The organism is Amycolatopsis sp. lyj-84 (assembly GCF_046549075.1).
Lineage (GTDB): Bacteria > Actinomycetota > Actinomycetes > Mycobacteriales > Pseudonocardiaceae > Amycolatopsis.
Genome location: NZ_JAJPWO010000024.1, coordinates 1 through 100374 on the forward strand (window position 1 = coordinate 1; position 100374 = coordinate 100374).

Annotated in this window: 111 protein-coding genes; 80 read left to right on the plus strand and 31 right to left on the minus strand. The window is 68.8% G+C overall.

Features of this window, described 5'->3' with window-relative positions:
* Positions 1–223: 223 nt before the first annotated feature.
* Complete coding sequence (locus tag ACLJRM_RS42070) at positions 224–937, minus strand: DUF305 domain-containing protein (RefSeq protein ID WP_410666236.1); 714 nt, start codon at positions 935–937, stop codon at positions 224–226.
* 9 nt (positions 938–946) lie between these two features.
* A complete protein-coding gene (locus tag ACLJRM_RS42075; RefSeq protein WP_101610272.1) occupies positions 947–1744 on the minus strand; it encodes a DUF3105 domain-containing protein in 798 nt (265 codons plus the stop codon).
* A 203-nt stretch (positions 1745–1947) separates the two neighbouring features.
* Between ACLJRM_RS42075 and argS the strand changes: the two genes are divergently transcribed.
* The 7 genes from argS (at position 1948) to ACLJRM_RS42110 (ending at position 11417) form a co-directional block, all read left to right on the plus strand.
* On the plus strand, positions 1948–3603 hold the full coding sequence (gene argS / locus ACLJRM_RS42080) for an arginine--tRNA ligase (RefSeq protein ID WP_410666237.1): 1656 nt from the start codon (positions 1948–1950) through the stop codon (positions 3601–3603).
* Positions 3604–3606: 3 nt separating this feature from the next.
* Complete coding sequence (lysA, locus tag ACLJRM_RS42085) at positions 3607–5040, plus strand: diaminopimelate decarboxylase (protein ID WP_101610270.1); 1434 nt, start codon at positions 3607–3609, stop codon at positions 5038–5040.
* Positions 5041–5043: 3 nt separating this feature from the next.
* Positions 5044–6354 (plus strand): homoserine dehydrogenase, encoded by a 1311-nt coding sequence (locus ACLJRM_RS42090; RefSeq protein ID WP_101610269.1) that lies wholly within the window; start codon positions 5044–5046, stop codon positions 6352–6354.
* Positions 6351–7412: a threonine synthase gene (gene thrC, locus ACLJRM_RS42095; protein ID WP_410666238.1), complete on the plus strand. Its 1062-nt coding sequence runs from the start codon at positions 6351–6353 to the stop codon at positions 7410–7412. Before ACLJRM_RS42090 ends, thrC begins: the two co-directional genes overlap by 4 nt.
* Positions 7409–8290 carry a homoserine kinase gene (gene thrB, locus ACLJRM_RS42100; protein WP_410666239.1) on the plus strand — a complete coding sequence of 294 codons (882 nt, stop codon included), beginning with the start codon at positions 7409–7411 and terminating at the stop codon, positions 8288–8290. The genes thrC and thrB overlap by 4 nt, the downstream gene beginning before the upstream one ends.
* A gap of 435 nt (positions 8291–8725) precedes the next feature.
* The gene (rho, locus tag ACLJRM_RS42105; RefSeq protein WP_410666240.1) at positions 8726–10801 is read left to right on the plus strand and encodes a transcription termination factor Rho; all 2076 of its coding nucleotides are present in this window, start codon (positions 8726–8728) and stop codon (positions 10799–10801) included.
* 85 nt (positions 10802–10886) lie between these two features.
* Positions 10887–11417: a hypothetical protein gene (locus tag ACLJRM_RS42110; protein WP_410666241.1), complete on the plus strand. Its 531-nt coding sequence runs from the start codon at positions 10887–10889 to the stop codon at positions 11415–11417.
* A 69-nt stretch (positions 11418–11486) separates the two neighbouring features.
* Here the strand turns inward: ACLJRM_RS42110 and ACLJRM_RS42115 are convergent, their stop codons facing one another.
* Positions 11487–12032, minus strand: a complete 546-nt coding sequence (locus tag ACLJRM_RS42115) for a CHAP domain-containing protein (RefSeq protein WP_101610264.1) — start codon at positions 12030–12032, stop codon at positions 11487–11489.
* A gap of 223 nt (positions 12033–12255) precedes the next feature.
* Between ACLJRM_RS42115 and rpmE the strand changes: the two genes are divergently transcribed.
* The 3 genes from rpmE (at position 12256) to ACLJRM_RS42130 (ending at position 14033) form a co-directional block, all read left to right on the plus strand.
* Positions 12256–12483: a 50S ribosomal protein L31 gene (gene rpmE, locus ACLJRM_RS42120; protein ID WP_007028345.1), complete on the plus strand. Its 228-nt coding sequence runs from the start codon at positions 12256–12258 to the stop codon at positions 12481–12483.
* A gap of 95 nt (positions 12484–12578) precedes the next feature.
* Positions 12579–13649 carry a peptide chain release factor 1 gene (prfA, locus tag ACLJRM_RS42125; protein ID WP_101613473.1) on the plus strand — a complete coding sequence of 357 codons (1071 nt, stop codon included), beginning with the start codon at positions 12579–12581 and terminating at the stop codon, positions 13647–13649.
* Between the two features lie 6 nt (positions 13650–13655).
* Positions 13656–14033 carry an SCO4402 family protein gene (locus ACLJRM_RS42130; protein ID WP_410666242.1) on the plus strand — a complete coding sequence of 126 codons (378 nt, stop codon included), beginning with the start codon at positions 13656–13658 and terminating at the stop codon, positions 14031–14033.
* Positions 14034–14041: 8 nt separating this feature from the next.
* Here ACLJRM_RS42130 and ACLJRM_RS42135 read toward each other — a convergent pair whose 3' ends face one another.
* On the minus strand, positions 14042–14779 hold the full coding sequence (locus tag ACLJRM_RS42135; protein ID WP_410666243.1) for a hypothetical protein: 738 nt from the start codon (positions 14777–14779) through the stop codon (positions 14042–14044).
* Between the two features lie 148 nt (positions 14780–14927).
* On the opposite strand from ACLJRM_RS42135, the gene ACLJRM_RS42140 reads away from it, so the two are divergent.
* Positions 14928–16697, plus strand: coding sequence for a hypothetical protein (locus ACLJRM_RS42140; protein ID WP_410666244.1), 1770 nt, complete (start codon positions 14928–14930; stop codon positions 16695–16697).
* Between the two features lie 3 nt (positions 16698–16700).
* Here the strand turns inward: ACLJRM_RS42140 and ACLJRM_RS42145 are convergent, their stop codons facing one another.
* Positions 16701–18134: a hypothetical protein gene (locus tag ACLJRM_RS42145; RefSeq protein ID WP_410666245.1), complete on the minus strand. Its 1434-nt coding sequence runs from the start codon at positions 18132–18134 to the stop codon at positions 16701–16703.
* A gap of 116 nt (positions 18135–18250) precedes the next feature.
* On the opposite strand from ACLJRM_RS42145, the gene ACLJRM_RS42150 reads away from it, so the two are divergent.
* The 17 genes from ACLJRM_RS42150 (at position 18251) to ACLJRM_RS42230 (ending at position 33961) form a co-directional block, all read left to right on the plus strand.
* Positions 18251–18799, plus strand: coding sequence for an HD domain-containing protein (locus ACLJRM_RS42150; protein ID WP_101610255.1), 549 nt, complete (start codon positions 18251–18253; stop codon positions 18797–18799).
* 84 nt (positions 18800–18883) lie between these two features.
* Positions 18884–19750, plus strand: coding sequence for a peptide chain release factor N(5)-glutamine methyltransferase (gene prmC / locus ACLJRM_RS42155; RefSeq protein ID WP_101610254.1), 867 nt, complete (start codon positions 18884–18886; stop codon positions 19748–19750).
* Between the two features lie 192 nt (positions 19751–19942).
* Positions 19943–21928, plus strand: coding sequence for a M6 family metalloprotease domain-containing protein (locus ACLJRM_RS42160; protein WP_410666246.1), 1986 nt, complete (start codon positions 19943–19945; stop codon positions 21926–21928).
* A 169-nt stretch (positions 21929–22097) separates the two neighbouring features.
* The gene (locus ACLJRM_RS42165) at positions 22098–22748 is read left to right on the plus strand and encodes an L-threonylcarbamoyladenylate synthase (RefSeq protein ID WP_101610252.1); all 651 of its coding nucleotides are present in this window, start codon (positions 22098–22100) and stop codon (positions 22746–22748) included.
* 85 nt (positions 22749–22833) lie between these two features.
* A complete protein-coding gene (locus ACLJRM_RS42170) occupies positions 22834–23985 on the plus strand; it encodes a glycosyltransferase family 4 protein (RefSeq protein WP_020631178.1) in 1152 nt (383 codons plus the stop codon).
* Positions 23986–24041: 56 nt separating this feature from the next.
* Positions 24042–24497 (plus strand): hypothetical protein, encoded by a 456-nt coding sequence (locus ACLJRM_RS42175; protein ID WP_168214395.1) that lies wholly within the window; start codon positions 24042–24044, stop codon positions 24495–24497.
* A gap of 379 nt (positions 24498–24876) precedes the next feature.
* Positions 24877–25674 (plus strand): F0F1 ATP synthase subunit A, encoded by a 798-nt coding sequence (atpB, locus tag ACLJRM_RS42180; protein WP_101610250.1) that lies wholly within the window; start codon positions 24877–24879, stop codon positions 25672–25674.
* A gap of 61 nt (positions 25675–25735) precedes the next feature.
* The gene (locus ACLJRM_RS42185) at positions 25736–25993 is read left to right on the plus strand and encodes an ATP F0F1 synthase subunit C (protein ID WP_101610249.1); all 258 of its coding nucleotides are present in this window, start codon (positions 25736–25738) and stop codon (positions 25991–25993) included.
* Between the two features lie 33 nt (positions 25994–26026).
* Entirely contained in the window at positions 26027–26584 is a 558-nt protein-coding gene (locus ACLJRM_RS42190) for a F0F1 ATP synthase subunit B (RefSeq protein WP_101610248.1), read from the plus strand.
* Between the two features lie 6 nt (positions 26585–26590).
* Positions 26591–27412, plus strand: coding sequence for a F0F1 ATP synthase subunit delta (locus ACLJRM_RS42195; RefSeq protein WP_101610247.1), 822 nt, complete (start codon positions 26591–26593; stop codon positions 27410–27412).
* A 53-nt stretch (positions 27413–27465) separates the two neighbouring features.
* The gene (gene atpA, locus ACLJRM_RS42200) at positions 27466–29103 is read left to right on the plus strand and encodes a F0F1 ATP synthase subunit alpha (RefSeq protein WP_101610246.1); all 1638 of its coding nucleotides are present in this window, start codon (positions 27466–27468) and stop codon (positions 29101–29103) included.
* A gap of 11 nt (positions 29104–29114) precedes the next feature.
* Complete coding sequence (locus ACLJRM_RS42205; protein ID WP_101610245.1) at positions 29115–30053, plus strand: F0F1 ATP synthase subunit gamma; 939 nt, start codon at positions 29115–29117, stop codon at positions 30051–30053.
* On the plus strand, positions 30053–31480 hold the full coding sequence (gene atpD, locus ACLJRM_RS42210) for a F0F1 ATP synthase subunit beta (RefSeq protein ID WP_101610244.1): 1428 nt from the start codon (positions 30053–30055) through the stop codon (positions 31478–31480). Before ACLJRM_RS42205 ends, atpD begins: the two co-directional genes overlap by 1 nt.
* 114 nt (positions 31481–31594) lie before the next feature.
* Entirely contained in the window at positions 31595–31960 is a 366-nt protein-coding gene (locus tag ACLJRM_RS42215) for a F0F1 ATP synthase subunit epsilon (RefSeq protein WP_007028324.1), read from the plus strand.
* Between the two features lie 25 nt (positions 31961–31985).
* Positions 31986–32420: a DUF2550 domain-containing protein gene (locus ACLJRM_RS42220; protein ID WP_101610243.1), complete on the plus strand. Its 435-nt coding sequence runs from the start codon at positions 31986–31988 to the stop codon at positions 32418–32420.
* 31 nt (positions 32421–32451) lie between these two features.
* Positions 32452–33687 carry a 3-phosphoshikimate 1-carboxyvinyltransferase gene (gene aroA, locus ACLJRM_RS42225; protein WP_410666247.1) on the plus strand — a complete coding sequence of 412 codons (1236 nt, stop codon included), beginning with the start codon at positions 32452–32454 and terminating at the stop codon, positions 33685–33687.
* 121 nt (positions 33688–33808) lie between these two features.
* Positions 33809–33961 carry a hypothetical protein gene (locus ACLJRM_RS42230; protein ID WP_233222982.1) on the plus strand — a complete coding sequence of 51 codons (153 nt, stop codon included), beginning with the start codon at positions 33809–33811 and terminating at the stop codon, positions 33959–33961.
* 79 nt (positions 33962–34040) lie between these two features.
* Here ACLJRM_RS42230 and ACLJRM_RS42235 read toward each other — a convergent pair whose 3' ends face one another.
* Complete coding sequence (locus ACLJRM_RS42235) at positions 34041–34613, minus strand: cob(I)yrinic acid a,c-diamide adenosyltransferase (protein ID WP_101610240.1); 573 nt, start codon at positions 34611–34613, stop codon at positions 34041–34043.
* A 61-nt stretch (positions 34614–34674) separates the two neighbouring features.
* Between ACLJRM_RS42235 and murA the strand changes: the two genes are divergently transcribed.
* Positions 34675–35949: a UDP-N-acetylglucosamine 1-carboxyvinyltransferase gene (murA, locus tag ACLJRM_RS42240; RefSeq protein ID WP_410666248.1), complete on the plus strand. Its 1275-nt coding sequence runs from the start codon at positions 34675–34677 to the stop codon at positions 35947–35949.
* 187 nt (positions 35950–36136) lie between these two features.
* On the opposite strand, the gene ACLJRM_RS42245 is transcribed toward murA, so the two are convergent.
* On the minus strand, positions 36137–36763 hold the full coding sequence (locus ACLJRM_RS42245) for a LysE family translocator (protein ID WP_101610238.1): 627 nt from the start codon (positions 36761–36763) through the stop codon (positions 36137–36139).
* Complete coding sequence (locus ACLJRM_RS42250) at positions 36760–37386, minus strand: LysE family translocator (protein WP_410666249.1); 627 nt, start codon at positions 37384–37386, stop codon at positions 36760–36762. The genes ACLJRM_RS42245 and ACLJRM_RS42250 overlap by 4 nt, the downstream gene beginning before the upstream one ends.
* A 109-nt stretch (positions 37387–37495) precedes the next feature.
* Between ACLJRM_RS42250 and ACLJRM_RS42255 the strand changes: the two genes are divergently transcribed.
* The 8 genes from ACLJRM_RS42255 (at position 37496) to ehuA (ending at position 44442) form a co-directional block, all read left to right on the plus strand.
* Positions 37496–38014 carry a hypothetical protein gene (locus tag ACLJRM_RS42255; RefSeq protein ID WP_410666250.1) on the plus strand — a complete coding sequence of 173 codons (519 nt, stop codon included), beginning with the start codon at positions 37496–37498 and terminating at the stop codon, positions 38012–38014.
* Positions 38015–38018: 4 nt separating this feature from the next.
* A complete protein-coding gene (locus tag ACLJRM_RS42260; protein ID WP_410666251.1) occupies positions 38019–38552 on the plus strand; it encodes a hypothetical protein in 534 nt (177 codons plus the stop codon).
* 72 nt (positions 38553–38624) lie between these two features.
* The gene (locus ACLJRM_RS42265) at positions 38625–39191 is read left to right on the plus strand and encodes a hypothetical protein (protein ID WP_410666252.1); all 567 of its coding nucleotides are present in this window, start codon (positions 38625–38627) and stop codon (positions 39189–39191) included.
* A gap of 81 nt (positions 39192–39272) precedes the next feature.
* Positions 39273–41294, plus strand: coding sequence for a protein meaA (locus ACLJRM_RS42270; protein ID WP_101610233.1), 2022 nt, complete (start codon positions 39273–39275; stop codon positions 41292–41294).
* 117 nt (positions 41295–41411) lie between these two features.
* Positions 41412–42305 carry an ectoine/hydroxyectoine ABC transporter substrate-binding protein EhuB gene (ehuB, locus tag ACLJRM_RS42275; protein WP_410666253.1) on the plus strand — a complete coding sequence of 298 codons (894 nt, stop codon included), beginning with the start codon at positions 41412–41414 and terminating at the stop codon, positions 42303–42305.
* Between the two features lie 13 nt (positions 42306–42318).
* Positions 42319–43014: an ectoine/hydroxyectoine ABC transporter permease subunit EhuC gene (gene ehuC / locus ACLJRM_RS42280; protein ID WP_410666254.1), complete on the plus strand. Its 696-nt coding sequence runs from the start codon at positions 42319–42321 to the stop codon at positions 43012–43014.
* A complete protein-coding gene (gene ehuD / locus ACLJRM_RS42285; protein WP_101610230.1) occupies positions 43014–43670 on the plus strand; it encodes an ectoine/hydroxyectoine ABC transporter permease subunit EhuD in 657 nt (218 codons plus the stop codon). The genes ehuC and ehuD overlap by 1 nt, the downstream gene beginning before the upstream one ends.
* Before the next feature lie 7 nt (positions 43671–43677).
* On the plus strand, positions 43678–44442 hold the full coding sequence (gene ehuA / locus ACLJRM_RS42290; RefSeq protein ID WP_101610229.1) for an ectoine/hydroxyectoine ABC transporter ATP-binding protein EhuA: 765 nt from the start codon (positions 43678–43680) through the stop codon (positions 44440–44442).
* Positions 44443–44827: 385 nt separating this feature from the next.
* On the opposite strand, the gene ACLJRM_RS42295 is transcribed toward ehuA, so the two are convergent.
* Positions 44828–45391 (minus strand): cysteine hydrolase family protein, encoded by a 564-nt coding sequence (locus ACLJRM_RS42295; RefSeq protein WP_101610228.1) that lies wholly within the window; start codon positions 45389–45391, stop codon positions 44828–44830.
* A gap of 71 nt (positions 45392–45462) precedes the next feature.
* Between ACLJRM_RS42295 and ACLJRM_RS42300 the strand changes: the two genes are divergently transcribed.
* Together ACLJRM_RS42300 and ACLJRM_RS42305 are read left to right on the plus strand one after the other, a co-directional pair.
* Entirely contained in the window at positions 45463–46449 is a 987-nt protein-coding gene (locus ACLJRM_RS42300) for a GlxA family transcriptional regulator (RefSeq protein WP_410666255.1), read from the plus strand.
* A complete protein-coding gene (locus ACLJRM_RS42305) occupies positions 46422–47195 on the plus strand; it encodes an enoyl-CoA hydratase-related protein (protein WP_410603442.1) in 774 nt (257 codons plus the stop codon). The genes ACLJRM_RS42300 and ACLJRM_RS42305 overlap by 28 nt, the downstream gene beginning before the upstream one ends.
* A gap of 72 nt (positions 47196–47267) precedes the next feature.
* Here the strand turns inward: ACLJRM_RS42305 and ACLJRM_RS42310 are convergent, their stop codons facing one another.
* A complete protein-coding gene (locus tag ACLJRM_RS42310; protein WP_410666256.1) occupies positions 47268–47807 on the minus strand; it encodes an NUDIX domain-containing protein in 540 nt (179 codons plus the stop codon).
* A 37-nt stretch (positions 47808–47844) separates the two neighbouring features.
* Here ACLJRM_RS42310 and nucS point away from each other — a divergent pair, with 37 nt between their 5' ends.
* The 13 genes from nucS to ACLJRM_RS42375 all read left to right on the plus strand — a co-directional run bounded on the left by nucS (position 47845) and on the right by ACLJRM_RS42375 (position 60607).
* Complete coding sequence (gene nucS / locus ACLJRM_RS42315; protein WP_168214394.1) at positions 47845–48504, plus strand: endonuclease NucS; 660 nt, start codon at positions 47845–47847, stop codon at positions 48502–48504.
* A 319-nt stretch (positions 48505–48823) separates the two neighbouring features.
* Positions 48824–49786 (plus strand): patatin-like phospholipase family protein, encoded by a 963-nt coding sequence (locus ACLJRM_RS42320; protein ID WP_410666257.1) that lies wholly within the window; start codon positions 48824–48826, stop codon positions 49784–49786.
* A 44-nt stretch (positions 49787–49830) separates the two neighbouring features.
* Positions 49831–50607, plus strand: a complete 777-nt coding sequence (locus ACLJRM_RS42325) for a hypothetical protein (protein WP_101610222.1) — start codon at positions 49831–49833, stop codon at positions 50605–50607.
* 176 nt (positions 50608–50783) lie between these two features.
* Positions 50784–51806 carry a hypothetical protein gene (locus tag ACLJRM_RS42330; protein WP_410666258.1) on the plus strand — a complete coding sequence of 341 codons (1023 nt, stop codon included), beginning with the start codon at positions 50784–50786 and terminating at the stop codon, positions 51804–51806.
* 154 nt (positions 51807–51960) lie between these two features.
* Positions 51961–53658: a sodium:solute symporter family protein gene (locus ACLJRM_RS42335; RefSeq protein WP_101610220.1), complete on the plus strand. Its 1698-nt coding sequence runs from the start codon at positions 51961–51963 to the stop codon at positions 53656–53658.
* Positions 53659–53668: 10 nt separating this feature from the next.
* A complete protein-coding gene (locus tag ACLJRM_RS42340) occupies positions 53669–53935 on the plus strand; it encodes a hypothetical protein (protein ID WP_101610219.1) in 267 nt (88 codons plus the stop codon).
* A gap of 47 nt (positions 53936–53982) precedes the next feature.
* Positions 53983–54984, plus strand: coding sequence for a DUF3558 domain-containing protein (locus ACLJRM_RS42345; protein ID WP_410666259.1), 1002 nt, complete (start codon positions 53983–53985; stop codon positions 54982–54984).
* Between the two features lie 68 nt (positions 54985–55052).
* On the plus strand, positions 55053–56054 hold the full coding sequence (gene dhaK / locus ACLJRM_RS42350) for a dihydroxyacetone kinase subunit DhaK (RefSeq protein WP_410666260.1): 1002 nt from the start codon (positions 55053–55055) through the stop codon (positions 56052–56054).
* Complete coding sequence (dhaL, locus tag ACLJRM_RS42355) at positions 56054–56686, plus strand: dihydroxyacetone kinase subunit DhaL (protein WP_410666261.1); 633 nt, start codon at positions 56054–56056, stop codon at positions 56684–56686. The genes dhaK and dhaL overlap by 1 nt, the downstream gene beginning before the upstream one ends.
* Complete coding sequence (gene dhaM / locus ACLJRM_RS42360; protein WP_410666262.1) at positions 56683–57357, plus strand: dihydroxyacetone kinase phosphoryl donor subunit DhaM; 675 nt, start codon at positions 56683–56685, stop codon at positions 57355–57357. Before dhaL ends, dhaM begins: the two co-directional genes overlap by 4 nt.
* A gap of 97 nt (positions 57358–57454) precedes the next feature.
* Entirely contained in the window at positions 57455–59230 is a 1776-nt protein-coding gene (locus tag ACLJRM_RS42365) for a 3-hydroxyacyl-CoA dehydrogenase family protein (RefSeq protein ID WP_410666263.1), read from the plus strand.
* Positions 59231–59397: 167 nt separating this feature from the next.
* Positions 59398–59763 carry a hypothetical protein gene (locus tag ACLJRM_RS42370; RefSeq protein WP_101610213.1) on the plus strand — a complete coding sequence of 122 codons (366 nt, stop codon included), beginning with the start codon at positions 59398–59400 and terminating at the stop codon, positions 59761–59763.
* A gap of 10 nt (positions 59764–59773) precedes the next feature.
* Positions 59774–60607, plus strand: a complete 834-nt coding sequence (locus tag ACLJRM_RS42375; RefSeq protein WP_101610212.1) for a hypothetical protein — start codon at positions 59774–59776, stop codon at positions 60605–60607.
* On the opposite strand, the gene ACLJRM_RS42380 is transcribed toward ACLJRM_RS42375, so the two are convergent.
* Positions 60604–61077, minus strand: a complete 474-nt coding sequence (locus ACLJRM_RS42380; protein WP_101610211.1) for an Lrp/AsnC family transcriptional regulator — start codon at positions 61075–61077, stop codon at positions 60604–60606. The genes ACLJRM_RS42375 and ACLJRM_RS42380 overlap by 4 nt on opposite strands.
* A gap of 58 nt (positions 61078–61135) precedes the next feature.
* Here ACLJRM_RS42380 and ACLJRM_RS42385 point away from each other — a divergent pair, with 58 nt between their 5' ends.
* A complete protein-coding gene (locus tag ACLJRM_RS42385; protein WP_101610210.1) occupies positions 61136–62254 on the plus strand; it encodes a trans-sulfuration enzyme family protein in 1119 nt (372 codons plus the stop codon).
* A gap of 61 nt (positions 62255–62315) precedes the next feature.
* Entirely contained in the window at positions 62316–62699 is a 384-nt protein-coding gene (locus ACLJRM_RS42390; protein WP_101610209.1) for a DUF6401 family natural product biosynthesis protein, read from the plus strand.
* Between the two features lie 34 nt (positions 62700–62733).
* Here the strand turns inward: ACLJRM_RS42390 and ACLJRM_RS42395 are convergent, their stop codons facing one another.
* Both ACLJRM_RS42395 and ACLJRM_RS42400 read right to left on the minus strand, forming a co-directional pair.
* Positions 62734–63669 carry a mechanosensitive ion channel family protein gene (locus tag ACLJRM_RS42395; protein ID WP_410666264.1) on the minus strand — a complete coding sequence of 312 codons (936 nt, stop codon included), beginning with the start codon at positions 63667–63669 and terminating at the stop codon, positions 62734–62736.
* A 96-nt stretch (positions 63670–63765) separates the two neighbouring features.
* Positions 63766–63981: an FmdB family zinc ribbon protein gene (locus ACLJRM_RS42400; protein WP_101610207.1), complete on the minus strand. Its 216-nt coding sequence runs from the start codon at positions 63979–63981 to the stop codon at positions 63766–63768.
* Positions 63982–64031: 50 nt separating this feature from the next.
* On the opposite strand from ACLJRM_RS42400, the gene ACLJRM_RS42405 reads away from it, so the two are divergent.
* A complete protein-coding gene (locus ACLJRM_RS42405) occupies positions 64032–65156 on the plus strand; it encodes an alkaline phosphatase family protein (RefSeq protein ID WP_410666265.1) in 1125 nt (374 codons plus the stop codon).
* 8 nt (positions 65157–65164) lie between these two features.
* Here the strand turns inward: ACLJRM_RS42405 and ACLJRM_RS42410 are convergent, their stop codons facing one another.
* On the minus strand, positions 65165–65728 hold the full coding sequence (locus tag ACLJRM_RS42410) for a class I SAM-dependent methyltransferase (RefSeq protein ID WP_410666285.1): 564 nt from the start codon (positions 65726–65728) through the stop codon (positions 65165–65167).
* 51 nt (positions 65729–65779) lie between these two features.
* Here ACLJRM_RS42410 and ACLJRM_RS42415 point away from each other — a divergent pair, with 51 nt between their 5' ends.
* Together ACLJRM_RS42415 and ACLJRM_RS42420 are read left to right on the plus strand one after the other, a co-directional pair.
* Positions 65780–66532, plus strand: coding sequence for an AraC family transcriptional regulator (locus ACLJRM_RS42415; protein ID WP_101610205.1), 753 nt, complete (start codon positions 65780–65782; stop codon positions 66530–66532).
* Between the two features lie 26 nt (positions 66533–66558).
* On the plus strand, positions 66559–66846 hold the full coding sequence (locus ACLJRM_RS42420) for a hypothetical protein (RefSeq protein ID WP_101610204.1): 288 nt from the start codon (positions 66559–66561) through the stop codon (positions 66844–66846).
* A 1-nt stretch (position 66847) separates the two neighbouring features.
* Here ACLJRM_RS42420 and ACLJRM_RS42425 read toward each other — a convergent pair whose 3' ends face one another.
* Positions 66848–67348, minus strand: coding sequence for a GNAT family N-acetyltransferase (locus ACLJRM_RS42425; RefSeq protein WP_101610203.1), 501 nt, complete (start codon positions 67346–67348; stop codon positions 66848–66850).
* 40 nt (positions 67349–67388) lie between these two features.
* Here ACLJRM_RS42425 and ACLJRM_RS42430 point away from each other — a divergent pair, with 40 nt between their 5' ends.
* Positions 67389–68126, plus strand: coding sequence for an alpha/beta fold hydrolase (locus tag ACLJRM_RS42430; RefSeq protein ID WP_410666266.1), 738 nt, complete (start codon positions 67389–67391; stop codon positions 68124–68126).
* A gap of 109 nt (positions 68127–68235) precedes the next feature.
* Complete coding sequence (locus tag ACLJRM_RS42435; RefSeq protein ID WP_410666267.1) at positions 68236–69444, plus strand: glycosyltransferase; 1209 nt, start codon at positions 68236–68238, stop codon at positions 69442–69444.
* Positions 69445–69505: 61 nt separating this feature from the next.
* Here the strand turns inward: ACLJRM_RS42435 and ACLJRM_RS42440 are convergent, their stop codons facing one another.
* The gene (locus tag ACLJRM_RS42440) at positions 69506–70342 is read right to left on the minus strand and encodes a phosphotransferase (RefSeq protein WP_410666268.1); all 837 of its coding nucleotides are present in this window, start codon (positions 70340–70342) and stop codon (positions 69506–69508) included.
* 135 nt (positions 70343–70477) lie between these two features.
* On the opposite strand from ACLJRM_RS42440, the gene ctaD reads away from it, so the two are divergent.
* From ctaD to ACLJRM_RS42465, 5 genes are all read left to right on the plus strand, one after another.
* Positions 70478–72256, plus strand: coding sequence for a cytochrome c oxidase subunit I (ctaD, locus tag ACLJRM_RS42445; RefSeq protein WP_076162482.1), 1779 nt, complete (start codon positions 70478–70480; stop codon positions 72254–72256).
* A gap of 87 nt (positions 72257–72343) precedes the next feature.
* Positions 72344–73573 (plus strand): phosphoserine phosphatase SerB, encoded by a 1230-nt coding sequence (gene serB, locus ACLJRM_RS42450; protein WP_101610199.1) that lies wholly within the window; start codon positions 72344–72346, stop codon positions 73571–73573.
* Positions 73570–74328 (plus strand): peptidyl-tRNA hydrolase, encoded by a 759-nt coding sequence (locus ACLJRM_RS42455; protein WP_410666269.1) that lies wholly within the window; start codon positions 73570–73572, stop codon positions 74326–74328. Before serB ends, ACLJRM_RS42455 begins: the two co-directional genes overlap by 4 nt.
* Before the next feature lie 17 nt (positions 74329–74345).
* Positions 74346–76097: a serine/threonine-protein kinase gene (locus ACLJRM_RS42460; RefSeq protein ID WP_410666270.1), complete on the plus strand. Its 1752-nt coding sequence runs from the start codon at positions 74346–74348 to the stop codon at positions 76095–76097.
* Positions 76098–76107: 10 nt separating this feature from the next.
* Positions 76108–76512, plus strand: coding sequence for an OsmC family protein (locus tag ACLJRM_RS42465; RefSeq protein WP_410666271.1), 405 nt, complete (start codon positions 76108–76110; stop codon positions 76510–76512).
* A 70-nt stretch (positions 76513–76582) separates the two neighbouring features.
* Here the strand turns inward: ACLJRM_RS42465 and ACLJRM_RS42470 are convergent, their stop codons facing one another.
* The 3 genes from ACLJRM_RS42470 to ACLJRM_RS42480 all read right to left on the minus strand — a co-directional run bounded on the left by ACLJRM_RS42470 (position 76583) and on the right by ACLJRM_RS42480 (position 79767).
* Complete coding sequence (locus ACLJRM_RS42470; RefSeq protein ID WP_026466908.1) at positions 76583–76936, minus strand: hypothetical protein; 354 nt, start codon at positions 76934–76936, stop codon at positions 76583–76585.
* Positions 76937–76993: 57 nt separating this feature from the next.
* Positions 76994–79051, minus strand: a complete 2058-nt coding sequence (locus tag ACLJRM_RS42475) for an ATP-dependent DNA helicase (protein ID WP_101610195.1) — start codon at positions 79049–79051, stop codon at positions 76994–76996.
* Between the two features lie 125 nt (positions 79052–79176).
* Complete coding sequence (locus tag ACLJRM_RS42480) at positions 79177–79767, minus strand: biotin transporter BioY (protein ID WP_410666272.1); 591 nt, start codon at positions 79765–79767, stop codon at positions 79177–79179.
* 153 nt (positions 79768–79920) lie between these two features.
* Here ACLJRM_RS42480 and ACLJRM_RS42485 point away from each other — a divergent pair, with 153 nt between their 5' ends.
* Positions 79921–80586, plus strand: a complete 666-nt coding sequence (locus ACLJRM_RS42485; RefSeq protein WP_101610193.1) for a choice-of-anchor P family protein — start codon at positions 79921–79923, stop codon at positions 80584–80586.
* A 9-nt stretch (positions 80587–80595) separates the two neighbouring features.
* Here the strand turns inward: ACLJRM_RS42485 and ACLJRM_RS42490 are convergent, their stop codons facing one another.
* From ACLJRM_RS42490 to ACLJRM_RS42500, 3 genes are read right to left on the minus strand one after another with little or no spacing between them, the layout of a single operon-like run.
* Positions 80596–81249, minus strand: coding sequence for a bifunctional 4-hydroxy-2-oxoglutarate aldolase/2-dehydro-3-deoxy-phosphogluconate aldolase (locus ACLJRM_RS42490; protein ID WP_101610192.1), 654 nt, complete (start codon positions 81247–81249; stop codon positions 80596–80598).
* Positions 81246–81821: an isochorismatase family protein gene (locus ACLJRM_RS42495; protein WP_101610191.1), complete on the minus strand. Its 576-nt coding sequence runs from the start codon at positions 81819–81821 to the stop codon at positions 81246–81248. The genes ACLJRM_RS42490 and ACLJRM_RS42495 overlap by 4 nt, the downstream gene beginning before the upstream one ends.
* A gap of 20 nt (positions 81822–81841) precedes the next feature.
* Positions 81842–83146 carry a nicotinate phosphoribosyltransferase gene (locus tag ACLJRM_RS42500; protein WP_101610190.1) on the minus strand — a complete coding sequence of 435 codons (1305 nt, stop codon included), beginning with the start codon at positions 83144–83146 and terminating at the stop codon, positions 81842–81844.
* 74 nt (positions 83147–83220) lie between these two features.
* Between ACLJRM_RS42500 and clpS the strand changes: the two genes are divergently transcribed.
* The 9 genes from clpS (at position 83221) to ACLJRM_RS42545 (ending at position 88384) form a co-directional block, all read left to right on the plus strand.
* Complete coding sequence (gene clpS, locus ACLJRM_RS42505; protein WP_101610189.1) at positions 83221–83520, plus strand: ATP-dependent Clp protease adapter ClpS; 300 nt, start codon at positions 83221–83223, stop codon at positions 83518–83520.
* Positions 83517–84074: a DUF2017 domain-containing protein gene (locus tag ACLJRM_RS42510; protein ID WP_005165656.1), complete on the plus strand. Its 558-nt coding sequence runs from the start codon at positions 83517–83519 to the stop codon at positions 84072–84074. The genes clpS and ACLJRM_RS42510 overlap by 4 nt, the downstream gene beginning before the upstream one ends.
* A complete protein-coding gene (locus ACLJRM_RS42515; RefSeq protein ID WP_101610187.1) occupies positions 84071–85063 on the plus strand; it encodes a P1 family peptidase in 993 nt (330 codons plus the stop codon). The genes ACLJRM_RS42510 and ACLJRM_RS42515 overlap by 4 nt, the downstream gene beginning before the upstream one ends.
* A gap of 31 nt (positions 85064–85094) precedes the next feature.
* Positions 85095–85334 carry an ATP-dependent Clp protease adaptor ClpS gene (locus ACLJRM_RS42520; protein WP_410666273.1) on the plus strand — a complete coding sequence of 80 codons (240 nt, stop codon included), beginning with the start codon at positions 85095–85097 and terminating at the stop codon, positions 85332–85334.
* Positions 85327–85818: a hypothetical protein gene (locus ACLJRM_RS42525; protein WP_410666274.1), complete on the plus strand. Its 492-nt coding sequence runs from the start codon at positions 85327–85329 to the stop codon at positions 85816–85818. Before ACLJRM_RS42520 ends, ACLJRM_RS42525 begins: the two co-directional genes overlap by 8 nt.
* 55 nt (positions 85819–85873) lie before the next feature.
* Complete coding sequence (locus ACLJRM_RS42530) at positions 85874–86281, plus strand: Mov34/MPN/PAD-1 family protein (protein ID WP_101613470.1); 408 nt, start codon at positions 85874–85876, stop codon at positions 86279–86281.
* A 73-nt stretch (positions 86282–86354) separates the two neighbouring features.
* Positions 86355–86627 carry a MoaD/ThiS family protein gene (locus tag ACLJRM_RS42535; protein ID WP_034308802.1) on the plus strand — a complete coding sequence of 91 codons (273 nt, stop codon included), beginning with the start codon at positions 86355–86357 and terminating at the stop codon, positions 86625–86627.
* 3 nt (positions 86628–86630) lie between these two features.
* Entirely contained in the window at positions 86631–87581 is a 951-nt protein-coding gene (locus ACLJRM_RS42540) for a PLP-dependent cysteine synthase family protein (protein ID WP_410666275.1), read from the plus strand.
* 89 nt (positions 87582–87670) lie between these two features.
* Positions 87671–88384 (plus strand): aspartate/glutamate racemase family protein, encoded by a 714-nt coding sequence (locus ACLJRM_RS42545; protein ID WP_410666276.1) that lies wholly within the window; start codon positions 87671–87673, stop codon positions 88382–88384.
* Here ACLJRM_RS42545 and ACLJRM_RS42550 read toward each other — a convergent pair.
* Positions 88345–89217, minus strand: a complete 873-nt coding sequence (locus ACLJRM_RS42550) for an arylamine N-acetyltransferase family protein (RefSeq protein ID WP_410666277.1) — start codon at positions 89215–89217, stop codon at positions 88345–88347. The two genes, ACLJRM_RS42545 and ACLJRM_RS42550, sit on opposite strands and share 40 nt — an antisense overlap.
* Positions 89218–89308: 91 nt before the next feature.
* On the opposite strand from ACLJRM_RS42550, the gene ACLJRM_RS42555 reads away from it, so the two are divergent.
* Genes ACLJRM_RS42555 through rdgB form a run of 5 tightly spaced genes read left to right on the plus strand, consistent with a single transcriptional unit; the run spans position 89309 to position 92989 of the window.
* Complete coding sequence (locus ACLJRM_RS42555) at positions 89309–89986, plus strand: rhomboid family intramembrane serine protease (RefSeq protein ID WP_101613469.1); 678 nt, start codon at positions 89309–89311, stop codon at positions 89984–89986.
* Positions 89983–90789, plus strand: coding sequence for a glutamate racemase (gene murI, locus ACLJRM_RS42560; RefSeq protein WP_093937632.1), 807 nt, complete (start codon positions 89983–89985; stop codon positions 90787–90789). The genes ACLJRM_RS42555 and murI overlap by 4 nt, the downstream gene beginning before the upstream one ends.
* 30 nt (positions 90790–90819) lie before the next feature.
* Complete coding sequence (locus ACLJRM_RS42565) at positions 90820–91587, plus strand: MBL fold metallo-hydrolase (RefSeq protein ID WP_101610182.1); 768 nt, start codon at positions 90820–90822, stop codon at positions 91585–91587.
* 23 nt (positions 91588–91610) lie between these two features.
* Positions 91611–92387 (plus strand): ribonuclease PH, encoded by a 777-nt coding sequence (gene rph / locus ACLJRM_RS42570; protein WP_410666278.1) that lies wholly within the window; start codon positions 91611–91613, stop codon positions 92385–92387.
* Positions 92384–92989 (plus strand): RdgB/HAM1 family non-canonical purine NTP pyrophosphatase, encoded by a 606-nt coding sequence (gene rdgB / locus ACLJRM_RS42575; RefSeq protein ID WP_410666279.1) that lies wholly within the window; start codon positions 92384–92386, stop codon positions 92987–92989. Before rph ends, rdgB begins: the two co-directional genes overlap by 4 nt.
* Before the next feature lie 332 nt (positions 92990–93321).
* Here the strand turns inward: rdgB and bcp are convergent, their stop codons facing one another.
* The 3 genes from bcp to ACLJRM_RS42590 all read right to left on the minus strand — a co-directional run bounded on the left by bcp (position 93322) and on the right by ACLJRM_RS42590 (position 94754).
* The gene (gene bcp / locus ACLJRM_RS42580; RefSeq protein ID WP_410666280.1) at positions 93322–93798 is read right to left on the minus strand and encodes a thioredoxin-dependent thiol peroxidase; all 477 of its coding nucleotides are present in this window, start codon (positions 93796–93798) and stop codon (positions 93322–93324) included.
* Positions 93799–93825: 27 nt separating this feature from the next.
* Positions 93826–94371 carry a hypothetical protein gene (locus ACLJRM_RS42585; RefSeq protein WP_101610179.1) on the minus strand — a complete coding sequence of 182 codons (546 nt, stop codon included), beginning with the start codon at positions 94369–94371 and terminating at the stop codon, positions 93826–93828.
* A gap of 200 nt (positions 94372–94571) precedes the next feature.
* Positions 94572–94754: a hypothetical protein gene (locus ACLJRM_RS42590; protein WP_101610178.1), complete on the minus strand. Its 183-nt coding sequence runs from the start codon at positions 94752–94754 to the stop codon at positions 94572–94574.
* Positions 94755–94884: 130 nt separating this feature from the next.
* On the opposite strand from ACLJRM_RS42590, the gene ACLJRM_RS42595 reads away from it, so the two are divergent.
* Entirely contained in the window at positions 94885–95844 is a 960-nt protein-coding gene (locus ACLJRM_RS42595; RefSeq protein ID WP_233222984.1) for a glycoside hydrolase family 25 protein, read from the plus strand.
* Between the two features lie 56 nt (positions 95845–95900).
* On the opposite strand, the gene ACLJRM_RS42600 is transcribed toward ACLJRM_RS42595, so the two are convergent.
* The 5 genes from ACLJRM_RS42600 to ACLJRM_RS42620 all read right to left on the minus strand — a co-directional run bounded on the left by ACLJRM_RS42600 (position 95901) and on the right by ACLJRM_RS42620 (position 100229).
* A complete protein-coding gene (locus ACLJRM_RS42600; RefSeq protein WP_410666281.1) occupies positions 95901–96362 on the minus strand; it encodes a (2Fe-2S)-binding protein in 462 nt (153 codons plus the stop codon).
* Complete coding sequence (locus tag ACLJRM_RS42605) at positions 96359–97210, minus strand: FAD binding domain-containing protein (protein WP_410666282.1); 852 nt, start codon at positions 97208–97210, stop codon at positions 96359–96361. The genes ACLJRM_RS42600 and ACLJRM_RS42605 overlap by 4 nt, the downstream gene beginning before the upstream one ends.
* Positions 97207–99543 (minus strand): xanthine dehydrogenase family protein molybdopterin-binding subunit, encoded by a 2337-nt coding sequence (locus tag ACLJRM_RS42610; protein ID WP_410666283.1) that lies wholly within the window; start codon positions 99541–99543, stop codon positions 97207–97209. Before ACLJRM_RS42610 ends, ACLJRM_RS42605 begins: the two co-directional genes overlap by 4 nt.
* A 66-nt stretch (positions 99544–99609) precedes the next feature.
* Positions 99610–100086 carry a DUF3237 domain-containing protein gene (locus ACLJRM_RS42615; protein WP_101610174.1) on the minus strand — a complete coding sequence of 159 codons (477 nt, stop codon included), beginning with the start codon at positions 100084–100086 and terminating at the stop codon, positions 99610–99612.
* Positions 100083–100229 (minus strand): hypothetical protein, encoded by a 147-nt coding sequence (locus ACLJRM_RS42620; RefSeq protein WP_410666284.1) that lies wholly within the window; start codon positions 100227–100229, stop codon positions 100083–100085. The genes ACLJRM_RS42615 and ACLJRM_RS42620 overlap by 4 nt, the downstream gene beginning before the upstream one ends.
* Positions 100230–100374 lie beyond the last annotated feature (145 nt).

Here is a 100374-nt window from a genome sequence, read left to right on the forward strand (position 1 = left end):
AAAGAGGGTTCTAACCCTCTTTGCCACTCACGACCCCCACTGCAAAGCCTGCATATAGGCATGAATTAGACATTCAGCCGCCTGGAAGTGTCCCGTGTGGACAGTCGGGGCGCGATCGGCTCGCGTCGGCAGACCCCCCACGACGCGTTTGGTCCTCTAGTTGCGGTAGTTCGTGAAGCCAACTACCGCAACTAGAGGACCAAACGCGTAAGAGGGGGAGGCGTCAGGCGGGGAGCGGGGAGCCGCCGCGCTCCTGGAGCAGGCCCTTCATCAGGTCCATCTCGGCGCCCTGCGAGACGAGCATGCTCCGCGTCAGCGACTTCACGTCCGCGATGGACGTGTGGTCGTTGCCGTACTGCGCCATCTCCGTCCCGCCCATGTGATGCCGCAGCATCAGCTGGAGGAAGAAGACGTCCATCTCCTTGCCGGTCAGCGACCGCAGTTTGGCCAGTTCGGCCGAAGTCGCCATCCCCGGCATCGGAGCGCCGTTCGACGGCTTCATGTCGACGCCCCCGTGTCCGGCGTGGCCGGACGGTTCGGTCATCCAGGTCATGTAGGCGCCGTTCGTCTGCTCCGGCTGGCCCCACAGGCCCAGCCAGCCCTTCATCCGGCCGACCTGGCCGGTCTGCGTGCGCTCGATGTCGAACGCGAGGGTCTTGATCGCCGGATCGGCGGTGTGGTCCCGCGCCCAGCCCGCCATGGTGACGGCCTGGAGGTGGTGCACCGACATGTCCTGCGCGAAGCCGACCTCGACCGAGCCCGCACCCGGGGTGGTCGGCTCCGGATCGGAGTCGACCAACCTGGTCGTCAGGGCGCCGAGGCCGAAGCCCACGATCAGCATGACGACCAGGGCGGCCCCGATCACCAGCCACCGGCTCTTGGTCGAGCGCGGTACCTCGTCGCCGGGTTCGTCGACGTACTGGAGATCGGGGTCCATCCGGCTCACTTACTTGCTCGCGGGCGCCGACGGCTGGGTGGCCGGGGGCTGCGACGGCTGGCCGGCGCCGGGCTGCCCGTCCTGCTGGGTGCCCGCGGTGCCCTTGTAGTCCATCGGCTTCGCGTCCGGTCCCGGCGGGGTGGCGTCGAACTTGCCCGGCTCGATCTGCGCGTCGCAGGTGGCGTCACGCTCGGGGTACGCGCCGTAGGGGTTGGTGCGCAGCGCCGCGATGAACTGGTCGATCCGCTCGTCGGAGGCGCTGTCCAGCTTCAGCTGGTGGCCCCAGGACTGCAGCGAGATCGGCTTGTCGAGGTTCGGGTACGGCGACATCGTGGTGTACGGCTTGCCCTCGACGCGGACCCGCAGCAGCTCGAGCGCCTCGCCCGAGATCTGCGCCGGGTTGTAGGCGATCCAGACCGCGCCGTGCTCGAGACCGTGGACCATGTTCTCGTTGCGGACGGCTTCCGGGTAGACGACGCCGTTGCACGCGGCCCAGGCCTGGTCGTGGGGGCCACCGAAGGGCGGGGTCTTGTCGTAGGCGACGCGCTCGGCGGCCGTGACGTGCACGGAGCCCTCGTACGTCGTGGTGGTCACGCCGTTGATCCGCTTGGAGGGATCCGGGTCCTGCTGCGAAGGCGCGAAGGCGGCCGCGGTCTCTTCGCGGGTCTTCTGCTCGCGCTTCGGCGCCGAGGCGACCATGTAGTAGGTGACCACCGAGGCCGCCAAGGCGACGATCGCGACGACCGCGATGATCGTGCCCCAGGGCGTGCCCTTCTTGGACACGACGGAACTACGGGCTGCCTTCATGGCGTTCTTCGACGACGCGCCCTTTTTTCTGGTTGTCCCGTTAGCCATGGCTCCTGCGTTCTCCAAAGGGGGTGGTCCCTGCGCGGGCCAGTGTAGAGACCGCGCGTCTGATCACCGTGAACAGCCGGAAGATCACCGGCTTGGCTCACACCTTCCGGCGGTCGCTGCGAAGCCCGGACCAGGTCACACCTAGAATTCCGCGAGTGACTCCCGCAGCTCTCGCCGACCTGGTCCGTAACTCAGCCGTGCAGGTTCTCACCGCGCGCGGCCTCGACGATTCCGTGCTGCCGGAGAAGGTGACGATCGAACGTCCCCGCAACCCCGAGCACGGCGATTACGCGACCAACCTGGCGCTGCAGGTGGCCAAGAAGGCGGGCATGAAGCCCCGCGACTTCGCCGACGCGCTGGCCGAGGCCCTCGCCGCGGCCGACGGCATCGACTCGGCCGAGGTCGCCGGGCCGGGCTTCCTCAACCTCCGGCTCGCCGCCGACGCGCAGGGCCAGATCGTCCAGCAGGTCCTCGACGCCGGTGAGCGGTTCGGCCTCGGCGACGAGCTGGTCGGGCTCAAGATCAACCTCGAGTTCGTCTCGGCGAACCCGACCGGCCCGATCCACCTCGGCGGCACCCGCTGGGCCGCGGTCGGCGACGCGCTGGGCCGCGTGCTGTCCGCGCAGGGCGGCCTGGTCACCCGGGAGTACTACTTCAACGACCACGGCGCGCAGATCGACCGCTTCGTGCGGTCCCTGGTCGCCGCCGCCAAGGGCGAGCCCGCCCCGGAGGACGGCTACGCGGGCGGCTACATCAACGACATCGCCGCCGAGGTCATCCGCCAGGAGCCGAGCGCGCTGTCGCTGCCGGACGACGAGCGCGCCGAGACCTTCCGCCGGGTGGGCATCGAGCTGATGTTCACCGAGATCAAGCAGAGCCTGCACGACTTCGGCACCGACTTCGACGTCTACTTCCACGAGAACTCGCTGCACGAGTCCGGCGCCGTCGGGTCGTCGGTCCAGCGGTTGAAGGACTCCGGGAACCTGTACTTCGAGGACGGCGCCTGGTGGCTGAAGTCCAAGGAGCACGGCGACGACAAGGACCGCGTCGTCATCAAGAAGGACGGCAACCCGGCCTACATCGCCGGTGACCTCGCCTACTTCCAGGACAAGCGCAAGCGCGGTTTCGACCTCTGCATCTACATGCTCGGCGCCGACCACCACGGGTACATCGCCCGCCTCAAGGCCGCCGCGGCCGCCTTCGGCGACGACCCGGCCGTGGTCGAGGTCCTGATCGGCCAGATGGTCAACCTGGTCTCCGACGGCAAGCCGGTCCGGATGAGCAAGCGCGCGGGCACCGTGATCACCATGGAGGACCTGGTCGGCACCGTCGGGGTCGACGCGGCCCGCTACGAGCTGATCCGCTACTCGGTCGACTCCACTCTGGACATCGACCTCGACCTGTTGCGCAAGCACTCCAACGACAACCCGGTCTACTACGTCCAGTACGCCCACGCGCGGCTGGCCTCCTTGCAGCGCAACGCTTCCGACCTCGGCCTCAAAACCGGTGGCGATGTCGACTTCGGTCTGCTCACCCTGCCCGCCGAGGGCGATCTCATCCGCACACTCGGCGAATTCCCGACCGTCCTCCGCCGGGCCGCACAGCTGCGCGAACCGCACCGCGTCGCCCGGTATCTCGAAGAACTCGCCGGCGCCTACCACAAGTGGAACGCCGTCGGCCGGGTTCTCCCGAAGGGCGACGAGGAGACCACCCCCCTCACGTTTTCCCGGCTCGCGCTCTGTGAGGCGACCCGCCAGGTACTGGCGAACGGCCTCACGGTGCTCGGTGTCTCCGCTCCGGAACGGATGTAATCGATGGCTCACCCCGCCGGCCCCCGCCACGCCGACGTCTACCCCCACGCCGACGCCTCCGGTTTCCCGCCGTCGAGTCCCGAAGAACTCGACAGGCTGTATCCGAAGGTCTGGCCCCGCAACACCTTCCGAGGTGGAGACGGCGTCGTGCGCATCGCGGGCGTCGACGTCCGCGAACTCGCCGAGAAGTACGGCACGCCGCTGTTCGTCGTCGACGAGGCCGACTTCAAGTCCCGCTGCGCCGACTACGCCGAGGCTTTCGACGACCCGGCGCTCGTGCACTACGCGTCCAAGGCGTTCCTGTCCATCGAGATCGCCCGCTGGGTGGCCGAGCAGGGACTGAGCCTGGACGTCTGCAGTGGCGGCGAACTCGCCGTCGCGCAGCGCGCGGACTTCCCGGCCGAGCGGATCACCTTCCACGGCAACAACAAGTCCCTTCCCGAACTCGAAGCCGCCGTCGAGGCGGGCGTCGGCACGGTCGTGGTCGACTCCTACTACGAGATCGCGCGGCTGGCGGATGTCGCCGCCCGGCACGACATCGTGCAGAACGTGCTGATCCGGGTCACCGTCGGCGTCGAGGCGCACACCCACGAGTTCATCGCGACCGCGCACGAGGACCAGAAGTTCGGTTTCTCGCTGGCTTCCGGTGACGCGGCCGAAGCCGTGCGCCGCGTGCTCAACGCGCCGTCGCTCAAGCTGATCGGCCTGCACAGCCACATCGGTTCGCAGATCTTCGACGCCGACGGCTTCGAGGTCGCCGCCCGCCGCGTGGTCGGCCTGCTGGCCGAACTCGCCAAGGAGCACGGCAACGATCTGCTCGACCAGCTGTCGATCGTCGACCTCGGCGGCGGTTTCGGTATCGCCTACACCGACAAGGACAACCCGCCCCCGCCCGCGCAGATGATCACGCAGATCCGCGAGATCGTCCGCAAGGAATGCGAGTACGCGGGCCTTCCCGTGCCGAAGATCGCGGGCGAGCCGGGCCGGGCCATCGCCGGTCCCGGCACGATCACGCTCTACGAGGTCGGCACCATCAAGGACGTGTCGCTCGGCGACAAGGCCGCCCGGCGCTACGTCAGCGTCGACGGCGGCATGAGCGACAACATCCGCACCGCGCTCTACGACGCGGTGTACGACTGCCGTCTCGTTTCCCGTACCTCCGACGACGACGGGGACGGCCAGGTCGCCGCCGCGCTGTCCCGGGTCGTGGGAAAACACTGTGAGTCCGGCGACATCGTCGTCCGGGACTGCTGGCTCCCCGACACTCTTGCTCCCGGCGACCTGCTCGCCGTGGCGGCCACCGGGGCGTATTGCTACTCGATGGCCAGCGGGTACAACCGGCAGCCGCGGCCCGCGGTGGTGGCCGTGCGCAACGGCAGCGCCCGCGTGCTGCTGCGGCGGGAGACGACGGACGACATGCTGCGCCTGGAGGTCTAGCAAGTGTCTACTGTGGACGGACGCGTGATCAGGGTCGCCCTGCTCGGCTGCGGGACGGTCGGCGGTGAGGTCGTCCGCCTGCTCACCGAGCAGGCCGAGGAGCTCGCCGCCAGGGCGGGCGCCAGGGTGGAGCTCGCGGGCATCGCCGTGCGGCGCCCCGACAAGCACCCCGAACTGCCGCCGGAGCTGGTGACCTCCGACGTGACGAAGCTCGTCACCTCCGACGACGTCGACGTCGTCGTCGAACTGGTCGGCGGGATCGAGCCCGTGCGGGAGTGGCTGCTCGACGCGCTCAAGGCCGGGAAATCCGTTGTCACGGCGAACAAAGCGCTGATGGCCGAGCATTCCGCGGAGCTGTTCGAGGCCGCCGACGCGTCCGGTGTGGACCTCTACTTCGAAGCGGCCGTGGCCGGGGCGATCCCGTTGCTGCGCCCGCTGCGCGAATCGATGGCGGGTGACCGCATCACCCGCGTGATGGGCATCGTCAACGGCACCACCAACTTCATCCTGTCCGCGATGGACTCCACCGGCGCGGGCTACGCGGAAACCCTGGAAGAGGCCAGCAGGCTCGGATACGCCGAGGCGGACCCGACGGCCGACGTCGACGGCTACGACGCGGCGTCCAAGGCCGCGATCCTCGCCTCGCTCGCGTTCCACACCCGCGTCACGGCGTCCGAGGTGCACCGTGAGGGCATCGCCGACGTCACCGCGTCGGACCTCGCCGCGGCGAAGGTACTGGGCCGCACGGTGAAGCTGCTCGCCATCTGCGAGCGCGTCACCTCCGACGACGGCGCCGAATCCGTTTCGGCGCGCGTACATCCGGTGATGATCCCGCGCGGGCACCAGCTCGCCGGGGTCGGCGGCGCGTACAACGCCGTCTACGTCGAGGCCGACGCCGCCGGTGAGCTCATGTTCTACGGTCAGGGCGCCGGTGGCGCGCCGACCGCGAGTGCCGTGCTCGGCGACCTCGTCGCGGTGGCTCGAAACCGGGTCGTCGGCGGCCGTGGCCCGCGCGAATCCGCGCACGCCGCGCTCCCGGTCAGGCCGATGGGCCAGACGCCGACGCGGTACCACGTCAGTCTCGACGTGGCCGATCGAGCGGGCGTGCTCGCCCAGGTGGCCCAGGCGTTCGCCGGGCACGGCGTCAGCATCGCCGCGGTGCGGCAGCGCGACGCCAACGACACGGCCAGCCTGGTCGTGGTCACCCACCTGGCGCCGGACGCGGCCTTGAAGTCCACTGTGGACGACATCGCCAAACTCGATGTGGTGAACCAGGTCGTCAGTGTGATGCGTGTGGAAGGCGAAGACCAGTGATTCCCCAACCATGGCCAGGGATCATCCAGGCCTACCCCGACCGGATCCCGGTCCCGGCCGGCGCGAAGGTGATCACCCTCGGCGAGGGCAACACCCCGTTGCTGCCCGCGCCGCACCTCTCGGAACTGACCGGCTGCGAGGTCTACCTCAAGGTCGAGGGCGTGAACCCGACCGGGTCGTTCAAGGACCGCGGGATGACCGTCGCCATCACGCACGCGCTCGCCAGCGGGCTCCAAGCGGTCATCTGCGCCTCCACCGGCAACACCTCGGCGTCGGCCGCCGCCTACGCGGCCCGCGCCGGGCTCACCTGCGCGGTGCTGGTCCCGCAGGGCAAGATCGCGATGGGCAAACTCGCCCAGGCCGTCCTGCACGGCGCGCGGATCCTGCAGGTGGACGGCAACTTCGACGACTGCCTCGAGCTGGCGCAGAAGACCGCGATCGACTACCCGGTGACCTTGGTCAACTCGGTCAACCCGGTGCGCATCGCGGGCCAGAAGTCGGCCGCGTTCGAGATCTGCGACGTGCTCGGCAAGGCGCCGGACATCCACTGCCTGCCGGTCGGCAACGCGGGCAACATCACCGCCTACTGGGCGGGATATTCGGAGTACGCGGGCGACGGTGTGGTGAAGAACACCCCGCGGATGTTCGGCTTCCAGGCGGCGGGCGCCGCACCGCTCGTGCACGGCGAGCCGGTGCCCGATCCGGACACCATCGCGACCGCGATCCGCATCGGCAGCCCCGCGTCCTGGGACGGCGCGATGAAGGCGAAGAACGCCTCCGCCGGGCTGTTCGAGGCCATCACCGACGAGAAGATCCTCGAGGCGTACCGGCTGCTCGCCAGAAAGGAGGGCGTGTTCGTCGAGCCCGCCTCGGCGACCAGCGTCGCGGGCCTGCTCGCGACGGCCGCCGACGGCCGCCTGCCGAAGGGCTCGACCGTCGTCTGCACCGTCACCGGCCACGGCCTGAAGGACCCGGCGACGGCACTGGAGGGCAACGTCGAGGTCGAACCGCTCGCCGTCGACCCGACCGCCGTCGCCGCCGCGCTGGACCTGCGATGACGCTGCTCAAGGTCAAGGTCCCGGCGTCTTCGGCGAACCTCGGCCCGGGGTTCGACACGCTGGGCCTGGCGCTGGCGCTGTACGACCGGGTCGAACTCCGGATCACCGATCACGGGCTCAAGATCGAGGTGATCGACGCGGGCGCCGGCGGCGTGGACGACGTCCCGACCGACGAATCGCACCTGGTCGTCCGGGCTTTCCGGCGGGCCTGCGAGCACCTGGACGTCCGGGTGCCGGGCCTGCACCTGCGCTGCTTCAACGCCATCCCGCACGCTCGCGGCCTCGGCTCGTCCGCGGCCGCCGTCGTGACCGGCGTCGCGGCGGCGTACGCGCTGGCTGAGAAGGCCCTGGACGACGAGGCGCTGCAATTGGCGGCCGGGTTCGAGGGACACGCCGACAACGCCGCGGCGAGCCTCCTGGGCGGCTTCGTGGTGGCCTGGAACGAGGGCGAACGGTTCCTCGCCGAACGGCTCCAGCCGCATCACGACATCCGGCCCGTGGTCGCCATCCCGGCCCTGCGGTCCTCCACCGACGCGACGCGCGGCCTGCTTCCCGCCCAGGTCCCGCACGCCGACGCGGCGTTCACGGCGGGTCGCGCGGCGCTCGCGGTCCACGCGCTCACTTCGCGCCCTGACCTGTTGCTCTCCGCGACCGAAGATCGGCTTCACCAGCATTACCGGGCGCCCGCGTACCCGGCGAGCAGCGAACTGGTGCGCGCGCTGAGGGCCGAAGGGGTGGCCGCGGCCATCTCCGGAGCCGGTCCGAGCGTGCTCGCGCTGACCACCGGGGGAATACTCCCGGCGGGCGTGGACGTTACATCTTTCGACGTCACCGAGCTGCCGGTCGATCCGGGCGGCGTTCAGGTCGCGGCCCAGTAAAGCCTCGGTCACATGCCGGGGCCCCATCCCGCCACGCGGGGGGTGGTTGTTGCACCCGGCCGTGGCGCGGTCTACCCTCGGGGGCGTTCGATCACCGTGCGTTTCCGCACCCGGTGCCGGTCCAGGTGACCAGTGTCATCCTTGGCCCGCATCCTTTGTTGATCCGCCAGTCCCGCACAGAGTCCGGCAACAGCACAGCCTGGCAAGCGGGGGCTGGCAGGTCGACGCAGGCGGGTTCCCGGTTTCGGCGGTGCCGAATTCCGCGTCCTCCATTTGGAGGACGCAAATCCCTGTGCTGGAGGCCTTCTAGCTGTGTTCAACACGGCCGAGGAGCTGATCGCCCGTATCGGGGGCCAGATACGCCGTTTCGCAATCGGACGCGAACGGCGGTCCGCTGATCCACCTGGAGGCGTGGATCGGTCAGGAAGGACATTTGTGAGCAACACCGATCTTTTGAGCGACGTCGAAGGTGGCGCCGCCGAGTCGAACGGCGCCGTCGCTCCCAAGCGCACGGTCGGCGGATTGACCGGCAAGACCGTCGCCGAATTGCGCTCGATCGCTGGGGACCTTGGCATCGGCGAGACCACGGGTATGCGTAAGGGCGACCTGATCGCGGCCATCCGTGAGCGCCAGGGCAAGACCAAGCGCAAGACCCCCGCCGCGGCGAGCGAAACGCTTCCGCTCGAGGGGATCGATGCACCACGCAAGGCTCCCAAGGCCGAAGCGCCCAAGACGGAGGCCCCGAAGCAGGAGGCCCCGAAGGCCGAAGCGCCGAAGGCGGAAGCCGCCCCGGCCGAAGCCCCGCGCGCCGAGAAGGCCGAAAAAGTCTCGGACAACGGCTCCGCGCCCGCCGCCGAGCGGCCCGCGCAGCAGGAGAACGGGCCGCAGGACGGCCAGTCGCAGCAGGAAGAGGGCGGCCGCAGCCGTCGTCGTCGTGGCTCCAACCGCGCCGCGGGTTCGCCCGAACAGGGTGGCCAGCAGCGTGATCGCGGTGAGCAGCGTGACCGCGGGGACCGTGGCGAGCAGCGTGACCGCGGCGAGCAGCGTGACCGCGGCGAGCAGCGTGACCGTGGCGAGCGTGGCGACCGCAACGAGCGTGGCGACCGCGGTGAGCAGGGCGGCAACCGTCAGGGCAACCGTGACGGCGGTCGTGACGGCAACCGCGACAGCCGCGGCCAGGACAGCCGCCAGCGCAACCAGCAGGGCGGTGGCCAGGACAACAGCCAGCGTCAGGGCCAGCAGGGCCCGCAGGGTGACGACGACGAGGAAGGCGGCCGTCGCGGCCGTCGCTTCCGCGACCGTCGCCGCCGGGGTACCGGCGGTGGCCGTGAACAGGGCGGTTCGCCCGACACCGAGATCCGCGAGGACGACGTCCTGCTGCCCGTCGCGGGCATCCTGGACGTGCTCGACAACTACGCGTTCGTGCGTACCTCGGGCTACCTCGCCGGGCCGAACGACGTGTACGTCTCGCTGTCGCTGGTCCGCAAGTACGGCCTGCGCCGCGGTGACGCCCTCACCGGTGTCGTGCGCCAGCCGCGTGACGGCGAGCAGCAGCGGCAGAAGTTCAACCCGCTGGTGCGCGTCGACTCGATCAACGGCCTGGAGCCGGACGAGGCCAAGCGTCGCCCGGAGTTCACCAAGCTGACCCCGCTGTACCCGAACGAGCGGCTGCGCCTCGAGACCGAGTCGCACAAGCTCACCACCCGCGTCATCGACCTGGTGATGCCGGTCGGCAAGGGACAGCGTGCCCTGATCGTGTCGCCGCCCAAGGCCGGCAAGACGACGATCATGCAGGACATCGCGAACGCGATCTCGACGAACAACCCCGAGTGCCACCTGATGGTCGTGCTCGTGGACGAGCGTCCTGAAGAGGTCACCGACATGCAGCGTTCGGTGAAGGGCGAGGTCATCGCCTCGACCTTCGACCGTCCGCCGTCCGACCACACCTCGGTCGCGGAGCTGGCCATCGAGCGGGCGAAGCGGCTCGTCGAGATGGGCCACGACGTCGTCGTGCTGCTCGACTCGATCACCCGCCTCGGCCGTGCGTACAACCTCGCGGCCCCGGCGTCCGGCCGGATCCTCTCCGGTGGTGTCGACTCGACCGCGCTCTTCCCGCCGAAGCGTTTCCTCGGCGCGGCGCGCAACATCGAGAACGGCGGTTCGCTCACGATCTTCGCCACGACGATGGTCGAGACCGGATCCACCGGTGACACGGTCATCTTCGAGGAGTTCAAGGGCACCGCGAACGCGGACCTCAAGCTCGACCGGAAGATCGCCGAGCGGCGCGTCTTCCCCGCGGTGGACATCAACCCGTCCGGTACCCGCAAGGAAGATCTGCTGCTTTCGCCGGACGAGCTCGCGGTCACCCACAAGCTGCACCGGGTGCTGCACGCGCTGGACTCGCAGCAGGCCATCGACCTGCTGATCTCGCGACTGCGCAAGACGAAGACCAACATCGAGTTCCTCATGCAGGTCTCGAAGACGGCCCTCGGCTCGAACGACGACGACTGATCAAGTAGCTGAAGGGGCCCTTCACCGCATCGCATGCGGTGAAGGGCCCCTTCGTCGCGTCTGATGCGGTGAAAGGGGCCCTTCAGTGCCAGAGCGGATCGTCGTCTACGGCGTCACCGGTTCGGGCAAGTCGACGCTGGCCCGGAAGCTGGCCGGGCGGACCGGGTTGCCCTACCACTCGGTCGACGACGATCTCGCGTGGCAACCGGGCTGGGTGCCCGTCCCCGACGACGAGCAACGGCGCCGGATCACCGCGCTGGTCGCGGGAGACCGGTGGATCATCGACGGCATGTTCTCCAAATGGCGCGATATCGCACAGCCCAGGGCCGAGCTGATCGTGGCGCTGGACTATCCGCGCTGGGTTTCGCTGAGCCGCCTGGTGCGCCGGACGGTGATGCGGTGCGTCACCCGTCGCCGGATCTGCAACGGCAACCTCGAAACACCGCGCGGGATCTTCTCCGGCGACTCGATCATCGTGTGGCACTTCCGGTCCTTCGCCCGCAAACGGCGGACCCTTCGCACCTGGGAGGCGGATCCCGGGATGCCGGTGGTGCGGCTGACCTCGCCGCGCGCGACAAGGCGCTGGCTCGCGTCTTTGCCTGCCGGAAGTCCGTGAAGGCCTCCTTCCCTACCCTGAAGGTAGGCAAGGAGGCCTTCACGGACCGAACCTGCGATGAACGAGGGCTCAGCGGTGCGGGACCGCCGCGGGGGTCCAGCCGCGGTAGTTGTTGAAGTAGTTCACGCTCGACGCGTGGCCGATCTTGCCGCCGATGCTGGAGGCGTAGATCCCGCCGGAGCCGTCGGCGATGCCGACGTGGCCCCACTGGCTGATGTTCCAGTACACGAAGGAGCCCTTCGGCGGCGTCCCGGTCGTGTGCTTCGGGCTCGCGCCGTTCCAGTGCGCGTTGGCCGAGGCCCAGACGCCGGTGGTCCCGTACGCGTTCTCGACGGCCTTCTCGCAGAGGCCCTGGTACGCGGTGGAGCCGGCTTTGTTCTTGAACCACTGGACGGCGCCGGCCGGCGTGCCGTCACCGGCGCCCTGGATCGCGAGGTCGCCCTCGGGCACCGTGGTGAAGGTGCCCGCCGCGGGGTTGATGTCGGCGGCGGTGATGGTGGCGCCCGCTTCGGGGGCGGCCGGAGCGGCTCCAGCGACCGGAGCCATGGCGAAGGCCGCGATGGCCAGCGCCGCGACGGACGCGGGCTTCGCCACCTTGGCGAGGATAGTGCGCATGATGCAAACCTCCCGTGGAGTATTTTCCAACAGAAGGACGATCTCGTGATCGAGTACAAATTTCGTACAACTCGGCGTCGATAGTTGATTACTCAACGTGGTGGAATATGCCGAGTGAGGGGTGCGTTAACCCCACTGCCAGCGCATCTGGCAAAATCATCCGCTGAAGTCCGGCACCGGTTCACCCCATCACGGGGACCCGGGGCCAACGAGAGAGGACACCATGAAGAGCGGTATTCACCCCGAGTACGTTGTCACGCACGTCAACTGCGACTGCGGCAACGAATTCACCACGCGCAGCACCAAGACCTCCGGCAACCTCCACGTCGAGATCTGCTCGAACTGCCACCCGTTCTACACCGGCAAGCAGAAGCTCATGGACACCGGCGGCCGCGTCGCGCGCTTCGAGGCTCGCTACGGCAAGCGCAAGAAGGCCGAAGACGCCAAGTAGCTTGAACGACGGCGCCTACCCGCATGTCCGGGTAGGCGCCGTTTTCTTTGGTGTCCCAGCCATGGTTTTGTCCCGGGCCGTTGAAAGGTGGAGTGGTGGATTCGAGTTCGCTGAAGGGTCTGCTCGAAGAGCACGCCCAGCTGGAAGAACAGCTGGCCGACCCGTCCGTGCACGCCGACCAGGCGCGCGCACGCAAGCTCGGCCGCCGCTACGCGGAGCTGAGCCCGGTCGTCAAGACGGTCCGTGAGCTCGACACCGCTCGCGACGACCTCGAGACGGCGAAGGAACTGGCGTCCGAAGACTCGTCCTTCGCGGCCGAGGCCGAGGAGATCTCCGCCAAGATCCCCGTACTCGAGTCCAAGCTCACCGAACTGCTCCTGCCGCGCGACCCGTACGACGGTTCCGACGTGGTCATGGAGATCAAATCGGGTGAAGGCGGCGAGGAGTCGGCGTTGTTCGCCGGCGACCTGCTGCGCATGTACCTGCGCTACGCCGAGCGTCACGGCTGGAAGGCCGAGGTGCTCGACTCGGTCGACTCGGACCTCGGCGGTTTCAAGGACGTCACCGTGTCCATCAAGAGCCGTTCGGCCGACGTCGACGGTGTCTGGGCGCGCCTGAAGTTCGAGGGCGGGGTGCACCGCGTGCAGCGCGTGCCCGCCACCGAATCCCAGGGCCGGATCCACACCTCCGCGTCCGGCGTGCTCATCTACCCCGAACCCGAGGACGTCGAGGTCGAGATCGACCCGAACGACCTGCGGATCGACGTCTACCGCTCGTCCGGCCCCGGTGGCCAGAGCGTGAACACGACCGACTCGGCCGTGCGCATCACGCACCTTCCGACCGGTGTGGTCGTCTCGTGCCAGAACGAGAAGTCGCAGATCCAGAACCGCGCCCGCGCCCTGCAGGTGCTGCAGGCCCGCCTCCAGGCGATCGCCGAGGAGGAGGCCGCCGCGAAGGCGTCGGACGCGCGTCGCTCGCAGGTCCGCACCGTCGACCGCTCCGAGCGGGTCCGCACCTACAACTTCGCCGAGAACCGCATCGCCGACCACCGGGTGAACTACAAGGCGTACAACCTGGACCAGGTCCTCGACGGCGACCTCGACGGCGTGCTGAACGCGCTCATCACCGCGGACCGCGAAGAGCGGCTCGCCGCCCACGCGGGCTGACAGCCGATGCCGGACGACGGTGTCGCGTACCCGGCGATGCGGGCGATGGTCATCAGTGCGGTCGAGGCTTTCTCGGACGTCGATTACCAATGGAGAGAGTGGGTCCGGGCAGAGAGCCGGCCCGCGCGCCTGGACAACTTCACGATGCAGCTGAACGCGCTGGACGATGTCCGAATGCTCGAAGCGCCGGAAGACGCCATCGGTGACATTCTGCGTGACGAGCGCGAGGTGGCGGTCTTCGGTCCGCTGAACGACGCTTTGGAGAACCTCTTCGGCAAGCTGGGCACGGAGCTGTCGGACGAGGAGTACCTGGACACGGCCGAATGGCCACAGGTGGTGGCCGCGGCCAAGGACGCCTTGGCGGTCCTCTCGGAAGCCAGGTAGCCGGACGGCTAGCCCGGCTCGGTGTAGAACGGATCGTCCTCGAGCCCGGTGTGGATGGCGCGGACGGACATGCTCACGTGGGAGAGCCTGTCGGTCACCTCGTTCGTGACCCTGCTGAGCGCCTCTTCGCCGCTTTCTCCAGCGACAGCGGGGAAAGCCGACAACAGCACGGCTTCGCAGGGGCCCGCGTCCGTGCTGATCCGGACCAGTGACGCCGAAAGATCGGTCGCGGGCCGCCCGCACAGGCCCACGGCCAGCCGCAGATCGCCGGTGGGCACGTAAAGATGCACCCGCGAGATGACGTCGGTGTCCTCGCGCGGGGTGAAATCGTGCCGGGGGACGTACGCCGGTTCACGCGGATCGGTGCCGCCGACGGACGCCATCAGCGCATAGAGCGTGTAGCCGTCGGCTGGGGTGTCGGGAGCTTCGTAGCTTCCGTATTGGCCGGTTTCCGGCGTTCCGTGGATTTCGAAGAATGCCGCGTTCAGGCCGAAGTGGAAAAGCGCCGGTACCGCGGCGCGGTGCAGTGTGTCGACGGGCTCCTCGCACTCCGCCGGCGGAGTGCGATAGCCGACGGAGACCGTGTATCCCTTCCAGCCGCCTTCGGGATCCGCCCGGCAGATCTCCAGTTCGGTGGCTTCGAACTCTTCGATGAAGCGTTCGCCCAGTGCGGCGGCCGCGGTGAAATCATCGGTTTCGATATTCGCGGATATCCGCGTGACGACTTCCGTTTCCCGGAGATCCATGACTATTTCGCGGGCCCTTCGGCGGCTACAGGTGTGTTCAGCCTACGGGCGGCGCGGACAGGCGGCAGATCGGGCCTGTCGTCGATTCCCCGCTTCCGCTACGGTCCCTGGGCGGTAAGGGAAATCGGTCCCAGGGGAACACGAATCCGTGGCATACGCAGAAGACGTGGACATCGAGGAAAGATCCATTCCGGCGAACCGGAAACGTGTTCTGCGGGCTTTCGTGCTCGGCGCCGGAACGGTCCTGCTGAGCGTGGCCGTCGTCGCCAGGATCGGCCGGTTCGGGTTCAATCCGACCGACCAGGGATTCGTGCTGGCACAGGTGTGGCGCGTCCTGCACGGCGAGATCCCGCAAGTCGATTTCCTCGGGCCGCGGCCGTTCGGTTCGGCTTATCTGCACGTGGTCGACCAGCTCGTTCCCGCGCCGCTGATGATCGGGTCGGGTTTCGTGATGATGGTGCAGCTGACCGTCGCCACGTTCGCGCTCGCCGCGTTCCTGACCGGGACTTCGCCGCTGGAGTGGGGGCCGTTGCGGCTCGGGCTGGTCTTCACCGCCGCGGTGGTCTGCCTGAACACGTATCCGCTGATGGCCTGGCACACCGTCGACGGCGTCTTCCTGGTCGCGGTCGGCTGGTGGCTCCTCGACAGCGGGCTGCGTTCCGGCTCGCGATGGCGGCGACTGCTCGGCCTGTTCTGCCTCGGCTTCGCGATCATCGTCAAACAGAGCTTCCTGTTCGCCGCGCCGGCCGGAGTGCTGATCCTGTTGTTCCACCCCGCCGCGCCGCCGAAGAAGTGGCCGCGTCTGCTCGGCGACGTCCTCGTGCTCGGTGCGGCGCCACTGCTGTACTTCGGCATGGTCACCGTCGCCGGGGGACTCCGGTCGGCGATCGCGCAGCTCTCCGGCGGCAAACAAACCTGGGGCGAAAGCCTTTTCCGGTTCTGGACGGCGGATTTCACCGGCCGCGCCGATCCGAGGACGTACGTCTTCCCGGTGCTGCTCGGAGTGTGCGTCCTCGCCGTCGCGTGGTCCGTTCGCGAACGGCTCGGCGAGCCGGGCCGATGGCTCCGGGTCGTGACGGGTCTGTGCGTCGTGGCCGTGGTGGTGTTCGTCGTGGCCGACGGCGGGTTCGAGCACGCGGGCAGCTGGCCGGTCACCCTGCTGTGGCTCTTCCTGGCCGCCGCGGTGCTCGACGCCGTCGTCCGAAGACGGTTGCCCTGGCGATACCTGGCGATCGCCGCACTCGGCTGGATGGCCAGTTTGTCCTGGGGCTACCCGCTTCCCGGCCTGCTCACCGGGATCTTCGCGCTGGGCGTGCTGGAAGCCGTGGCACAGCGGGATCTGCCGCGGCCGCCCCGGTTCGCGGGTGGCGTTCTCGGTGCCACCGCTTTCATCCTCGCCGGGCTCCTGCTGCTGTCCGCGCACGACAAGGCGCCGTACGCGGACAGGCCTCAAGGTGAACTGACGAAGGACCTCGGGGACATCGCGCCTTCGCTGCGCGGCGTCCGCACCAATCCCAGCGTGTACACCTACGTCGCCCAGATCCGCGGCTGCCTGGACCGCTACCCGGCGTCGAAGGTGGCCGTCCTGCCGGACAATCCTTTCGTCGCCCCGGTCTTCGGGGTCCGCAACCCGTTCCCGCTGGACTGGCCGCTCCCGTTGGAACTGACCGGCGACAGTCCGGAAAGGATGGTCGAGGCGGCGGAACGCCTTGACCGGGAAGGGGACTACCTCGTGCTCTTCCAGACGATCAAGGCCGTTTCGCTGACCGCGGGCACGCCGGTGCCCGATGCCGTCGCTCCGGACACGCCGACCATCGCGATGAGCGGCGTGGAAGAGCGGATCAAGGACAAGCTCGGCGGGACCAGAGTGGCTTGCGGCAGCTTCGCGGGATTCTGGGCCCCGTCGCCGTCGCGCTGAAGGTCAGCCGGAGACGGACGCCGTCTCCGGCTCGCGGTCTTCGATCGCCGCTGTCTCTTCCTCGCGCCGCGGGAGGAACGAGAGCGCGGCGAAGGCGGCGGCGAGCAGGGTCGGGAAGATCGTCAGCTGCTGGTGCTTGACGTTCTCGATGCCTTCCGCGAGACCGGAGACCAGGAGCTGGCCCATCGCGAAGAGCAGGAACATGAGCACCACGATGCCGACGTCGCGGCGGCCGGTGCGGTTGCGGAAGGCCCGGAGTCCCGCCCAGCCGATGAGCAGCCAGATCGGCAGCAGGGCGAACAGCCCCAGCGGCGCGATCCAGCCGGTGATCCCGGACAGGACCGGGATCCGGTACTCCTTCGCGAGCGGCGGCTGCCCGGCGTGCTCGCCGAAGCTGCCGAGGTTCGGCACCCGCGCGGTCAGCGTCTCCTGCGCGGAGCGGTGCAGCATCTCGACCACGCGCACCGGATGGTCGAGGTAGTACTGGGCGACGTTGCGGCGGCTGATCTTGTCGCGGTACTTGGCGTACTCGGGGGATTTCCAGGCCGCGTTCGCGCTCCACCAGCCCGTGCCGACGTACTGGGCGAACTCCGGCGGGAGCCCCAGCGCGGCGAGGTCGCCGGTGGTGTCGTGTTTCCCGTCGACGATCCCGTTGAAAACGACGTGGTACATGTTGGCCTCGCGGTACTCCGCGTTGGCCGAGTCGCCCGCGCCCTGCACCAGCGCGGTACCCGTGCCGACGACGGCGAGCACGGCCAGCGGCAGCGCCCACCGGGCCAGGCCGCGGCTGCCCGCGGGCCGGACGAACAGCAGCGCGAGCGCGAACAGCGGGATCAGCAGCAGCGTCTGCGACTTCGCGTTGATCCCGACCATCGCGCCGAGCACGGTGACCGCCGCGCCGGTGTAGCGCCACGGCCCGGTGCGGTGCATCAGCAGGAGCCCGCCGGCGAGCAGGAGCATCCCCGCGAAGGCGGCGCCCTCGCTCAGCACGGAGGCGAAGTACCCGAAGAAGGCCGAGTCCGCGGCGACGAGCAGCAACGCGGCCGTGGCGATGAAGCTGTCGCGGACCGAAAGGCGCAGGCCCGCGACGATCGCCGCGATCCCGCCCGCGACCAGCAGGCAGCCCAGCACGCCCAGGACCAGCAGGTTCAGGATCGCGGACGAGCCGAGCAACTGCCCGATCTCGCTGGCGATCTTGTCGATCCAGCTCTGGCTGGAGATGTACTCGCTGTTGCAGGCCGGGGCGGGGCCGTAGGAGAAACGGACGAAGTGCTCCGACGGGCGGTCGAGCTCGCGGGCGCCGAGCTGGCACAGGATGCGCCAGCCGTCGCCGTTGTCCGCCATCCCGATCGGACGCGGAACCAGGAAACGGACGAGTAGCACCCCGAGCGCGGCGAAAAACACGCCCAGGGTCAGTCGGATTTCCCGGATCTTCACCCGCGCCACCTTAGAAGATTCCAGAGGGTGATCAGTTCGTGCCCTCTCTAAGCGCCGGAGAGCGACGGCGCGGGACACTGGCGGTTCACCTCATCGTCGACGAGTAGGGGAGCAGCGTGGAAGCCCTGGCCAGGTTCGGGTTCGAACTGGGTGTGCTCAAGCGGATCCGCCGGGCCGGCTGGTGGCAGGCCGGGGTCCGCGATCCCGAATCGGTCGCCGAGCACACCACCCGGGTCGCGCAGCTGGCCGGCCTGCTGGCGGCCGAAGGCGGCGCCGACCCGGCGCGGGCGGCGTACCTCGCGCTGTGGCACGACACCCAGGAGACGCGGACCGGCGACCTCCCGCACACGATCAAGGGTTTCGTCGAGAAGCCGGACCCCCGGGCGATCACCGCCGCGCAGACGTCGGCCCTGCCCGGTGTCGCGCGCGACTCGGTGCGCGAGGCTGTCGACGAGTACGAAGCCGCGAAGAGCCCGGAGGCGCTGTACGCGCGCGACGCGGACAAGCTCGAGATGCTGCTTCAAGCCGTCGAGTACCGCGACATCGGCGTGCGGAACGTCGACGAGTGGATCGCTTCGGCGACGAAGAGCCTCCAGACCGACCTCGCGCGGCGAGTGGCCGAAGCGGCGCTGACGTTGTCGTCGCTCTCGTGGCGGGTGCGCTGAAAGGAATCGATACCCTGAGCCCGCGTGTATCGACCCCGGCACGCGTGCCTCGTGTGTCAGGCTTGACTCTGTGAAGGAACACCAGTGAACCGGCAGCCGTTGCGCCTCGCCATCATGGAAGCGACCCGCATTCTCACCGAGGCCGGTGTGGCGTCACCGCGCTCGGACGCGGAGCTGATCGCCTCGCATGTCCTCGGCGTCGAACGCGGCCGCCTGCCGATGGTGCCGCTGGTGGACCCGCCGGTCATCGACGCGATCGGCCAGCTGGTGAACCAGCGGGCCAAACGGATCCCGCTGCAGTACCTCACCGGCTGGGCCGCGCTCGGCGACATCACGGTCAACGTCGGCGCCGGGGTGTTCGTCCCGCGCCCGGAGACCGAACTGCTCCTGGAATGGGGCCTCAAGCTGCTGCACGGGCGTGAGTACCCGGTGGTGGTCGACCTGTGCACCGGCTCGGGCGCGCTGGCGCTGGCCGTGCAGCACGCGAGGCCGGACGCCGTCGTCTACGCCGTCGACATCGACGCGCAGGCGCTCGCCTGGGCCCGTCACAACGCCGACGTCCACGCCGACGCGGGGGACACGCCCATCCGGCTGTACTCCGGCGACGTCGCGGACAGCACGATGTTCGCCGAGCTCGACGGCCTCGTCGACCTGGTCCTGTGCAACCCGCCGTACGTCCCCGAAGGCACCCCGGTGCCCGCGGAGGTCGCCGAGCACGACCCGGCGCGGGCGGTGTTCGCGGAGGAGAGCGGGCTGGCGGTGATCCGGCACGCGATCGCCGCCGCCGCGCGGCTGCTGCGGCCCACCGGCGGGATGGCGATCGAGCACGACGACACCCACGGTTCCGCCGTCCCGGCCCTGGTGCGGGCACGGCGGGTGCTGACCGACGTCCGGGGTCACCTGGACCTCGCCGGCCGCCCCCGGTTCGTCACCGCCCTGCGCGTCTCCTGAGGCCCTTCTCTCGCATTCAGTCCTCTGGATGCGGTAATTGCCCTGCGCAAGTACCGCATCCAGAGGGCTGAATGCAGGCGTCGGCGGATGGTTAGCGGGACTCACGACTTCCGGCGGTGCCCAGGGCAAAGCCCACCTCCTACCGTCGATCACGGCCGCCTCCTCGGCGGTCCGACTGGGAGGTGTACCCCGATGCGATCGTCTCTCCGACGAGCCCCACTCAGAACACTCGCCGTCCTCGCCACCGTCGCCTTGTTGCCCGGTCTGGTCGCCCAGCCCGCGTCCGCCGCGGCGCCCGCGAAGGGCTGGCCCGCCCCGATCGACGGGTCGACCTGGGAGAACCAGGACCACATGACGTGGGACGACTACCGCAAGCCGCCCGGCACCAACTGGGCCGATCCCGCGCTGAAGCCGACAAAGCGGACGTTCAAGGGCGCCGTGGTACTCGCGGACTACCCGGACCAGGAGTTCGCCGTCACGCAGCCGACGCATTCGACGGTGTTCGGCAACCCCGGCCCCGCCGCCAGCAACATCCCGCGGGCGAACGTCGCGAAGTTCTACCAGGACTTCCTCAACAAGCCCCAGGCGCTGAACCAGGGCCACACCATCAACGAGTACTGGATGGAGGACTCCGGCGGCAGGATGGGCGTCGACCTGACCGCGTTCGGGCCGTACCGCCTGCCGGGCAAGTCCTTCGAGTACGGCATGGAGTTCCAGCCCGACGCGTGTCCGCCGGGCGCGAACTGCAAGCGCGACCTGCGCGCCGACGCGGGCGCCGCCTGGCGGGCGGACGTGGGTGACGTTTCCAAGCAGTTCGACTTCATCTTCTATCTCTCCGCTGGCCAGGACGAGAGCGCGACCTGGCAGGAATTCGGCGTGATGAAATTCGGCGATCGCGAGAACGTGCCCGACGAATTCGGACCCGGCGTCGCGGGAATGCCGAACGCCGCGTCCACCCGCTATGTCCCGTGGACGTCGTGGAAATCCGCGGCGAGCATCTGGCCGAACGCGGTCACCGGCTCCTCGACCCAGGCGGAAAGCTCCGGACAGGCGGTTTACGCGCACGAACTGAGCCACATTCTCGGCATCGGCGACAACTACAACAACCCGTTCGGCACTCCGCCGTCCAGGACCTACACCGGCCCGTGGGAGATGATGTCGCGCGGCAGCTTCAACGGCCCCGGCGGACCGCACACCCGCTGGCAGATCCCGGCGACGCAGGGCGGCTCGATGGGGTCGCACCACATGCTGCGCACCAAGATGAAGCTCGACATCATCGACCCCGAAGACGTGCTCAAACTGGACCGGAAGCAGCTCGCCAAGACCGGCCCGGTTTCGACGCGGATCACGGCGCGTTCGGTCCTGCCGGGACAGGGCGCCTACAGCGGGATCAACATCGCGCTGACCGGCGGGGACCTTTCGCCGAAATGCGATCGTTCGAAGGATCCGTTCTGCGACGGCGGCGGCTACGACAATTACACCGTCGAGGTCGTCGACCGGATGGGCAGCGATTCCTTCGCCCCCGATTCCGGCGTCATCATCGCGAAGACGAAGAACCAGGACAACGCGCCGTTCGAATGGATCGTCGACGCGCATCCGGCCGACATCGGCATGACCGACTACAAGAAGCCGGACGGCACCCCGGTCCCGATCCCCATCGGCGACTACCGCCAGCTCAACGACGCCGCCTTCAAGGCGGGCACCGGCTCGGCGAGCAAGTACGAGTACACCGACGAGGCGAACCGGCTGACGTTCCTGGTCTCGGACGTCGAGCGCGACCGCAAGGGCGTGCTGTCCTACGTCGTCACGGTGGCTTCGCTCGACGGCGCGGGCTCGCAGGCCAGGGGCGTTTCGCTGTGGCCGTCGATCCCGGCGTTCGCCAAGCAGGGACTCGCGAGCTGCTCGTTCCCGGTGCTCAACACGGGCAACGCGAAGGGTGCGGCGGCGCCGTACAACACCGACACCTACCGCCTGAGCGCGTCCACCACGGCGAAGGGCTGGGAGGTCCGGCTGCCGAACGAGCTGTCCACCGTCCCGTTCGGCGGGCGGTCTTCGGCGACGGCGCACGCCAAACGGGCCGCGGGCGGTGACCACGTCGCGCAGATCAAGCTGACCGCGACGTCGATCGCCGACCCGGCCAAGACGGCGACGTCGTTCTGCGCCGCTTTCGCCTTCTGACCCAGCTCACCACTCACGACCACCCAGCCCCGCAACCCGGCAAGAGGTGAAGGCCTCCTTCCCTACTCTCAAGGTAGGGAAGGAGGCCTTCACGGACTTGCGATCCCGCCCGACCTCCACCAGAACCGTCCGTATCACTTACGAGGGGTGAGGACTACGCTCATCTGCCATGAGCGCGGTGTACGACTGCAGCAAGCGTGAATCCCGGGCCGACGGGCTCGCCGCGGCGGCGAGCGCGGTGCGTTCCAGCCGCCTGGTGGTCCTCCCGACCGACACGGTCTACGGCATCGGCGCGGACGCCTTCGACAGCGGCGCCGTCCAGTCCCTCCTGCGGGCCAAGAACCGCGGCCCGGACATGCCGGTCGGCGTCCTGGTCGGCTCCTGGTCCACTGTGGACGGACTCGTGCTCGGCACGCCGCCGCAGGCCCGCGCGCTCATCGAGGCATTCTGGCCCGGTGACCTCTCCATCGTCCTGCCGCACGCGCCGAGCCTGCAGTGGGACCTGGGCCAGTCACGCGGAACGGTGATGCTGCGCATGCCGCTGCACCCGGTCGCGCTGGAACTGCTCCGTGACGTCGGCCCGATGGCGGTCTCCAGCGCCAACGTCTCCGGCCAGCCGCCCGCCTCCACCGCGCAGGAAGCCGTCGACCAGCTCGGCGACAGCGTCGCGGTGTACCTCGACGGCGGATCCACCGGGGAACCCGTGCCGTCCTCGATGGTCGACCTCACCGGCGACGACCCGGTCATCCTGCGGGAGGGCGCGGTCAGCCGCGCCGCGATCGCGGAAGTACTGGGAGTGCCCGCGGAGTCGCTGGCCTAGTCCCCGGGTCTAGGACCGTCCGCCGCCGTATCCCCCTGGCGCGGTAGCGTGTTCGAGTGACTTGGACCTCGGCGGCGTAAGCACCATGCCTCCTACGCAAGGCCTCCCGATCCGGGAGTACATCCTCGTCGCCCTCACCGCGGCGGCCGTTACCTTCCTGCTCACCGGCGTGGTTCGCCGGGTGGCGATCCGGATCGGCGCGATCGCCAACCCGCGGGCCCGCGACGTCCACGTCACGCCGATCCCCCGCATGGGCGGCATCGGCATCTTCCTCGGCGTGGCCGCCGCGATGGGGCTCGCGCACCAGCTGCCCGCGCTGAGCCGGGGCTTCGACTTCTCCTTCGACTCGCTGGGCGTCCTGCTCGCCGCGGGCGTGATCTCCCTGATCGGCGCGCTCGACGACCGGTTCGAGCTGGACGCCTGGACGAAGCTGGCCGGCCAGGTCATGTGCGCCGGGATCCTGGTGATCTTCGGCGTGCAGTGGGTGTCGTTCTGGGTGCCGTGGGGAGGCGGCGACGGCTCCTTCGGCCAGGTGCTCGTGCTGGACAAGAACCAGGGCGCGCTGCTGACCGTCGTGCTGGTGGTCGTCATGGTCAACGCGATGAACTTCGTCGACGGCCTCGACGGGCTCGCCGGCGGCCTCGGTTTCATCGCCGCCGCGGCGACGTGCTCGTTCTCCCTCGGCCTGCTCGACTCCTCGGGCGGTGACGTCGGCGCGTATCCGCCCGCCCTCATCGCCGCCACGCTCGCCGGGGCCTGTCTCGGCTTCCTGCCGTACAACTTCCAGCCCGCGAAGATCTTCATGGGCGACTCGGGGTCGATGATGATCGGCCTCATGCTGGCGGGCGCGACGACGTCCGCGTCGGGCCGCGTTCCCTACCCGCAGTTCAGCGGCAAGGACGCGCTCGCGCTGCTCTCGCCGCTCGTCGTGGTCGCCGCGGTGCTGTTCGTGCCGCTGCTCGACCTGATCATGGCGGTGATCCGCCGCACCCGCCGCGGCGAGAGCCCGTTCGCCGCGGACAAGATGCACCTGCACCACCGCCTGCTGGAGATCGGCCACTCGCAGCGCCGCGCGGTACTGCTCATCTACTTGTGGGCGGGCCTGCTCGCGTTCGGCGCCGTCTCGGTGACGTTGTTCGACGATGCCGCGGTTTTCTGGATTGTCGGATTCGGTTTCCTGCTCGCGACTCTGGTGTCGGTCATCCCGCGGCTGCGGTCGCGGAACCGAACCGCCTGAAAGACGGGATCGGCGCGGGCCTACACTGGACGGCTGAGACGACCAGGGAGTTTTCTGTGAGCGAGACCGAGAAGACCGTCGAGGCGGAGGAGAACCCCCACGCCAAGGTGGTTCTGCAGGCGGCCAACGCGATGATGAAGGCCTCTCTGAAGCTGACCCCGCCCGCGGTGCTGATCTGCATCGTGGTGTTCACCATCCTCAAAGGACAGCCGGGTCTGCTCGGCTCGCTCATCGGTGGTGTGCTCGCCGTCGGGTCCGCGCTCGCGACGCTGGGCCTCATGCGCTTCAGCGCGGGCATGGACCCGATGTTCGTGATGGTGATCGCTCTGGGTGGTTACGTGCTCAAGCTCGTCCTCCTTTTCGCGGCGCTGAGCCTGCTTCGCGGCGTGACCGCGATTCACCCGATGGCGCTCGGCGTCACCATGATCGTCGCGATCCTCGTGGCCGCCGCCGTGGAGTTCGCGGCGTTCCGCAAGACCAAGATCCCGACGATCATCCCCGCTTCCCGCTGATCGCGGGACCGAGGTCCTGACCTGGGGCGGGACCTAGGTCCTCGGCCGATCGGGGGCAATGTAGTACGCCTGTACGGCGCGTCCGAACCTGCTGATATGGTCCGCGTATGGGCGGCGGCCTCGGCTGCCGGCTCCCGATGACGAACCCCGAACAGCAGTGTGGCGACGGTGTTGAATCGTCCCTTCTTACCCGCTGGTAGGCGTCTGTCTCCCGGGAGCACTGCATCGAGAATCCTCGTGTGCGGAACGTGAAACCATGTTCAGCACATCGTGGGGTGGCCGCCTCCGACGGCCCGATACGTGTCGGGTACGTTAAGTCCAGATCGTGACGATTCCCCCGGCGGAGTGAACGCCGGCCGGGAGAACCGGAAGGAGCCCAGTGGGCGCGCTGGTACTAGCCGAGGGTGCGGAGTTCACGCCGCCTGGCGTCAAAGACTTCAACCTACCGCCGTTGTTCGGCTCCGGCTATTGGTTGAGCTTCACCAAGCCGATGTTGCTGGTGGTCATCTCCCTGATCATCCTCGTCACCTACTTCATGGTGTCGTCGCGCCGGTTGAAGGTCGTCCCGGGCAAGGGACAGTTCATGGCCGAATCGATTTACAACTTCGGCCGCAACAACATCGCGCGGGAACAGATCGGCTCTGCCGACTTCAAGCCGTTCATTCCGCTGGTCCTGGGGCTGTTCAGCTTCGTGCTGGTGAACAACCTCTTCGGGATCATTCCGTTCTTCCAGTTCCCGACCATGGCGCGAATCGGCTTCCCGGTCGCTCTCGCGTTCCTTGTCGTTTACCCGGTGTACCACTACGTCGGGTTCAAGCGTCACGGCTTCAAGGGATACCTGAAGAAGGAACTCGCGCCGGCGGGCATTCCCGGGTTCGTGCTGCCGCTGTACTCCACCATCGAGTTCGCGCAGAAGTTCTTCATCGCCCCGGCCACGCTGGCCATCCGAGTCTTCGCCGCGATGTTCGCCGGGCACCTGATCATCATGGTCTTCACGCTCGGTGGGAGTTTCCTGCTGACCGAGGGCGAAGGAATCGTGAAGGTCGCGTCGCCGGTGGCGTTCCTCTTCGCCATCGCGATGACCTTCCTGGAGGCATTCATCCAGATCCTGCAGGCGTACATTTTCGCTCTGTTGTCCGCAGGATACATCGGCGCCGCGCTGGCGTCGGAGCACTGAGAAACACCAAAAGCCCCCGATCCGCGTGAGTCGCGCGGACCGAGTTTGAAGGGAAACGCACGTGAGCAACATCGTTCTTGCGCAGGCTGCTGACGCCGCTGCCAACATCAACCCGGGTCTCGCCGCCATCGGTTACGGCCTCGGCGCGATCGGCCCCGGTATCGGTGTGGGTCTGATCTTCGCCGCCGTCATCAACGGCACCGCCCGTCAGCCGGAGGCCCAGGGCAAGCTGCAGAGCATCGCCTTCTCGACCTTCGTGCTGACCGAGGTGCTCGCGCTGATCGGTATCGTCATCTACTTCCTCGCCTCCGGCGCCTGAGTTTCCCGACTCAACTCGCTTTAAGGAGACGTTGTGCTGAAGACCGAATTGGTTTTGGCATCCACCGAGGTGCCCAACCCGATCGTGCCGCACATTCCCGAGTTGATCCTCGGGTTCGTCGCCTTCCTTCTGCTGCTGTTCGTTCTGAAGAAGTACGTCGTCCCTCGTTTCGAGACGGCATACGAGGAGCGGACCAAGCTGATCGAGGGTGGCATCGAGCGGGCCGAGAAGGCGCAGGCCGAAGCCGAAGAAAACCTTGCGCAGTACAAGGCGCAGCTGGCGGAAGCCCGTTCCGAGGCCGCGAAGATCCGCGACGACGCCCGGCTCGAAGCCGAGCAGATCAAGGCGGAACTGCGGGCCGAGGCGGAGTCCGAGTCCCAGCGCATCGTCGCCCAGGGCCAGGCTCAGCTGCAGGCCCAGAAGGCGCAGATCATCGCCGAGCTGCGCGCCGAACTCGGCCGTAACTCCATCGAGCTGGCCAGCCGCATCGTCGGCGAGTCGCTCGCGGACGACGCGCGCCGTCACGGCACCGTGGACCGGTTCCTTGCCGAGCTGGAGACCGCGGGTGCCTCCAACGGAGCGGGGAAGTAGACCAGAATGACGCTGCATGCTGCGAGCCGTGAAGCGCTCGACCTCGCCGAGAATCGTCTCGGCGAGGTTCTGGCCGCCGCGGGTACTGACCCGGCGACGGTCGGCGACGAGTTGCTTTCGGTCGTCACCCTGCTGGACCGGGAGATCGGCCTTCGCCGGGCCGTCGCCGACGGTTCGGCTTCGCCCGAAGCCCGGATCGGCCTCGCCCGCGGGATCCTCGCGGGCAAGGTTTCCGAACCGGCCCTGCAGGTGCTCGACTCCGTGGCGGGCAGCCGCTGGTCGAGCCCGCGCGAACTGACCGACGGGCTCGAGGCCCTCGGCCGCTCGGCGCTGCTCACCAGTGCGGAGAAGTCCGGGAACATCGACGCTGTCGAAGACCAGCTGTTCCGGGTCACCCGTATCGTTGCGGGCGCCCCGGAGCTCGAGCGGGCGCTGTCGGACCTGACAGCCCCTGCGGAGGCGAAGCGGACCCTCGTCCGCAACCTGTTCGCCGACAAGGTGGACGTGGTCACCGAGACCCTCGTCGAGCAGGTCGTCCTGCGCGCCAAGGGCCGCGGGGTCGCCAACGCCCTCGAGCGGCTGGTCCAGCTGGCCGCGGAACGCCGTGAACGCTCGGTCGCCCAGGTGACCAGCGCGAGCGCGCTGTCCGACGAGCAGCAGGCTCGGCTGAGCGAGAAGCTCAACGCCCTTTACGGGCGGCAGCTCGCGCTGCACGTCGAGGTCGACCCGTCACTGGGCGGCGGACTCGTCGTCCGCGTCGGTGACGAGGTCATCGACGGCAGCACCGCGGGGCGCATCGACGCCCTGCGTCGCCGGCTGGCTAGCTGACCCACAACAACGACTTTGCACACTGGCACGAACGAAGCGAGAGCGGGATTGAAATGGCGGAGCTGACGATCTCCTCGGATGAGATCCGTAGCGCGATCGAGAACTACGTCTCGAGTTACGCCCCGGACGTGAGCCGGGAAGAGGTCGGCGTCGTCGTCGACGCCGGTGACGGTATCGCCCACATCGAGGGCCTTCCCTCGGCGATGGCCAACGAGCTGCTCGAGTTCCCCGGCGGGGTCCTCGGCGTCGCGCTGAACCTGGACGCGCGCTCCATCGGTGCCGCGATCCTCGGTGACTTCGAGACGGTCGTCGAAGGCCAGCAGGTCAAGCGCACCGGCCAGGTCCTCTCGGTCCCGGTCGGCGAGGGCTACCTCGGCCGCGTGGTGAACCCGCTGGGCGCCCCGATCGACGGCCTCGGCGAGATCGAGACCACCGAGCGTCGCCCGCTGGAGGTCAAGGCCGCTTCGGTGGTCGAGCGCCAGCCGGTGGCCGAGCCGCTGCAGACCGGTATCACCGCCATCGACGCGATGACCCCGATCGGCCGTGGCCAGCGTCAGCTGATCATCGGTGACCGCAAGACCGGTAAGACGGCCGTCGCGGTGGACACGATCATCAACCAGAAGGCCAACTGGGAGACCGGCGACCCGAAGAAGCAGGTTCGCTGCATCTACGTCGCCGTCGGCCAGAAGGGCTCCACGATCGCGGCCGTGAAGAAGTCCCTCGAGGACGCCGGCGCGATGGAGTACACCACCATCGTCGCGGCCCCCGCGTCGGACTCCGCCGGCTTCAAGTGGATCGCGCCGTACACCGGTTCGGCCATCGGCCAGCACTGGATGTACGAGGGCAAGCACGTCCTCATCGTGTTCGACGACCTGACCAAGCAGGCCGACGCGTACCGCGCGATCTCGCTGCTGCTGCGTCGCCCGCCGGGCCGTGAAGCCTTCCCCGGCGACGTCTTCTACTTGCACTCCCGTCTCCTCGAGCGTTGCGCCAAGCTCTCGGACGAGCTGGGCGCGGGCTCGCTGACCGGTCTCCCGATCATCGAGACCAAGGCGAACGACGTGTCGGCCTACATCCCGACCAACGTCATTTCGATCACCGACGGTCAGTGCTTCTTCCAGTCGGACCTCTTCAACGCCGGTCAGCGCCCGGCCATCGACGTGGGTATCTCGGTTTCCCGCGTGGGTGGTGCCGCGCAGGTCAAGGCGATGAAGCAGGTCTCGGGTTCGCTCCGTATCGACCTGTCGCAGTACCGCGAGCTGGAGGCCTTCGCGGCCTTCGCTTCGGACCTCGACGACGCGTCGAAGGCGCAGCTCGAGCGTGGCGTCCGCCTGTACGAGGTGCTCAAGCAGCCGCAGTACTCCCCGATCCCGGTCGAGGAGCAGGTCGTCACGGTGTACCTCGGTACCAACGGGCACTTCGACTCGGTCCCGACCGAGGACGTGCGCCGCTTCCGCGACGAGTTCATCGACTCCGCCCGTCGCAAGCACGGCGAGCTCCTCAAGGACATCCGCGAGTCGGGCAAGTTCTCCGACGAGACCGCTTCCGGGCTGGTCGACGCGGTGAACGAGTTCAAGAAGGAGTTCACCACCGCCGAGGGCAAGAGCCTGGTCGAGGTCTCCGACGCCATGGACGCCGAGAAGGTCGGGCAGGAGACCGTCAAGGTCAACAAGCCCGCACCGAAGAAGTGAGCTGGTAGCTCATGGCCGCACAACTCCGAGAACTCCGGTCGCGCATCAAGGCGACCAAGTCCATCGGCAAGATCACCAAGGCGATGGAGCTCATCGCCACCGCGCGCATCACCAAGGCGCGGGCGAAGGTCGCGGCGTCGCGCCCCTACGCGGACGAGATCACGAACGTGCTCTCCGCGTTGGCCAGCGCCTCGTCCAACCTCGACCACCCGTTGCTGGTCGAGCGCCCCAACGCGAAGCGCGCGGCGGTCCTCGTGATCACCAGCGACAAGGGCCAGTGCGGTGGATACAACTCCAACGTGCTGAAGGCGACCGAGGAGCTCCTGACGCTGCTGCGCCAGCAGGGCAAGGAGCCGGTGCTGTACGTGACCGGCAACAAGGGCCTGAGCTACTACCGGTTCCGCGGCCGCGAGGTGACCGAAGGCTGGACGGGGTTCTCCGACCAGCCCGGTTACGTCAACGCCTCGACAGCCGGAGAGCTCATCGTCGAGTCGTTCCTGAACGGCGCCGACGACGAGGCGGGCAACGCCGACGGCATCCTGGGTGTCGACGAGATCCACGTCGTCTACACCGAGTTCGTCTCGATGCTCACCCAGCGTCCGACCGCCAAGCGCGTCGCGCCGCTCGAGGTCGAGTACACCGAGGGTGACGAAGAGAAGCCCGACAGCCTGCTCCCGAGCTACGAGTTCGAGCCCAGCGCCGAGAAGCTGCTCTCCGCTTTGCTGCCGAAGTACATCAACACGCGGATCTTCGCGGCAATGCTCGAGTCGGCCGCGTCCGAACTCGCCGCTCGCCGTACCGCGATGAAGGCGGCGTCGGACAACGCGAACGATCTGGTGAACACGCTGACGCGGGAGGCGAACCAGGCCCGCCAGGCGCAGATCACCCAGGAGATCTCCGAAATCGTCGGTGGCGCGAACGCGCTGACCGCAGCAGGAAGTGATGACTGATGACCAGTACTGAAACCCCGCGTGCCAAGGGGCGCATCGTCTCGGTGACCGGCCCGGTCGTCGACGTCGAGTTCCCGCGCGGTGCCGTTCCCGACCAGTTCAACGCGCTCAAGGTCGAAATCGAGTTCGAGCAGCTGCGCAAGACGGTGACCCTCGAGGTCGCCAGCCACCTCGGTGACAACCTCGTCCGCACCATCTCGCTCCAGCCGCAGGACGGCCTGGTGCGTGGCGCCGAGGTCACCAACACCGGTGGCCCCATCACCGTCCCGGTGGGCGACAAGGTCAAGGGCCACGTCTACAACGCGCTCGGCGAGTGCCTCGACGAGCCCGGCTACGGCGACGACCTCGAGCGCTGGGGCATCCACCGCAACCCGCCTTCCTTCGACCAGCTCGAAGGCAAGACGAAGATGCTGGAGACCGGCCTCAAGGTCGTCGACCTGCTGACCCCGTACGTCGAGGGTGGCAAGATCGGCCTGTTCGGCGGTGCCGGCGTCGGCAAGACGGTGCTCATCAAGGAGATGATCACCCGTGTCGCCCGGAACTTCGGTGGTACCTCGGTGTTCGCCGGTGTCGGCGAGCGCACCCGTGAGGGCAACGACCTCTTCCTGGAGATGTCCGAGGACGGCGTCATCAACGACACCGCCCTCGTCTTCGGTCAGATGGACGAGCCGCCGGGCACCCGTATGCGGGTCGCGCTGTCCGCGCTGACCATGGCGGAGTACTTCCGCGATGTGCAGAACCAGGACGTGCTGCTCTTCATCGACAACATCTTCCGGTTCACCCAGGCCGGTTCCGAGGTGTCGACCCTGCTGGGCCGTATGCCTTCGGCCGTGGGTTACCAGCCGACGCTGGCGGACGAGATGGGTCAGCTCCAGGAGCGGATCACCTCGACCCGTGGTCGTTCGATCACCTCGATGCAGGCGATCTACGTCCCCGCGGACGACTACACCGACCCGGCCCCGGCCACGACGTTCGCCCACCTGGACGCCACCACGGAGCTTTCGCGTGGCGTGTTCCAGAAGGGCATCTTCCCGGCGGTGGACCCGCTGGCGTCGACGTCGACCATTCTCGACCCGGCCATCGTCGGTGAGGACCACTACCGCGTGGCCTCCGAGGTCATCCGGATCCTGCAGAAGTACAAGGAACTGCAGGACATCATCGCGATCCTCGGTATGGACGAGCTGTCGGAAGAAGACAAGCTGACCGTTCAGCGCGCGCGCCGCATCGAGCGGTTCCTGTCGCAGAACATGCTGGTCGCCGAGGCGTTCACGCAGATCCCGGGCTCGACCGTGCCGCTGTCGGAGACCATCGAGTCCTTCGACCGCATCACCAAGGGCGACTTCGACCACTACCCGGAGCAGGCGTTCCTGGGTATCGGTGGCCTCGAAGACCTCGAGAAGAAGTACAAGGAAATCACCAAGAAGTGATGTTCCGATGAGCGGCGGGATCAGTGTCTACTGTGGACGCTGGTCCCGCCGTTCGCATAGATGGAACCTTGACTATTACACTCGGTGGCAGCACCTGAGGTGAAGGGAAGCTACGTGGCTGAGATTTCTGTCGAGCTGGTAGCCGTCGAGCGCCGTCTCTGGTCCGGTACCGCCACGTTCGTGGTGGCCCAGACCACCGAGGGCGAGATCGGCATCATGGCCGGTCACGAGCCGGTTCTCGGCCAGCTCGTCGAGGGCGGCGTCGTGAAGGTGACGACCACGGACGGCGAGACCGTGACCGCCGCGGTGCACGGCGGCTTCCTGTCGGTCACCGCGACCGGCGTGAGCATCCTCGCCGAGAGCGCGGAACTTTCGCACGAGATCGACGTCGACGCGGCCAAGAAGGCGTTGAGCGGCGAAGACGAGCAAGAGCGGGCTAGGGCAACCGCCCAGCTCCGCGCGGCCGGTCAGTCGGTCTGACCGGGAATCGGGCAGGGGCCGGGCCGTGGAAATCGCCGTGGGTGTTCTCGGGGCCCTGACCATCCTGGCCGTTTTCGCGGCCTGGTATTCGTTGCGATGGGTCCGGATGCGCCGCGGTGGTGGCGTGAGCGTCGCGCTGCGGTGGCGTCCGGACGAGGCGCGGTCCAGCTGGCATCTCGGGCTGGGCCGCTACGAGGGTGACGAGTTCGTCTGGTTCCGGGTGTGGAGCCTGCGGACCGGCCCGGACCGGGTGTTCCAACGGGCGAGTATGGAGATCGCGGACCGTCGTGATCCCTCCGGCACGGAGGCGTACGCCGTCCCCGAAGGTTCGATCGTCCTGCGCTGTGAGTCGGCCACGCAGGAGGCGATCGAGATCGCGATGGGCCCCGGCGCCCTCACCGGCTTCCTCTCCTGGCTGGAGTCCGCTCCTCCGGGCAGGCGCCTCCCGCGCGCTTCCTGAATCGGTTCCGGAAACGCCGTATGCTCGCGGCGTGACCATCGTCGACATCCCCGGTTCGAAGTCGATCACCGCCCGAGGCCTGTTCCTCGCGGCCGCCGCCCACGGTGAGACCGTGCTGAGCAGGCCACTGAGTTCGGATGACTCCGAGGGCTTCGCCGAGGGCCTCCTCAAGCTCGGCTATCAGGTATCCCGCACTTCCGGCGAGTGGACCATCGAGGGCAGGCCAGAGGGTCCCGCCGTCGACAGCGCGGACGTCTTCTGCCGCGACGGCGCCACCACCGCGCGTTTCCTCCCCGCCCTGGCCGCAGCCGGCCACGGGACCTTCCGCTTCGACGCCTCCGAGCAGATGCGCGCCCGGCCGCTGGGGCCGCTCACCGACGCACTGCTGGAACTGGGCGTCGACCTCACCTTCGAAGGCGAGCCGGGGCATCACCCGCTGGTGGTGCGGGCCGCCGGGATCAAGGGCGGGGACCTGACACTGGACGCGGGGCTGTCTTCGCAGTTCCTGACCGCGTTGCTGCTGGTCGGGCCGCTGGCCACCGAGGGACTGCGGATCACCGTGACCGACCTCGTTTCGGTGCCCTACGTCGAGATCACCATCGCGATGATGCGGCGCTTCGGCGTCGAGGTCGTCCGGGACGGCGCCACGTTCGTCGTGCCGCCCACGCCGTACCAGGCGTGCCGCTATGAGATCGAACCCGACGCTTCGACGTCGAGCTACTTCTTCGCGGCGGCGGCCTTGACCGGGCGGTCGGTGACCGTGCCGGGCCTTGGCGACGGCGCTCTGCAAGGGGATCTGGCCTTCGTCGAGGTCCTGCGGCAGATGGGCGCGGACGTCGAGGTCGGCCCGGACGCCGTCACCGTGACCGGAACGGGCGGGCTGCGCGGCGTCACGGTGAACATGCGCGACATCTCCGACACGGTGCCGACGCTCGCGGCCATCGCGCCGTTCGCGGACGGGCCGGTGCGGATCGAGGACGTCTACAACACGCGGATCAAGGAATGCGACCGGCTCGCGGCGTGCGAGGAGAACCTGCGCGCGATGGGCGTCCCGGTGGAGACCGGGCGGGACTGGATCGAGATCCAGCCTGCCACGCCTTCGGGGGCGCTCGTGCGGTGCCGGCGGGACCACCGGATCGCGATGGCGTTCAGTGTCACCGGGCTGCGGACGCCGGGGATCACGCTGGACGATCCGGGGTGCGTGAAGAAGACCTTTCCCGGGTTCCACGACGCTCTCGCTTCGCTTCGCGCCTCCTGGGGGCTGTGAGCTTTCCGCCGCAATTAGTCCTCTAGTCGCGGTGGGGCTGGGGAAGCGAAGCGAACATGAGATCTTCACCGACCGGCATTTCTACCGGGCTGCGAACGTGATCCCCGTCTATTCTCGGCGTATGACTCAGAGCGAGGACACGAACCGCTGGAGCCACCTTCCCGAGTCCGTGTCCCTGGAGGACACGATCACGATGAAGGCGATCGACCCGGGCAAGGACGGCACGCCCGACGTCGACCTCGAGCGCTATTGGGCGACACGGGAACAGGGCTGACCGAAGCTGAAGGACGCTTTCCCCGCGTCAGACGTGGGGAAAGCGTCCTTCACAGTGTCTGACGTGGGGAAAGCGTCCTTCAGCTCGCGCCGCCGGGCTGCCAGAGGATGTCGCCGTCCGGATTGGCCAGTCGCGACAGGATGAACAGCAGATCCGAAAGCCGGTTCAGGTACTTGATCGCCAGCTGATTGGTGGTGTCCTGTTCGGCCTCGAACAGCGCCCAGCCCGAGCGCTCGGCCCGCCGCGCGACGGTGCGCGCCTGGTGCAGGAACGCAGCCCCCGGGGTACCACCCGGCAGGATGAACGACGTCAGCTTCGGCACGCGCTCGTTGAACTCGTCGCACCAGCCTTCCAGCCGTTCGATGTACCGCTCGGTGATGCGCAGCGGCTCGTACGGCGGGTTCTCCACGATCGGCGCGCACAGATCCGCGCCGACGTCGAAGAGATCGTTCTGGATCCCACGCAGGACATCGGCGATTTCCCCGGAGAGACCGCCCATCGCGAGCGCGAGCCCGATGACGGAGTTGGCTTCGTCGACGTCGGCGTACGCGGCCAGCCGCGGCGACGTCTTCGGCACGCGGGAGCCGTCGCCGAGTGCCGTGGTGCCGTTGTCGCCGACCTTCGTGTAAACGCGGTTGATGCGAACGACCATGAAGCCGACTCTACCGGCCCGGCGTAAGGCAAATCCGGGCGAGAGGGCATGATTGGCGCCCATGAGCGAGCACTTCGACGTGCACGGCGGAGCACGGCTGGTCGGCGAGGTCGACGTGGTCGGAGCGAAGAACAGCGTCCTGAAACTGATGGCCGCGGCCCTGTTGGCCGAGGGCACGACGACCATCACGAACTGCCCCCAGATCCTGGACGTCCCGCTGATGGGCGACGTCCTGCGCAGTGTCGGCTGCGACGTCGTCATCGACGGCGACACCGCCAAGATCACCACTCCCGCCGAACTGTCCCACCGGGCCGATTCGGCCGCGATGGGCAAGCTGCGCGCGTCGGTCTGTGTGCTGGGCCCGCTGGTCGGACGGCTCAAGCAGGCCGTCGTGGCGCTGCCGGGCGGTGACGCCATCGGCTCCCGGCCGCTGGACATGCACCAGAACGGCCTGCGCAAGCTGGGCGCCACCAGCACCATCGAGCACGGCTGCGTCGTGGCGAAGGCCGACGGCCTGCGCGGCGCGCAGATCTGGCTGGACTTCCCGAGCGTCGGCGCCACCGAGAACATCCTGATGGCCGCCGTGCTCGCCGAGGGCACCACGGTCATCGACAACGCCGCGCGCGAGCCCGAGATCGTCGACATCTGCACGATGCTCATCGAGATGGGCGCGAAGGTCGAAGGCGCGGGCACCTCGACCCTCACCGTCGAGGGCGTCGAGAAGCTCAACCCCACCGAGCACCGCGTGATCGGCGACCGGATCGTCGGCGCGACCTGGGCGTTCGCCGCCGCGATGACCCGGGGCGACCTGACCGTCCGCGGCGTCAACCCGCACTACCTCGACCTGGTCCTCGACAAGCTCCGCCTGGCGGGCGCCGAGGTCGAGACGTTCGACGGCGAAGGTTTCCGCATCGTCCAGAACGAGCGCCCGAAGGCGGTCGACTGGGTGACGCTGCCGTACCCCGGCTTCGCGACCGACCTGCAGCCGTTCGCGGTGGCGCTGTCGGCGGTGTCCGAAGGCACCTCGATGATCACGGAGAACATCTACGAGGCCCGCTTCCGGTTCATCGAAGAGATGATGCGGCTCTCCGGCGACGCGCGCACCGACGGGCACCACGCCGTCGTCCGCGGCGTGGAGAGGCTCTCCAGCGCGCCGGTATGGGCGGCGGACATCCGCGCCGGGGCCGGGCTGGTGCTGGCAGGGCTGTGCGCGGACGGCGTCACCGAGGTCTGGGACGTCTTCCACATCGACCGCGGCTACCCGCATTTCGTGGAGAACCTGAACCGGCTCGGTGCCCGCATCGAGCGGGTCTCGGGCGAACCCGAGCGGGCCTAGCAGCAATCCGGTCCGTGAAGGCCTCCTTGCCTACGCTGAAGGTAGCGGAGGAGGCCTTCACGGACTCTGCGACCGCCGTCATCCCGTGCCGAAGTACATGAAGGCCCCCTTCCTTGCGCTAGACGCAAGGAAGGGGGCCTTCATGTACTTCAAGTAAGGGTGGGCTGTGACGACCACCCGAGCGGGCCTAGCCTTCCAACACGAGCGCGGCGCCGAAACCGACCAGAGCGGTTCCGGTGACGCCGTCGAGCACGCGGCGGACCTTGCGTCGTTCCATCCAGGCCCGCACGCGGTGTACGAAGAACAGCAGCAGAAGCTGGGCGAAGGTCCCGGCCGCCGCAATCGTGTAGGCCAGCAGCAGGGCGTCACCGGTGCCGGTGACGCCCGGGGTCAGGAATTGCGGCAGCACCGACAGGTACAGCACGAGGACCTTCGGATTGGTGACGTTGGAGAGGAAGCCTTCGCGCCAGCGCCGGAATCCGCCTCGCCGGGCGGCCGCGGTTTCGGCGAGCCGCCCGTAGTCGCCGCGGAAGGCGCCGATCAGCGCCCGGATCCCGAGGTAGCAGAGGTAAGCCGCACCGGCCCACTTCACGGCCTCGAACACCGGACGCGAGTTCATGATGACGGCGCCGAGCCCGAGCGCGGCCGCCGTCGCCTGCGCGAGGTTCGCGACGCCGATGCCGAAGCAGGCCCAGCCGCCACCGCGGATCCCGCCGGAGAGCGCGTTCTTCAGCACCACCATGTTGTCCGGGCCGGGGACGAGGGCCAGCGCCAGCATCATCAGCGCGAAACCGCCGTAGACGCCCCAGGTCATGACTCGAACGCCAAAGCCGCGCCGAAACCGACCAGCGCGGTGCCGGTGACGCCGTCGAGCGCGCGGCGGACCTTGCGCCGCTCCAGCCAGGTCCGCACGCGGTGCACGAAGAACAGCAGCATCAACAGCCAGATCGCGCCCAGGACGGCCACGGTGTAGGCGAGCAACAGCGCGTCCCACGCGGAGGTCTTCACCGGGTCGAGGAACTGCGGGAGCACCGACAGGTACAGCACGAGGACCTTCGGGTTGGTGATGTTGGAGAGGAAGCCTTCACGGAAGCGGCGGAACCCGCTCGACCGTTGCTGCTTCACCGACGCGAGGCCGGAGTAGTCACCCCGCCACGCGCCGCGCAGCGCCTGGAAACCGAGGAAGACCAGGTAGGCGGCGCCGACCCACTTGAGCGTTATGAACACCGGCTGTGACTGCGCGATGACGACGCCGAGGCCGAGCGCGGCGGCGGTGCCCTGGACGGAGTTGGCCACGAAGATCCCGGCCGTCGCCAGTAATCCGCCACGGTTGCCGCCGGACAGCGAGTTCTTGAGCATCACCATCGTGTCCGGCCCCGGTGCGAGGACGATCAAGACGACGATGAGCAGATAGCTGCTGTAAGAACTCCAGGTCACGCTTGCCCACGCTAGACGCCGGGCACGGGCGCGTCTCGCGGATTTCGGTCACAGTCACAATTCCGGCAAAGCCCTGTTCAGCGGGATGAAGTGGGCTTATCGTCCGCTCATGTATCTGGGGGATACGGGGCTGTTGCCCGGTGAAAGCCTGCTTTGGGAAGGCGTGCCGAAGAGCGTTCCGGCCGTCGAGAAGAGTGACCTGTTCATCGTGCCTGGGCTGCTGTTCGTCGGCTTCTGGGTCTACATGACGTCACAGACCAATTCTTCGCCGCTGTTCGTCTACGTGGCGCCGACGGTGATCGTGCTGCTCTGGATCGGCCAGATGATCACCCGGTACTTCAAGACGCGATCGAGTTCGTTCGTGGTGACCGACCGGCGTGTCGTGGTCCGGCGAAAGGGAGCCGATGTCACGTCGTGCTACCTGAGCGACCTGGGGCCGCCGCAGCTGGCGGAGCACGCGAACGGAACCGGCACCATCACCTTCGGCGGCGGCGGTGGTCTGCTGGCCGGCTTCCTGGGAGGCAAGAAATCCCAGGAAGCCGAGTCGTCGCTTCCGGAGCTGGTCGGGATCGACGACGCGCGCCGCGTCCGCGACCTGATCGCCACGGCCCAGCATCAGGCGAGGTAGCGCGATGGAACGCATCGACGCCGATCTGCTACCGGGTGAGCGCCTGCTGTGGTCCGGCAAGCCGCAGCGGATCCCGTTGCTGGCCAAGAACGACTTGATCTTGCTTCCCGCTGTCGTGGTCATCAGTTGCGTAGTTTTCGGTGGTTTGCGCGACGGGTTCCCACCCTTCCTCTGGGGCTTGCTCCTGCTGATCGCCGGTCTCTGGCTCGGCAGGCCGGTCCTCCGGTACACCGCGTTGCGGACGGCTTCGTACGGGATCACCGATCGGCGCGTCATGGTCTGGACGAAGGGGAAACAAGCGGTGGCCCACTACCTGACGGACCTCGGCCCGCCGTACGTCCGCGAGAACCAGGACGGCTCCGGGACGGTTTGCTTCAACCTCGCCCCCGCGGACTTCGTCCAGACGACCGGAAGGGGATGGATGGACCAGTCCTGGTCCGACGTGGGCCTGGATCCGAAGTACCCGGAACTGCTGAACATCGAGCATCCGGCGGTGGTCCGCGACCTGATCGACTCCGTCCAGCGGGAAGCCCGCTAGGTCCGTTCGGCCCGAAGGCAACCGACGAACGGACACTGCCGCCCGCCTCGCGGACGGGTAGTGTGCGGTGCCATGCATGAGGGGCAGATCGACCTCCTTCCGGGCGAACGGGTCATCTGGGCCGGGACTCCGGTGCGCAGGCCCCTCTTCAATCCCGGCGACTACTTCAACGTCCCCTTCGGTCTGCTCTGGCTGGGCGCCGTCACCTTGTTCTTCTTCTACAACCACGAAACGGCCTTTCACACGGTCGCGTGGATCGTGCTCACCGTCGCGGGCGTGTTCCATCTCGTCGGCAGGCCGTTGATCCGCTATCTCAGGCTCGCCTCGACCACCTACGCGGTGACGGACGGCCGGGTCATCGCGACCAGTTCCCTGTTCCGCCGCAAGGAGGAGTCCGCGGAGCTGGCCGGACTGGCGGATCCCGTCGTCACCCCGGGCCCCGGCAAGACCGGGACGATCACCTTCGGCAGGCTCGGTGTGCTGGCGTGGGCGTCGGCGAACTTCGGCGCGGGTTCCGGGAAGGACCGCAAGCCGCCGGTCATCCTTGTGGGTGTCAGCGAGGTGGCGAAAGTGCGGGAAAAGCTCGCGAAAGCCGTTGACGAGGCACGACAGCGCCAGCAGTCGGCCGTCGGAGAATGACCCGACTGTGTCCGATTCAACTGCGCGGCGGATGTTACCGGCCGGTATGCTCAAGCGGTCGTCCAGTGCCGGAGGTGCACCGTGCCCTATCCCACGGATCGTGAGCGGGACCGCCCCTGGGTGATGCGGACCTACGCGGGCCACTCGTCCGCGGCCGCGTCCAACGAGCTGTACCGCCGCAACCTCGCCAAGGGTCAGACCGGTCTCTCCGTCGCGTTCGATCTGCCGACGCAGACCGGCTACGACCCGGATCACCAGCTGTCCAAGGGCGAGGTCGGCAAGGTCGGCGTCCCGGTTTCGCACCTCGGTGACATGCGGCGCCTCTTCGACGGCATCCCGCTCGCCGAGGCCAACACGTCGATGACGATCAACGCGCCCGCCATGTGGCTGCTGGCGCTCTACGTCTCCGTGGCGCGCGAGCAGGCCGAAGCCGAGGGGCGCGACGTCGACGAGGTGCTCGCCAAGCTCACCGGCACCACGCAGAACGACATCATCAAGGAATACCTCTCCCGCGGCACCTACATCTTCCCGCCGGGCCCGAGCCTCCGCCTGATCACCGACATGATCGCGTGGACCGTGCACCACGTGCCGAAGTGGAACCCGATCAACATCTGCAGTTACCACCTGCAGGAAGCGGGCGCGACGCCGACGCAAGAGGTCGCGTACGCGTTGTGCACCGCCATCGCCGTCCTCGACGCCGTCCGGGATTCCGGGCAGGTCGAGCAGGCCGACATGGCCAAGGTGGTCGCGCGGATCTCGTTCTTCGTCAACGCCGGGGTGCGGTTCGTCGAAGAGATGTCGAAGATGCGCGCGTTCACCGCGCTCTGGGACGAGATCACCCGGGATCGTTACGGCGTAACGGATCCCAAGGCGCGGCGGCTGCGCTACGGCGTGCAGGTCAACTCGCTGGGCCTCACCGAGGCGCAGCCGGAGAACAACGTCCAGCGCATCGTGCTGGAGATGCTCGCGGTCTCGCTTTCCCGCGGCGCCAGGGCCCGCGCGATCCAGTTGCCCGCGTGGAACGAGGCGCTCGGCCTGCCCCGGCCGTGGGATCAGCAGTGGGCGCTGCGGATGCAGCAGGTGCTCGCGTTCGAGACCGACCTGCTGGAGTACGAGGACATCTTCGATGGCTCGCACGTCATCCAGGCCAAGGTCGACGAGATCATGGCCGGCGCACGCGAGGAGATCGCGCGGGTGCAGGATGTCGGCGGCGCTGTCGCGGCCGTCGAAAGCGGATACATGAAGTCCCAGCTCGTCGCTTCGCTCGCCGAGTTGCGGCGTGGCATGGAAGACGGCGAGCGGATCCTGGTCGGTGTCAACAAGTTCGAGACCACCGAGCCCTCACCGCTGCAAGCCGAAGGTGCCAAGGCGATCGAGACGATCGACCCGGCCGTCGAGAAGCAGGCCGTCTCCGCGATCGAGGAATGGCGGGCGCACCGCGACAACGCGGCCGCCGAGTCTTCGCTGGAGAAGCTGAAGGCCATCGCGAAGACCTCGGAGAACCTGTTCGAGGCCACGATCGACTGCGCCCGCGCCGGCGTCACCACCGGCGAATGGTCGGGGGCGCTGCGCGAGGTGTTCGGCGAATACCGTGCTCCCACCGGGGTTTCCGCGTCGGCGGCCGCGGGCGAGGGCAACGCGGAGATCCGCCGCGTGCGTGACCGGGTCAAGACGACGAGCACCGAGATCGGCGAGAGGCTGCGGATCCTGGTCGGTAAACCCGGCCTCGACGGGCATTCCAACGGCGCCGAGCAGGTGGCCGTGCGGGCGCGCGACGTCGGTTTCGAGGTGGTGTACCAGGGCATCCGGCTCACCCCGGAACAGATCGTCGCGGCGGCGGTCCAGGAGGGCGTGCACGTGGTCGGGCTTTCGGTGCTCTCGGGTTCGCATCTCGAGGTCGTGCCGCAGGTCGTGGACGGATTGCAGGCCGCGGGCGCGGGCGACATCCCGGTCATCGTCGGCGGCATCATCCCGCCCGACGACGAGAAACTCCTGCTGGAACGCGGGATCGCGAGGGTGTTCACGCCGAAGGACTACGAACTCACCGACATCATGGACGGAATTGTCGGATTGGTGCGGGAGCGCCACGGCCTGAGCACGTAAAGTCACCGTAAATCTCGGTACCGTAACGGCAGCTGGCGAGGGAGTCACTCACATTGCCCGGGCAAAGGTGCCCACCTACGTTTCGATTGAACCGATTAATCGAAAAGGGGTGCGGCTATGGCGCACGGCGAGTGGTCGAGGCGAGAATTCTTCCGGCGGTCGGCTGTTCTGGGGGCGGTGACGATCGGCGGTCCGGTGCTGTTGTCCGCGTGCACGTCGACCTCGTCCGGAGACGCGTTGGAGGCGGCGAAAAGCGCCAAGAAGATCAAGATCGGTATCGCGAACGAAGCACCCTACGGTTTCACGGATCAGACTGGCAAGGTCACCGGAGAAGCGCCCGAAGTCGCGCGCGCCGTATTCAAGGCCATGGGCATCGACAATGTCGAGGCCAGCGCCGTGTCGTTCGACCAGCTGATTCCCGCGCTCAACGCCAGGCAGTACGACATCGTCGCGGCCGGGATGAACATCAAGAAGGAACGGTGCGACGCCGCCGCCTTCTCGATCCCCGACTACTCGGCGCTGACCGCTTTGCTGGTACCGAAGGGAAATCCGCAGCAGATCCTGAAGTTCGAGGACATCGCCGCGAAGAAGGTCAAGGTCGCCGTGCTCTCGGCCGCCGTCGAGAAGGGCTACGCCACGGATTCCGGAGTGGCCGAAGACCAGATCGTCACCCTGGATTCGCAGGACAACATGCTCCGCGCGGTCACCGACGGCCGGGTCTACTGTGCCGCGCTCACCGACATCTCCCTCAAGGACGTCCTGGCGAAGAACGCGGGCGCGGCCGCCGAAGTCACGCCCGGCTTCGATCCGATCAAGAACGGGCAGCCGGTCGTCTCCGCGGGCGCGTTCGTCTTCCGCAGGGACGACAACCCGCTGCGCGAGGCTTTCAACGCCGAACTCAAGAAACTGCACGACAGCGGTGAGTGGACCAAGATCGTGACGCCGTTCGGGTTCTCGGCGGACAACCTGCCGAAGACCGGTGTCACCACCGAGAAACTCTGCGCGGTGTAACGGGGCTGACGTCATGTCGTCGTCGTTTTCGCACATCATCACGTCCGTCCTCAGTGGACTGACCGCGACCGTCACCGCCGCGCTCGGCGGGATCGCGGTCACCATCGTGCTCGCGTTGATCGCCGGGCTCGCGCTGCGATCGCCGTCCCGGGTCGTGCGGGGGATTTCCCGGGTTTACGTGGAGATCTTCCGCGGCACCTCGGAGGTCGTCCAGCTGTTCTGGCTGTACTTCGTGCTGCCGGTGCTGGTGGGTTTCCAGCTGGTCCCGATGTTCGCCGGAATCCTGGTGCTCGGGCTGAATCACGGCGCGTACGGCGCCGAGATCGTCCGCGGCGCGGTGAATTCCGTCCCGCGGGCGCAGTTCGAAGGCGCCCTCGCGCTCAACCTGACACCCGCCCAGCGGATGCGGCGGGTGATCCTGCCGCAGGCGTTCGCGGAAATGCTGCCGCCGTTCAACAACCTGTTCATCCAATTGCTGAAGAGCACCGCCCTGCTCTCGTTCATCGCCGTTCCGGAGATGGCGCGGCAAGGTGAACTGCTCCGGCCGGTGTTCGGCGCCGAGATCGGCTGGATCTACGGTACGGAACTCGTGCTCTATCTCCTGCTCGCGCTGCTGATCACGAGCGGGATGCGGACGCTGGAACGGATCGCGGCGCGGCGGCTCGGCAGGGCGCCCGCCAAGATGGCGGCCACGGCGGGGGGTGTGTGATGGACTGGAGCTGGGAAGCCGCGTTCGATTCGATTCCCCTGTTGCTGGAGGGACTTCTCGTCACCGTCGAGATCACCCTGCTCGCCTCGGTGGTCGGCTACGCGCTCGGCCTGGTGTTCGCGCTGATCCGCCGGACGGGGATTCCCGTGCTGTCCCAGGCGGTCCGGCTGTTCATCGAGTTCGTCCGCAGTACCCCGTTGCTGATCCAGGTGTTCGCGATCTACTACCTGGTGCCGCCGCTGACGGGGTTCACGATGTCGGCCTTCCTCACCGGGGTGGTGGCGCTCGGCGTGCATTACGCGACCTACGCCGCCGAGGTGTACCGCGCCGGGATCGAAGCCGTCCCGAAAGGACAGTGGGAGGCCGCGACCGCGTTGAACCTGCCGAGGTCGCGGGTGTGGACGGCGGTCGTCCTGCCGCAAGCGGTTCCCCGGGTGCTGCCCGCGCTCGGCAACTACACGATCTCGATGTTCAAGGAAACCCCGCTGCTCCTGGGAATCGGTGTCCTCGACGTGCTCAACCGGGCGAAGGAGGTCGGCGCCGAAACGTTCCGCGTCATCGAGCCGTACACCCTGGCCGGGGTGCTGTTCCTGCTGGTGAGCCTGCCGGCTTCGATTCTGGTGAGAAGGTTGGAGCGCCGTGCCGCCCACAGTTGATTCCCCGATGATCCGGTTCTCGCAGGTGGTCAAGTCCTATGGCGACCACGTCGTGCTGCGGGACCTCGATTTCACCGTCGCGCCGGGGGAATTCGTTTCGCTGATCGGGCCGAGCGGGTCCGGGAAGACGACGATCCTGCGGCTGCTGATGACCCTGGAGCGGGTCGACGGCGGCACCATCGAGGTCTGCGGTGACCACTTGAGTCACATGGAGCGCGGCGGGAAACTGGTGCCCGCGGACGAGAAGTACCTGCGGACCGTCCGCAAGCGGATCGGCATGGTGTTCCAGCAGTTCAACCTGTTCCCGAACATGAACGTGCTGCGCAACATCACCGAGGCGCCGATCCACTCGCTCGGCGTCCCCCGCGAGGAGGCCGAGGCGCGAGCCGTCGACCTGCTGGACATGGTCGGGCTTTCGGACAAGCAGAACGCGCATCCGACGCGGCTCTCCGGTGGCCAGCAGCAGCGCGTCGCGATCGCACGGGCGCTCGCGATGCGGCCGGACGTGCTGCTGCTGGACGAGGTCACCTCGGCACTCGACCCGGAACTGGTCGCGGACGTCCTGCGTGTGCTGCGCGAGATCGCCGCGTCCACGGACATCACGATCCTTTGTGTCACGCACGAAATGCAGTTCGCGCAGGACGTTTCGGATCGGGTGATGATGTTCGACCAGGGGCAGGTGCTGGAGGACGCCGCGCCGGACAAGCTGTTCAGCGAGCCGGAGCACGACCGGACGCGGCGGTTCCTCAAGGCCGTGATCGACCGCGCGTGAGGCGTCGGCACCACGTGCTCGTGAGTGGCGTTTCGAGTTCGGGCCAGGGGCCTTAGGTACCTGCTGTTGTGGCTGGAGTTGGTCGCAGGTCCGTGAAGGCCTCCTTGCCTACTCTGAAGGTAGTGAAGGAGGCCTTCACGGACCTGCCGCAGTCGCAGTGACGGCGGCGGTGGCGTAGTGGGTCGAGTCGTCGTGAGGGACGCGCCAGCCAGTCCGGGTGTCGCGAAAGCCACTTTCGCGACGTCTGATGTCCCGAACCTGGCTTTCGCGACACGGCCACTGGGCAGCACGAACTCACGAACACTCGCACGCAGAATCCAGTAGGTACCTAGGGCGCCCTCGGCTAGAACACGAATCGCCACTCACGACCACCGCGGCCCCACTCTCAAAGGCTGCCGAGAATCTCCTTCGTCGAGGTGACCGTGGCGAACCCGCCGCCGTGCAGGTTCGTCGCGGTCGCCCGGTAGAGCTCGTCGGCGGTGAGGACGCTCCCGTCCGGCCCGGCGAGGTCGAAGGTGAACGTGGCGTCGAGCGCGAAGGTCACGTCGTAGCCGAGGTTGCCGCCGACGCGAGCGGTGGTCTCGCAGCAGAAGTTCGTCTGGATACCGGCGAGCACGAACGACGTGATGCCGCGCGTCTTCAGCCAGCCGTCGAGGTCGATGTCGCCGTGGAAGGCCGAGTTGACCTTCTTGCCGAACACCAGGTCCGCGCGCACCCCGTCGAGTTCGGGCTTGAAGTGGTTGCCCTCCTGGCCGGGCTGGAGCGACGAGCCGGGCCGCACGGAGTCGTGGTGCACCAGCACGATCGGCAGCCCGCGCTCCTGGTAGGCGTCGACGAGCGCCTTGATGTTGGCCTCCGCGCCGGGGTTGTTGCGCGGGCCCCAGACGGGCTTGTCGAAGCCGCGCTGGACGTCGATCACGAGCAGGGCCTTGGTGTTCTCAGTGGTCATGGCTCCGAGTTTCGTGCGTTCCTCGGCCGGACGGGAGTGGCAGAAGAGGCGCGATGCGGTACTTTTCTGCCATGCGAACCGTGGGTGTGCTCCTCCTGCCGGGCAGCCGGGCCTTCGATCTCGGCGTGATCGGCGAGGTCTGGGGCGTGGACCGGACCGACAGCGGCATCGGCCCCTTCGAGGTCCGGATCTGCGCGCCGGGCCGTGACCGGGTCGCCATCCACCCGTTCGGCCAGGTCGAGGCGACCCATGGGCTGAGCGGGCTGGCGGGCTGCGATCTCGTCCTCGTGCCCGGCAGGGTCGATCCGCACGCCGAGGTGCCCGCGGCCGCCGTCGCGGCGCTGCGCAAGGCGCACCGGGCCGGGATCACCGTGGCGTCGCTGTGTTCCGGGGCGTTCACCCTGGCCGCGGCCGGATTACTGGACGGCCGGTCGGTCACCACGCACTGGCGGCTGCTGGACGACCTCGAAAACGCCGCTCGCGACGCCGTCGTCCAGCGAGACGTCCTGTTCACCGACGAGGGTGCCGTGCTGACGTCCGCCGGGGTGGTCGGCGGGCTGGATCTTTGCCTGCACCTGGTGCGCCGTGATCACGGCGCCGAGGTCGCGGCCGCCCTCGCCCGGCGGCTCGTGATGCCGCCCGCGCGCGAAGGCGGCCAGCGGCAATATGTCGACAACCCGCTGCCGCCGAAACCGTCGCGGCCGAGCGTTTCGTCCACAATGGACTGGGCGTTGGCGCGGATCGCCGAGGACATCGGCGTCGACGACCTCGTGGGCCACGCCGGGCTGAGCGAGCGGACCTTCCACCGCGAGTTCGCGGCGGCCACCGGCGTGACGCCCGGACGCTGGCTGCGCGCGCAGCGGGTCCGGCTCGCGCGCCGCCTGCTGGAGACGACCGAACTCCCCGTCGAGCGCGTCGCGCAGCGCTCCGGCCTCGGCACCGCCGCCAACCTGCGGCGACGGCTGCGGGCCGACGTCGGCGTCGGGCCCGATTCGTATCGCCGGACGTTCCGGTCGGTTACCGTCGAAGCATGGCCGAGTACGAGCACATCCTCGTGAAACGGGACGGGGACACCGTCACCGTCACCATGAACCGCGCCGCGCGGCGGAACTCGCTGTCGGCGGACCACCTCGCGGAACTGCTTGCGGCGTTCCGCGAGGCGGGGGAGACCGACGCCACCGGGATCGTCCTGGCCGGCGCCGGACCGGTGTTCTCGGCGGGACACGACTTCGGCGACGTCTCCGCACGCGACCTGACGGGCGTGCGTGAGCTGCTGCGGCTGTGCACGGACCTGATGGGCACGATGCAGTCGGTGCCGCAGGTCGTCGTCGCGCGGGTGCACGGGCTCGCGACCGCGGCGGGCTGCCAGCTGGTGGCCACCTGCGACCTCGCCGTCGCCGCCGAATCCGCCGGGTTCGCCCTGCCCGGCGGCAAGGGCGGATGGTTCTGTCACACCCCCGCGGTGCCGGTGGCCCGGTCGATCGGGCGGAAACGCCTGATGGAACTGGCGCTCACCGGCGACGTCGTCGACGCGGCGACCGCGCTGGACTGGGGCCTGGTGAACCGCGTGGTCCCGGACGACTCGCTGGACGAAGCCGTCGCCTCGCTCCTGGCGCGCGCGACGCGGGGGAGCCGGGCGAGCAAGGCGCTGGGGAAGCAAACCCTCTACGCACAGCTGGACCGGCCCGAGGCCGACGCCTACGCGCTGGCGCTGGAGGTCATGGCCTCGGCGTCGCAGCTGCCCGGGGCGCGGGAGGGAATGGCGGCCTTCCTGGAGAAGCGATCCCCGGTTTGGCCTGACTGAGCGCTGCTATGAAAGGCCCGTTACTTGCAAAATTTGCCAGTAACGGGCCTTTCATAGCGCTCGGGGCGGGAGTCAGCCGCGTTCGTGCATGAGCAGCAGCGTGTAGGCGGCCAGCGTCTGCGCGTCGGTGATGTCACCCGTGACGATCATCTTCTCGAACTCGTCGAGCTCGAACCACGCCGTCCGCATGTCCTGCTCCTCGACCTCGCGCTGGGCTTCACCCTGCGTGAGGTCCGTGGCCAGGAACACGCGCCCGCGCTGGCTCGAGATGCCGGGGGCGACGTCGGTCCGGCCGAGGTCGGTCATCGACCCCGCGATCAGCCCGGTCTCCTCGCGCAGTTCGCGGGCGGCGAGTTCGAGCGGCGGGACGTCGGCCCGGTTGGGCGCGGTGCCCATCGGGAACTCCCAGCGACGCTGCCCGAGCGGATAACGGAACTGTTCGACCAGGTGGAACCGGGCGCCGTCGAAGGGGATGATCACGGCGCAGGTGGGTTTGTCGACGACGGCGTAGATCCCCTCGGAACCATCGAGCCGCCGGACGGCGTCCTCGCGCACGGTCATCCAGTCGTTCCGGTACACCTCACGCGAACTGACACGCTGAACGGGGTCCATGCGCACAGTATCGCCATGCTTGTCCTACCCTCGCGTGGTGCGCCTAGTGATCGCTCGCTGCCAGGTCGACTACGCCGGCCGTCTGACCGCCCATCTGCCGATGGCCACCCGGCTGCTGCTCGTGAAGGCCGACGGCTCGGTGTCCGTGCACTCGGACGACCGTGCCTACAAGCCGCTCAACTGGATGAGCCCGCCTTGCTGGCTGATCGAGGACGGCAAGCTGTGGATCGTCGAGAACAAGCAGGGGGAGAAGCTCGTCATCAAGATCGACGAGATCTTCCACGACCACGCCCAGGAACTCGGCGTGGAACCTGGCCTGCAGAAGGACGGCGTCGAGGCGCACCTGCAGGAACTGCTCGCCGAGCACATCAAGACCCTCGGTGACGGCTACACCCTGGTGCGGCGGGAGTTCCCGACCGCGATCGGGCCGGTCGACATCATGGCGCGTGACGCCGCGGGTGCCAGTGTCGCCGTCGAGATCAAGCGGCGCGGCGAGATCGACGGCGTCGAGCAGCTGACGCGGTACCTCGAACTCCTCAACCGCGACCCGCTGCTGGCGCCGGTGCAGGGCGTCTTCGCGGCGCAGATCATCAAGCCGCAGGCGAGGGTGCTGGCCGAGGACCGGGGGATCCGGTGCCTCACGCTGGACTACGACGCGCTGCGCGGCATCGAGTCGGACGAGTTCCGCCTCTTCTGACCTCCACGCGATTCGTCCTCTGGTCGCGGTACTTGCGCGTGCAACTATCGCGACCAGAGGACCACTTGCGGCCGGTCACGCGCTGAACAGCCGAGATCCGATCGAGTCCTCGGTTTTGTATCTGCTTTCTTTCTCGCGCCACAGAATGCCCTAAAGGGCGGCGGGAAATTAACGAACTCGACTCGTCCTGCAAAAGAACCAGCTGTTTCCGTGCCATTCGGGTGAACGCCGGATTACGTGGTCTCGCGCTGTGTCACACTCGATTTCCGCGAGGGGTACCGCCGAAGTCCGGTGGTCGCGGGTGCAGGGGTGATGTCCCATGGCTGATTCTCCGAAGCGTGTCGATCTGGTGCTGGAAGGCGGCGGCGTCAAAGGCATCGGGTTGCTGGGCGCGGTGCTGGAGTTGCACGAAGCCGGTTATTCGTTCCCGCGGATCGCCGGGACGAGCGCGGGTGCGATCGTCGCGGCGCTGGTCGCCGCTTATCAGAAGGCCGGGAAGGATCTCGGCGGTCTGGAAGCGGTGATGAACGACATGGACTGCCACCGGTTCCAGGATCAGTCCTTGCTCGACAAGCTCACCGGCCCGATCGGCGACGGTGTCGATCTGGTCCTGCACGACGGGATGCACACCGGCGACTATCTCGCCGAATGGCTGACGCCGCTCTTGGAGGAGGCGGGAGTGCGCACTTTCGCCGATCTCGTCATCGACGATCCCGAAGGTACTTTGCTTTCGTATCAACGGTATTCCCTCGTCGTCCATGTCAGCGATCTGACCCGCCGCGTGCTCGTCCGGCTGCCTTGGGACTATTCCCAGTACGGCCGCGATCCCGGTGAGGAGAAGATCGTCGACGCCGTCCGCGCGTCGATGTCGATCCCGTTCTACTTCCGGCCGGTGCAGGTCGACGTCCGCCCCGGGGGCACCGTCACCTGGGTCGACGGCGGGTTGCTGTCGAACTTCCCGATCACCGTCTTCGACCGGACCGACACGAAGAAGCCGCGCTGGCCGACCTGGGGCGTGAAGCTTTCCGGGGAACCCGCCGCCGGCAGGGACAAACCGGTGAAGAGCGCGTTGCGGATCGCCATCGGTTCGCTCGAAACCCTGCTTTCGGACTGGAATCGTTACCGGTTGCACGAGGAAGGTGTGAACCGGCGGACGGTGTACGTCGACACGACCGGTGTTTCCGCCGTCGACTTCGGGCTCGGTGAAGAGGAGAAGAAGCACCTCTTCGAAAACGGGCGGGAGGCCGCGCGGCGGTTTCTGGAAAAGATTGTGCCGCAGTGAACTCGCCGGCGGTATTCCGGTGGGATGAGGGATAGGAGGATCCCATGCGTTATCGCCCGATCGGCAGTGATCCGGCGGACGGCCGCCTCGGCCGGTTCGTCCCGGACGACTGGCGCCACGTCGAGCGCTATCCGCTGACCGCGCTGGCCACCCAGGACCGGCCCACCCGGTCCCCGGTCGTCATCGGCGTCAACTGGTACGCGGAATTCGACGTCCCGGAGAAGGACCCGAAGTCCGGCGAGTTCTTCGTCGCGAAGGGCGGCGCGAAGTCGCTCACCCGGATCCGCGGCGGTCACTGCGTCTGCCTCGAACCCGGCGAATCGACGGACGGCGACACCCAGTACGCCTTCTACGACCAGGGCAAGGAAGGCGCCTGCGTCGGGTTCGGCTGGTCGCGCTGCATGACGTTGTTCAACGGCGACCTCTACGCCGCGCGGTGGCTGTGGGACCAGTCGAAGCTGCGCGACGAATGGGACGAGACCAACCCCGGCGACAACAACGGCACGTCCGTCCGCGCGGCGGCCGAGGTGCTGCTGGAACTGGGCCACGTCTCGTGGTCGGAGAGTTACGCCAGCGACGACCACGTCAAGCGGGCCGCCTACACACCCGACGTCAAGAACGGCATCCAGGCCTATCGCTGGGCGAAGACCGTCGACGAGGTGCACGAGGTCCTCGGCAACCCGCGTGCCGACGAACTCGGCGCCGTGCCGTTCCTCAACTCGTGGGGACCGAACTACCCGCACCGCACTTACCTGCCTGACGACGTCCTCGCCAGGTTGATCAAGGAGGACGGCGAAGTAGGCCTGCCCACGGACCGGTAAACCCCCACCGGTCGCGAGAAGGGCCGTTCCGGCGGAGACGCCGGGGCGGCCCTTTTCCGGTTCCCGGCCTGTGTCCTCATCGGACTCGACGGGAAGTTGCTCCCTTTGGCGGACAACCGGATGCCGCGCTCCGGCGTGATGATCCATGTAGGTCGGGGGACCACGAGGGAGAAACCATGAAACTCAAGTCCTGGGTACGGTTCGCGGTGCCGGTCGTCGCCGCGCTTTCGGTCGCGGTACTGGCGCAGCCCGCGCAGGCGGCGAACCGCATGGCGTGGCGCCCGACGGTCCTGCCGTTGCCGCCCGGCGGCAGCAGCGGGTTCCTGACCGGCTCCGACGGCAAGGGGGAGTACACGGGCACGTTCACGATCAACGGCAGGCAGTCGGTGGTCAGCTGGCGGAACGGGCAGCCGGTGCTGCGCGGCGTGCCGAGCGGCTACGAGGCGGCGCTGGCCGAGGACGAGAACCCGGCGGGCGTCATCGTCGGCACGGCGCACGACTACGACTCGATGATCAGCCGGGCGTACACGCTGGACGCGAACGGGTTCCACGTCAAGGACGTCCCCGCGGGCTACGACTACGTGTACGGCGTCGCCATCAACACACGCGGCGACGTGCTCGGCCGGGCCATGAAGTTCAACGGTGGCACCGGGAGCGACGCCGCGGTCCTGTGGCGGGCGGAGGGCGGCGCGCCGGTGCTCGTCCCGAGCACGCCGGACATGTACTACGTGCGCGACCTCGACGAGGACGGCACGCTCCTGTTCGACTCGGACCGCAGCTCGGCACTGTGGAAGGACGGCGTCGTCCGGCACCTGTCACCGAGCCCGTCCGTCCAGGGCTGGGGCCTCGCGATCCGCAACGGGGTCGTGGTCGGGACGCGGAACTACGGCGGTGTCGATCAGGCGGTGCGCTGGGCGTCCCCGGACGCGCCGGCGGTCGGGCTGGCGGGCGGCGCGATGGCGTTGAGCGTCAACCAGGTCGGCTTGACGGCCGGGCTGGTGCCGAACCCGTCGGGGCCGTCGATCGTCGGCAACGCGATCGCGTGGCGCACGACGACCCCGGGCGAGGTCCGCGCGCCGAGTGGCTACTCGACGTTCGAAGCCTCGGTCGCGGCCGACGACGGCTCGCTCGCCGGGTACGCGACGAACGACTCGAGGGGTTCCGGCGGTGTGCCGGTGGTCTGGCGATTGGCGCCGTGATCCCTGCTCCGGATCTGCCTTGAACACCAGGCCGGGAGCGATGCGCTCCCGGCCTGGCCACCCACGCTGCCGTTCCTGAATCCATGCAGTATGGTCCGCGATTGACGCGCTACCGGCGTTTCTCGTGGACATTTTCACTCTGGAGGTGGGTCGGTTGCACGTGCTGGCCGATGCGAACCTGCGGCTCGACGCGAGTCCTATCGACTACGTCCTGCTCGCCTTCTACTTCGCGCTGGTGCTCGGCATCGGGTACATGGCGCGAAGGTCGGTCTCGAGCAGCCTGGACTTCTTCCTCTCCGGCCGTTCGCTGCCCGCGTGGGTCACCGGCCTCGCCTTCATCTCGGCGAACCTCGGCGCCGTCGAGATCATGGGTATGTCGGCCAACGGCGTGCTCTACGGCCTGCCGACCTTCCACTACTTCTGGATCGGCGCGATCCCGGCGATGCTGTTCCTCGGCATCGTGATGATGCCGTTCTATTACGGCTCGAAGGTCCGCAGTGTCCCGGAGTTCATGCTCCGCCGGTTCGGCAAACCCGCCCACCTCGTCAACGGCATCAGCTTCGCGAGTGCGCAGATCCTCATCGCCGGCGCGAACCTGTTCCTGCTCGCCAGTGTCGTGAACCTCCTGCTCGGCTGGCCGTTGTGGGTGTCGATCATCGTCGCGGCCGCGGTCGTGCTCTCCTACACCGCGCTCGGCGGTCTCTCCGCCGCGATCTACAACGAGGTCCTGCAGTTCTTCGTGATCGTCGCGGCGCTGCTGCCGCTGACCATCGTCGGCCTGGTGAAGGTCGGCGGCTGGCAGGGACTGGTCGACAAGGTGACCGCCGGCCCCGGCGGCGAGGCACAGCTGTCCTCCTGGCCGGGTGACAACCTCACCGGCTTCGGCAACAGCTTCCTCTCCATCCTCGGCCTCGTCTTCGGCCTCGGTTTCGTGCTGTCGTTCGGTTACTGGACCACGAACTTCGTCGAAGTCCAGCGCGCCATGGCCTCCAAGAGCATGTCGGCCGCGCGGCGGACGCCGATCATCGGCGCGTTCCCGAAGATGTTCATCCCGTTCATCGTGATCATCCCCGGCATGATCGCCGCGGTCACCGTGTCCGAGTACGTCCAGGACAAGCAGATCCTGCTCGACGGCGGCGAAGCGCCCAGCGGGGTCACCGCGAACAACGCGATCCTGCTGCTGATGCGCGACCTGCTGCCCAACGGCATGCTCGGCGTCGCGATCGCCGGTCTCCTCGCGTCCTTCATGGCCGGTATGGCGGCGAACCTGAGTTCGTTCAACACCGTCTTCACCTACGACATCTGGCAGTCGTACGTGAAGAAGAACGAGTCCGACGGCTACTACCTCCGTCTCGGCCGCCTGGTCACCGCGGCGGGCACGGTGCTGGCGATCGGCACCGCGTTCATCGCGTCGAACTCCGGGAACATCCTGACCTACCTGCAGGACCTGTTCTCCTTCTTCAACGCGCCGCTGTTCGCCACCTTCATCCTCGGCATGTTCTGGAAGCGGATGACGCCGACGGCGGGCTGGGTCGGCCTTGTCGCCGGTACCGCGTCAGCGATCACCGTGTGGCTGCTTTCGCAGGCCGGGGTCCTCGGGCTCACCGGGCAGGGCGTCAGCTTCGTGGCCGCCGGTACGGCGTTCGCCGTCGACATCGTGGTCAGCGTCGCGGTTTCGCTCGCCACCGCGCCGAAGCCGGAAGCCCAGCTGGTCGGCCTCGTCTACTCCCTCACCCCGAAGGAGTCGCTGAAGCACGACGAAACCGGTGACGACGCGGGCTGGTACCGCAAGCCGGGCCTGCTCGCGGGCATCGTGCTGATCCTGACCATCGTGCTCAACATCATCTTCTAGGAGGCCGGAGATGGCTGCGTCCCAAGCTCCCAAGAAGGCCGGCGTCTTCGACATCCGGCTGATCATCGCCCTGCTCATCGGCGGCTACGGGCTGGTGCTCACGATCATGGGCATCGGCTTCACCACCGAAGCGGAGCTGGCCAAGGCCGCCGGTGTCCGGATCAACCTGTGGGCGGGCATCGGCATGCTGGTGTTCGCGGCGTTGTTCGTGCTGTGGGCGAAGCTGCGGCCCATCGTGGTCCCGCCCACGTCCGAAACCGGCGAGGGCGGCGAATAGCCGGGTTGTCCGGACAGCGCCGCGGCGGTCCGGCTACCGTGCACTTCGTGCTGCTCAACGCTCGACGTCGCCGGATCGCGTCCGCGCTGGCCCTGGTGGCCGCGCTCGGTGCGCTTTCCGCCTGCGGACAGAACCTCGGCAAGTCCAACTTCGCCCGTACCACCGTCGCCGCGGAAGCGGGCAGTGGCGGAGACGTGCCGAGCGGGAACATCAACGACCCGGCCGTCACCCCGGCGATCATGCGCACGATCGACCCGTGCCCACTGGTGGGCAAAGAGGCGCTGAGCGACCTCGGCGCCCCGGAAGACCCGGTGCCGTCGACCAGCTCGTTCGGCGGCTGCCGGGCGAAGGTCGTCGACGCCGGCGGTAAGCAGTTCTCCGTCAGTGTCGACATCGGCGCGTCGACCTATCTGTCCGAAACCGGTGGCGCCGTGGTCACGGCGGTGGACGGCCTGCCGCAGGTCGAGCGGAAGAGCAAGGACGGCAAGAGCTGCGACGTCGGCGTCATGACGTTGCGCAAACCCGAGCGCGGAGTGAGCTTCTCGGTCAATTACGACGGCGGCGATCCCTGCGCGGCGGCCCGCTCGGTGGCGGCGAAGGGCGTGAAGAGCCTGCACTCGTCCCCGGCGAAGTACCCCACCAGCGCGGGCACGCTGACCGCGGTCGACCCGTGCACCGTCGCGGACACCGCCGTCCTCGGCGAGGTGGCGCCGCACGGCGCGACCTCCCCGACGACCTTCCACGCCTGTGACTGGACGCCGGGTTCCAACCCGCGGATCACCATCGGCTTCCGTCCCGGCCGTCCGCCGCAGGAACGCGACGGGACCAAGAAGGTCGAGGTCGATGGCATCACCGTCTTCCAGAAGGCGGGCACCGGCAGCAGCGCCGAGTGCAAGATGGAGTGGCAGCACAAGCCGTGGACGGGCGAGTACGTCGAGCTCGTCGCCGTGTCGTACCAGAACTACGACGAGAAGAAGGACGAAACCGCGTCCTGCGAGAAGACGGCCAAGATCGCCAAATCGGTGATCTCGAAGCTGCCGAAGCCCTGACGCTGGCGGCATCCGGCCGGGCGAGGTAGGAAGGGGACATCCCACCCGCCGACGTGTCGGAGACCGCCATGAAGAAGATCATCAACGACCCGAAGACGGTGGTCGCGGAATCCCTGCGCGGGCTCGCCCTGGCGCACGCGGACGTCCTGCGCGTCGAAGACGACCCGGCGATCGTGGTGCGCGTGGACGCGCCACTGGCGGGCAAGGTCGCGGTGATCTCCGGCGGCGGTTCCGGGCACGAACCACTGCACGGCGGCTTCGTCGGACAGGGCATGCTGGCGGCCGCCGTCCCGGGCGCGGTGTTCACCTCGCCGACGCCGGACGCCGTCGAGGCCGCGGTCAAGGCCACCACGGGTGACGCGGGCGCCCTGCTGATCGTGAAGAACTACACCGGCGACGTGCTCAACTTCGAGACCGCCGCGGAGCTTGCCGCCGCCGAGGGGCTGGACGTGCGCAGCGTGGTCATCGACGACGACGTCGCGGTCAAGGACTCCACGTACACCGCCGGCCGTCGAGGTGTCGGCGGCACGGTCCTGCTGGAGAAGCTCACCGGCGCCGCCGCCGAACGCGGTGACTCGCTCGACGCGGTGGAGGCCTTGGCGCGCAAGGTGATCGGCCAGGTCCGCTCGATCGGTGTCGCGCTCACCGCGCCGACCGTGCCGCACGCGGGCGAGCCGAGTTTCGCACTCGCCGACGACGAGATCGAGTTCGGCATCGGGATCCACGGCGAGCCCGGCATCGAAAAGACACCGGCCGTGTCCGCCGACGAACTCGTCGCGCGCATGGTCGAAGCGGTGGTCTCGGACCTGCCCTTCGCCGACGGCGACAAGGTCCTGCTGTTCACGAACTCGATGGGTGGCACCCCGCTGGTGGAGCTGTACCTCGCCCACGGGATCGCCGAGCGGCTGCTGGCCGAGCGTGGGATCGTGGTCGAGCGGCGCCTGGTGGGGCCGTATATCACCAGCCTCGAGATGCAGGGGATGAGCCTGACGTTGCTGAAACTGGACGACGAGCTGACCGAGTTGTGGGACGCGCCGGTGAACACCCCGGCCCTGAGGTGGGGAGTCTGATGGCCTGCACCGCCGAGACGCTCGCCGCCGCCTTGCGGGCGGCGGCAACGGTGATCGCCGAGCATCGCGCCGAGCTGATCGACCTCGACCGCGCGATCGGCGACGCCGACCACGGCGAGAACCTGGACAGAGGGTTCACCGCGATCGTGTCCGCTTTGGACGCGATGGCCCCCGAGACTCCCGAGACCCCCGCCGCGGTCGCGAAACTCGCCGCCACGACGCTGATCTCGAAGGTCGGCGGTGCGGCGGGACCGTTGTACGGCACGGCTTTCCTGCGCGCGTCGGTCAAACTGGGTGACGCCACCGAAGTGGACGGCCCGCTGCTCGTGGAAGCCCTGCGCGCGGCACTCGAAGGAGTGCAGGCACGCGGGAAGGCCGTCGGGGGAGACGCGACCATGGTCGACGCGCTGATCCCCGCCGTTTCCGCCGCCGAGGAGGCTTCCGGCGAGGACATCGCCGCAATCCTGACCGCGGCCGCGAACGCCGCAGACAAGGGCGCCGAGTCCACTGTGGACCTCGTACCGCGCAAGGGCCGGGCGTCGTACCTCGGCGAACGTGCGAAGGGGCATCTCGATCCCGGAGCCCGCTCGACGGCGCTGCTGCTGCGCGCGTTCGCGGAGGCCGCCAAGTGAGCGTCGGAATCGTGCTCGTCTCCCACAGCGCCAAACTCGCCGAGGGGCTCGCGGAACTCGCCGCCCAGATGGCGCCGGACGTCACCATCGTGGCGGCGGGCGGCCTGGCTCAAGGCGGCATCGGAACGGACTACGACGAGGTCGTCGCCGCGACGCAGCGCGCCGATTCGGGGTCGGGCGTCGTCCTGCTGTACGACCTGGGCAGCGCGCAGATGACCGCGGACCTCGCCGTCGAATCGCTCGCCGACCCGTCGGCCGCGGTCGTGGTGGACGCGCCGCTCGTCGAAGGCGCGATCGCCGCCGCCGTCGCGGCGCAGGGCGGGGCGGATCGCCAGGCCGTCGCCGGTGCCGCGGCCGCGGCGGGAGCTCCAGCGGATCTGACGTTCGACAGCGGCGCGCAAGACGGCGAGAGCAGTGTCGAACTCACGCTGCGGAACGACGTCGGCCTGCACGCGCGGCCCGCCGCGGTCCTGGTCCGGAGCATCGCGGGGCTGGACGCCCAGGTCACCGTCCGGCTCGGCGAGGAGACCGCGGACGCCAACAGCGTCCTCGCGTTGATGGCGCTCGGCGCACGCCAGGGCGACAGGATCGAGGTCCGCGCGAAGGGCGCGCAGGCCGAAGAAGCGCTCACCAAGGTCAAGGACCTCGTCGACCAGAACTTCGGGGAGTGACACTTACTCGATCCGGAGGGTGACAGCCGGTGCTTTCCGCGCCCCGGCATGGCACGATCGGAGAAAACTACCAGCGAGTAACCTCCGGAGGCCGGTTGTGGCGCGGGAAATCTCGAGTGTGGGAGTCATCGGTCTCGGCACCATGGGTGCCGGGATCGCCGAGGTGCTCGCGCGGAGCGGAGTGTCGGTCGTCGCGGTGGAGATCGACGACGACGGCGTGCACCGGGGCCGGGGTCATCTGGAGCATTCGACCGAACGGGCGGTGTCCGGCGGGAAACTCGACGCCGGCGGCCGGGACGCCCTGCTGGGCCGGATCCGGTACACCACGTCGCTGACCGAACTGTCCGATGTGGACCTGGTGATCGAGGCGATCCCGGAGAACCTCGAAGCGAAATCCGACGTGTTCGCGGAGCTGGACAAGATCACCGGCGCGGACACGATCTTCGTGTCCAACACCTCCTCGCTGTCGATCACCGAGATCGGGGTGCAGACCGCGCGGCCGGGCAAGGTCGTCGGGATGCACTTCTTCAACCCGGCGCCGATCCTCAAACTGGTCGAGATCGTCCGCACGGTCGTCACCGAGCCGGAGGTGATCACCGACGTCGTCGCGTTCGCGGAACGTCTCGGCAAGACGCCGGTGGTGATCGGCGACCGCGCCGGGTTCATCGCGAACGCGCTGTTGTTCGGGTATCTCAACCACGCCGTGCGCATGTACGAGCAGCGCTACGCCACGCGCGAGGATCTCGACGCGGCGATGCGGTTCGGCTGCGGATATCCCATGGGGCCCTTGGCTTTGCTCGACCTCATCGGGCTGGACACCGCGTACGAGATCCTCGACACGATGTACCACCAGTCGCGCAACCGGCTCCACGCGCCGGCGCCGCTGCTGAAACAGATGATCACCGCGGGCCTGCTCGGCCGGAAGACGGGACAGGGCTTCTACGCCTACGACGAGCCCGATTCGCCGACGGTGACCGACTCGGTCAAGGCGTCCACAGTGGACACCGTGGCGCCGCGAGAGGTGCGCAAGGTCGGAGTCGTCGGGACCGGGACCATGGCGACCGGCATCGTCGAAGTGTTCGCGAAACGCGGCTACGAGGTCATCCTGCGCGCGCGGAGCGCGGAGAAGGCCGCCGCGTCGGTCGCGCGGGTGAAGAAGTCGCTGGACAAGTCCGTCGTCAAGGGCAGGCTGTCCGAAGAGGACGCCGCCGCCGCACTCGGCCGGATCTCACCCGCGGTGGAGTTCGACGAACTGGCCGACGTCGACCTCGTCATCGAGGCGGTGGCCGAGGACCTGGCCGTCAAACAGGCCGTTTTCGCCGCGCTCGACGACGTCGTGAAGCCGGGCGCGGTCCTGGCGACGACCACGTCCTCGCTGCCGGTCATCGAATGCGCGGCCGCCACGTCGCGGCCGTCGGACGTCGTCGGCGTGCACTTCTTCAACCCGGCGCCGGTGATGAAACTGGTCGAGGTCGTCTCGACGATCGCCACCGCCCCCGACGTGATCGCGACCGCGGACGCCGTCTGCGCGGCGGTGGGCAAGCATCCGGTGCACTGCGGCGACCGGGCCGGGTTCATCGTCAACGCGCTGCTGTTCCCCTACCTCAACGACGCGGTGAAGATGCTCGAGGCGCACTACGCGGAGGCCGACGACATCGACACCGCGATGAAGGTGGGCTGCGGGCTGCCGATGGGCCCGTTCGAACTGCTCGACGTCGTCGGGCTGGACGTTTCGCTGGCGATCCAGCGGACCCTGTTCAACGAGTTCCGCGAAGAGGGCTTCGCGCCCGCACCGCTGCTGGAGCACCTCGTGACCGCCGGGCGGCTCGGCCGGAAGACGGGGAAGGGCTTCAAGGACTACTCGGCCAGGTAACACTCGTGAGTTCTTCAGGACACGGGACCCCGTCGCGCAAGCGGGCACACCCGGGTTTCAGCCTCGCGGGAAAGGTCCCCAATGTGGCATTGGAGACGCTCAGCGTCTCCAATGCCACATTGGGGACATCGGCCACGAGCGGTGACCGGGCTGGGTAGCCTGGCCGTATGCCGGTTTCCTCGGGGGTCAGGAAGCGGATCAAGGAATTACTCGATCCGGACGACGAGATCCAGTACGTGTTCCCAGCCGACATCTTCGGCAGCACCAATCCCAGCGTGTTCTTCGCGGTCACCCGCAAGACGATCACGATCCTGACGACCGGCCGCCTGAGCAGGAAGTCGCCGAAACGCGTCATCTCGGTGACGCTGCGAAACCATCGGATCGGCCCCGTGGAGACGGGCGGCAACCCGTGGTTCAAGTTCAACGGCATCGTCTACGAGATCGACGACGAGTACATCGCGGCCGTCCACGCCGCCGACGCGGAGATCTCGCGGAATGCGGCAAAACCTGAAGATCCGCTGCCGGACCTCTAAGCTCCCCTGGGTGCGTCAGCTGACATACGGCGGGGTGCCGATCCCCGGCCTGAACGACCTGGTCCGGACGGCCATCCGGCTGCACCCCGCGCCGGGCGAGCCTCGCCATGACGAAAGCCACTTCGGCGGCCCGCTGCTCTGGCCGTCGGACGAGCCGTGGCCCGAGTGCCCGGTGACCTGGCCTCCCGACCCGGACGCGTCCGACGACGCCTGGGCGGGCGGGCATCCGCTCGACGGTCCGGTCCCGGTGATGGTCAGCGCGGCGCAGTTCTTCCGCGACGACTTCCCGGAGCTGCCCTTCCCGGAGGGCACCGACGTCCTCCAGATCCTGTTCTGCCCGATGCAGCACAACAGCCCGCATCATCAAGGGCCCGCGGTCCGGCTGGTGTGGCGCGATTCCGGGGAGGTCGAGGACATCGCGGACCCTCCGCCCGCGCCCGAGGAGGCCGACGTCGATCTCCTGCCGGCGCCCTGCGTCTTCGAACCGTGCTCTATCGATGAACTGCCCCGGCTCTGCGACTTCCCGCCGGAGACCCGCGCCGCGCTCGGCATCCCCGAGGACGCGCATGACGACCCTGAGGGCTGGCCGGAACTGGATCAGTATTCGAAGATCGGCGGCTGGACCCCCTGGTACACGACTGATCGCCACGAGCTGGGCTGCCGGGAGTGCGGCGCCGAGCTGCGGCAGACGATCGCGCTGGCCACGGAGGAGGACGAGGTCGGCTGTGGGTGCGACGTCGCCGAAGCACAGCCGGCGGGCTGGTCGTTCGCCCGGCAGGACGTACTGCACATCTTCACCTGCCCCACCGACGTCACCCACCCGTTCAAGGTCCGGATCGACTAGGCGGGCGGGAGCAAAGGTCCCCCGCTCCAGTGCTGGAAGACCAGGTTCGTGTGCACCCTGGCGACCTCGTCGCGGGCGGTCAGCTCGTCGAGCACCAGCCGTTGCAGCTCGGTCGCCGAAGCGGTGGCGACGTGCGCGAGGAAGTCGTCCGGTCCGGTGAGGTGGTAGACCGCGCGGACCTCGGGCAGGGACAGCAGATGCTCGACGAACGCGTCCACCAGCGTCCGCCGGTGCGGCCGGACCTGGACGAACAGGAGCGCTTCGAGCGGGCGGCCGAGTTTGGCGGCGTCCACCTCCGCGCGCTGGCCGATGATCACCCCGAGCTCGCGCAGCCGGTTGACGCGGTCGAGGCAGGTCGACGGCGCGATGCCGACCTCGGCGGCCAGATCCTTGTTCGAGATCCGGGCGTCGTTCTGCAGCAGCCGCAGAATCCGCAGGTCGACCGTGCTCAATTCGACAGAATCCGACATCTGCGAATGATATCCGAGGATATTGCGTTCGATCCGGAGAAAATCGCACCATCTCGGTATGACCGCAACGCTGCGCACCCGGGCCGTCCACGCCGGCCGTGACGATCTCACGGACCTCGGCGTCCACGCCGCACCGCTCGACCTGTCCACGACCTATCCGTCGCGGGACAGCGTCGAAGAAGCGGCCCGCATCGACGAGTTCGCCACCACGGGCTCGCTGTCCGGGCTCCCGGTCTACGGGCGGCTGAGCAATCCGACCGTCGAGCGGTTCGAGAAGGCGCTGGCCGAACTCGAAGGATTCGACGACGCCGTCGCGTTCGCCACCGGCATGGCCGCGGTGTCGGCCTCGCTGCTGGCCGCGGTCGCGCAGGGCAAGCGGCACATCGTCGCCGTCCGGCCGGTCTACGGCTGCACCGACCACATGCTCACGTCCGGTCTGCTCGGCACCGAGGTGACCTGGGCCGATCCGGAGGGCGTCGCCTCGGCGCTGCGCCCCGACACCGGACTGGTGCTGCTCGAAACGCCGGCGAACCCGACCCTGCGCGAGGTCGACATCGCCGAGATCGTGCGCGCGGCGGGTGAAGTCCCGGTGCTGGTCGACAACACCTTCGCGACTCCCGTGCTCCAGCGGCCCGGACGCCACGGGGCCCGCTTCGTCCTGCACAGCGCGACCAAGTTCCTCGGTGGCCACGGCGACGTCATGGGCGGCGTGGTCGCGTGCAACACCGAGGACGCCGGGATGTTGCGGCAGATCCGGTTCGCCACCGGCGGCGTGCTGCACCCGCTGGCCGGCTACATGCTGCTTCGCGGCCTTTCGACCCTTCCACTGCGCGTCAACGCCGCGTCCGCGACGGCCGCCGAGCTCGTCGAGCGGCTTCGCGGTCACGCGAACGTGAGCGCCGTGCACTATCCGGGCATCGGCGGTCCGCTGATCGCTTTCGAGGTCGACGGCGATCCGCACGCGCTCATCGGCGCGGTCCGGTTGATCACCCCGGCCGTCAGCCTCGGCAGCGTGGACTCGCTCATCCAGCATCCCGCGTCGATCAGCCACCGGATCGTCGCCGAGGACGACCGGCGCGGGGCGGGTGTCACCGACCGGCTCATCCGCATGTCGGTGGGGCTGGAGGACGTCGAGGATCTCTGGCATGACCTGGATCAGGCACTCAAAGCGTGCTGAATCACTGCGATCGTGATCACCGGGATGTCGACAAATCGTCCGACCTGGCTAACCTGGTCGGGTGAAAGATCTGGTCTCGTCCTGGGTGGAATCTTCGGCTCGTAGCACGCTTTCGCGGCTTCACGAGCAGATCGGCGTCGCCGGGCTAGCCGCGGCGGCGGCTCTTCCCGGGCTGTCGGCGGTCTTCGATCAGCACTCCGCCGCGGTACGGGACATCCTCGCGGCGGGGGTCGAAGGTTCGGCGGCCGTCGCCGGGGTGGTGCTGCTCGCCGGCTACACGCGAGGACTGCTGGACGAAGCCAAGGCCAAGGGCTGGACGTTCCGCGCCCCGGCCGATCTGACCGCCTGGAGTACCAGCGACTGGACGACCGCTCGCCTGGTCGGCGTGTGTTCGCTGGCCGCCACGATCGACGACAGCCGGGTAGGGCCGACCGGGAACGGATAGGGCGGCCGGACGCCCTACCCGTTCCCGTTCTAGGTCAGCGGTACTCCGGCGGAGGGGGCATTGACCCGCCGGGGGGCCGCTGGCCGGGATCCTGGTGCTGCGGCACCTGACCCTGGTTCGGCGGGAACTGCTGCTGGGCCGAGTGCTGGCCGCCTGCCGGGTTCGGATCGTTCACCGCGTGATGCCCGGCGGACACCGGCTGGTGCGCGGTCGTCCGTTCGGTCGGCACGTCACCGGAGCGGCTCGCGTCCTCGCGACCCCGCTGGTAGGCCTCGGCCTGCGCCTTCGCGGCGGGGATCTCCGCCTCGGCCCGGCCGAGCCAGGTCTCCCAGCGCTGCTGCATCGGCTTGATCAGGCCACCGCCGACACCGACGACGGCGATCCCGCCGACCGTGGCGAGCACGGTGATCAGCACCGGCAGCGTGACCGCGGTGGCCACGCCGATCTGGTTCAGCGCGGCGATCGCGCCGAGACCCCAGATGAACACCGAGGCGATGGTGGCGAGCACCTTGCCGTAGGAAACGCCGCCGAGGGCGTTGCCCACCAGGTCCTTGACCGCCTTGGCGATCGCGCCGGCGATCACCACGATGACGATCGCGACGATGGCGCGCGGCAGCCAGGCCACGATGTCGTTGAGCAGCGAGCTCACCGGGTTCGGGCCGAACACGCCGAACGCGATCTGCAGGGCGATCAGCAGGATCGCGTAGTAGATGATCTTGCTGATGATGTTCGACGCGTCGAACTGGCCTCGCGCGAGCATCTGCTTGAAGCCCCCGCGTTCGAGGAGCCGGTTGAACCCGACTTTCTCGAGCACCATGCTCACGGCCTTCGCGATCGCCTTGGCGATCAGCCAGCCGATGAACAGGATGACCAGGAACGCGAGCAGCTTAGGGACGAACGTGGCGACCGAACTCCAGGCGCTGGACACGCCTTGACCGAAATCGACGGCCGCCAGTGCTGATGTGGCCACTGGGCTTCTCCCTTCCCACGACTGGAGGATCCAGACTGGTGGGAGGGAGGTACCCGCCATTCGGGCGATCACACGTTAGGCCACCCGAACGAGTGGTCAGCCGCAGCAGCCGCCTCCGCAGCAACCGCCGCCCCCACCTGCGGGAACAGGGGCCGGGCCGGAGGCCGATCCGGTCAGCGCGACGGTCGTCAGCAGCTTGACGGTGTCCTGGTGGCCCTCCGGGCACGGCGCGGGCGCGCCGGACTCGCTCATCGGCCGCAGCAGTTCGAAGGTCTCGGTGCACTCGCGGCAGCGGTAGGCGTAAGTCGGCATGCGCTCATCTTCTCATCCCGCACACCGCTCTGGAATGAGAAGCTGGCCGGGTGGAACTGCCTGTCGCGGCGCATGTGCCGCATCTCGGCCAAGTCGTCCCGTCCGTGCTTTCCGCCCTCGGTGGCGCCGGGTTCGCCAACTCGCTGAGCCTGGCCGAGGCGTCCAGCGCGTGCGTCCTGCTCATCGACGGTCTCGGCTGGGAACTGCTGGCCGAGCACGCCGCCGACGCGCCCGTGCTCACGCAGCTGGCCAAGTCGCCGCTGCGGGTCGGGTTCCCCGCGACGACGGCGGCGGGGCTCGGCGCGATCGGCACGGGGCTGGCCTCGGGGGAGCACGGCCTGGTCGGCTACAGCTTCGAAGTCCCGGGGGCGGGTGTCATGAACGCGTTGCGCTGGTCCAGTCACGTGGACGGCGGCGATCTCCGCGGGGCGCTGCCGCCGCGCGAGGTGCAGCCCCTCCCGACGACGTTCGAGCGCGCCGCGGCCGCCGGGATCGCCACCAGTGTCGTGTCTTCGGCGAAGTTCGCCGACACCGCGCTCACCCGGGCGACGCAGTCCGGTGCCCGCTACGTGGGCGTCCACGCGCTCGGCGACCTGGCCGCCTGCGTACTGCGGTGTCTCGAGACGCGGCCGGCGTTCTGCTGGGGCTATCACAGCGAACTCGACATGCTGGGCCACATCTACGGCCCCGGCTCGTCACCGTGGCGGATGCAGCTGCGGCAGGTCGACAGGCTGGTCGAGTCCCTTGTGGACGGTCTGCCGTCCGGCGCGCTCCTCGCGGTCGTGGCCGACCACGGCATGGTGACCGTCGAGGGCGCGCTCGACATCGACGAGACGCCCGCGCTGCTCGGCGGCGTACGGGCCATCGGGGGCGAGGTCCGGGCACGGCACGTCTACACCGAACCGGGGGCGGAGGCCGACGTGCTGGCGGCCTGGCGCGAGGTGATCGGTGACCGGGCGTGGACCCTCTCTCGTGACGAGGCCGTCGAAGCCGGCTGGTTCGGGCCGGTCGCGGACCGGGTCCGGCCGCGGATCGGCGACGTCGTCGTGGCGGCGAAGGGGCGATTCGGGCTCGTGCGGGAACTGGCCGAGGCCGTCGAGTCCTCTCTGGTCGGTCAGCACGGCTCGCTGACCCCGGCCGAACAACTCGTCCCCTTGGTCCTCGCGCGCGGCTAATCCCGCGTTCAGTCCGGCTTCCTCGCCGAGAAACTGATGGAGCGTTTCGGGACGTGGTCGACCTTGATACCGGTGAATCCGGCGTCCTGGAGCCGGGGCCAGACCGAGACCGGGTCGAGGGCGTTCATCGTGTCGCCGAGGTGGAAAAGCCGGAACGGCACACTCGCCAGGCTGTCCATCGCCCGCAGGACCCCGCCGGGGCGGAGCACCCGGAAAGCCTCGGCGAAGATCGCGTCCTGCAACTTCGTCGTCGGCACGTGGTGCAGCATCGTGAAGCAGACGACGGCGGAGAACTCGCCGTCCTCGAACGGCATCGCCGCGCCGTCGCCCTGGACGATCCGCACGCGGCCGTCGAACTCGCGCTCGAGGAGGTCCGCCGACGCTTCGTCGATCTCGATGGAGGTGAGCCGGGGGACGAGCCCGACCAGCGCCCGGGTGGTCGCGCCGTAGCCGGGGCCGATCTCCAGTACGGAGTCACCGAGATCGAAACCGGCGACGTTGCCCGGCATCTCGTGGGCGACGGCCTTCGCCCACAGCGCGGAACTGCAGAGTTTGCGGTGCACCAGGTTCATCGGCATGAATCCGAAGCTAGCCGTGACCGGTAGGCGATAGGCTGCCAAGTAATGTCGAAAATCGGACTCCTTCCCCCGATGGCGACGGCGATGGTGCTCGGCGAGATGGATCTGCCCGCGGGCACCTGGTTGCCGTGGCACGAGCACGACGGTCACCAGCTCGCCTGGGCGGCGCGGGGGATCCTGAGCGTGAACGTCGGCGAGCAGCACTGGGTGCTCCCGCCGACGAGGGCGCTGTGGATCCCGGCCGGTGTCGTCCACCGGACCGGTGCCACCGCGCAGACCGTGTTGCGGGGTGTCTACGCGGCTCAGGACCGGTGCCCGGTCCGCTGGCCCGTGCCGACGCTCGTCGCCGTCCGGCCGCTGCTGCGAGAACTGCTGGACCACCTGGGCTCGGCCGCGCTCGACGACGGCGCCCGCCGCCGCGCCGAAGCCGTCGTCTTCGACCTGCTCGAACCGGTGGACGTCGTGCCGATCACCGTGCCGATGCCGTCCGACGAGCGGGCGCTGACCGTCGCCCGGGCGGTGATCGCCGATCCGGCGGACCGGCGTGCTCTCGCGGACTTCGCGCGCGACGTGGGCGCGAGCGAACGCACGCTCGCGCGGCTGTTCCTCGCCGAGTGCCGGACGACGTTCGGCGCGTGGCGGGTGCAGGCCCGGCTGCGCGCGTCACTGCCGCTGCTGGCCGGGGACATGCCGCTGACGGCGGTCTCCCGCCGGATCGGCTACTCGTCGCCGAGCGCCTTCGTCGTCGCTTTCCGGCGGGCTGTCGGTGTGACGCCGGGCGCCTACTTCGGCGACTGAGTCAGGCCTCCGGTTACGGTTCCGGGGTGCCTCGACGTAACCGTCCCGACCGCGGTGGACGCCCCGACCTCGGCGCGTCGACCGGCTGGGCGCGCTCCGAATCCGCCACGGACGGGGAGTGGCTCGTCCGGACCGTGCCCGGCGCGCAAGCCACCAAGGACTACCGCTGCCCCGGCTGCGACCACGAGATCCGGCCGGGGACCCCGCATCTGGTCGTGTGGCCCGCCGACGACACCGGCGGGGTCGCCGACCGCCGCCATTGGCACAAGGCGTGCTGGGACGCTCGATCCCGACGCCGTCCGGGCCGCTGGTGAGTCAGCGCCGCAGGTGCAGTGAAGGTTCTCCCGCGAATTCCTCCTCCGTGTGGATCTTGAACCCGAGCCGCTCGGCGACCCGGATCGACGGGGTGTTGGACGCCATGATGTTGGCGATCACCGGGACGCCGGGGATCTCCCGCTCGGCCCAGTCGACGACGGCGGCAGCCATCTCCGTCGCGTAGCCCTTGCCCCAGGCGAACGGCCAGAAGCGGTACGCGAGGTTCAGCACGCGCTCGCCGTTCCATTCGTGATACCGGACTCCGCCGAAGCCGACGATGACCGCCGGATCGTCCGAAGCGGACACCGCGAGGTAGCCGAACCCGTGCTCGGCCCATTGCTTCATCCAGGCGTCGTACAGTTCCTGCGAACCTTCGACGGTGTGCGGCTCGGCGTTGAACTTGTTCGTCTCGGGATCGGCTTGCAGTGCGACGATGTTCTCGCGATCTTCCTCGCGCAGCCTCCGCAGCAGCAGCCTCTCCGTTTTGATCTCTGTCAGCACGGATCCGACGGTAGCGCGGGGGTGCGACAGAATTGTCGCCATGAAGGATCTCCCGCTGGTACTGCTGCACGCTTTCCCCGTCGACGCCCGGATGTGGGACGCGGTCCGCGCGCCGCTCTCGGAGCGCCTCCGGCTGATCACGCCCGACCAGCGCGGCCTCGGCCGCAGCCCACTGCCCGAAACCGGCCGGGAGCCGAGCCTGGACGACGCCGCCCGCGATGTCGTGGCGTTGCTCGACCGGCTCGAACTCGACAGGGTCGTTCTCGGCGGCTGCTCGATGGGCGGCTACCTGACGATGGCGGTGCTGCGTGTCGCACCGGAACGCGTGGGCGGCCTCGTTTTCCTCGACACCAAGGCGGCCGCCGACACCCCCGAGGCAGCGCAGGCCCGGCACGACCTCGCGGCCCGGGTCGAAGCCGAAGGCGCCGGGTGGCTGCCCGAAACCCTCACCCCCGGATTGCTCGCCGAGAACACCCGGCCCGAGGTGGCGGATCGGCTTCGCGAACTGATCACGACACAGCCGCCGTCGGGCATCGCGTGGGCGGCGCGCGCGATGGCGGCACGGCCCGATTCGGTCGAGACACTGCGATCGGCGAACGTGCCGGCGCTGGTCGTGGTCGGCGAAGAGGACGGCCTGACCCCGCTAGACGCGGCGAACGCCCTGGTGGAGACGCTGCCGGACGCGACGCTGGTCGTGCTGCCGGAGGTGGGACATCTGACGCCGCTGGAGGATCCGGCCGGAGTCGTCGAAGCGATCTTGGGCTGGTACCCCGCGTAGAAACGTTTCCCTCGCCCCTTCAAAGGTATAGCGGACAGGGGGACTTGCGGCAAGCCCCCATTCCCGGTCCACAATTCGTGCCTTCACGTTTTGCCGAAGGGGGATTCCCATGCGTGTACTCCTGTCCACTATCGGGACGAGGGGTGAGGTACAGCCGCTGGTCGCCTTGGCGGTGCGATTGCGGGAACTCGGCCAGGAGGTCCGGCTGTGCGCGCCGCCGGATTTCCGAGAATGGGCCGAAGGGCTCGGGATTTCCTTCGCCCCGCTGGGTCCCGGGCTCCGGTCGACCGCGAAACCGGATTCCGCGATGACCAAGGCGATGGCCACGCCCGAGGGGCGGCGCGCGATGGCCGAGGCGATGGTGGTCGACCAGTTCGAGACGATGCCGGACGTGGCCGAGGGCTGCGACGCCGTCGTCGCGGGAATGGCGTTGAACATCGCCGCCCATTCGGTGGCGGAACGAAAAGGGATCCCGTATTTCTTCACCGCCTATTGCCCGATAACGCTGCCCTCACTGCACCATCGTCCGCCCGTTTTCCCGGGGTGGGCGCCGAAGAATCCGGATGCCACCATCCCGGCCTTGTGGGCCGACGACGCGGAACGGTGGAACGGGCAATGGGGCGAGGTGCTCGACGCGCGGCGGAAACTGCTGGGCCTGCCGCCGGTCGACGACGTCCGCGGGCACATCTTCACCGAACAGCCGTGGCTGGCCGCCGATCCGGTGCTGGCGCCGTGGCGGGGACCGTCGGCGCTGGACGTGCACCAGACCGGGGCCTGGATCCTGCCGGACCACAGCCCGTTGTCCCCGGAACTGGAGGCGTTCCTCGACGACGGGGAACCGCCGGTCTACTTCGGATTCGGGAGCATCCGCGCTCCGGAGGAGATCGCGAAGGCGATGATCGAGGCGGCGAGGGCGCACGGGCGGCGGGCGGTCGTGTTCCGCGGCTGGACCGGACTGTCGCTGATCGACGACGAACCCGACTGCATCGCCATCGGGGACGTCAACCAGCAGGCGCTCTTCCCTCGGGTCGCGGCGGTCGTGCACCACGGCGGCGCCGGGACGACCACGGCGGCGACCCGGGCCGGGGTGCCACAGGTGCTCGTCCCGCAGATGTTCGACCAGCCGTATTTCGCGCAGCGCGTCCGGGACCTCGGGGTCGGGACCTCGATCACCGGGGAGCCGACGGCGGAGTCGCTGATCTCCGCGCTGGCGGAGGTGCTGCGGCCCGGGGTCGCCGAGCGGGCCGGTCGCGTCGGCGGTGAGGTGCGGACGGACGGCGTCGATGTGGCGGCCCAGCTCCTGATGGCGTCGGTCTAGCGCCACGCAAGTAGTCCTCTAGTCGCGGTGGTTCGCACTACCAACCTCCGCGACTAGAGGACTAAACGCGGGAGAAGTAGCGCTCCAGGGCCGCTTCGGCCTCCCCGAGCCGCGAAGGGAACCGCCGCGCGATCACGAACCGCCAGGGAACCTCGAACAGCCGCCGAAGCGCGATGAACGGCTCAAGCGACGAAGGCGCCACATCGGCCGGGTAGGCAGAGAGAGCCGATGCGCCCGCTTCCGCGTAGAGCACGCCGAGGTCCCAACCGAGCGGCCCGCGCCAGGTGTCCTCGAAGTCGAGCCAGCACGGCCCGGCCGCCGTCGCGACGACGTTCCCCGGGTGGGCGTCCCCGTGCAGCGGCCGCGCAGGCAAGTCAGGCAGTGCCGTGGTGACCCGTTCGAGTTCTTCGTACAGTCGCGGCGCCGCACCGTTCATGTAAGACCCGTGCCGATCGAGCAGTGTCCGGAGTTCCCGGACCGGTCCGAGTTCGGGCAGTTCACCGGGGTAGTCCGCGAGTGCGGCGTGCACCCGTGCGAGCGACATCGCCACCTCTCGCGGCGACAGCGGGTGCCCTGGCTCATGAGGGGTGTAATGCCAGAGAGTGACCGGCAGGCCGTCGGCGAAATGCGGTCCCGCCGGGGGATCCGTGGTGGGTGAGACGACGAGCACATCACGTTCCGTGAGATACCTCGACAGCGCGACGTCGCGCGCGAGCCAGTCCTCGGGGGACGGCCTGGCGAAGCGCGTCGTGCCCGGCACCCGCGCCACCACCGGACCCAGTCTCACCAGCACGTTCGACTTGAAATGCAGCACCTCCGGATCACCCGTCGGCAGTCCGTACCGGTCACCTACAGCGACCGCGGCGGCCACTCCCGCACGCGTGTGTTCGTCGGTCACGGCGCGATCTTGCCAGCCGGTGCGCGCGACGGTGGGTAGTGAGGGCTACGATCCCCACTAGCCGCCGAAATGGGTCCCGAACCCGGCCGACGGCAGAACATTGACCACCACAAGGTTTGAGTGTTGGAGGCAGGAGTGACGGCCGTAGCCCCCAAGCCGATCGCCACGCGCCCGTACCCCGCGCGCGAGTCGGTTAAGGGTTCGTACCTGCTGCGGTTGTTCCGCACGACGGACCACAAGCAAATCGGCATCATGTATCTGGTCACGTCGTTCGCCTTCTTCATGGTGGGCGGCGCGATGGCGATGCTGATCCGCTCCGAGCTGGCGCGTCCCGGGCAGCAGTTCCTTTCGCAGGAGCAGTACAACCAGCTGTTCACGATGCACGGCACGATCATGCTGCTGCTGTACGCGACGCCGATCCTCTTCGGATTCGCGAACTTCGTGCTGCCGCTGCAGATCGGTTCGCCGGACGTCGCGTTCCCGCGGCTGAACGCGTTCTCGTACTGGCTGTACCTCTTCGGCGGCCTGATCGTGATGTCCGGCTTCCTGACGCCGGGTGGCGCCGCCGACTTCGGCTGGTTCGCCTACACCCCGCTGTCGGACGCCATCCACTCGCCCGGCGTCGGCGCCGACCTGTGGATCTCCGGTCTGGTCGTCTCGGGTCTCGGCACCATCCTCGGTGGCGTCAACATGATCACCACGGTGGTCTGCCTGCGAGCTCCCGGTATGACGATGTACCGGATGCCGATCTTCACCTGGAACATCCTGGTCACCAGCATCCTGATCCTGCTGGCGTTCCCGATCCTGACCGCGGCCCTGATGGGCCTGCTGGCGGACCGGCATCTCGGGGCGCACGTGTTCGACCCCGCGAACGGCGGCGTGATCCTCTGGCAGCACCTGTTCTGGTTCTTCGGCCATCCAGAGGTCTATATCGTGGCCCTGCCGTTCTTCGGGATCGTGTCGGAGATCTTCCCGGTCTTCAGCCGCAAACCGATTTTCGGATACAAGGGCCTGGTCTGGGCGACGCTGGCGATCGCCGCGCTGTCGGTGGCCGTGTGGGCGCACCACATGTACGCGACCGGCGCCGTGCTGCTGCCGTTCTTCTCCTTCATGACCTTCCTGATCGCGGTCCCGACGGGCGTGAAGTTCTTCAACTGGATCGGCACGATGTGGAAGGGCCAGCTGTCCTTCGAGACGCCGATGATCTTCTCGATGGGCTTCATCGTCACGTTCCTCTTCGGCGGTCTGACCGGCATCATGCTGGCCGCGCCGGCGATCGACTTCCACGTGTCGGACAGCTACTTCGTCGTCGCGCACTTCCACTACGTGCTCTACGGCACGATCGTGTTCGCCACGTTCGCCGGGATCTACTTCTGGTTCCCGAAGATCACCGGCCGCATGATGGACGAGAAGCTCGGCAAGTGGCACTTCTGGACCACGTTCATCGGCTTCCACGCCACGTTCCTGGTGCAGCACTGGCTCGGCGCCGAAGGCATGCCGCGCCGGTACGCGGACTACCTGCAGTCCGACGGCTTCACCACGCTGAACACGATCTCCACGATCGGCGCGTACATCCTCGGTGCCTCGACGCTGCCGTTCATCTGGAACGTTTTCAAGAGCTACCGGTACGGCGAGATCGTCACGGTGGACGACCCGTGGGGCTACGGCAACTCGCTCGAGTGGGCGACGTCCTGCCCGCCCCCGCGGCACAACTTCACCGAGCTGCCCCGGATCCGGTCCGAGCGCCCGGCGTTCGAGCTGCACTACCCGCACATGGTGGAGCGCATCCACAAGGAGGGTGAGATCGGCTTCTTCGGGAAGCAGAAGGTCAACTCCCACCGGGCGCCGTCCCAGGTGCTCACCGAGGCGGTCATGCCGGGTGATCACTCCGAGGACAACTCCAGCGAGAAGTGACCCGATAAGCGGAAATGGCGCGTGCCCTGCCTCACACCGAGGTGCGGCACGCGCCTTTTTCATGTCCGGCTAAGAGAGACTGACCCCGTGACGCAGACACCAGTTCTCATCACCACCACCGGTCCCGACAAGCCGGGCGTGTCCTCGGTGCTGTTCGCCGTGCTGTCGCGCCATGACGTCGACATCCTCGACGTCGAGCAGGTGGTCATCAGAGGCCAGCTGGTGCTCGGCGTGCTCGCCGGGGTGTACCGCGACCCCGAAGGCCTGCAGGAATACGTCGAGCAGGCGATGGCGTCGGTCGGGATGCAGGTCGAGGTGAAGATCGGTTCGGCCATCGGCGCCGACCCGTTCGCCATCGGCCAGAAGGACTCGACGCATGTCCTGCTGATGCTCGGCCGCCCGGTGACCGCGCGGGCGTTCTCCGACGTCGCGCGCCGCCTCGCCGCGCTGAACGTCAACATCGACTCGATCCGCAGTGTCGCCGACTACCCGGTCACCGGGCTGGAGCTGTACACCTCGCTCGCCCAGGACACCCCGGAGGCCGACGCCGCGCTGCGCACCGCGCTGGCCGACGCCGCCGTCGAGGCCGGGATCGACATCTCGGTCGAGCGGGCCGGGCTCGCCCGCCGGGCCAAGCGGCTGGTCGTCTTCGACGTCGATTCCACGCTCATCCAGGGCGAGGTCATCGAGATGCTCGGCGCGCACGCCGGAGTCGAACCCCAGGTCCGCGAGATCACCGAGGCCGCGATGCGCGGCGAACTGAACTTCAGCGAATCGCTGGAGCGCCGGGTCGCCCTGCTGAAAGGCCTGCCGGAGACGGTGCTCGACGAGGTCGCCGCGTCGATCGAACTCACCCCGGGCGCCCGCACGACCATCCGCACGTTGAAGCGGATGGGCTTCCGCTGCGGGGTGGTTTCGGGCGGGTTCACCAAGATCATCCAGGCCCTCGTGGACGACCTCGGCCTCGACTTCGCCGCCGCGAACGAGCTCGAAGTGGTCGACGGCAGGCTCACCGGCCGGGTGGTCGGGGAGATCGTCGACCGCGCGGGCAAGGCGACGGCGCTGCGCCGGTTCGCCGAGGAGTACGAGATCTCGCTGCAGCAGTGCGTCGCGGTCGGCGACGGGGCGAACGACATCGACATGCTGTCGGTCGCCGGGATGGGCGTCGCCTTCAACGCGAAGCCCGCGCTGCGCGAGGTCGCCGACACCGCGCTTTCGCACCCGTACCTCGACGCCGTGCTGTTCCTGCTTGGCGTCACGCGGGGTGAGATCGAGGCGGCCGACGCGGCCGACGGCCTCGAACTGTCCCGGCCATGAGCGTGCTGGAGCCGCTGGCCGCGCGCTACGCCTACTGGCTGGGGCTGCCGGCCGAAGACACGGTGGACACCTCGGACGAGGATCCCGCCGAGGTCCGCGCGATGCCGGTGATCCTGCGGATGGAACGCGCCGAACCGCCCTCCCGGACCGCTTTGCTGGAGGCCGCCGCGGCGGCCGCGGTCGCCGTCTGCCTCGACGAGCGCGCCGGGCCCGAGGGTGAATGGCACGAGCCTCTCGAGGCCTGGGTCGACGGCCGGATCCGCAAGGTCGCCCGGCGTGCGCGGGGCGCGCATTGGCAGGCTGTCCAGGAGCTGCCCGGCATCACGATCGAGGTCGACGGCGCCGAGGCGCGGGCCCTGCTGCCCGGCCGCGTCGTCGATACGCCGAAAGAGGTCTCGCGGCTGCAGATCTCCGGGAGCGAACTCCCGGCCGACGAACCCGGCCCCGCGCCGGACGGACTCCCGCGGTTGCTGCTGAACCCCGAGGTCTCGATGACCGTCGGCAAGGGCTCCGCCCAGGTCGGGCACGCGACGATGATCCTGGCCTCGTTGCTGGACGAGGCCGAACTGGCGGCCTGGGCCGAGACCGGGTTCCGGTGCTCGGTGCGGACTCCGCCGGTCGCGACCTGGAAAGCGCTGTGCCCGGTCGAGGATCCCGAAGGGTCGTGGCGCCGCGACGGTGTCGTCGCGGTTCGGGACGCGGGGTTCACCGAAGTCGATCCCGGAACCGTCACGGTCCTAGCCCAAAGGGCTTAACCTCCTATACTCCCCTCATGGGTGACCGGCTGATCGCCGGGCGCTATCGCTTGGAGGAGCGGATCGGCGCCGGGGGCATGGGCGTGGTCTGGCGTGCCACCGATCAGGACCTCGGGCGGGTCGTCGCGCTCAAACGTTCGCAGGCCGGGGACAGCGGCCAGATCCGGCGTGAGGCGCGGATCGGCGCGGGTCTGCATCATCCGAACGTGGTCACCGTTTTCGACGCCGTGATGGACGGTGACGACCGGTGGCTCGTCATGGAGTACCTGCCTTCGCGCAGCCTCGCCGACGTCATCGACGCCGACGGGCCGCTGTCGCCCGGCAAGGTGGCGAAGATCGGCGTGCAGCTCGCCAACGCGCTCGCGGCGATGCACGAAAAAGGCATGGTCCACCGCGACCTCAAACCGGGCAACGTCCTGGTGGCCGAGGACGGCACCGCGAAACTCACGGACCTCGGCATCGCGCAGTGGGCGGAGGTGACGCGCACAGGCGGTGGCCTCGACGTCGGGACTCCCGGCTACCTCGCGCCAGAGATGGCCGAGGGGCATCAGGCCGGTGCCGCGGCGGACGTGTTCTCGCTCGGCGCGACGCTGTTCACCGCCGTCGAAGGCACCTCGGTGTGGGGAGACCCGAACTCGGGACCGTTCGTCCAGCTCCGGCGGGCCACGTCGTACACCCTGGAGCCGATCCGCCAGGCGGGAACGCTGGCACCGGTGCTGACCGAGCTGCTGCGACGCAAACCCGCCGGGCGGCCGAACGCCGTCCGCGCGGCCGAGTTGCTGGCCGAAGTCGCGGATGTGGCCGCCCCGGCGCGGTCCCGGCAGGTCCGGGTGACCAAACGTGCCGTCGCGATCGGAAGCGTCGCCGCGGCGCTCGTCCTGGTCGGAGGCCTCGTCTACGCCCTGAAGGAACCGGCGTCGATGGCGGCCGCCCCGCGCCCGGCCGATTCGGTCGGCGACCTCCGGACGGCTGATCCCTGCGCACTGGTGGACCCTTCCGTGCTGAAGCAGTTCGGCACCCCCGAACTGGACACCGCCAACGGCAACTTCAACGCCTGCGGAATCCTGCTGCGCATGAGCCCCGACGACGGGGACATCGTCGACGTCCGCCTCGAACTGACGATCCCGAAAGCACCTTTGCTGGAGAAGCCGGTGCCGGGGCGGCTGAGCGTGCGCGAGGTGACGGGCCAGCCCGAGGAGAAGTGTGAGCGGGTCATCCCGCTGCCGGACGGCAACCAGGTCTGGGTGCACGCCAAGCACATCCAGGACTGGCACGCTCATCTGTGCGACTACGTCGATCCTGTCGCCGTGCACGCGACGGCCGTGCTGAACAGGGAACCGATCAAGCGCCGTCCCGTCCCCTTCCCCGCCGGCTCGCTCGGGAGTCTCGACGCCTGCGCGCTGGGCGGGGACTCGCCGTCGAAGGTCGTCGGTGGCCCTGCCGCGCCGGATCCCGTCTTCGGCAATTGGGAGTGCTACTGGAACCACCGCGACATGGAGGTGACGATCCGGTTCGAACGGGAGTGGGCGCCGTTCGAGGACGGCGGCACGCGCCTGGCTCTCGGATCGCGGGAAGCCTTCGTCGAGATCTCGTCCGAGTGGGAGGCTTGCCAGGCCGAGATCCCGCACCGGACCTTCACCGGCGACGGCCGGGCCATGATCGAGACGGTGGAGATCTACGTCTCGGACAAGGTCAAAAAGCCGCAGGAGATGTGCCCGGCGGCGGAACGGCTGGCCAGGGACATCGCGCCCAGGCTGCCGTCACTCTGAAAGGAAAACCGTGTCTTTGGAAGTCCAGCGCGACGGCGAACACCGCTTCATCGGCCGCAACGAACGCGGTGCCGAGGTCGTGATCGGCCGCAAGGGGGCCGAGGGCGCCTTCTCGCCCGCCGAACTGCTTCAGATCGCGGCGGCGGGCTGCTCGGCCGTCACCGCGGAGAACCTCATCACGCGCCGGATCGGTGAGGACTCGAAGTTCCGGGTCGGCGTGACCGCGGACAGGCGAGAAGGCGCTTCGGAACTCGACGCCGTCCACGTGGCCTTCGACGTCGACGTGTCCTCCCTCGCCGCGGCGGACCGGGAGGCGCTCGCGGTGGCGGTGGACCGCGCCATCGAGCGGCTGTGCACGGTGAGCCGGACGCTGAAGAAGGGCATCCCGGTCACGGAGAGCTTCCCGGTCGAGTAGGTCTCCGGGATGCAATGAAGGGGACTTTCATTGCAGAATTTGCAATGAAAGTCCCCTTCATTGCACGGGGCTAGTGTTTGGCGGCGTGGCCTTCGGAGCTCCAGACCACGTACGCCTCGTCGGCGTCGGTGGTCATGGCCTCGATGAACTTCTCGTTGTCGAAGCCGGGCAGCGTCTGCAGCCGCTCGATCAGCGCGTCGGCGGCCGGGTCGCCGCTGGGGATCGCGGTGCCCTTCCCGTCGGCGCCGGCGAGCATGAAGAAGACGTCTTCCTTCCACGGGCCTTCAGGGATCACTCTGACCACCACCGCGGACAGCTCGGACCACGTGACGGCTTCCTCGCTTCCGTCCGCGAGCTGGCGACGCACCCCGGTGTCATCGACGCTGACGGTCCGGGATTGTGCGTTGGGCGACTCGTGGGACAACCGGTTCTCCCTGTCTTCGGCGTTCCGTTTACGGTACTCGGCCGTGTTCCAGGCCACTCAGGCCGGGGCGGCGGCGTCGAGGCGGCGCAGCGCGTCGCGGGCGACCTTCGGGTCCATGGTGGGCCAGAACGGCGGCAGCGAGGCACGCAGGAATCCGCCGTAGCGGGCGTTGGCCAGCCGTGAATCGAGGATCGCCACGACGCCGCGGTCGGTGACCGAACGGTGCAGGCGTCCGGTTCCCTGCGCGAGCAGCAGGGCGGCGTGCGTGGCCGCGACGGTGAGGAAACCGTTGCCGCCCCTGGCTTCCACGGCCCGCTGCCGCGCCGACGAGACCGGGTCGTCCGGGCGCGGGAACGGGATGCGGTCGACCACCACGAGCTGGAGCGACGGGCCCGGTACGTCGACGCCCTGCCACAGCGAGAGGGTGCCGAACAGGCAGGTGCGCGCGTCCTCGGAGAACTTCTGCACCAGCAGGCCGGTGGAATCGTCGCCCTGGCAGAGGATCGGCAGGTCGAGCCGCTCCCGCATCTCCTCGGTGGCCTGCTTCGCCGCGCGCATCGAGGAGAACAGACCGAGCGTGCGCCCGCCCGCGGCCTCGATCAGCTCGGCCAGCTCGTCCATGGTCGAGGGCTGCAGCCCGTCGCGGCCCGGCGGCGGCAGGTGTTTGGCCAGGTAGAGGATGCCGTTGCGCTTGTGGTCGAACGGGGAGCCGACGTCGAGGCCCGTCCACTTCGGGCCCTCTGCGTCGTCGCTGTCGGCGGGAGCGGCCTTCTCGGTCGCCGTGCCCGGTGACTTCTCGACCCTGGCCCCACCGGGCGGAAGACCCCATTGCCGGGCCATGGTGTCGAACGTGCCGCCCAGGGTCAGCGTCGCCGACGTGAGAACGGTCGTGTGCTGGTTGAAGACACGTTCGCGCAGCAGCCCCGCGACACCCAGCGGAGCGACCTTCAGCGCGGGCGGACGCGGGTTGGTGGAGAAGCGGTCCCCGGTCAGCCAGACGACATCGCGCTGATGCGCCTTGTCGTCGTCGAAGGCTTCGAGGAGCCGGACAGCGGTGTCGTGGACCTCTTCGAGCAGCGACCGCGCCAGTTTGCGGGCCGTGGCCTCGTCGACGTCTTCCTTGCGGTCCTTGCCGAGCGAGGTGAGGCAGCGATGAGCGGCGTCGCGGACCGCGGGGATCGCGCCGTTGAGGGCCTGCGGCAGCGAGTCCATGCGCCCCGACGGCATGTCGTCGAGGATCAGGGCCAGCCCGTCGCTCGCCTCGAGCAACTGGTCGGCCACTTCGTCGTCGACCAGTTTCCCGCAGCGCCGGGCGGCGGCGGAGACCATGCCGCTGGTCAGCTCGCCGGTGGCCACCGACGTCACGCGGTCGACCAGGTCGTGCGCCTCGTCGATGATCACCAGGTCGTGGTCGGGGAGTACCTGGTAGCCCTGCAGCGCGTCGATCGCCAGCAGCGCGTGGTTGGTGATCACGACGTCGGCCTTGCCCGCCTCGGCACGGGACCGCTCCGCGAAGCAGTCGGTGCCGATGGGGCAGCGCGAGGCGCCGAGGCATTCCCTGGCCGTGACGGAAACCTGGCGCCACGCCTGATCCGAGACACCGGGGACGAGCTCGTCGCGATCGCCTGTCTCGGTGTCGGACGACCATTCCCGCAGCCGCGTGACCTCCTTGCCCAGCCGGGAGACGGCGAACGGGTCGAACAGCTGCTGGTCTTCCGGCTCGTCCGGGGCGCCGGAATCGAGCCGGTGGAGGCAGAGATAGTTACGGCGGCCCTTGAGGATCGCGAAGGTGGGCTCGCGGCCGAGGGGCTTCTTCAGCGCCTTCGCCAACCGGGGGAGGTCTCGATCGACCAGCTGGCGTTGCAGGGCGATGGTGGCCGTGGAGACCACGACCGTGGCCTCTTTCTCGACCGCGTGCCGGATCGCGGGAACGAGGTACGCCAACGACTTCCCGGTACCGGTGCCCGCCTGGACGGCCAGGTGCTCACCGGTGCGGATGGCGCGGCCGACGGCGTCCGCCATCTGGACCTGGCCCTCGCGCTCGGCACCACCCACGGACTCGACCGCGTGGGTCAGGAGTTCGAGGACACCGGGGAAGTCAGCACGGGAGGGCACGGGACAAGACGATAGCCGGGGCCACCGTCAAGATCCTGAGGCCCGTGCAATGAAAGGCCCGTTACTTGCGAAATTTGCAAGTAACGGGCCTTTCATAGCAGCGCTTGGGGCAGTGAAAGGGCCGGTCACACGTCCTTGCGGAAGCGAGAGACCAGCGCCCAGGTGCCCGGAAGCAGCGCCGCCGCGACGGCGATCTTCAGCGCGTCCCCGATCAGGAACGGCACGACACCCTTCGCGAGCCCGGCCGACAGGCCGACGTCCAGCGAGGCCATCAGCCACGGCACGCCGATCGAGTAGATGGCGAGGTTGCCCAGCACCATCGTCCCCGCCATGCGCAGCGGCGTGCGGTCCCCGCCGCGGCCGGCGAGCGCGCCCACCAGCGCACCGGCGAAGACGAATCCGACGATGTAGCCGGCGCTGGGGCCGAACAGGCCCGAAGAGCCGTCCTGGAACCAGCCGAAGCCGGCCGCGCCGACGGCGAGGTACAGCGCCATCGACAGCGCGCCGCGCTTCCAGCCGAGCGCGGCGCCGACCAGCAGGGCGGCGAACGTCTGGCCGGTCATCGGCACCGGCGAGCCGGGCACCGGGATCATGAGCTGCGCGGCCGCACCGGTCAGGGCGGCACCACCGGCGACCAGGACCGCGTCACGGACCAGAGCGCCGGGAACGAGGTCGGCGAGAACCGGACGGTGGCCGGCCACAGACAGCGAAGACACTCAGACCTCCTATGAGTACACGAATGTGAACCGAGGTTAACGCCAGACGGCGGGCCGCGGACCGAATGTCGGCCACCTCACGGTCATCGTCCGTCCACTCGTCCGGGTGGCGTGGACCTGCGCCGGTCAGGCTCTTGGTGAAGGCTGCCGGACATGAAGAAACTCGGTTCGAGGCTGTTGTCGGTGACGATGCTGACCGGGGCGCTGGTGACGGGGGTCCCGGCGATCGCGTCGGCCGACGCGGCACCCGCGACGGCGTCGGCGTCGGTCGGTTCGCTCGACGTGGAGATCGGCGACGAGCACGTCGTCACCGGCGATCTCGCGCCGTGCGACGTCGACGGGCCGCTGACCGGGAAGACCCAGGGCGGGTCGACCGGCGATTTCGCCCGGTTCGGCGGCGGTGACTCGAACTGCGGCCGGACCGGCGCGGTGGCCGTCGCCGAGGCGTCCGGACGGCGGTTCGAAACCAGCCTGCTCAAGCGCTTCGGCGGTCCGGTGATCAAGGTCCGCACGTTCATGGCGAAGTGCAGCACCACCAAGGACGGCAGCCTCGGCTACATCGAGTTCGGCGACGTCACCGGGTTCACGCTGCCGGAGAACATCCCGCAGAACTACCGGCTGACCATCGCCGGCGGCAAGGGCGGGACGGCGCTGGCGTCGCTCACGGTCAACGAGACCGTCACGCCGACGCCGCCCGACGGGAGCCTCGTGACGCACATGCTGCACATCAAGCTGTTCCCGCAGGGCGGCGGACCGGCGAAGGGCGACATCTACCTCGGCACCGCGCGCTGCGACCCCTACGGCAAGAAGAAGCCCTGACCCTCGCGTTTAAGTGCGCGAGACGTACTTCGCGGCCGCGGCGACGAACTCGCCCGCCCTGGTCGCGAGGTCCGTCAGCGATCCGCCGGAGGTGAGCGCGTCGCCGAGCAGCGGAGTGGCCGCGGCGACGGCGATCGAACCCGACTCGAGGTACTTCGCGACGTCGGCGAGGTGCACGCCGCCGGTCGGCACGAGCGGGATGTCCGGCATCGGCGCCCGGATCGCCCGCAGGTAGGCGACCCCGCCGACGGCGGCGACCGGGAACACCTTCACCGCCGCCGCGCCGAGGCGCCAGGCCTGGTCGATCTCGGTCGGGGTCAGCGCGCCGCAGACCACCGGCAGCCCGCGTTCGTGCGCGCGCTCCAGTACCAGCGGGTTCACCGTCGGAGTGACCAGGAACGTCGCGCCCGCGTCCGCCGCGATGTCCACATCGGACGGTTCACGCACGCTCCCGGCGCCGACGTGCGCGTCGTCGCCGAGCTTCTTGCGGATGACGGCGATGGCTTCCGGGGCGCCCGGCGTGGTCAACGCCGCTTCGAGCACCCGCACGCCCGCCGCGTGCAACACCGTGGCGGCGTCGGCGAAGCGGTTCGCGTTGTCGGCTCGCAGGATCGCGATGAGCCGGTTTTCGATCAGGGTGTCCTGCAGGTGGTGCTGGATCATGCGGTCGGGACCGGCGCCTTCCCGGTGTAGGTCACGCCGGCCTCGTCGAAGTCCTTGAGCGCCGCGTCGACCGTCGGCTGCGAACCGCCGACGGTGAGGTCCAGCAGCACTCGCACGGTGAAGCCCGCCTTCGCCGCGTCGAGCGCTGTCGCGCGCACGCAGAAGTCGGTCGCGATGCCGACGACGTCGACCTCGGTGACGTCGTGCTCCTTCAGCCAGGCGTCGAGCGTCTTGCCGTCACGCGCGTTGCCCTCGAAGCCCGAGTACGCGGCGGTGTACTCGCCCTTGGAGAAGACCTCGCTGACCGGGACCACGTCGAGCGCCGGGTGGAACGACGCGCCGGAGGTGCCCGCGACACAGTGCCGCGGCCAGCTGTCCTTGAAGTCCGGCGTCTCGCTGAAGTGGTCGCCCGGGTCGATGTGGTAATCGCGGGTGGCGACGACGTGCGCGTAGCCGCCCTCGGCGGCCTGCTTGGAGATCGCTTCGGCGGCGGCGGCGCCACCGGGCAGGCCGAGCGACCCGCCTTCGCAGAAGTCGTTCTGCACATCGACCACGATCAAGGCGGTCCCCATGTGTTGCTCCTGAGTTCTCTCTAGACGAATACGGTCGGGATGGCGGGCTCGCCGTGCGAAAGCTTGAGGCCTTCCCACGGCAGGCTCACCAAAGCCCGTCGCAGCCGCTGGCGCGCGTCGTCCAGCGTGGGCAAATCATCCACCGTCCGGCCGTCCCGGACCAGCGGTATCTGCAATTCGTGGTCGTCCGGTCCCCGTTCCGGTGCCGTCGAGGCGGCGGTCCAGATCACCTCTTCGACGGCGGTGCCGGTGCCGCGGTGCCGCCGCAGCGCGGATTTCCGGCCGCCGCGGGACTCCTTGTGCGCGCTGCGCTTGGCGACCGGCCTGCCGTCGACCTCGACGAGTTTGTAGACCATCCCGGCGGTCGGCGCGCCGGAACCGGTGACGACCGAGGTGCCGACGCCGTACGCGTCGACGGGTTCCGCCCGCAGCGCCGCGATGGCGTGTTCGTCGAGATCGCCGGACACCACGATGCGGGTGTCCTTGGCACCGAGGGCGTCGAGCTGCTCGCGGGCCTTGCGGGCCAGCGGGCCGACGTCGCCCGAGTCGATGCGGATCGCGCCGAGCTCGGTCCCGGCCACCCGGACGGCCGTCTCGATGCCCTTGGTGATGTCGTAGGTGTCCACCAGGAGGGTGGTGTCGGTGCCCATCTTGTCCACCTGCGCGCGGAAGGCCTCTTCCTCGCTGTCGTGCAGCAACATGAACGCGTGCGCGACGGTGCCCCGCGTCGGGATGCCGTAGCGGCGGCCCGCTTCGAGGTTGGACGTCGTGGCGAAACCGGCGAGGTACGCGGCCCGCGCGGCGGCGACGGCGGCCCACTCGTGCGTGCGGCGCCCGCCCATCTCGATGATCGGCCTGCCGTGCGCGGCGCCCGACATCCGCGCCGCCGCGGACGCGATCGCGCTGTCGTGGTTGAGGATCGAGAGGATCAGCGTCTCCAGCACGACGGCGTCGCCGAAGGAGCCGGTGACGGTCAGGATCGGGGAGCCGGGGAAGTAGAGCTCACCCTCGGCGTAGCCGTCGATGTTCCCCGAGAAGGAGTACTCCGAGAGCCACGAAAGGGTGGCGTCGTCGACGACGGCGGTCGCTTCCAGCTGGCTCAGCTCGGCATCGGTGAACCGGAAGTCCGCGATCGAGTCGAGGACCCGGCCGGTGCCCGCGACGACGCCGTAGCGGCGGCCGTCGGGGAGACGACGTGCGAAGACCTCGAAGACACACGGCCTGTCCGCGGTCCCGTCGGCCAGCGCGCTGGCCAGCATGGTCAGCTCGTAGTGGTCGGTGAGCAACGCGGTGCCGGCGCCAGTGGCCGCCTCGGGGGAACCCATGGTGCCAGCCTATTCACTCACATGGCCGGACCTGCCAACCCGTACCGGGTTGGGCCCGTGACACCATGGAGTGCATGTCCACGCCTGTCGCATCCGAGCAGACGCAGGTTGATCCACAGGGAGTAGAAGTCGTCTCTGAGGACAATCCCTGGCGGACGGTCGTCTGGAACGATCCGGTGAACCTCATGTCGTACGTGACGTACGTGTTCCAGAAGCTGTTCGGTTACAGCCGGGACCACGCGACGAAGCTGATGCTCGACGTGCACCAGAAGGGCAAGGCGATCGTGTCCTCCGGTTCCAAGGAGAAGGTGGAGATCGACGTCGCGAAACTGCACGCGGCCGGCCTCTGGGCGACGATGGAGCAGACTTCATGAACGGATGGCGCCGCAAAGGCGAGACCATCGTCGCCGGGTTCGAGCAGCAGGAGGCCGCGGTCCTGCGCGGTCTGGTCAGCCAGCTGGAGGACATGCTCACCGCGCGCGCCGAGGAGGCGCCGCAGGACGAGCTGGCCGAGCTGACCGGGATCCGCACCGGCCCGACGGAGTCGCCGGACGATCCGGTGCTCTCCCGGCTGTTGCCGGACTTCCACAAGCTGGACCCGGACAACCCGACCCGCGAGGACATCGACTCGGCCGCCGCGATGCGGTCGCTCCACGAGCCCGACCTCCTGGACAAGAAGGTCGGCGTCGCCAAGATCGTGCTGGACACCCTGCCGCGGGACGGCGGGAACGTGCGGCTGACCTTCGAACAGGCCGACGCGTGGCTCGGCGCGCTCAACGACGTCCGGCTGGCGCTGGGCACCGCGCTCGACGTCACCGAGGACATGCCCGACGAGCTTCCCGAGGACGATCCCCGCGCGCCGCATCTCGGCGTCTACCACTGGCTGACCTGGGTGCAGGAGACCCTCATCCAGTCGCTGACATCGTGATCACCGACGTTCCCGGCGTGCTGGTCGGGCACCACGAGCGGGTCGGTGACGGCTGGGCGACCGGGACGACGGTCGTGCTGGTCCCCGGCGGTGCCGTCGGGGCCGTCGACCAGCGCGGTGGCGCGCCCGGCACGCGGGAGACCAATCTGCTGGAGCCGGAGAACCTGGTCCAGCACGTCAACGCGATCTGCCTGTCCGGCGGGAGCGCGTACGGGCTGGCCGCGGCGGACGGCGTCATGCGCTGGCTCGCCGAGCGGAACCTGGGGATACCGGTCGGGACGCGACCGCACGAGGTGGTGCCGATCGTCCCCGCGGCGGTGCTGTTCGACCTGCCTCGTAGCGACTGGGGAAACCGCCCGGACGCCTCCTTCGGCTACGCCGCCTGTGAAGCGGCCGTGGCCGGTCCGGTGCCGCTGGGGACCGTCGGCGCGGGCGCCGGGGCGAAGGCGGGATCACTCAAAGGTGGGATCGGCACGGCCTCGGAGCGGGTCGGGGAGTTCACCGTCGGCGTCGTCGCCGCGGTGAACGCCGCCGGAGAGGCCGTCGATCTCTCGACCGGCCGTGCGTTCGCGGCGGATCACGAGGTCGACGGCGAGTTCGGCGTCCGCTGGCCCGAGAGGCCCGGCGACGTCGAGGCGAAGGCGGCGGGGCTCAACACGACCATCGGCGTGGTCGCGGTCGACGCGGCACTGTCCAAGGCGGAGGCGCGACGGCTCGCGGTGGCCGCGCAGGACGGTCTCGCCAGGGCCGTGCGGCCGGCGCACACGATGTTCGACGGCGACACGGTCTTCGCGCTGGCGACCGGCGACCGGGAGCTTCCCGGCGGCGCGGGCCCGGTCGCGGCGACCCGGCGCGCGGCCGTGCTGGACACGCTCTGCTCGGCGGCCGCGCGGGCGTTCGGGCGGGCGATGGTGCACGGCGTGCTGAACGCCACTTCCGCCGGAGGCATGCGCGCCTACCGCGACGTCTGGCCCGAAGCCCTCGCGTAACGCGGAGGTGCCGTCCGTTGATCAAGTCGGCATGCACGCTGGGGGCTCGTGGATCATCGAGATCCACAACGACAACATCAACACCTACGGCGGTGTCACGCTGGTGCTGACCGACGTGCTCGGCTACACCACCGAGACCGCGTACCGGGTCGCCGGTGACATCGACCGCCGCGGCAAGGTCGAGCTGGCTCCGGGGCCGTGGGCGGAAGCGGAGAAGCTGGTCGCGGCGCTGCAAGTGCGTGGCCTTCGCGCGAGGCTCCGGCATGCGTGACGGGGCGAGCGCGGTCCGGGAGGGTGACGGCGTCCGGCTCGACCTGACGGAGAACGTGGCCGAAGTGCTGCGAGGGATCCTGGTCGAGTTCGGCCAGGCCCTGGAGTCTGGGGCCGAGGACGTCCGGGACGACAGGTTGTTCCCCGACGCCTACCGCAAGAAGGGCGACAGCGAAGGCTTCCGAGAGCGTCACGGCGCGGAGATGCGCGCGGAAGTGCGGGCCACGCTCGCCAGGATCCTCGGCCGGTGGCCGGGCGGGGCGAGTCTGGTCCTCGACCGGGCCGGGGTCGCCGACCTACGGCTCGTGCTCGTCCACGCGCAGGTCAGGTACCTGCGCCGCCCTAGGTGGAAGGCCCATCCGCCGAACGACTTCGTGGCCAGGCGAGACCGCGATGTGAAGTCCGCCTGGCTCGCCTCGCTCGAGAACCTGATCACGACCGCGATCCTCGACGACCCGGCGGCTCCGGGCGTCCACACGCTCTGAGTGGTGGCAATCTCAGAGTGTGGATAGGCCGCGTCCAGCACCTAAGATGTGCGATGTGCTCCGGATCCGCCGTGAACTCGTCGACGAGATCGTCGCCCATGCCCGCCGTGACCATCCCGATGAGGCGTGCGGGGTGATCGCCGGTCCCGAGGGATCGGACAGCCCCGAGCGGTACATCCCGATGCTGAACGCGGCGCGCTCGCCCACGTTCTACGAATTCGACTCGGGCGACCTGCTCAAGCTCTACCGCGAGATGGACGCCAACGACGAGGTGCCGGTGGTCATCTACCACTCGCACACCGCGACCGACGCCTATCCGTCTCGCACCGATGTCTCGTACGCCTCGGAACCCGACGCGCACTACGTGCTCGTCTCCACCAAGGACCCCGATTCGCATCAGTTCCGGTCTTACCGGATCGTGGACGGGGAGATCACCGAGGAGCCCGTCGAGATCACCGGCTGAACCCCGGCCCCGGGAATAACCCGGACCGGCCCGAACGTCTGCGTAGCAGAGAACCCACCGGAGGTAGAAAACCATGGCCGTGACCGTGTCCATCCCGACCATCCTGCGTACTCACACCGGCGGCGAGAAGTCCGTCGAGGCGAGCGGCAAGACCGTGCTCGAGGTGATCGACGACATCGAGTCCCGCCACGGCGGCCTCAAGGCCCGCCTGGTCAAGGAAGAGAAGCTGCACCGCTTCGTCAACGTCTACGTCAACGACGAGGACGTCCGCTTCTCCGGTGGCCTCGAGGCCGAGGTCAAGGACGGCGACACCCTGACCATCCTGCCCGCAGTGGCCGGAGGCTGATCCATGGCTCGCTTCGAGTCGCTGCTCGACACGCTCGGCGGCACCCCGCTGGTCGGCCTGCCCCGGCTTTCGCCCACCCACGACGTGCGGTTGTGGGCGAAGCTGGAGGACCGCAACCCGACCGGTTCGATCAAGGATCGCCCCGCGCTGGCGATGATCGAGGCCGCCGAGCGCGAGGGCAAGCTCCGGCGCGGCTCCACGATCCTGGAGCCGACGTCGGGCAACACCGGGATCTCGCTCGCCATGGCCGCGAAGCTCAAGGGCTACGGCCTGGTGTGCGTCATGCCGGAGAACACCTCCACCGAACGCAAGCAACTGCTGCAGGCGTACGGCGCGCGGATCGTCTTCTCCCCGGCCGCCGGCGGGTCCAACGAGGCCGTGCGCCGGGCGAAGGAACTGTCCGAGGCCAACCCGGACTGGGTGATGCTCTACCAGTACGGCAACCCGGCCAACGCCGAAGCGCACTACCGCGGCACCGGGCCCGAACTGCTCAAGGACCTGCCGACGCTGACGCATTTCGTCGGCGGCCTCGGCACCACCGGCACCCTGGTCGGGGTCGGGCGCTACCTGCACGAGGCGAAGCCGGACGTGCAGATCATCGCGGCCGAGCCGCGCTACGGCGAGCTCGTGTACGGCCTGCGGAACCTCGACGAGGGGTTCGTCCCGGAGCTCTACGACGCGAGCGTGCTCAACGGCCGCTTCTCCGTGGGCGCCTACGACGCGCTTCGCCGGACACGTGAGCTGCTGGAGCACGAAGGCATCTTCGCGGGGATCTCGACCGGTGCCGTGCTGCACGCGGCGCTGGCCGTCGCCGAGAAGGCCGCCGCTTCGGGGAAGCCCGCCGACGTGGCCTTCGTGGTCGCGGACGCGGGGTGGAAGTACCTCTCTACGGGCGCTTACTCCGGGTCGCTCGACGAAGCTGCCGAGAGGCTCGACGGGCAGCTCTGGGCCTGACCCCTGGCTGCAATGAAGGGGACTTTCATTGCAAATTTCGCAATGAAAGTCCCCTTCATTGCGCGCGGGGCGCTGGCACGATGGCGGGCATGAAGGTCATCGGGTTGCTGGGCGGGATGAGCTGGGAATCGTCGGCCGAGTACTACCGGCTGGTCAACGAGCGCGTCCGTGAGCTGCGCGGCGGGTACCACTCCGCGCGCACCGTGCTCTACTCCGTGGACTTCGCCGAAATCGAAGCGATGCAGGCCGAAGGACGCTGGGACGACGCCGGCCGGGAACTGAACCGAGCCGCGCGCGGCCTCGAAGCCGCCGGAGCGGACTTCGTCGTCTTGTGCACCAACACGATGCACAAGGTCGCTGACCAGCTCACCGACGGCCTCGGCATTCCGCTGCTGCATCTCGCGGACACCACGGCCACCGCGATCAAAGCCGCGAACCTCGGGCGCGTCGGGCTCCTGGGCACCGGTTTCACCATGGCCCAGCCGTTCTACCGCGAACGCCTCGCCGCGCACGGGCTCGACGTGCTCGTGCCGGACGAGGCCGATCGCGAGACGGTGCACCGGGTCATCTACGACGAGCTCGTCCACGGCGTCGTCACCGACGAGTCGCGCGAGCGGTACCGCGAGGTCATCTCGCGGATCGTCGAGGCGGGGGCGGAGGGCGTCATCTACGGCTGCACCGAGATCGAACTGCTCGTCGGCCCCGAAGACAGCCCGGTGCCCACGTTCCCCACCACCAGGCTGCACGCCGAAGCGTCCGTGGACTACGCGCTCGGCAAGATCTCGCTCCCTGCCGCCAAGTGACGTTCGTGCTGCGCGAAGGCTTGCCGCCACAGCCTGTCCTGTTCTTCACCGGTGAATCCGGCGCGCGGCACGCCGAAGACGTCCTCGATCGCCGTCCACCACTCGGCCGGTGACTCCAGCACCGTCTTGCCGCCCGGCAGACGGCTCAAAGTCAGCGCGCGCAGCGAGTCCACGCCATCGGCGTCCCGGCGTTGCAGCACGAGTGTGCGGACGAAGCCGGAATCCGCGGACGTGGACAGCTCGACGTGCTTCTCGGCGAAGTCCGGCATCACGGCCGTCTCGGGCGCGAAATCCATCCCCAGGAAGCTGCCTTGCGGATCGTGGTCGAACCGCCATCCGCCGGGGGTGACCTCCGAGGCCCGCATGCCGAACACCAGCGACCCCTGTTTGTACTCGCCTTCGAGCAGCGGGATCGGCTCGTGGATGCCGTCGCCGAGCCCCACGTCGACGAACCAGCCCGTTTCCGGTGCCTCCGCCAGCCCGGACACCGTCAGCGGCAGGTGGTTGAGATGGATCCCGGCCGGGTCGCCCGGCATCTGCGCCCCACCCGGATGCCGCGTGACCTGGTAGCCGAGCGCCGTCAGCAGGGCGGAGAACGCGCCGTTGAGGTGATAGCAGTAGCCACCGCGACCGGCGGCGATCCGGCCGAACGACACCGCCGGATCCAGCGACGTCACCCGGCCCAGCTGGACTTCGAAATCTTCGTACGGCACCCGTTCCACATGGGCCGCGTGCAGCCGGAAAAGCGCGCCGAGGCCCGGCGGCTCGTGCTCGAGGCCGAGTCGCGCGAGGTAGACCGGCACGTCGACGTGCTCGGAAGAAGGCATCCCCATGCGAGCGACCGTAGTACCCCCTACCGACAATTCAGGGTTCTCACGGAGGCGATCTCGCCGATCCCCGTCGTAGCCTGGGGAGGTGACCACTTTGCCTTCCCAGCCGGTCCCGGCGAGCGAGTCGTCCGGTACTGACCCGGCCAAACGCGTCCTGCCGCCGAACCCGAAGGCCGCCGTGATCGTGGCGCTGGCCTTCACCGCGCTGCTCTACCTGGTCGAGCTGGTCGACGTCGTGCTGCCCGCCGACCTCGACCAGAGCGGCGGCATCGTCGCCCGTGAAGTCTCCGATCTCGACGGCGTGCTCTGGGCGCCGTTGCTGCATTCCGGCTGGGGACACCTGTTCTCCAACACCGTCCCGGTGCTGGTGTTCGCCTTCCTCGCGATGGCGGCGGGCATCGGCCGGTGGGTGCTGGTGACCGCGATCATCTGGGTGCTGTCGGGTCTCGGCGTCTGGCTGATCGCGCCGAGTGGCACGGTGACCGTGGGAGCGTCCGGCGTCGCCTTCGGATGGCTCGCGTTCCTGCTGGTCAGGGGCATCTTCAACCGTTCTGCCGGGCAAATTCTGGTCGCCGTCCTGCTGCTGGGCATCTGGAGCGGAATGCTCTGGGGACTGCTGCCGGGCGATCCGAACGTCTCGTGGCAGGGCCACCTGTTCGGCGCGCTGTCCGGGATCTTCGCGGCCTGGGTGGTGGCGAGGATGGACAAGACGCGAGCCAGGCAGGCCTCTTCAAACGGGACTCCCGGCGGTGCCGGTAACCTCGCCGGGTGACCAAGCCGAGCGCCGACGCCCCGATCGGCGTCTTCGATTCCGGAGTGGGCGGGCTCACCGTCGCCAGGGCGATCCTGGAGCAGTTGCCCGGTGAGCAGTTGCGCTACGTCGGCGACACCGCCCGCAACCCGTACGGTCCGCTTCCCATCGCGACGGCGCGCCAGTACGCGCTCGAGGCCTTGGACGACATCGTCGAGGGCGGGGTGAAGGCGCTGGTCATCGCCTGCAACACCGCCTCCGCCGCTTGTCTGCGCGATGCGAGGGAGCGCTACGACGTCCCCGTGGTCGAGGTCGTCCTCCCGGCCGCGCGCAGGGCCGTCTCGGCCACGCGTTCCGGCCGGATCGGCGTCATCGGCACCGAAGGTACCGTCCGGTCCCGCGCCTACGACGACGCCTTCAACGCCGCTCAGGACGTCGAGATCACCAGCGTCGCGTGCCCGCGGTTCGTGGACTTCGTCGAACGCGGGATCACCACCGGGCGCCAGGTGCTCGGGCTCGCACAGGGTTACCTGGAACCACTGCTGGACGCACAGGTCGACACCCTCGTCATGGGCTGCACTCACTACCCGTTGCTGTCCGGGGTGCTGCAGATCGTCATGGGTCAGGACGTCACGCTGGTGTCCAGCGCCGAAGAGACCGCGCGTGACCTCGTGCGCGTCCTCACCGAGGACGATCTCCTCGCCGAGCGCGACACCCCGCCGCGGCACGAGTTCGTCGCCACCGGATCCGCCGAGCCGTTCACCAGACTCGCTCAGCGGTTCATGGGTTTCGCTCCGGGTGTGCTGGCTCCCACCAGTGCGTAAAATCGCCGATTCCGTGCTTAAGGTGTCACAGTGCGTCTCACGATCCTCGGCTGCTCAGGCAGCATCCCCGGGCCCAACGCCGCCGCGTCCGGCTATCTGATCGAGGCGGACGGGTTCGTCCTGGGGCTCGAACTCGGCAACGGGACACTCGCCAGGCTGCAGGCCTTGCGCGACCCGTTCGATCTGGACGCGCTGATCCTTTCGCATCTCCACCCCGACCACTGCGCCGACGTCAGCGCGCTCACCGTGCTGCGGCGCTACCACCCCGCGCCGCCGTATCCGGCGAGGCCGCGCAGGCTGCCGGTGTACGGGCCGTCGGACGTGCACGAGCGGCTCGCCCTTGCTTACGCGGCGAACGAGGAGGAGCGGGCGATCACCGATCTGTCCGACGTCTTCGCCTTCGACGCCCTGCGGACCGAGCCCATGCGGATCGGGCCGTTCGAGGTCACCGCGGTCCCGGTCGACCACCCGACCCCGGCGTTCGGGCTGAGGTTCGCGCACGGCGGCAAGACCCTCGCCTACACCGGGGACACCGGCGTCTGCGACACCTTGACCGATCTGGCCGCCGGCGTCGACGTCCTGCTGTCCGAAGCGTCCTGGACCGACTCGCCCGACCGGCCGGCCGGCGTCCACCTGTCCGGCAAGGAAGCGGGAGAACTGGGGCGCAAGGCGGGGGTGGGGCGGCTGCTGCTCACCCACGTCGCGCCCTGGACCGACCGTGAGGCCGTCCTCGCCGAGGCGGCCGTCGCGTTCCCCGCCGCCGAGCTGGTCGAGCAGGGCGCCGTCTACGACATCTGACGCGGGGTTCTAGAGTGACGGCCGTGGCGAGAAAAGACGGCAGGAACGACGACCAGCTTCGCGACATCAAGATCACCCGTGGCTTCCAGCGGTGGCCCGCGGGTTCGGTGATGATCGAGTTCGGCGACACCCGGTTGCTGTGCGCGGCGAGCGTCACCGAAGGCGTCCCCCGCTGGCGGGCCGGTTCCGGCCTCGGCTGGGTCACCGCCGAGTACGCGATGCTGCCGTCGGCGACCAACACCCGTAGCGACCGCGAATCCATCAAGGGCCGCGTCGGCGGCCGTACCCACGAGATCTCCCGGCTGATCGGCCGGTCCCTGCGCGCCTGCATCGACCTGGCGGCGCTGGGGGAGAACACGATCGTCATCGACTGCGACGTCATCCAGGCCGACGGCGGCACCCGCACGGCCGCGGTGACCGGCGGCTACGTCGCGCTCGCCGACGCCGTCACCTGGCTCGGCGCCGCGGGCCGCCTCGCCGACCCGCAGCCGCTTTCGTCCTCGGTGGCCGCGGTGAGCGTGGGCGTCGTCGACGGCCGCGTGCGCCTCGACCTGCCCTACGAGGAGGACTCGCGCGCGGAGGTCGACATGAACGTCGTCGCCACCGACGCGGGCACCATGATCGAGGTGCAGGGCACCGGTGAGGGCGCCACCTTCGCGCGGTCCACTTTGGACACCATGCTGGACATGGCGCTCGCGGGCTGCGAGGAGCTGACCCGCCTGCAGACCGAGGCGCTCGCGCTGCCGTACCCCGGCGAGCTGCCCGAGCCGCGGCCGGACAAGAAGAAGGGCGCGAAGTGACCAAGCTGCTTTTGGCCACCCGCAACGCGAAGAAGCTCGGCGAACTCCGGCGCATCCTGGTGGCGGAAGGGATCGAGGGCGTCGAGGTCATCGGCCTCGCCGACGTCCCCGAGTTCCCCGAAGCACCCGAAACCGCCCCGGACTTCGAGGGCAACGCGCTCGCGAAGGCGCAGGACGCGGCCGCCGCGACCGGCCTCCCCGCGATCGCCGACGACTCCGGCATCGCCATCGACGCGCTCAACGGCATGCCGGGTGTGCTCTCGGCGCGCTGGTCGGGCAAGCACGGCGACGACGAGTCGAACCTGGACCTCGTGCTGGCGCAACTGTCCGACACCCCCGACGAGCGCATGGGCGCGGCGTTCGTCTGCGCGGCGGCGCTGGTCGTCCCCGGGGGCGACGAGACCGTGGTGCGCGGGGAATGGCGCGGCACGCTGATCCGGGAACGCCGTGGTACCAACGGATTCGGCTACGACCCGATCTTCGTGCCGGAAGGTGGCACGCGGACCTCGGCGGAGCTGGACCCGTCCGAAAAGGACGGCGCTTCGCATCGAGGGAAGGCTCTGCGGGCGCTGGTGGGAGAGCTGCGGAAGCTGGCCGGTTGAGTTCTCGTGAGTGGTAGGGACGGTTAGAACGGACCGGGTATTTGCCTACCCACACCTGACCAGCGCACATGCGAAGTGGCAGCGGCGGCATGGTCGAGCGTGAAGGAATCGGGACGTCGAGTGTCCCAAATCCTTCATCGTCGAGGTGTATTCCGGTTCTCTTGGGCCACTCCCCGTACCCGTCGAGCGGGGAGGATTCCGGACGTTGAACGTCCCCAATCCTCCCCGCTCGCCCACATCGGCAACCAGAACAAGCCCACCGAGATGGCATCGGGATCCAGTGGGCAGGCAAACGCGGGTCCGCCAGAACCGCCCTTACCACTCACGAGGCTTTACGCCGCCAGCGAGAGGTCCCGCAGAAGCTTCGCGACGTGCCCCGTGGCGCGCACGTTGTACTGCGCCACCGCGATCTTGCCGTCCGCGTCGACGACGAACGTCGAGCGGATGACGCCTTCGTAGACCTTGCCGTAGTTCTTCTTCTCGCCGAAGGCGCTGTACGCCTTGAGGGTGGTCTTCTCCGTGTCGGAGAGCAGCGGGAAGGTCAGCCCTTCCGCTTCGACGAACTTCGCGAGCTTCGCGGGCTTGTCCGGCGAGATCCCGAGCACCTGGTAACCGGCGTCGTTGAGCTGCGCGAGGCTGTCCCGGAAGTCGCAGGCCTGCTTCGTGCAGCCCGGCGTGCCGGCGCTCGGGTAGAAGTACACGACGACCGACTTGCCGCGGAAGTCGCTGAGCTTGACGTCGTTGCCCTCGCTGTCGGGGAGGGTGAAGTCGGGCGCTTTGTCGCCGGGGGAGAGTCGCTGCTCGGTCATGACGCACACGGTAGCGAATCGGCGGCGTCAGACCTTTCCGCAGTACTTCGCGGCGACGGGTTCCGAGGGGCTCGGCCGCACCTGCAGGCGCAGCTTCACCGGCTTGTCCGGAACGGCGAACGCCAGGTTCAGGTGGACCGACCGGCCGGGCGCCACGTCCTTGCCCGCGTCCGCGATGCCGTTGTAGCCCTGCACCGCGTCGACGACCTGTTTGACCGACGAGCTTTCGCCGTCGACCTCACCGGTCACGGACAGGCCGGAAAGCCGGTAGGTCCCGTCGCCCGCGTTCGTCACCTCGATGCCGAAGGCCACCGCGCGCGGGCTCTGCGGGTACGCCGACGCGCTGGGTCGGAAAACCTTCGGCGCGGACACGGAGATCGTGACCCCGCTCGCGAACCGGTGCGGGGCGCCGAACGCGAGGTCGCCTTCCGCGTGCGTCGCGGCCAGTCCTTGCGCCGGGGCGTCCGCGCCGAGCACGGCTGCCCCCTTTTCCGGTGCCGGGACCCCGCACGCGGCCGCCAGCGTCAGCGCACAGGCGGCGATCAAGAACTTCGGGGTGCGCGGGGGCGCCATGTGCGGTTACTCCAGTCGGCGGTGCGGGTGGGCCGTTCGAGGTAGTCATTAGTGCCGAAGAGTCCAGAGTGACTGGCTTCTTCAGCTGAGAGGAGCGGCACGGCCGGGTTGAAGCGCACCTGGTGTACAGCCGTGGCCGATCCGTGATCGGAAGGGTACGGCTAGTGACAGTCGTCACCTCGGTGGCACACCTGGAGGGGTCAAACGGCGAAGGCGAAGAACAGGATGAAGATCGCCAGACCGGACACCCACGCCACGATCAACCAGCCGAAATCGCGCATCGGGTCGACCGCGCGGCTCTCCTCGCCCGGGACGTAGACGCCGCGCTCTTCGAACCAGTCCACCCACCGGGTCATCCAGCGAAAGGGGCTTCGAGACGCCATGGCCGTCACAGTACGGGCACGGGTGATCGGAGTCGGCCAGGGAGGGGCCGCCCAAAAGGGCGAATCGGACGTACGAGTAATCGCCCACTAGGCCCTTTTGTCCAACAGGTTCACCCGTCAGGCTGTAAAGATGGCGCTGGGAATCGATATCTACAGCCGCTTCCAATCCGTTACTAACTGGCAGGCCGTCAAGAACCACGGCGTGACGTTCGTCTTCGTCAAGCTCACCGATGGCGGTGGTTTGCCGAACGGCGGCCGTCACACCGGCGGGGCGCTCGTGGCCGGAGCGAGATCCGTGGGGATTCCGGTGGGCGGCTACCACTTCGCTCAGGCGAGTCCGTCGCCGGAAGCGCAAGCCGACTTGTTCATCGCCGAGGTCCGGAAACTCGGCGCGACGGGCTGCGTTCCGATGCTCGATCTGGAGGACAACCCGCCGGGTTCCGGGGCACCGAACATCCCCGACGGCCGCAAGCGAGACTTCTCGATCAGGTTCTGCAATCGCGTGGCGGGGCACGGGTTCCGCCCCGGTATCTACATGAACAACTCGCTCGCCAAGATGCTGCGCCCCGACCAGTTCGGCGTGCCGGACCTGGTGATCTGGATCGCGCGCTACGGCGCCAAACCCGACGCCGCCGCCGGCCGCTACGACGTGCACCAGTACTCGGACGCCGGTCAGGTCCCCGGCATCCGCGCGAGCAGTGTCGACCTCAACGAGTCCTACACGAACGCCCACTTGACCGGCGGCGGCGCCGCCCCGAAGCGGAAGGCGACGACAGAACTCATGGAACGCAGGACCATTCCGGCCAGCCCGGCCACCACGTCCGTGCGGCTGCTGCTCTCCGGCAGCGAGACGGCCGCGATCATCGTCCGCCCGCGGATCGACGGCGACGGCGTCACCGACTCACCCGTCTGGCAGGGCAACATCTTCGCCTGGGGCAGCGACAAGGTCGGTGTCGGCGGGAATCCCTTGCAGGCGCCCGGATTCAACCCGAAGACGGTGTCGCACCGGCGGTACGCCCTGCCGGGCGCGGTCTGGGTCGACTACGAGTACAGCTCGAACGTGGAGTTCGAGATCGACATCGTCGGCTGACGGCAGAAGGTCCGTGAAGGCCCCTTTCCCTGCTCTCGGCATAGGGAAAGGGGCCTTCACGGACGTTTGGCCGCGTCCCGGATGGCGTCCACGATGAACTGGTAACCCGTGCACCGGCACAGGTTCCCCGAGATCCCCTGCCGGATCTCGGCGTCCGTCGGGTCCGGATTCTCCTTGAGCAGCTCCACCGCCGTCGCCAGCATCCCGGACGTGCAGAAACCGCACTGCAGCCCGTGGTGCTTCCGGAACGATTCCTGCAGCGGATGCAGTTCGCCGTTCTCGGCCAGCCCCTCGACGGTGACGATCTCCGCGCCGTCCACCTGGACCGCCAGCAGGCAGCACGATCGCGCGCTCGCGCCGTCGAGGGTGATCGTGCACGAGCCGCAGACGCCGTGTTCGCAACCGACGTGCACCCCGGTGAAGCCCAGGTCGTGGCGCAGGAAGTCGGCGAGTGTCCGCCGCGGTTCGCAGTCGGCGCGGTAGGTCCGTCCGTTCACCGTGAGGCTGACCGTGATCATGCGCCCTCCTTCGCTCGCGTGATCGCCCGCCGGGTGAGGACCGCGGCCATCTCGCGCCGGTAGTCGGCGGGGGCGTGGAGGTCGTCGGGCGGATCCGTCGCCGCGGCGGCGAGTTCCGCGGCAAGGGCGACCACGTCGTCCGTCAGGGCGCGGCCGACGAGCGCTTCTTCGGCGACGGTGGCCCGGATCGGCGTGGGGCCCGCGCCCGCGATGGCGATCCGCGCGGTTTCGCAGACGTCGCCGGACAGCGTCACGGTGGCGAAGACGGCGACCAGCGCGAGATCCCGGCTCCGTCGGCTCAGTTGCTCGACAGCCCAGCCGCCCCGATGCGACGGCACCGAAATCCCGGTCAGCAGTTCGCCGTGGCCCAACGCCGTGCGATGCGGGCCGAGGAAGAAGTCCCGCGCGGCGATCACCCGCTCGCCCTCCGGCCCGCGCGCGGTGAATCCGGCGTCGAGCGCGACCATCACCGCGGGCAGTTCCGCGGCGGGGTCGGCGTGCGCGAGGCTGCCGCCGAGGGTGCCCCGGTTCCGGATCGCCGGGTGTCCCACGTAACCGATCGCCTCGGCGAGCAGCGGGACTTCGGACCGGACGGTTTCGGACGTTTCGAGGACCCTGTGACGGGTGAGAGCGCCGATCTCGAGCTGTCCGTTCTCCTTGCGCAGGAAGGAAAGCTCGTCGACACGGTTGATGTCGACCACCAGGGTTGGCCGTACCTGACGCAGGTTCAGCAACGGCACGAGGCTCTGCCCACCCGCCAGCACCCGCGCGTCCGGCGTGCCCGACAGTGCCTCGATGGCCTCGCCGAGCGACGCGGCCCGGAGGTACTCGAACGGCGCGGCCTTCACCGGTGTGCTCCTCGCTTGATCGCGGCCAGCAGCCGTGGCGGCGTGATGGGCAGCGACGTGATGTCGACGCCGTACTCGCGCAGCGCGTCTCCGACGGCGTGCGCGATCGCCGCGCCACCGCCGATCACGCCCGCTTCCCCCATCCCCTTGAACCCGCCCGGAACGTGTTCGGCGGGCGTCGCCATATGGGAGACGGAGAACGGCGGGATCTCGGTCGCGGTCGGCAGCAGGTACCCGGTGAACGACGTGGTCTCCAGCCGTCCGTCGGCGCCGTAGACCAGCTCCTCGTACAGCGCGCCGCCGATCGCCTGCGCCGCGCCGCCGTGCAGTTGCCCGTCCACGATCATCGGGTTGATCACGGTGCCGCAGTCGTGCGCGATCAGGTAGTCCAGCAGCGTCACCACACCGGTTTCCCGGTCGACCTCGGCGAGGACGGCGGTGCAGCCGAACGAGGTCGCGACGTTGACCGGGTCGTAGACCTCGCGCTCTTCCAGCGTCGGCGTCTCGTCTTCCGGCCAGACGCCGTTCAGCCGCCGGTACGCGGCATCGCCGATCGCGGCCAGCGTGACCTCCTTGCCCGGCACGCCCTTCACCGAAACGACACCGTCCTCAAGGGACAGATCGTCGGGGGAGACCTCCAGTATGTGGCCCGCCACCCGCAGGATTTTCGCCCGCAGCCGGGTCGACGCGTTCAGCACGGCCGCGCCGCCGACGGCCGCCCCGCGGCTCGCCGCCGTGCCGTAGCCGGTGTACGGGCAGCTGTCGGTGTCCCCCGAAACGACGGTGACATGGTCGAGCGGGACACCGAGCGTATGCGCGGCCACCTGTGCCAGCGTCGTGTGGATGCCCTGGCCGATCGCGGACAGTCCGGTGTGGACGGTCACGTGCCCGGTCGAGTCGACCCGCACGACCTCCTCGTCGAAGCCGGAATGCCCCAGGCCGGAAAGGTTGATGATCCGGCTCGGCCCGAACCCGGTCAGTTCGTTGTGGAACGAATAGCCGATGCCGACACCGTTTCCGCGGCGCTTCGCCCAGCCCGCCTCCTCGACGGCCTTCAAACAGAGATCCAGGCAGTCTTCGTAGTGTCCGCTGTCGTAGACGAACACCGGGCTCTGGTACGGAAACGCCTCCGGCGGGATGAAGTTCTTGCGCCGCACCGCGTGCGCTTCCATGCCGAGACGTTTCGCCAGCTGCTCCACCAGGTGTTCGTGCACGAAGTTCGCCTTCGGCAGGCCGTAACCACGGAACGATCCGTACGGCGACCGGTTCGTCATCACCGCGACCAGGCTCAGTTCCACGTTCGGGATGGCGTACGGCCCGGTGAGCAGCGCCGTCGTCGTCCAGCACGGGCTGGGGCCGACGGTCCCGAGCACGCCACCGAGGACGCCGTACACCGTGGCGCGCAGACCGGTGATCGTGCCGTCGTCCTTGGCCGCGAGTTCGACGTCGATCTTCTGTTCGCGCGAGTGCGCGTTGGCGACGAAGCTTTCCGCCCGGTCCTCGATGAGCTTGACCGGTTTCCCGGTACACCGGGACAGGATCGCCGCGACGACCTCCTCGGCGTAGAAGTCGAACTTGTTGCCGAAGCCGCCGCCGACGTCGGGAGTGCGCACGCGGATCCGGTCCAGGGAGAGCCCGAAGACCTCGCCGAACAGTTCGCGCGCGAGATTGGGCGCCTGCGTCGCGAGCCAGACATCGAGCCGGTCGGTGAACGGGTCCCAGGTCGCCACCACGCCGCGGGTTTCGATCGGCGTGCCCATCTGGCGCGCGAAGCGGAATGACTCGGTGAGCACGACGTCGGCCTCGGCGAACGCGGTGCTCACGTCACCCATCGGGATGGTTCCGGTGCCGGCGACGTTGCCCGGCCAGTCTTCGTAGAGCTTCGGCGCGTCGTCCGCGAGCGCCTGTTCGAGTGTGCTGACGGCCGGGAGTTCCTCGTACTCGACCTCGATCAGTTCCAGCGCGTCTTCCGCGGTCGCCCGGTCCTTCGCCGCGACGGCCGCGACGCCCTGGCCGGGATACCGCACCTTGCCGACGGCCAGCGCGTGGTTCTCGGGCACCCGCATGTCCGGCAGGTTCGACCAGATCACCGGCTGCGGTGTCTTCGTGCTCGACACGACGTCTTCGCCGGTGATCACGGCGAAGACACCGGGGTGGGCGTTCGCGGCCGTGGTGTCGACACTCAGGATCCGCGCGTGCGGATGAGGGCTGCGGAGGATCGCGGCCTCGAGCGTCCCCGGCAATCGGACGTCGTCGATGTACTGCGCCCGGCCGGTGAGCAGGCGGACGTCCTCCTGCCGGGTCACCTTCGCGCCGATCAGCCCCTCGCCCATGCGTTCACTTTTCCGCACCGATGGTGCTTCGCGCATCGTGCACACGGGTCACGGCGGAGCCTGGAGTCAGAGGATCTTCGCGACTCGGTAGGCGATCCCGCCTTCGACCGGGTAGCCCGAACCCGCGCACACGACGTCGTTCAGCCACGCGTAGCGCTCGGAGCCGGTCTCGAAGTACGGAGTCGTCCGGAAGTAGTACCGGGCCGGGTCGACCAGATGGCGGGTCGCGGGATCGGCGAGCTCGGCGCGGAGTTCGGCGGGGATCCGCCAGCGGCCGTGGTAGGTCATGTGCAGCAGCGCGTCGTCGTGGGTGCGCAGGGTCAGCCGGACGTCGAGCGCCATCGTGCCGCCGGGGCGGAACGTCGCCCAGTCACCGCCGGTCGGCAGGACCTCGCCGCGCAGCTCCGGGCCCTCGAACGTGCCGCCCGCGGCGCCGAAGAGCACCCGGCCGCCGCCGATGTTCAGCGGAGGGTGCAGATCGATGACGATGTCGAAGAGCGGCTCCGTGCGGAGTTCGCCGACGTCCTTCACCCGCGTGGTCATGAGCCGAACACCTTCCGCCGGACGGCGTCGGCCGAGACGCCCGATTGGGCGCAGAGCATGTCGGGGTGCGGCAGGTCGAGCGCCGCGGGGATGTCCTGCCTGCTCCTGGCGAGCGCCAGGGCTTGGACGAGTGCGTACGTCACGGGTCCCTCCAGTGGATCGGGAACTAAACGTACGACCGTTCGTATAGTTAGGCAAGAGTGCTTGGGTCTCGTGAGTGGTGAGGACGGTTCTAACCGTCCTCACCCCACAAGACACCGCGATCATCTTGGACGTCCCAGTCCGATT

Excerpts from the sequence above, each read along its gene's own strand:
- ACLJRM_RS42070 (WP_410666236.1), bottom strand. The coding sequence starts at position 937 with ATGGACCCCGATCTCCAGTACGTCGACGAACCCGGCGACGAGGTACCG.
- ACLJRM_RS42075 (WP_101610272.1), bottom strand. The coding sequence starts at position 1,744 with ATGAAGGCAGCCCGTAGTTCCGTCGTGTCCAAGAAGGGCACGCCCTGG.
- lysA (WP_101610270.1), top strand. The coding sequence starts at position 3,607 with ATGGCTCACCCCGCCGGCCCCCGCCACGCCGACGTCTACCCCCACGCC.
- thrB (WP_410666239.1), top strand. The coding sequence starts at position 7,409 with ATGACGCTGCTCAAGGTCAAGGTCCCGGCGTCTTCGGCGAACCTCGGC.
- ACLJRM_RS42115 (WP_101610264.1), bottom strand. The coding sequence starts at position 12,032 with ATGCGCACTATCCTCGCCAAGGTGGCGAAGCCCGCGTCCGTCGCGGCG.
- rpmE (WP_007028345.1), top strand. The coding sequence starts at position 12,256 with ATGAAGAGCGGTATTCACCCCGAGTACGTTGTCACGCACGTCAACTGC.
- ACLJRM_RS42130 (WP_410666242.1), top strand. The coding sequence starts at position 13,656 with ATGCCGGACGACGGTGTCGCGTACCCGGCGATGCGGGCGATGGTCATC.
- ACLJRM_RS42135 (WP_410666243.1), bottom strand. The coding sequence starts at position 14,779 with ATGGATCTCCGGGAAACGGAAGTCGTCACGCGGATATCCGCGAATATC.
- ACLJRM_RS42160 (WP_410666246.1), top strand. The coding sequence starts at position 19,943 with ATGCGATCGTCTCTCCGACGAGCCCCACTCAGAACACTCGCCGTCCTC.
- ACLJRM_RS42165 (WP_101610252.1), top strand. The coding sequence starts at position 22,098 with ATGAGCGCGGTGTACGACTGCAGCAAGCGTGAATCCCGGGCCGACGGG.
- ACLJRM_RS42170 (WP_020631178.1), top strand. The coding sequence starts at position 22,834 with ATGCCTCCTACGCAAGGCCTCCCGATCCGGGAGTACATCCTCGTCGCC.
- ACLJRM_RS42195 (WP_101610247.1), top strand. The coding sequence starts at position 26,591 with ATGACGCTGCATGCTGCGAGCCGTGAAGCGCTCGACCTCGCCGAGAAT.
- atpA (WP_101610246.1), top strand. The coding sequence starts at position 27,466 with ATGGCGGAGCTGACGATCTCCTCGGATGAGATCCGTAGCGCGATCGAG.
- ACLJRM_RS42205 (WP_101610245.1), top strand. The coding sequence starts at position 29,115 with ATGGCCGCACAACTCCGAGAACTCCGGTCGCGCATCAAGGCGACCAAG.
- atpD (WP_101610244.1), top strand. The coding sequence starts at position 30,053 with ATGACCAGTACTGAAACCCCGCGTGCCAAGGGGCGCATCGTCTCGGTG.
- ACLJRM_RS42230 (WP_233222982.1), top strand. The coding sequence starts at position 33,809 with ATGACTCAGAGCGAGGACACGAACCGCTGGAGCCACCTTCCCGAGTCC.
- ACLJRM_RS42235 (WP_101610240.1), bottom strand. The coding sequence starts at position 34,613 with ATGGTCGTTCGCATCAACCGCGTTTACACGAAGGTCGGCGACAACGGC.
- murA (WP_410666248.1), top strand. The coding sequence starts at position 34,675 with ATGAGCGAGCACTTCGACGTGCACGGCGGAGCACGGCTGGTCGGCGAG.
- ACLJRM_RS42245 (WP_101610238.1), bottom strand. The coding sequence starts at position 36,763 with ATGACCTGGGGCGTCTACGGCGGTTTCGCGCTGATGATGCTGGCGCTG.
- ACLJRM_RS42255 (WP_410666250.1), top strand. The coding sequence starts at position 37,496 with ATGTATCTGGGGGATACGGGGCTGTTGCCCGGTGAAAGCCTGCTTTGG.
- ACLJRM_RS42260 (WP_410666251.1), top strand. The coding sequence starts at position 38,019 with ATGGAACGCATCGACGCCGATCTGCTACCGGGTGAGCGCCTGCTGTGG.
- ACLJRM_RS42265 (WP_410666252.1), top strand. The coding sequence starts at position 38,625 with ATGCATGAGGGGCAGATCGACCTCCTTCCGGGCGAACGGGTCATCTGG.
- ehuB (WP_410666253.1), top strand. The coding sequence starts at position 41,412 with ATGGCGCACGGCGAGTGGTCGAGGCGAGAATTCTTCCGGCGGTCGGCT.
- ehuC (WP_410666254.1), top strand. The coding sequence starts at position 42,319 with ATGTCGTCGTCGTTTTCGCACATCATCACGTCCGTCCTCAGTGGACTG.
- ehuD (WP_101610230.1), top strand. The coding sequence starts at position 43,014 with ATGGACTGGAGCTGGGAAGCCGCGTTCGATTCGATTCCCCTGTTGCTG.
- ehuA (WP_101610229.1), top strand. The coding sequence starts at position 43,678 with ATGATCCGGTTCTCGCAGGTGGTCAAGTCCTATGGCGACCACGTCGTG.
- ACLJRM_RS42295 (WP_101610228.1), bottom strand. The coding sequence starts at position 45,391 with ATGACCACTGAGAACACCAAGGCCCTGCTCGTGATCGACGTCCAGCGC.
- ACLJRM_RS42300 (WP_410666255.1), top strand. The coding sequence starts at position 45,463 with ATGCGAACCGTGGGTGTGCTCCTCCTGCCGGGCAGCCGGGCCTTCGAT.
- ACLJRM_RS42305 (WP_410603442.1), top strand. The coding sequence starts at position 46,422 with ATGGCCGAGTACGAGCACATCCTCGTGAAACGGGACGGGGACACCGTC.
- ACLJRM_RS42310 (WP_410666256.1), bottom strand. The coding sequence starts at position 47,807 with ATGGACCCCGTTCAGCGTGTCAGTTCGCGTGAGGTGTACCGGAACGAC.
- ACLJRM_RS42320 (WP_410666257.1), top strand. The coding sequence starts at position 48,824 with ATGGCTGATTCTCCGAAGCGTGTCGATCTGGTGCTGGAAGGCGGCGGC.
- ACLJRM_RS42325 (WP_101610222.1), top strand. The coding sequence starts at position 49,831 with ATGCGTTATCGCCCGATCGGCAGTGATCCGGCGGACGGCCGCCTCGGC.
- ACLJRM_RS42330 (WP_410666258.1), top strand. The coding sequence starts at position 50,784 with ATGAAACTCAAGTCCTGGGTACGGTTCGCGGTGCCGGTCGTCGCCGCG.
- ACLJRM_RS42340 (WP_101610219.1), top strand. The coding sequence starts at position 53,669 with ATGGCTGCGTCCCAAGCTCCCAAGAAGGCCGGCGTCTTCGACATCCGG.
- dhaK (WP_410666260.1), top strand. The coding sequence starts at position 55,053 with ATGAAGAAGATCATCAACGACCCGAAGACGGTGGTCGCGGAATCCCTG.
- dhaL (WP_410666261.1), top strand. The coding sequence starts at position 56,054 with ATGGCCTGCACCGCCGAGACGCTCGCCGCCGCCTTGCGGGCGGCGGCA.
- ACLJRM_RS42370 (WP_101610213.1), top strand. The coding sequence starts at position 59,398 with ATGCCGGTTTCCTCGGGGGTCAGGAAGCGGATCAAGGAATTACTCGAT.
- ACLJRM_RS42380 (WP_101610211.1), bottom strand. The coding sequence starts at position 61,077 with ATGTCGGATTCTGTCGAATTGAGCACGGTCGACCTGCGGATTCTGCGG.
- ACLJRM_RS42385 (WP_101610210.1), top strand. The coding sequence starts at position 61,136 with ATGACCGCAACGCTGCGCACCCGGGCCGTCCACGCCGGCCGTGACGAT.
- ACLJRM_RS42400 (WP_101610207.1), bottom strand. The coding sequence starts at position 63,981 with ATGCCGACTTACGCCTACCGCTGCCGCGAGTGCACCGAGACCTTCGAA.
- ACLJRM_RS42410 (WP_410666285.1), bottom strand. The coding sequence starts at position 65,728 with ATGAACCTGGTGCACCGCAAACTCTGCAGTTCCGCGCTGTGGGCGAAG.
- ACLJRM_RS42415 (WP_101610205.1), top strand. The coding sequence starts at position 65,780 with ATGTCGAAAATCGGACTCCTTCCCCCGATGGCGACGGCGATGGTGCTC.
- ACLJRM_RS42430 (WP_410666266.1), top strand. The coding sequence starts at position 67,389 with ATGAAGGATCTCCCGCTGGTACTGCTGCACGCTTTCCCCGTCGACGCC.
- ACLJRM_RS42435 (WP_410666267.1), top strand. The coding sequence starts at position 68,236 with ATGCGTGTACTCCTGTCCACTATCGGGACGAGGGGTGAGGTACAGCCG.
- ACLJRM_RS42455 (WP_410666269.1), top strand. The coding sequence starts at position 73,570 with ATGAGCGTGCTGGAGCCGCTGGCCGCGCGCTACGCCTACTGGCTGGGG.
- ACLJRM_RS42460 (WP_410666270.1), top strand. The coding sequence starts at position 74,346 with ATGGGTGACCGGCTGATCGCCGGGCGCTATCGCTTGGAGGAGCGGATC.
- ACLJRM_RS42485 (WP_101610193.1), top strand. The coding sequence starts at position 79,921 with ATGAAGAAACTCGGTTCGAGGCTGTTGTCGGTGACGATGCTGACCGGG.
- ACLJRM_RS42490 (WP_101610192.1), bottom strand. The coding sequence starts at position 81,249 with ATGATCCAGCACCACCTGCAGGACACCCTGATCGAAAACCGGCTCATC.
- ACLJRM_RS42495 (WP_101610191.1), bottom strand. The coding sequence starts at position 81,821 with ATGGGGACCGCCTTGATCGTGGTCGATGTGCAGAACGACTTCTGCGAA.
- ACLJRM_RS42500 (WP_101610190.1), bottom strand. The coding sequence starts at position 83,146 with ATGGGTTCCCCCGAGGCGGCCACTGGCGCCGGCACCGCGTTGCTCACC.
- clpS (WP_101610189.1), top strand. The coding sequence starts at position 83,221 with ATGTCCACGCCTGTCGCATCCGAGCAGACGCAGGTTGATCCACAGGGA.
- ACLJRM_RS42510 (WP_005165656.1), top strand. The coding sequence starts at position 83,517 with ATGAACGGATGGCGCCGCAAAGGCGAGACCATCGTCGCCGGGTTCGAG.
- ACLJRM_RS42520 (WP_410666273.1), top strand. The coding sequence starts at position 85,095 with ATGCACGCTGGGGGCTCGTGGATCATCGAGATCCACAACGACAACATC.
- ACLJRM_RS42525 (WP_410666274.1), top strand. The coding sequence starts at position 85,327 with ATGCGTGACGGGGCGAGCGCGGTCCGGGAGGGTGACGGCGTCCGGCTC.
- ACLJRM_RS42535 (WP_034308802.1), top strand. The coding sequence starts at position 86,355 with ATGGCCGTGACCGTGTCCATCCCGACCATCCTGCGTACTCACACCGGC.
- ACLJRM_RS42540 (WP_410666275.1), top strand. The coding sequence starts at position 86,631 with ATGGCTCGCTTCGAGTCGCTGCTCGACACGCTCGGCGGCACCCCGCTG.
- ACLJRM_RS42545 (WP_410666276.1), top strand. The coding sequence starts at position 87,671 with ATGAAGGTCATCGGGTTGCTGGGCGGGATGAGCTGGGAATCGTCGGCC.
- ACLJRM_RS42550 (WP_410666277.1), bottom strand. The coding sequence starts at position 89,217 with ATGGGGATGCCTTCTTCCGAGCACGTCGACGTGCCGGTCTACCTCGCG.
- bcp (WP_410666280.1), bottom strand. The coding sequence starts at position 93,798 with ATGACCGAGCAGCGACTCTCCCCCGGCGACAAAGCGCCCGACTTCACC.
- ACLJRM_RS42585 (WP_101610179.1), bottom strand. The coding sequence starts at position 94,371 with ATGGCGCCCCCGCGCACCCCGAAGTTCTTGATCGCCGCCTGTGCGCTG.
- ACLJRM_RS42590 (WP_101610178.1), bottom strand. The coding sequence starts at position 94,754 with ATGGCGTCTCGAAGCCCCTTTCGCTGGATGACCCGGTGGGTGGACTGG.
- ACLJRM_RS42595 (WP_233222984.1), top strand. The coding sequence starts at position 94,885 with ATGGCGCTGGGAATCGATATCTACAGCCGCTTCCAATCCGTTACTAAC.
- ACLJRM_RS42600 (WP_410666281.1), bottom strand. The coding sequence starts at position 96,362 with ATGATCACGGTCAGCCTCACGGTGAACGGACGGACCTACCGCGCCGAC.
- ACLJRM_RS42610 (WP_410666283.1), bottom strand. The coding sequence starts at position 99,543 with ATGGGCGAGGGGCTGATCGGCGCGAAGGTGACCCGGCAGGAGGACGTC.
- ACLJRM_RS42615 (WP_101610174.1), bottom strand. The coding sequence starts at position 100,086 with ATGACCACGCGGGTGAAGGACGTCGGCGAACTCCGCACGGAGCCGCTC.